Annotated in this window: 86 protein-coding genes and 11 pseudogenes (1 of these 97 running past the window's edge); 56 read left to right on the top strand and 41 right to left on the bottom strand. The window is 66.8% G+C overall.

Going from position 1 to position 115,343, the window contains the following annotated elements; translation table 11 throughout:
* The 3 genes from OG905_RS00465 to OG905_RS00460 form a co-directional block, all read right to left on the bottom strand.
* On the bottom strand, window positions 1-930 hold the 5' portion of the coding sequence (locus tag OG905_RS00465) for a hypothetical protein (protein ID WP_328665380.1). It extends 705 nt beyond the left edge of the window; 930 of the gene's 1,635 nt are visible here — the first part of the coding sequence; it begins with the start codon at window positions 928-930; the stop codon falls past the left edge of the window.
* Between the two features lie 133 nt (window positions 931-1,063).
* Entirely contained in the window at window positions 1,064-1,936 is an 873-nt protein-coding gene (locus OG905_RS38965) for a helix-turn-helix domain-containing protein (protein ID WP_443043871.1), read from the bottom strand.
* A 402-nt stretch (window positions 1,937-2,338) separates the two neighbouring features.
* Window positions 2,339-3,547 (bottom strand): restriction endonuclease, encoded by a 1,209-nt coding sequence (locus OG905_RS00460; RefSeq protein WP_328665379.1) that lies wholly within the window; start codon window positions 3,545-3,547, stop codon window positions 2,339-2,341.
* Between the two features lie 84 nt (window positions 3,548-3,631).
* Between OG905_RS00460 and OG905_RS00455 the strand changes: the two genes are divergently transcribed.
* The gene (locus OG905_RS00455; RefSeq protein ID WP_328665377.1) at window positions 3,632-4,891 is read left to right on the top strand and encodes a DNA cytosine methyltransferase; all 1,260 of its coding nucleotides are present in this window, start codon (window positions 3,632-3,634) and stop codon (window positions 4,889-4,891) included.
* 177 nt (window positions 4,892-5,068) lie between these two features.
* On the opposite strand, the gene OG905_RS00450 is transcribed toward OG905_RS00455, so the two are convergent.
* On the bottom strand, window positions 5,069-5,419 hold the full coding sequence (locus OG905_RS00450; RefSeq protein WP_328665376.1) for a hypothetical protein: 351 nt from the start codon (window positions 5,417-5,419) through the stop codon (window positions 5,069-5,071).
* A gap of 238 nt (window positions 5,420-5,657) precedes the next feature.
* On the opposite strand from OG905_RS00450, the gene OG905_RS00445 reads away from it, so the two are divergent.
* Complete coding sequence (locus tag OG905_RS00445; RefSeq protein ID WP_328665372.1) at window positions 5,658-6,425, top strand: hypothetical protein; 768 nt, start codon at window positions 5,658-5,660, stop codon at window positions 6,423-6,425.
* Window positions 6,426-6,750: 325 nt separating this feature from the next.
* Here the strand turns inward: OG905_RS00445 and OG905_RS00440 are convergent, their stop codons facing one another.
* Window positions 6,751-6,945 carry a hypothetical protein gene (locus OG905_RS00440; protein WP_328665370.1) on the bottom strand — a complete coding sequence of 65 codons (195 nt, stop codon included), beginning with the start codon at window positions 6,943-6,945 and terminating at the stop codon, window positions 6,751-6,753.
* Window positions 6,946-8,056: 1,111 nt separating this feature from the next.
* Between OG905_RS00440 and OG905_RS38960 the strand changes: the two genes are divergently transcribed.
* Together OG905_RS38960 and OG905_RS00430 are read left to right on the top strand one after the other, a co-directional pair.
* Complete coding sequence (locus OG905_RS38960) at window positions 8,057-8,167, top strand: DUF6233 domain-containing protein (RefSeq protein ID WP_443043870.1); 111 nt, start codon at window positions 8,057-8,059, stop codon at window positions 8,165-8,167.
* Between the two features lie 26 nt (window positions 8,168-8,193).
* The gene (locus tag OG905_RS00430; protein WP_328665367.1) at window positions 8,194-8,415 is read left to right on the top strand and encodes a hypothetical protein; all 222 of its coding nucleotides are present in this window, start codon (window positions 8,194-8,196) and stop codon (window positions 8,413-8,415) included.
* Between the two features lie 806 nt (window positions 8,416-9,221).
* Here OG905_RS00430 and OG905_RS00425 read toward each other — a convergent pair.
* Together OG905_RS00425 and OG905_RS00420 are read right to left on the bottom strand one after the other, a co-directional pair.
* Complete coding sequence (locus tag OG905_RS00425) at window positions 9,222-9,632, bottom strand: nucleotidyltransferase domain-containing protein (RefSeq protein WP_328665366.1); 411 nt, start codon at window positions 9,630-9,632, stop codon at window positions 9,222-9,224.
* 1,090 nt (window positions 9,633-10,722) lie between these two features.
* Window positions 10,723-12,600: a DNA/RNA helicase domain-containing protein gene (locus tag OG905_RS00420; RefSeq protein WP_328665364.1), complete on the bottom strand. Its 1,878-nt coding sequence runs from the start codon at window positions 12,598-12,600 to the stop codon at window positions 10,723-10,725.
* 94 nt (window positions 12,601-12,694) lie between these two features.
* On the opposite strand from OG905_RS00420, the gene OG905_RS00415 reads away from it, so the two are divergent.
* Entirely contained in the window at window positions 12,695-13,051 is a 357-nt protein-coding gene (locus OG905_RS00415) for a nucleotide pyrophosphohydrolase (RefSeq protein ID WP_328665362.1), read from the top strand.
* Window positions 13,052-13,056: 5 nt separating this feature from the next.
* Window positions 13,057-14,052 (top strand): hypothetical protein, encoded by a 996-nt coding sequence (locus OG905_RS00410; protein ID WP_328665359.1) that lies wholly within the window; start codon window positions 13,057-13,059, stop codon window positions 14,050-14,052.
* An 81-nt stretch (window positions 14,053-14,133) separates the two neighbouring features.
* Here the strand turns inward: OG905_RS00410 and OG905_RS00405 are convergent, their stop codons facing one another.
* From OG905_RS00405 to OG905_RS38950, 3 genes and pseudogenes are all read right to left on the bottom strand, one after another.
* On the bottom strand, window positions 14,134-14,262 hold the full coding sequence (locus tag OG905_RS00405) for a hypothetical protein (protein WP_328665358.1): 129 nt from the start codon (window positions 14,260-14,262) through the stop codon (window positions 14,134-14,136).
* A 59-nt stretch (window positions 14,263-14,321) separates the two neighbouring features.
* Window positions 14,322-14,447: pseudogene (locus OG905_RS38955) on the bottom strand (restriction endonuclease); the annotation flags it as partial.
* 296 nt (window positions 14,448-14,743) lie between these two features.
* Window positions 14,744-14,794, bottom strand: a pseudogene (locus OG905_RS38950) (hypothetical protein); the annotation flags it as partial.
* A 506-nt stretch (window positions 14,795-15,300) separates the two neighbouring features.
* Between OG905_RS38950 and OG905_RS00400 the strand changes: the two are divergent.
* From OG905_RS00400 to OG905_RS00390, 3 genes are all read left to right on the top strand, one after another.
* Window positions 15,301-15,813: a papain-like cysteine protease family protein gene (locus tag OG905_RS00400; protein ID WP_328665357.1), complete on the top strand. Its 513-nt coding sequence runs from the start codon at window positions 15,301-15,303 to the stop codon at window positions 15,811-15,813.
* A 3-nt stretch (window positions 15,814-15,816) separates the two neighbouring features.
* Entirely contained in the window at window positions 15,817-16,434 is a 618-nt protein-coding gene (locus OG905_RS00395; RefSeq protein ID WP_328665355.1) for a hypothetical protein, read from the top strand.
* A gap of 323 nt (window positions 16,435-16,757) precedes the next feature.
* Window positions 16,758-18,377, top strand: a complete 1,620-nt coding sequence (locus OG905_RS00390; RefSeq protein WP_328665353.1) for a hypothetical protein — start codon at window positions 16,758-16,760, stop codon at window positions 18,375-18,377.
* A 410-nt stretch (window positions 18,378-18,787) separates the two neighbouring features.
* Here the strand turns inward: OG905_RS00390 and OG905_RS00385 are convergent, their stop codons facing one another.
* From OG905_RS00385 to OG905_RS00335, 11 genes are all read right to left on the bottom strand, one after another.
* On the bottom strand, window positions 18,788-18,943 hold the full coding sequence (locus tag OG905_RS00385) for a hypothetical protein (RefSeq protein WP_328665351.1): 156 nt from the start codon (window positions 18,941-18,943) through the stop codon (window positions 18,788-18,790).
* Between the two features lies 1 nt (window position 18,944).
* Window positions 18,945-19,916, bottom strand: coding sequence for a Twin-arginine translocation pathway signal (locus OG905_RS00380; RefSeq protein WP_328665349.1), 972 nt, complete (start codon window positions 19,914-19,916; stop codon window positions 18,945-18,947).
* A 269-nt stretch (window positions 19,917-20,185) separates the two neighbouring features.
* A complete protein-coding gene (locus tag OG905_RS00375) occupies window positions 20,186-21,196 on the bottom strand; it encodes a thiopeptide-type bacteriocin biosynthesis protein (protein ID WP_328665348.1) in 1,011 nt (336 codons plus the stop codon).
* The gene (locus tag OG905_RS00370) at window positions 21,178-22,410 is read right to left on the bottom strand and encodes a lanthionine synthetase C family protein (protein WP_443043869.1); all 1,233 of its coding nucleotides are present in this window, start codon (window positions 22,408-22,410) and stop codon (window positions 21,178-21,180) included. The genes OG905_RS00375 and OG905_RS00370 overlap by 19 nt, the downstream gene beginning before the upstream one ends.
* Window positions 22,407-25,481: a lantibiotic dehydratase gene (locus OG905_RS00365; protein WP_328665344.1), complete on the bottom strand. Its 3,075-nt coding sequence runs from the start codon at window positions 25,479-25,481 to the stop codon at window positions 22,407-22,409. The genes OG905_RS00370 and OG905_RS00365 overlap by 4 nt, the downstream gene beginning before the upstream one ends.
* Before the next feature lie 89 nt (window positions 25,482-25,570).
* Entirely contained in the window at window positions 25,571-25,759 is a 189-nt protein-coding gene (locus tag OG905_RS00360; RefSeq protein WP_328665342.1) for an FxLD family lanthipeptide, read from the bottom strand.
* Window positions 25,760-25,813: 54 nt separating this feature from the next.
* The gene (gene fxlM, locus OG905_RS00355; protein ID WP_328665340.1) at window positions 25,814-27,037 is read right to left on the bottom strand and encodes a methyltransferase, FxLD system; all 1,224 of its coding nucleotides are present in this window, start codon (window positions 27,035-27,037) and stop codon (window positions 25,814-25,816) included.
* Window positions 27,038-27,411: 374 nt separating this feature from the next.
* Window positions 27,412-27,966: a hypothetical protein gene (locus OG905_RS00350; RefSeq protein ID WP_328665339.1), complete on the bottom strand. Its 555-nt coding sequence runs from the start codon at window positions 27,964-27,966 to the stop codon at window positions 27,412-27,414.
* A 424-nt stretch (window positions 27,967-28,390) separates the two neighbouring features.
* Window positions 28,391-28,666, bottom strand: coding sequence for a hypothetical protein (locus OG905_RS00345; protein WP_328665337.1), 276 nt, complete (start codon window positions 28,664-28,666; stop codon window positions 28,391-28,393).
* On the bottom strand, window positions 28,663-28,878 hold the full coding sequence (locus OG905_RS00340; RefSeq protein WP_328665334.1) for a hypothetical protein: 216 nt from the start codon (window positions 28,876-28,878) through the stop codon (window positions 28,663-28,665). The genes OG905_RS00345 and OG905_RS00340 overlap by 4 nt, the downstream gene beginning before the upstream one ends.
* Window positions 28,871-29,443: a hypothetical protein gene (locus OG905_RS00335; RefSeq protein ID WP_328665333.1), complete on the bottom strand. Its 573-nt coding sequence runs from the start codon at window positions 29,441-29,443 to the stop codon at window positions 28,871-28,873. Before OG905_RS00335 ends, OG905_RS00340 begins: the two co-directional genes overlap by 8 nt.
* A gap of 294 nt (window positions 29,444-29,737) precedes the next feature.
* Here OG905_RS00335 and OG905_RS00330 point away from each other — a divergent pair, with 294 nt between their 5' ends.
* From OG905_RS00330 to OG905_RS00300, 7 genes are all read left to right on the top strand, one after another.
* The gene (locus tag OG905_RS00330) at window positions 29,738-30,607 is read left to right on the top strand and encodes a helix-turn-helix domain-containing protein (protein WP_328665331.1); all 870 of its coding nucleotides are present in this window, start codon (window positions 29,738-29,740) and stop codon (window positions 30,605-30,607) included.
* A gap of 29 nt (window positions 30,608-30,636) precedes the next feature.
* A complete protein-coding gene (locus OG905_RS00325; protein WP_328665329.1) occupies window positions 30,637-30,846 on the top strand; it encodes a DUF397 domain-containing protein in 210 nt (69 codons plus the stop codon).
* Between the two features lie 344 nt (window positions 30,847-31,190).
* Window positions 31,191-31,445, top strand: a complete 255-nt coding sequence (locus OG905_RS00320) for a hypothetical protein (protein ID WP_328665326.1) — start codon at window positions 31,191-31,193, stop codon at window positions 31,443-31,445.
* 277 nt (window positions 31,446-31,722) lie between these two features.
* A complete protein-coding gene (locus tag OG905_RS00315; protein ID WP_328665323.1) occupies window positions 31,723-32,268 on the top strand; it encodes a hypothetical protein in 546 nt (181 codons plus the stop codon).
* Entirely contained in the window at window positions 32,262-33,110 is an 849-nt protein-coding gene (locus OG905_RS00310; RefSeq protein ID WP_328665321.1) for an ATP/GTP-binding protein, read from the top strand. Before OG905_RS00315 ends, OG905_RS00310 begins: the two co-directional genes overlap by 7 nt.
* Window positions 33,111-33,147: 37 nt before the next feature.
* Entirely contained in the window at window positions 33,148-33,837 is a 690-nt protein-coding gene (locus OG905_RS00305; protein ID WP_328665319.1) for an SAF domain-containing protein, read from the top strand.
* A gap of 390 nt (window positions 33,838-34,227) precedes the next feature.
* Entirely contained in the window at window positions 34,228-34,389 is a 162-nt protein-coding gene (locus OG905_RS00300; protein WP_328665317.1) for a hypothetical protein, read from the top strand.
* On the opposite strand, the pseudogene OG905_RS00295 reads toward OG905_RS00300, so the two are convergent.
* Window positions 34,390-34,992, bottom strand: a pseudogene (locus OG905_RS00295) (NAD(P)H-dependent glycerol-3-phosphate dehydrogenase); the annotation flags it as partial. It lies immediately after the preceding gene.
* 292 nt (window positions 34,993-35,284) lie between these two features.
* On the opposite strand from OG905_RS00295, the pseudogene OG905_RS00290 reads away from it, so the two are divergent.
* Window positions 35,285-36,139, top strand: a pseudogene (locus OG905_RS00290) (IS110 family transposase); the annotation flags it as partial.
* A 49-nt stretch (window positions 36,140-36,188) separates the two neighbouring features.
* Window positions 36,189-37,003, top strand: a pseudogene (locus OG905_RS00285) (IS5 family transposase).
* 695 nt (window positions 37,004-37,698) lie between these two features.
* Here the strand turns inward: OG905_RS00285 and OG905_RS00280 are convergent.
* From OG905_RS00280 to OG905_RS00270, 3 genes are read right to left on the bottom strand one after another with little or no spacing between them, the layout of a single operon-like run.
* On the bottom strand, window positions 37,699-41,193 hold the full coding sequence (locus OG905_RS00280; RefSeq protein ID WP_328665315.1) for a hypothetical protein: 3,495 nt from the start codon (window positions 41,191-41,193) through the stop codon (window positions 37,699-37,701).
* On the bottom strand, window positions 41,190-43,361 hold the full coding sequence (locus OG905_RS00275) for a WD40 repeat domain-containing protein (protein WP_328665313.1): 2,172 nt from the start codon (window positions 43,359-43,361) through the stop codon (window positions 41,190-41,192). The genes OG905_RS00280 and OG905_RS00275 overlap by 4 nt, the downstream gene beginning before the upstream one ends.
* A complete protein-coding gene (locus OG905_RS00270; RefSeq protein ID WP_328665310.1) occupies window positions 43,361-46,144 on the bottom strand; it encodes a hypothetical protein in 2,784 nt (927 codons plus the stop codon). The genes OG905_RS00275 and OG905_RS00270 overlap by 1 nt, the downstream gene beginning before the upstream one ends.
* A 249-nt stretch (window positions 46,145-46,393) precedes the next feature.
* Here OG905_RS00270 and OG905_RS00265 point away from each other — a divergent pair, with 249 nt between their 5' ends.
* From OG905_RS00265 to OG905_RS00250, 4 genes are all read left to right on the top strand, one after another.
* The gene (locus tag OG905_RS00265; RefSeq protein WP_328665309.1) at window positions 46,394-47,167 is read left to right on the top strand and encodes a Hint domain-containing protein; all 774 of its coding nucleotides are present in this window, start codon (window positions 46,394-46,396) and stop codon (window positions 47,165-47,167) included.
* A gap of 17 nt (window positions 47,168-47,184) precedes the next feature.
* Window positions 47,185-47,700, top strand: coding sequence for a hypothetical protein (locus tag OG905_RS00260; RefSeq protein ID WP_328665307.1), 516 nt, complete (start codon window positions 47,185-47,187; stop codon window positions 47,698-47,700).
* 529 nt (window positions 47,701-48,229) lie between these two features.
* Window positions 48,230-48,631, top strand: a complete 402-nt coding sequence (locus OG905_RS00255; RefSeq protein ID WP_328665306.1) for a hypothetical protein — start codon at window positions 48,230-48,232, stop codon at window positions 48,629-48,631.
* Window positions 48,632-48,831: 200 nt separating this feature from the next.
* Window positions 48,832-49,407 carry a hypothetical protein gene (locus OG905_RS00250; RefSeq protein WP_328665304.1) on the top strand — a complete coding sequence of 192 codons (576 nt, stop codon included), beginning with the start codon at window positions 48,832-48,834 and terminating at the stop codon, window positions 49,405-49,407.
* A gap of 14 nt (window positions 49,408-49,421) precedes the next feature.
* Here the strand turns inward: OG905_RS00250 and OG905_RS00245 are convergent.
* Together OG905_RS00245 and OG905_RS00240 are read right to left on the bottom strand one after the other, a co-directional pair.
* Window positions 49,422-49,819, bottom strand: a pseudogene (locus OG905_RS00245) (transposase).
* A gap of 83 nt (window positions 49,820-49,902) precedes the next feature.
* Complete coding sequence (locus OG905_RS00240) at window positions 49,903-50,319, bottom strand: SMI1/KNR4 family protein (RefSeq protein ID WP_328665300.1); 417 nt, start codon at window positions 50,317-50,319, stop codon at window positions 49,903-49,905.
* A gap of 397 nt (window positions 50,320-50,716) precedes the next feature.
* Here OG905_RS00240 and OG905_RS00235 point away from each other — a divergent pair, with 397 nt between their 5' ends.
* The 3 genes and pseudogenes from OG905_RS00235 (at window position 50,717) to OG905_RS00225 (ending at window position 53,269) form a co-directional block, all read left to right on the top strand.
* On the top strand, window positions 50,717-51,298 hold the full coding sequence (locus tag OG905_RS00235) for a hypothetical protein (RefSeq protein ID WP_328665298.1): 582 nt from the start codon (window positions 50,717-50,719) through the stop codon (window positions 51,296-51,298).
* A gap of 340 nt (window positions 51,299-51,638) precedes the next feature.
* A pseudogene (gene istA / locus OG905_RS00230) lies at window positions 51,639-52,884 on the top strand (IS21 family transposase).
* A gap of 136 nt (window positions 52,885-53,020) precedes the next feature.
* The gene (locus OG905_RS00225) at window positions 53,021-53,269 is read left to right on the top strand and encodes an ATP-binding protein (RefSeq protein ID WP_328665296.1); all 249 of its coding nucleotides are present in this window, start codon (window positions 53,021-53,023) and stop codon (window positions 53,267-53,269) included.
* Between the two features lie 49 nt (window positions 53,270-53,318).
* On the opposite strand, the gene OG905_RS00220 is transcribed toward OG905_RS00225, so the two are convergent.
* The 4 genes from OG905_RS00220 to OG905_RS00205 form a co-directional block, all read right to left on the bottom strand.
* Window positions 53,319-53,615: a hypothetical protein gene (locus tag OG905_RS00220; RefSeq protein ID WP_328665294.1), complete on the bottom strand. Its 297-nt coding sequence runs from the start codon at window positions 53,613-53,615 to the stop codon at window positions 53,319-53,321.
* A gap of 220 nt (window positions 53,616-53,835) precedes the next feature.
* Entirely contained in the window at window positions 53,836-54,270 is a 435-nt protein-coding gene (locus OG905_RS00215; RefSeq protein WP_328665292.1) for a DUF6262 family protein, read from the bottom strand.
* Window positions 54,267-54,944 (bottom strand): tyrosine-type recombinase/integrase, encoded by a 678-nt coding sequence (locus OG905_RS00210; protein ID WP_328665290.1) that lies wholly within the window; start codon window positions 54,942-54,944, stop codon window positions 54,267-54,269. The genes OG905_RS00215 and OG905_RS00210 overlap by 4 nt, the downstream gene beginning before the upstream one ends.
* On the bottom strand, window positions 54,917-55,396 hold the full coding sequence (locus OG905_RS00205; protein ID WP_328665288.1) for a tyrosine-type recombinase/integrase: 480 nt from the start codon (window positions 55,394-55,396) through the stop codon (window positions 54,917-54,919). The genes OG905_RS00210 and OG905_RS00205 overlap by 28 nt, the downstream gene beginning before the upstream one ends.
* Before the next feature lie 678 nt (window positions 55,397-56,074).
* Here OG905_RS00205 and OG905_RS00200 point away from each other — a divergent pair.
* The 6 genes from OG905_RS00200 (at window position 56,075) to OG905_RS00175 (ending at window position 63,363) form a co-directional block, all read left to right on the top strand.
* The gene (locus OG905_RS00200; RefSeq protein WP_328665286.1) at window positions 56,075-56,944 is read left to right on the top strand and encodes a nucleic acid/nucleotide deaminase domain-containing protein; all 870 of its coding nucleotides are present in this window, start codon (window positions 56,075-56,077) and stop codon (window positions 56,942-56,944) included.
* A gap of 47 nt (window positions 56,945-56,991) precedes the next feature.
* Window positions 56,992-58,578, top strand: a complete 1,587-nt coding sequence (locus OG905_RS00195) for a WD40 repeat domain-containing protein (RefSeq protein ID WP_328665284.1) — start codon at window positions 56,992-56,994, stop codon at window positions 58,576-58,578.
* 99 nt (window positions 58,579-58,677) lie between these two features.
* Entirely contained in the window at window positions 58,678-60,195 is a 1,518-nt protein-coding gene (locus OG905_RS00190; RefSeq protein ID WP_328665282.1) for a nucleic acid/nucleotide deaminase domain-containing protein, read from the top strand.
* Between the two features lie 42 nt (window positions 60,196-60,237).
* Complete coding sequence (locus OG905_RS00185; RefSeq protein WP_328665280.1) at window positions 60,238-60,792, top strand: SUKH-4 family immunity protein; 555 nt, start codon at window positions 60,238-60,240, stop codon at window positions 60,790-60,792.
* Window positions 60,793-61,961: 1,169 nt separating this feature from the next.
* The gene (locus OG905_RS00180) at window positions 61,962-62,189 is read left to right on the top strand and encodes a hypothetical protein (protein ID WP_328665278.1); all 228 of its coding nucleotides are present in this window, start codon (window positions 61,962-61,964) and stop codon (window positions 62,187-62,189) included.
* A 10-nt stretch (window positions 62,190-62,199) separates the two neighbouring features.
* The gene (locus OG905_RS00175; protein WP_328665276.1) at window positions 62,200-63,363 is read left to right on the top strand and encodes a helix-turn-helix domain-containing protein; all 1,164 of its coding nucleotides are present in this window, start codon (window positions 62,200-62,202) and stop codon (window positions 63,361-63,363) included.
* 722 nt (window positions 63,364-64,085) lie between these two features.
* On the opposite strand, the gene OG905_RS00170 is transcribed toward OG905_RS00175, so the two are convergent.
* Both OG905_RS00170 and OG905_RS00165 read right to left on the bottom strand, forming a co-directional pair.
* Window positions 64,086-64,220 (bottom strand): hypothetical protein, encoded by a 135-nt coding sequence (locus tag OG905_RS00170; RefSeq protein ID WP_328665274.1) that lies wholly within the window; start codon window positions 64,218-64,220, stop codon window positions 64,086-64,088.
* Window positions 64,217-64,525 carry a transposase gene (locus OG905_RS00165; RefSeq protein ID WP_443043868.1) on the bottom strand — a complete coding sequence of 103 codons (309 nt, stop codon included), beginning with the start codon at window positions 64,523-64,525 and terminating at the stop codon, window positions 64,217-64,219. Before OG905_RS00165 ends, OG905_RS00170 begins: the two co-directional genes overlap by 4 nt.
* A 37-nt stretch (window positions 64,526-64,562) precedes the next feature.
* On the opposite strand from OG905_RS00165, the gene OG905_RS00160 reads away from it, so the two are divergent.
* Both OG905_RS00160 and OG905_RS00155 read left to right on the top strand, forming a co-directional pair.
* A complete protein-coding gene (locus tag OG905_RS00160; protein WP_328665272.1) occupies window positions 64,563-64,784 on the top strand; it encodes a GNAT family N-acetyltransferase in 222 nt (73 codons plus the stop codon).
* 149 nt (window positions 64,785-64,933) lie between these two features.
* Complete coding sequence (locus OG905_RS00155; protein WP_328665270.1) at window positions 64,934-65,602, top strand: DUF6338 family protein; 669 nt, start codon at window positions 64,934-64,936, stop codon at window positions 65,600-65,602.
* 224 nt (window positions 65,603-65,826) lie between these two features.
* Here the strand turns inward: OG905_RS00155 and OG905_RS00150 are convergent, their stop codons facing one another.
* A complete protein-coding gene (locus tag OG905_RS00150) occupies window positions 65,827-69,582 on the bottom strand; it encodes a CHAT domain-containing tetratricopeptide repeat protein (protein ID WP_328665268.1) in 3,756 nt (1,251 codons plus the stop codon).
* A 1,174-nt stretch (window positions 69,583-70,756) separates the two neighbouring features.
* On the opposite strand from OG905_RS00150, the gene OG905_RS00145 reads away from it, so the two are divergent.
* The 11 genes and pseudogenes from OG905_RS00145 to OG905_RS00095 all read left to right on the top strand — a co-directional run.
* On the top strand, window positions 70,757-72,259 hold the full coding sequence (locus OG905_RS00145) for a DUF2397 family protein (RefSeq protein WP_328665267.1): 1,503 nt from the start codon (window positions 70,757-70,759) through the stop codon (window positions 72,257-72,259).
* Window positions 72,256-73,602: a DUF2398 family protein gene (locus tag OG905_RS00140; protein ID WP_328665265.1), complete on the top strand. Its 1,347-nt coding sequence runs from the start codon at window positions 72,256-72,258 to the stop codon at window positions 73,600-73,602. The genes OG905_RS00145 and OG905_RS00140 overlap by 4 nt, the downstream gene beginning before the upstream one ends.
* On the top strand, window positions 73,599-78,602 hold the full coding sequence (locus OG905_RS00135; protein WP_328665263.1) for an SbcC/MukB-like Walker B domain-containing protein: 5,004 nt from the start codon (window positions 73,599-73,601) through the stop codon (window positions 78,600-78,602). The genes OG905_RS00140 and OG905_RS00135 overlap by 4 nt, the downstream gene beginning before the upstream one ends.
* Complete coding sequence (locus tag OG905_RS00130; protein WP_328665261.1) at window positions 78,602-79,876, top strand: DUF2399 domain-containing protein; 1,275 nt, start codon at window positions 78,602-78,604, stop codon at window positions 79,874-79,876. The genes OG905_RS00135 and OG905_RS00130 overlap by 1 nt, the downstream gene beginning before the upstream one ends.
* A 63-nt stretch (window positions 79,877-79,939) precedes the next feature.
* Window positions 79,940-80,956 carry a hypothetical protein gene (locus tag OG905_RS00125; protein ID WP_328665259.1) on the top strand — a complete coding sequence of 339 codons (1,017 nt, stop codon included), beginning with the start codon at window positions 79,940-79,942 and terminating at the stop codon, window positions 80,954-80,956.
* Window positions 80,957-81,171: 215 nt separating this feature from the next.
* Complete coding sequence (locus tag OG905_RS00120; protein ID WP_328665257.1) at window positions 81,172-81,687, top strand: hypothetical protein; 516 nt, start codon at window positions 81,172-81,174, stop codon at window positions 81,685-81,687.
* A gap of 269 nt (window positions 81,688-81,956) precedes the next feature.
* Complete coding sequence (locus OG905_RS00115; RefSeq protein WP_328665255.1) at window positions 81,957-82,358, top strand: hypothetical protein; 402 nt, start codon at window positions 81,957-81,959, stop codon at window positions 82,356-82,358.
* A 40-nt stretch (window positions 82,359-82,398) separates the two neighbouring features.
* Window positions 82,399-83,940 (top strand): caspase family protein, encoded by a 1,542-nt coding sequence (locus OG905_RS00110; RefSeq protein ID WP_328665253.1) that lies wholly within the window; start codon window positions 82,399-82,401, stop codon window positions 83,938-83,940.
* A 583-nt stretch (window positions 83,941-84,523) separates the two neighbouring features.
* A complete protein-coding gene (locus tag OG905_RS00105; protein ID WP_328665252.1) occupies window positions 84,524-85,723 on the top strand; it encodes an exonuclease SbcCD subunit D in 1,200 nt (399 codons plus the stop codon).
* 1 nt (window position 85,724) lies between these two features.
* Window positions 85,725-88,736, top strand: coding sequence for an SMC family ATPase (locus OG905_RS00100; RefSeq protein ID WP_328665250.1), 3,012 nt, complete (start codon window positions 85,725-85,727; stop codon window positions 88,734-88,736).
* A gap of 226 nt (window positions 88,737-88,962) precedes the next feature.
* Window positions 88,963-89,346, top strand: a pseudogene (locus tag OG905_RS00095) (VWA domain-containing protein); the annotation flags it as partial.
* 33 nt (window positions 89,347-89,379) lie between these two features.
* Here the strand turns inward: OG905_RS00095 and OG905_RS00090 are convergent.
* Window positions 89,380-90,594, bottom strand: coding sequence for an RNA-guided endonuclease InsQ/TnpB family protein (locus OG905_RS00090; RefSeq protein WP_328665248.1), 1,215 nt, complete (start codon window positions 90,592-90,594; stop codon window positions 89,380-89,382).
* A 140-nt stretch (window positions 90,595-90,734) separates the two neighbouring features.
* On the opposite strand from OG905_RS00090, the pseudogene OG905_RS00085 reads away from it, so the two are divergent.
* From OG905_RS00085 to OG905_RS00060, 6 genes and pseudogenes are all read left to right on the top strand, one after another.
* Window positions 90,735-91,096, top strand: a pseudogene (locus OG905_RS00085) (VWA domain-containing protein); the annotation flags it as partial.
* Window positions 91,097-91,472: 376 nt separating this feature from the next.
* A complete protein-coding gene (locus OG905_RS00080) occupies window positions 91,473-91,862 on the top strand; it encodes a hypothetical protein (RefSeq protein ID WP_328665246.1) in 390 nt (129 codons plus the stop codon).
* A 17-nt stretch (window positions 91,863-91,879) separates the two neighbouring features.
* A complete protein-coding gene (gene tap, locus OG905_RS00075; RefSeq protein WP_328665243.1) occupies window positions 91,880-94,054 on the top strand; it encodes a telomere-associated protein Tap in 2,175 nt (724 codons plus the stop codon).
* 3 nt (window positions 94,055-94,057) lie between these two features.
* Window positions 94,058-94,648: a telomere-protecting terminal protein Tpg gene (gene tpg, locus OG905_RS00070; protein ID WP_328665241.1), complete on the top strand. Its 591-nt coding sequence runs from the start codon at window positions 94,058-94,060 to the stop codon at window positions 94,646-94,648.
* A gap of 782 nt (window positions 94,649-95,430) precedes the next feature.
* Complete coding sequence (locus tag OG905_RS00065; protein WP_328665239.1) at window positions 95,431-98,409, top strand: S1 family peptidase; 2,979 nt, start codon at window positions 95,431-95,433, stop codon at window positions 98,407-98,409.
* 43 nt (window positions 98,410-98,452) lie between these two features.
* Window positions 98,453-99,046, top strand: coding sequence for an NUDIX hydrolase (locus tag OG905_RS00060; protein ID WP_328665237.1), 594 nt, complete (start codon window positions 98,453-98,455; stop codon window positions 99,044-99,046).
* On the opposite strand, the gene OG905_RS00055 is transcribed toward OG905_RS00060, so the two are convergent.
* Entirely contained in the window at window positions 99,036-100,259 is a 1,224-nt protein-coding gene (locus OG905_RS00055; protein WP_328665236.1) for a hypothetical protein, read from the bottom strand. The two genes, OG905_RS00060 and OG905_RS00055, sit on opposite strands and share 11 nt — an antisense overlap.
* A gap of 60 nt (window positions 100,260-100,319) precedes the next feature.
* Between OG905_RS00055 and OG905_RS00050 the strand changes: the two genes are divergently transcribed.
* Both OG905_RS00050 and OG905_RS00045 read left to right on the top strand, forming a co-directional pair.
* The gene (locus tag OG905_RS00050; protein WP_328665234.1) at window positions 100,320-100,697 is read left to right on the top strand and encodes a CU044_2847 family protein; all 378 of its coding nucleotides are present in this window, start codon (window positions 100,320-100,322) and stop codon (window positions 100,695-100,697) included.
* A gap of 295 nt (window positions 100,698-100,992) precedes the next feature.
* The gene (locus OG905_RS00045) at window positions 100,993-101,202 is read left to right on the top strand and encodes a hypothetical protein (RefSeq protein ID WP_328665232.1); all 210 of its coding nucleotides are present in this window, start codon (window positions 100,993-100,995) and stop codon (window positions 101,200-101,202) included.
* Window positions 101,203-101,568: 366 nt separating this feature from the next.
* On the opposite strand, the gene OG905_RS00040 is transcribed toward OG905_RS00045, so the two are convergent.
* The 4 genes and pseudogenes from OG905_RS00040 to OG905_RS00025 all read right to left on the bottom strand — a co-directional run bounded on the left by OG905_RS00040 (window position 101,569) and on the right by OG905_RS00025 (window position 107,930).
* The gene (locus tag OG905_RS00040) at window positions 101,569-104,235 is read right to left on the bottom strand and encodes an IPT/TIG domain-containing protein (protein WP_328665231.1); all 2,667 of its coding nucleotides are present in this window, start codon (window positions 104,233-104,235) and stop codon (window positions 101,569-101,571) included.
* 163 nt (window positions 104,236-104,398) lie between these two features.
* A complete protein-coding gene (locus tag OG905_RS00035) occupies window positions 104,399-104,551 on the bottom strand; it encodes a helicase (RefSeq protein WP_328665230.1) in 153 nt (50 codons plus the stop codon).
* 53 nt (window positions 104,552-104,604) lie between these two features.
* A pseudogene (locus OG905_RS00030) lies at window positions 104,605-104,887 on the bottom strand (helicase); the annotation flags it as partial.
* Between the two features lie 88 nt (window positions 104,888-104,975).
* Window positions 104,976-107,930: an NACHT domain-containing protein gene (locus OG905_RS00025; protein WP_328665228.1), complete on the bottom strand. Its 2,955-nt coding sequence runs from the start codon at window positions 107,928-107,930 to the stop codon at window positions 104,976-104,978.
* An 87-nt stretch (window positions 107,931-108,017) separates the two neighbouring features.
* Here OG905_RS00025 and OG905_RS00020 point away from each other — a divergent pair, with 87 nt between their 5' ends.
* Both OG905_RS00020 and OG905_RS00015 read left to right on the top strand, forming a co-directional pair.
* Entirely contained in the window at window positions 108,018-108,227 is a 210-nt protein-coding gene (locus OG905_RS00020) for a hypothetical protein (protein WP_328665226.1), read from the top strand.
* A 378-nt stretch (window positions 108,228-108,605) separates the two neighbouring features.
* Window positions 108,606-109,706: a hypothetical protein gene (locus OG905_RS00015; protein ID WP_328665224.1), complete on the top strand. Its 1,101-nt coding sequence runs from the start codon at window positions 108,606-108,608 to the stop codon at window positions 109,704-109,706.
* Window positions 109,707-109,774: 68 nt separating this feature from the next.
* On the opposite strand, the gene OG905_RS00010 is transcribed toward OG905_RS00015, so the two are convergent.
* Window positions 109,775-112,162 carry a DEAD/DEAH box helicase gene (locus OG905_RS00010; RefSeq protein ID WP_328665221.1) on the bottom strand — a complete coding sequence of 796 codons (2,388 nt, stop codon included), beginning with the start codon at window positions 112,160-112,162 and terminating at the stop codon, window positions 109,775-109,777.
* A 1,020-nt stretch (window positions 112,163-113,182) separates the two neighbouring features.
* Here OG905_RS00010 and OG905_RS00005 point away from each other — a divergent pair.
* Window positions 113,183-113,569, top strand: coding sequence for a hypothetical protein (locus OG905_RS00005; protein ID WP_328665219.1), 387 nt, complete (start codon window positions 113,183-113,185; stop codon window positions 113,567-113,569).
* A gap of 47 nt (window positions 113,570-113,616) precedes the next feature.
* Window positions 113,617-114,264, top strand: a pseudogene (locus OG905_RS38945) (radical SAM protein); the annotation flags it as partial.
* Between the last annotated feature and the right edge of the window lie 1,079 nt (window positions 114,265-115,343).

Genomic DNA, 115,343 nt, shown 5'->3' with positions numbered 1-115,343 from the left:
CTCCGCGTCATCCGCAGGATCGATACCAGCAGAGGCTATCTCTTCGTGAGCTTCGGCGTTGGGCTGCAGGGTTGGATCCATCGCGAGCAGGCTTGCTGCCAGTGGCTCATCGCTCGCTAGGCTCTCCAATGCAGCGCCGGGGAGGAGGCCGTCACGCAATTGCGAGACGTTGCCAGCGGCGAAGGCATTCGCCACGTCTTCGCAAGGGTCTACACCGCGGGCGCCTCCCAATACCAGAGCTGCTGTGAGAGCCCACAGTTCACGTGGGGAGATGTTCCGCCCGCGTTCAAGTGCGGCGAGGGCGACTGCGCCGTCGAGAACGGTCCCGGTCTCCTCAGTGGACACTAGCTCCGCGTTGGTGCGAGGCCAGCACCACTCGCGCACGCGGCACGAGCCGCACCTTGTTGCGCCTGCCAGCACGCCGGAAGGGTCGTCCGGGTCCAAGGCTTTGAGCATGCCGAGGAAGAGCGCCTCGGGGCCGCCGACGGTGCGGCGCAAGTCGAGATTGAGCACGAGGACCGCCTCGTTGAGCCATCCCATTGCGACGGCATCAGGGGCGGCGCGGGGCACTCCCAGTCGGCTCAACAGGACGCTTTCCAACGCAGTCAGACTCGGCGCCTCTTCGGCCGCGCGGACCTTGTGGAAAAAACGCAGCGCCATTCCAGTATTTAGCGCGATCACGCGGGTGGGACCGGTGGCCGACGCGGCGCCGTCGGCGAAGGCGGAGAAGAAGGAGGCGAGACGGGATACTTGCTCTTCGCCAGGAGACTCGGTATGCGTTGCATCGGCGATGATTTCACCGAACAGCTCCGGGGCGGCCTGGCGCAGGCGAGCCATGAGCGCGGTCTTGCCCGTCCCCGCGCTGCCGCCGAAAACGATGAGGGCAGGCGCCTTGGTGCTTCGGAGCATCTCGAGCAGCTTCTGCTCCAAATCGTGGTCCGGTACATGACTGCGGAGCTGGACCCCGTCCATACCTTGGTCACGCACAACGCTGCCGGTGGAAGAGCGAAGCAGAGCTGCCACTGGAGCAAGTGGACTAGGAAAGCCAGGCTCCCAAGGCGGGTCAGTCAGAGCGCTCACAGTTCTCCTCAGCAATAGTTTCTAGGTAACCCTCTTCAGCGAGGCGGCGGACGGTAAGCCACCCTGGAGCGCCGAGTCGGCTTGCGACGGCCTCGGCGAGTGCTGGCGCCCCGCCGACGGACCACATGCCGTCCCCGGAGTACCGATTCCGGAGGTCCTCAGCAGCGCGGTTCAGTAGTTCAGAAGGCGCCAACAGGTAGCAGGCAGCTGCTGTGGCCGCGTCCTCGTCGGTGTTCGTCCGGGGGTAGGTGCATGAGCTGTGCCCGTACAGGGTGTGTGCAAGGGCGTGAGCGATGAGGAATCTCTCGAGTGGTAGTCGCTCGGGAGAAGCTGACTGGACCGGAATGGTGACCAGGGCCCGGCTTTTCGTGAGCTTGACGCCGAGACTCGGTCCGTCTGCCATATCCACCTGCAACCCGGCGGCCCGACAGAGCGGAGCCAACTGCACGCGGTGATACTGAGCTGAGCCGACCCGTTCCCATAGCTGCTCGCCAAGGGCCGAGTGGTGTACGGCGGCGACGGCGCGAACGGTCCGGTCGACTAGGCGCCGCCCGTTCAAGGCGCGGTGGAGCGGGCTCAGCAGTGCCGCAGCAGAAGGCGGGAGGATGCGTGCTGCAGCTAGGACCCGACCCTGCGCGCCAAGTTCCGTATCCAGTGCGATCAACACGTCGATAGATACCCCAGTGCGTCGCCCGAGCTCGAGCCGAGACAACTGGGAGGCACTGATGCCTGCAGCGGCTGCAAGATCCGCCTGCCGCTGCATCGCGTCACGGCGGAGCATCCGTATCAGCAATCCAAGTTCCTCGTCCGGCTGCGCCGACGATTTGCGGCGACGCCGACGTTGCTCTCTCGACATGCCGAACAACGTGCCACAGGCGCGCCGGTGAGTCGACGTCAGGAGTTGCCCTAAGGCGCAACTTGCCAATAAGGCAAGTTATCGAAGGGAGTTTTCCTGACATCGGCCGAGTCTGCCAGGAAAGGCGACTGGGAACCGCTGGGCGGTTGGCTGGGCAAAGATGATCACGAAGGTGGGGCCGGCGCCCAGTCTCGTTCGGTCCTGTTGGGCAGCACCAAGGTGGCAGTGTCCAGGCGAAGCACTCCCGCTGTTCCTTGCTCCGCCTGGTGCACTTAAGGTGGCTGTCTGTCGACACGGCCTTCGGAGGCCCTGCGTCCCCCACGTTCCAGCAGGCCAAGAACACGGTGGCACGCTTGGCTGGGGTCGCCAGTCCATAAAGAAGCCGCGCTTCGACTGCAGGAGCTACGCCCGCGGGAAGCTCTGCTCCAGCCATTGCCGGACGGCGTCGACGGTCGTGCGGCCGTTGTGTCGCAGGGCGTCGACGATGTCCCGGCCAGCAATGAGAGCGATCGGGTGGCCGTCCTCGTGGACCTCTTCCTGGACCTGCTTGTGGAAGTAGGACGTGGTCACCAGAACCCCGAAGTTCCGGTGCCTGATCCGGGAGATCAGTCGCGAGACCTCGCGCACACCTACCGAGTTGTCTGGGCCGTAGCACTTGGCTTCAAGGGCAAAGTCGATGGCGATGCGGCTGGATGCCGGTCCGAGCCCGTAGGTGCCGACGGCATCGCGCCCTCCGTCCCTGCTGGGGCGCGTGAGATCTACCGGTCCGGTGTTCCTGGCGATCAGTCGCCAGATGGCCACGGCACATGCTTCGAAGTCATGCTCCCGCCCGCGGAAGTACTCGCGGATCTCCTCCAGCATGCTCGTGCCGAAAGCGTCATCCGGCAGCTGCCCGGCCTTAGAGCGGATGACGGTCGTCACCGGAGCTAGCAGCGGCCGGTACACGCGCCCTTCGACCCAAGCCCGCCAGACCTCGGGACACTCAGCTCCAAGTGGGTCGCCGCCAGCTAGGAGGTGCTGAATCCAACTGCGCGGAACCCTGTTGTGGTCGAGAACGGTGAAGTGGGACCGGTAGTTCTGGAACCGGAGCCCTGCCGTCGCGCGCCAGATGGCAGCCAGTTCATCGTCTGACGTGAGGGTTGGACCACCCGGTGCCACGAGTCCACGGAAGCGCACGGCCCGTCCTGGGGAGCCAACCTTCTCGAACAGGAAGAACGGAGGAACCGTGGCCCGTTCACCTGCAGTCCCGTGAGATGCGGCGAAGACGTCCCGGAGCAGGACGTTGCCAGCTCGCGGGGTGGCGTGGAGGCCCTGGCCCGGCTTCTTGTTGTCGCCGTAGTACGTGAAGGTGCCCGTCTCGATGTCGAGGTGGTCGGGCCAGTCGATGTCGCTGCCGCTTGTGTAGAGCACGGCCAGTTTCACCGTTCCCTTGGCCGGTGAGCCGGAGTACCGGAAGCCGCCTTGGTTGCCTACCCCCTTTATGAGCTTCGAGATGGGGTCGTCGCTGGTGTTGCCGCTGGCGCCGCCGGCGTAGAGGGCATCGATGATGAGGTCGGCGGATTCCAGGTCGGCGAACGCGACGTGGGGCTCAAGGACAACAGGGAGGGCCATACGCACAAGATCTACCAGCAGGCACTGACATCCACGGGGTGATCCAGTTAGCCCTCGGCTCAGCGGACGTCCGGGTGAGTGTCAGTGGTCCTGCGTAAGATCCGCTTCACCGGCATGAGTGATCTTGGGGGAGTGCTGATGGAGCCGCTGCGCGTGATGGACCTCTTCGCTGGCTGCGGAGGCTTCGCCGAAGGCTTCCGCTCCTACGCTTACAACAGCACTGAGATCGAATCAGCGTTCGAAAGCGTCGCGGCGGTGGACATCGATGGCGCAGCGCTTGCCACGTTCGAGGCCAACCACCCGTCAGCCGACGCAATGTGCCTGGACATCGAGGACTTCGACCCAAGTCCCTTCGTTGATCGCGTTGACGTTATTACTGGCGGGCCGCCCTGCCAGGGGTTCTCAGGGTTGGGCAAGGGCTATTGGGATGACCCCCGCAACTCCCTCTGGCGGGAGTACATCCGCGTCGTCAGCACAATTCAGCCGAGATTCTTCGTTATGGAGAACGTTGACCGCTTCCAGAAGTCATTCGAGTACGAAGGATTGATGGAAGCGGTGCGGCCGGGCGGATGCCTGGCCGACTACACCCTTGTCGCGGGACTGCTCAACGCGGCCGACTACGGGGTAGCACAGGCGCGGAAGCGGGTGATCTTGATCGGCACACGCCGAGACCTCGGTGCCCCCGTGCTGCTACCCGTGCCAACGCACACACGGGACGTAAGCCGTACGTCTGACGGCTTGCTTCTGTTTGACCCGACTCCGCTCGTGCAGCCCTGGGTCTCCGTGGATGCGATCTTCGATCGATCTGCTCGGTTGCCGATTGAGGGGACCGAGCTCCCCAAGAGGCTCAGTGCCGCTGGAGTGCCCGGTCCGTTCCGCACGAGTGAACTGCACATCGGCCGGACGCCTACGGCGCTGTCGCTTGCGCGGTACCGGGCCATCCCGCCAGGAGGAAACCGAAGGCACCTGAGTGGGCAGTGGGCGCGGATCGACGGTCGTGAGTGCTATCTCAGCACCGAAAGTTGGGACAAGCACCACACTGGCTCGGCGGACGTCATGGGGCGCCTCTGGCTCGGTCGTCCCTCAGTGACCATCCGCACTGAGTTCTTCAAGCCGGAGAAGGGCCGCTATCTGCATCCCAAAGAGCATCGCCCGATCACTCACTACGAGGCCGCGCTCATCCAGGGCTTCCCGGAGGACTATCTGTGGCACGGTACGAAGATTGGGATCGCAAAGCAGATCGGAAATGCCGTCCCCGTCGGCCTGGCGCGGGCGATAGCCCGCGCCATCCACGAGAGACTTGAAATCGGGACGGGAGATCCCGGCTGTGTAGCAGCTCGTTAGGCGGCCGCTGCCTCGACCGGTGCCGTGCAGCATGAGCTTGGGAATCACGGATGATCTACTGGCGGTTGGTGTCCTGAGCAGCGGGTTCTCTGAACAGAGTGGGCCCCGTAGGCCGCCGACGTACCCGCTGTTGACCGAGGTTGACCGCGCCATCTGGCACGGATCTGGCACGGGACGTCACAGCTCTACGCGAGACTCGACGGCTTCGGCATCCTCCGCATCCCCGTGACGGAGAACGACGTGCGCCGGCCGGAACGGGAGTGCGCGCAGAGTCGCTTCCATGACCCTGAACAGGGCATCGGCATCCGATCCATACGCGTACAGCACGGCCTCGCCTCCACCGAACTCGTTGCCGTCCACCTCTCCTACACCCGCATCCCCAACGGCTGCCGTCATGGCACGTTCTGCATCAAAGATGAGGGCGCGCTGGTCAGGCTCGCCGAAGTCTTCGCCGCCGAGCTGGAAGTGAGCAATCACGGCCTGCTCTGGCGTACGCGGCTCAGGCAGATCAAAGAGTGTGTCCTCCATGCGGGACACGTTCTCACCAGGGTCTGACATCTGAGGCGCAGCGCGCAGGGTCCCGGCGCTGTGTGACACCCGCTTGAGGATTTCGATCAGCGGTCGACTCTGCCGTGGAGCCAAGTGGGTCAGCTGACCGGGTCCGCACCCCTCCCAGGGCGGCCAGCGCCAGCCCCGCCTCACCCGGTAAAGTGGCGACCTTCGGCCGGCGGAAGCCGTACGGAGTCCTCGAAGGCCGGGCAACATCATGCTTCTCGCCGACCGTCCCGCACGCCGCCGCCTCAGCGCCGCCCTGGACAACCTCGCCGTCACCTTCCGCGGCATGACCGCGCGTCCGGACGAACACAACTGCGAGTGTCACTGGGGCAGTCCAGAGGAGCTCTCCCTTCTGAAGACGGCAGACGTGGAGCTGGGGCCGGATCTCCTGCGCCGGACCTGGCAGGCCATCGACTGGACCGATCACGCGGCTGTGCTGCGCCGCGTCCTGCCGCAGTTTGCCGCGGTCCTGGTCGCCGGTCGCGCGGAACCCCTGTTCGGACTGGAAGAGGCCGGGTACTCCTTCGCCCGCGGCCGCTGGCAGCAGTGGCCTGAGGATCACGCCGGTCCGGTACGCGAGTTTCTGCATGCCTGGTGGGCTCACAGCCTCACTGAGCCGGATCCGGTCGTCCCGGCGCACCAGGTCTTCGTGATGTGTGCCGAGGCGTCCGGAACGGTCGGCCCCTGGCTCGCCGACTGGGAGAAGCAGACCGGGTACCTCAGCGACCGGCGTCTCGCCGAGGCGGCGGCGGAATGGGAGTACGAGCTCCTGGGAGACAGCCTGCCGTGGAGCATCGGCTGGTACGAGCACGACGAGGAAGAGATGCGCGCCGAACTGGTCGCCTGGCTCCTCGACCACGCTGCAGTGCGGCTCCGCGCGTCGGGCGAATCGGCGGATCTGCAGCACCGGATACGGCTGCTCGGACTCACCGGCGAGGACCGCTGGACGGATGCGCACTGGCCCGGCCACCGCTATTGACGAACAGCGGGCGCGACCTCGGTGCGGACCGGGTAACCAGCGGCGTGTGTCGATGCGCTACTGGGCTGCGAAGAGGCCGGGCGTAGGGACTCAATCGCGCCTTAGCTGTCGACGGTTGTCAGTGTTGGCCGTCGTTGAGCCCCCCGCACGGCCCAGAAACGGCCCGAGCGGGGGGTGTCGTGGTGTGCCCCTCGATGCGAACTATCGGCAGGGCGGTCGCTGAGGTCTGTTCGGCTGTTCGGGCGACTGCCGGCGGCCGACAGAAGCCGCCTGCGGTCGAGATGGTTGCTGTACTCCGCTGCTGCAGCCACGCAGACTCCGTGGCCTACTTCGACAGCTGAGCCGTCAGGTCCTTGACGAGACGCCAGTCGTCCCCGTCCCGCTCGAACACGAACCGGTAAGACCCGACGTAGGGCGTGGTCGGCTCTAGCCTTCGTCCGTACGTGTCGGAGGAGTACGGAATGGTGATCTCATTGACGTCCACAGTGAACTGGTCGCCCTTCCTCTTCACCTCGCTCACGTCGGCTCTGGCGTCGGCCTGGTTCCAGACCTTGCCCCCGCGGCGGGGGAAACTTCCGCCAGTGCGCCTCAGGCGCATCCGCGCGCCGCTGGACGACCTCCTCGGCGGCCTGCTCGAGAGACTTCCGTTCCGCCTCCCGCTCGGCAGCCGCGGCCTGGCTCTTCACCACCAGCCCGCCCGGCACCGCCACAAGCACCGCCGCAGCCGCGGCCAGCCCCACCTTGCGCTTCTTCTGCACCTTGCCCCCAACCCGAGACGCATCGACATATCGATGCATCGATGTGCCGGGAGAGTAACAACGATCAAGTCCCCTGCCCAGACAAATCCGCAGGCAGGGGGCTTGATCACGCAAGCGTGGCTATGTCTTCGTGCCCTGGTTCTTGCTACCGATCTTGGCGACCTGCGTTCTCGCTGGCCCGACTGTTGTGGGCTGCTGCTGACTGGTCGTCATTGGGCGGCGGTAGCCACTACCGAGCGGCCTTGAACGGCCCGGCGAAGGCCCAGCGTGACGGACTGCCGTCGTGACCACTGCCTTGTAAGCCTGGCACCGCTCTGGGCCGGGACTTTGCTGGTCAACCGTGGAGCACGGCGCTCGTCCTGCGCGCGGCTGCCCGGACCCTGACGCGCCTCGACTGACCGTGGTTGACCGCTCGATCTGGCACGAGCGCCGTCGCCGACACCTGCCTTGTAGGTTCGATCGGAGGAGCGTCCGACACTGGAAATACCGAACCTTCGGCGCGGGCTGTCCTCCGCTGACAGCCTCCGTGAACTGCTCACGGAGGTCAGCTACACGGCTCGTGGCCATCAGCCCTCAGACTCGAAGAATCCCGTGCAGCCTTCCTTGATCGCCGACGCCGATGCCAGCTGCGCGACAGCTCCCCAGTCGCGAGGGAGAGGCCAGCCATGACTGCGAAGGTGGGCCAACCCTCAGGTGTGGGCCAACCCTCAGGGTTCCCAATGACCTTCCCCAAGAGCCAGAAAGCGGCCGTTGTCAGTGCCCAGGCTGCGCCCAAGTCCCTGGCCCCTGGCCACCAGCGCTTCTCTGTCATGGTCCAAAGGTAGAGCCAGGGTCTGCGCTGGCTCACACGAGGTGCAGATCGGAGACTGCGGGATGGCCAAGCATCGCAAGGTGGTGAGCCAGGAGGATGCGCGGCGGGCGATCGGGGAGGGTGTCGAGGCGTGCCAGTTCTGCCGGCCGGATATTGCGCTGGGGCTGCTGTGACTGGCGATGTGACGCAGGCTGGAGGCATGGCCGGGCTGCCTGTGATCGTCTACCCGCCGTCGCCGACGGGCGGTCGGCGCGTGCGCGTGGATGGGGAGATCCTGGGGCTGGCGCACAGCCTGAGGGATGTGGCCGAGTTCCTGCGCAGGGCGGGGCTGGAAGGCCTGGACGCGGACGACGTGGCGCGGTCAGAGACCATCGAGTGGCGGGGCGGCGGCCCGCATGTGTGGGCCGAGTCGCCACCCTGACCTGACTGCTGTGGTGCGCGACGACGAGGGTCGTGTTCCACTGATGCTGGGTGCTCGGGTATGGCCAGGTCGGATGATCCAGACGCGCCCGGCAGGCTGCGTAGGATGCGGGGCTGGTGGGAGCAGCTCGGCGTGCTGAAGTGGGTCGCGGGTTTGGCGGTTCTCCTGCTGCTCCTCCTGGCCTCCACCACGTTCGCCGCCATCTTGACAGTTGTGGAAAGCCCTTCTGAGCCGACATCCACGCCGCCCCCGACGGCTACGGCATCCAGGCCGGTCCCGACGGCTACGGCATCCAGGCCGGTCCCGACGGCTACGGCATCCAGGCCGGTCCCGACGGCTACGGCATCCAGGCCGGTCCCGACGGCTACCGCAACACCCACACCGGTCCCGACGACGCCGACACCCACACCGGTCCCGACCGCTACGCCGACACCCACGCCTACGCCAACACCCACGCCGACGCCGACACCCACGCCCACACCCACGCCGGTCCCGACGGTGACGGTCGTGCCACCGGCGCCCACGGTTACGGTGACGGTGACCGAAACCGAGACGGAGGTTCCGCCTCCTCCGCCTCTTCCCGAACCTTAGTAGCGGGGCGGCGGCAGGCAGGTATGGGCCGAGTCGTCGCACTGGTGCGCGGCCGTTTACGGTGCCGGTGAAGGAGGCCTTCGTCGTAGCACGCGTCAACGCCCCCCGGTGTTGGCCTGCGCGTTCCGGGGAGACTTGCCCAGGTTCCCCGCTGTTCCGTCGCTCACTGCCTGATCGGGCACGCAGGGCGCACGTCTGGGCTTCTCGTGCCCTACTCAGCTTGGACGACAGGCAGCGATCAAAGTGGCCAGCATGCCTACGGGGTCGTGCAAAGAGCGTGCGCCATCAGTGACCACGCGGCGGGTGCCCGGGTCGATCGGGTCGGTGTCGGCCCAGGAAGGGGAGCCGATTCCGAATTCCACCTCCAGCCCGGAGGGGGTCGCGAAACGGCGCTCCAGGATCACGCCCCATCGCTGCGTCCTGATGGGCGTCGCCATGCCGAGATCTCGCGCCCAGTCCTCGCCGTCGTAGAGACCGGGCTCGGTGGTGAGCAGAGTCAGGTCGACGTCCGAGTCGGGTCGGGCAGCGCCACGGGCACAGGAGCCGACCAACAACAGGCCGGTGATGTCCTCGCGTGTGGCGGCCCAGCGAGTCACTCCCGCTACGATCTCGTTGATTTCGGCCACGCGGTCAGTGGAGAGAGTCGGTCCGGGGCGAGGGTTCGTCAACGAGTTCACGCCTCAACCCTATCCGGGGGCCTAGCAGCTGATGATCGTTTTCTTCCCCGGACAACACGCTGGTGCAGAGTCGGCGATGAGGTCGGTGGAGTCTTGATGGGCGAGTCAAGCTCGCCGCGATCTTGAAAACCGTCGTGGCAGCGATGTCACCGTGGGTTCAAATCCCACACCCACCGCAGGTGAACAGCCCCTGACCAGGTAAGACGGTCAGGGGCTGTGCCGCCTATGTGTGCCCGTAGGTGACCGTTTCTCCCCCTGGTTCCCCAGGCGAACGGGCACGGAGGGGGCACGGCTGCGGCTTCAGCCAGAACGATCAGCGGCTTCTCGGGCGGTCTGCCGCTTCTTACGGAGTCGAATGGACCTCCGCATGAAGCCCAGCGCATCAGCGGCCATGGCTAGCCCCACGACACTCGCGCACACGCGCACTGTGCCTTGGCCGTAGATCGCTTCACCGAGGCACCAGACGAACAGGACAGCCCGGCCCAGCGCTTTGAGAACCTTGAGTGTGCTCGGGTGCATTTGGTGATCGACTCCGATTCGGGGCCTCGTCGGACAGAGGACGGAGTGTACGCACGCGGTCGGTGTAGCGGCTTTGGGCTGGAGCTGCCATGGGGCGAGAGAGCATGGCCCCTTACGCTGGCCGCGAATCGGGCTGGCTCCTCGCCTGCCCGCAATTGCCCGATCGGGGCCATGATCTTCGAGGCTCGCCCCATGGTGGCTGCGTAAAGCACGACGCAGTCTGAGCCCGGCTGTCACACCCCGGCCGTTACGGGACAGCCCTTAGAGCTGCTTCAACCGTTCTGTGTGTCTTGTGCGCACAAGACACAACTGGCCGGCAGGCGACCAGGACGGCTGTTTGCTGCACGTATGTCCAACCTGCGCTTCGAACTCACGGTCACTGGGTCCAACGGACCGCCGTCGGTAGCAAGTCGAGTTCTGGCGTCGTCGGCCTCAGCGCTGCTGACGCAATACCGTCATGCGCCCCTCGGCTGATCTTTGGCCGTCGAGGCAAGGCGCTGGAGCACATGCTTCGCGTCCGTCAGGAGCGAGCCCCAGCAAGAAGCTGGTGTAGGCGCTGCTGGGTGGCACGGTCTTTGGAGTACAGGCGTGTGCCCCGTGTGCCTCGTGTGGCGAGGACGCGGTAGGTGTTCAGCGCGTAGGTCAGGTATCGCTGGGGTGAGAGGCCTTGGAGGGCGTGGTCGTGGCTTTTCTCCGGTCTGGCCTGCCAGCCGTTCGGGGTCCACGTGATGTCCTCGCCGAGGATGACGGCGTTGTAGTCGTATTCCATGCCCTGGGCGGTATAGACGCAGCCGACCTGTTGGTGGCCGCCGACGTCGGTGGCCCAGAACGCCCGCCCCGGTGTGTCGGGCCCGGCGAGTATGCCCTCGGCCCTGGAGTTCCAAGGCCGCTGCCACAGGTGTTCTCCGGTGTCGTCGGTCCAGGAGATGGATACCTCAGGCAGGAGGGGCGGGGCCGGGGGTGAGTCCCAGGGCCAGCAGAAGCCGGCGGTGATGCGGGCGCTGTGGCCCTGGCGGTGGTGCGCGGTGACCCAGGATTCGAGTTCGGCGGGGTTCTCGGCTAGGGCGAGGTCGTAGTCGCTGCCTTGCCAGACCGGCGCCATACCGCCCTTGGTGAGAAGCGCGTCGATCCAGTCGAGGTACGCCCTGGAGCCGCCGCACCGGAACTGGGTGGTCAGGTCGATGTGGGCGAAGGTGTAGTCGCGAGCGCGGGCCAGACGGCGCAGTTCGTCCAGGGTGGTGCCTTCACTGGGGCGGACGATCTGGCGTTCGTCAAGGAAGAGGACGAGCACGGCGCAGCCGCGGATGAGCCGGGTGAACAGGTTGGGGAATTCGCTGTGGCGGCGCAGCGGGTCGGTGCGGGCCCGGTGCGCTTCGTCCAGCAGGACGACGCTGGTGTCCTTGTCCAGGCTGCCGGGCAGCGTGGTGGTCAGGGTGCTGATGAGGCCTTTGGCGGAGTCCCCGACGGCGCGGGCGAGCTGCTGGGTGAGGGTTCCGGACGGGGACAGCAGCCGGGGGTTGGCCCTTTCCTTGAGGCAGAGGTCGCCCAGGACGCGGGCGGCGATGGCGGTCTTGCCCGTGCCCGGCCCGCCGGTGACCACGACTACGTGCCCGGGTTTTCCCTGCTCGATGGCGGCGATGGCGTGATGAATCGTCTGGCGGGCCTTGTCCTGCTCGCCGATGAGCCGGAAGCCGTCGTGGCCGCGGATGGTGTCGGCAACCCTGGCCAGCAGGCGGGCGGACGGACGGTGCTGCGCCGTCAGGAAGCCGCTGACCGCCTCCCTGCCAGCGGGCTCCAGATCTGTGCACTGCAGGCGTCCGGCCAGCACCGCGGTGTCGGCGTCTTCGGGAAGGTCGTCGGCTCCCAGGAGCGGATAGGTGGCGCTGGGGCCGTCGCCAGCGTAGGCGCGCAGAGGGCCGATCAGTGTGGCCGAGGCGTTGTGCAGGAATGCCAGGCCGCGCACCTCAAGCTCCAGGTCAGCTGGGACCCAGTCTCTGAGGTAGGTCACGTACCCACCGACCTGGCGGCCCGGGTGCAGAACCTCGCGGTCGCCCACCCTGAGCAATCCTGATCCCACGGGATGCGGAGCGGCAGAGGTCCACTGCTTGAGTTCGACGACCACGGCTACGAGTCGGCCCGCCCGCTGGCCCAGGAGGAGAGCGTCGATCCTATGGCTGGAGCCGGGCAGTTGGTACTCCAGCAGCAGGTACAGATCGTGCAGTCCTGCGGCCTCCAGCACGCGGAGCAGCACCGGCCAGCTCTCGGCCCAGCTCCTCAACTCCCCGTCTCCTGGCGGCTCGCCCAGCAGAGTGGCATAGCGCTTGGCGCACTTGGTGACGAAGCCCGGCTCGCCGAGCCGCAGCGAGGCTTCCCGCACGGTCCCCTCGAAGACATGCATGCATGATCTATAGCATCCGCAACTGACAGTGGCCGGTTCCGAGTTCGCGTATCGGTCGGCCTCGCTGTCGGAGCCAGCTGATAGGTATGGAGCCATGACGATTCGAGATCTGCAGCAGACCCTGGCGCAGTTCGCCCGCGAGCGCGACTGGGAGCAGTTTCACACGCCCAAGAACCTCGTCATGGCGCTCCTCGGCGAAGCCGGTGAACTGGCTGAGATCTTCCAGTGGCTCACTCCAGAGCAGTCGCGGGCCGTCATGGACGAGCCCGACCGGGCCCAGGCCGTGCGACAGGAGGTGGCCGACGTCATGGCCTACCTGCTGCGCCTGGCGGATGTGACCGGCGTGGACCTGGAACAGGCCCTGGCCGAGAAGATCGAGCTGAACCGGCAGCGCTACCCGGCCGCCCTCGCCTACGGACGCGCCGACAAGTACACGAAACTGGGGGCCTAACGAGCATGCGGATCCTTGCACAGCCGGCACGGCGGTCGGACAAGACCGTCGAAAGGCACTACCAGGACACCATCGCTAGCCCCGTCGCCTTTGATCAGCACGCCGACCTGCTGGACGCGGCCACCCTGGACGCCCTCAAGCGTCTCTTCCCCGACGGCACCGCCGCGATGTGGGGAGTCATGCCGGGCAAGAACGACGCGAACCTGCCCGAGATCCGGAAGATGGCACCAGGGGCGTGGGTCTTCTTCAGCGGTGACAAGCGTCTCTACCTCGGCGGCACCGTCGCCCTCACCTGGCGCAATAAGGAGCTCGCAGCCCGCCTGTGGGGCACTGATTCCGAAACCGGCGACACCTGGGAGTACATGTACGCGCTCTCCGGCACGCGCGGCTTCGACATCCCCATCGAGGAGCTCCGCAGCCTGCTCGACTGGAAGCCCACGCGCAACATCATGCGCTTCCAGGCATTCAAAGACTCCGAAGCCGACCTGCTCCAGAGCCTGCTGACCCTGGAACCAGCCCAAGCCGCCCCGCCAGCGAACGAAGAAGCCGCCACCCAGCAGGCCATCGCTGACTACACCGGCCCGCTGGAACGCAGTGCCGAACGCGCCTACCGCGGTGAACAGGCCCACCTCAAGCGCACCCTGCTGCCAGGCCCTACAGGAGAATGCGCCCTGTGCGGGCGCGTACTGCCGGCGGCCTTCCTCATCGCAGCCCACATCAAGAAACGCGCCGCGTGCACCGACGACGAAAAGCGTGACTTGCAGAATGTCGCGATGCTCGCCTGCCTGCTGGGCTGCGACGGCCTCTATGAACGCGGCTTCATCACTGTGGCAGATGGAGGCCAGCTCGCCGTCAGCCCGCTCGCCGCGTCCGCGCCAGCCGTAGCGCAGCACCTCACTGATCATCTTGCTGGCCGTGTGACGTCCTGGTGGACACCTGAGCGTGAGCCGTACTTCGCCTGGCACCGTGCACATACATTCCGGAGTGCTTTGACCGCCTGAGCTCACAGCCGCCATCTCGATCAGCGCCTGCCGTGCCGATTCAGATCGCATGCCTGCGCGAGGACCACAGCAACGGCAGTCTCACGGCTTGGGGAAACTCTGCTCCAGCCAGCGCTGTACGGCGCTGAGTGTGGTGTGGCCGTGTTGCCGGAGGACGTCCACGATGTGTTTGCCGCAGATGAGTGCGATGGGGTGGCCGTCTTCATGCATTCTTGCACCTCTTCCTGGACCTGCTTGTGGAAGTAGGAGGTGGTGACGAGCACGCCGAAGTTGCGGTGCCGTATGCGGGAGATGAGGCGGGAGACTTCGCGGACGCCGACTGAGTTGGCGGCTGCGTAGCACTTGGCTTCGAGCGCGAAGTCGATAGTGATGGTGTTCGCTGCTGGGCCAAGGATGTACTGGCCGACGGCGTCGCGTCCGCCGTCGCGGCTGGGGCGGTTATGTCGCAGGCTCCCGTCCGGGGTGCGATCAGGCGCCAGATGGCGACTGCGCAGCTTTCGAAGTCGCTTTCCCGGCCGCGGAAGTGCTCGCGGATGGTGTCCAGGATTGCTTGGCCTTCGCGGTCGTCAGGCAGCTGGTCGGCCTTGGGCCGGATGACGGTGGTTGCGGGCGCGAGCAGCGGCGTGTAGGCGCGGCCCTTGACCCAGCTGTTCCATGCCGGGGGACAGTCGCCTTCCAGGGGGTCGCCTCCGTCGAGGACGTGCTCAATCCAGGTGCGGCTGATGCGGGCATGGTCGAGCACAGTGAAGCGGGCGCGGTAGTTCTGGAAACGCCAGGCTCTATGAAACGGCGTCAACGGGAGTTCAGCGCGCCGGAGGCAGGCACAGGCCGTGCGCGGGTACCTCGGCCCAGTCGACCGTCCTGAAGACGAAGTCGCAGTTGCAGTTGCGTTTCCTGTCTTGGCCGAGGATCGTGGATTGTACGTAAGCGACAACGAGTTGACGCCCGTGCGAGGAATTGCCTCACCAGGCACGAAGATTCACTTCAAAGCGACCGCTAAGCGCGCCTGAAAGGATCGACGCAAACTCGCAAGTACGCGATGCCACTGGGAATCCGTCGGATAGGTCATCGGCGACCAGCTGGGGCAGTCTCGGCGATCACAAACAGATGCGCAAGACGGGGCGGAAGCCATGACGAATCCTTGAAACTTCCGCTGAGCACCTCGCTTCGAATTCGGTTTACACCCCTTTCTTGAAGCGTAGAGTCTTCCCCGCGCAAATAGCCTTCAGTAACAAGGAGATGGGTGGGATGTCGTCAGGCGGATTCCCGTTCGTGATGGAGCTTCAGCAAAAGCCCAACTGGTGCTGGGCGGCGACAGCGGTCAGTATCAAAAAATACTACGAGCCGAACTCCGGTTGGTTGCAGTGCTTGCTGGTAGACGATCAACTCCAAAGGGGTTGCTGCGAAAACCCGTCAGTATGTGACGAAGATGCGTTCCTGGGGACGGCTTTGGATGCAGTCGAGTGCTTGGAACGCATCGTGGACGCGCCTGTGGCTTTGCAGCCCACAGTGGCGACAGAGATCAACGCTCTCCGTCCAGTGGTTGCGGCTGTTATTTGGGAGGGTGGTGGAGGCCACGCCGTGGTCATCAGCGCATATACGGACGAAATCATCAGCGGGTTCCCCGGTATCGTCTTCCATGAACAGTGGGTCCAGGTTCAAGACTCGGAGTACGGTCCATCATTCATCGAATATGACACTCTCCGTACCTCGTACCACGGATCAGGAACCTGGGCGAGTACGTTCTTCACGAAGAGGTGACCTGTGGCTGTCGAATTCGCATCTCCGCCCGGCAACGCACACGAGATTGCGCTCACCGGATTTCAGAACCTTGCCCGATTCACTCAGCGCAGTCACCGTGAAGGTGAGTATGGCATGCAGGCCCTGCCTGAGACGGATGTAACGCTCTCAGCGCCCCGGCCGGTACACCATCTCGGACTCCTGCAGATCGTGGCGCACGAATCAATCAGGAACTCGGCAGCCACCGGCTGGCAGTACCTGGTCCTGACCGAGGACGGTGCCGTGGCGAGCAGCGAGTTGTCCATCGGCACCGACGAGCGGCCGCCCGTACTGGAGCAGGTAAACATGGGGCCGTTTGTGCAGTCGACGGCGTCGGCCCTGGAGGGGCTCGACGACATCCCGGATGTGCAGTCGGGCCGATACGAACTGCACACGCTCAAGATTCCAGCCCTAGGGGCCTTCCTGCTGTGGCTACGTCAGCTTGATGGAAATGCAGACCTCTTCATCGTACTCTCTCCCGCACCCAACTTCCTTCAAGCAGGGCGCATCTATCGCGAGGACGAGCTGCTGGATGCGCTGGAAGGCCCGGCAAGGAAGCGCCTGGAATTCGACGATTCACCACGCGGCAGAACAGAGAAATAGTCGCAACGTGAACGCGCCGGCCTGATACGAGGACTCGATCAGATCGGGGGTTGGCTAGCCGACCCCGGGAAAAAATCACCGATAGCGCCGCTGTCGCGAGTCCGCCTCAGCGGCAGCGGGACTTGGCTTCAGACGTCAATCTTCCCCATGTCGTCGGACTGCTATCTCAGCTTCGACAGGGAGTAGCGGGGACGAGTTCCCGGGATAATGAAGGGGTTTCGACAATGACTGAAACGGGCCGTTACCGACCGCTGAGCAGTACAAGTTTGCGCAGGGTATTCACTTCTCTCGGCCTGCCGCGAGAGCGCTTTGACCTCTCGGTCGTGGCCGATGATCCCCGCCCCTTTGGCGCCGTTTTGAATGCCGACGCGTCCCACCCCAACGGTCTGTGGCTCTTCAAAGGCTCGGAATACTATCTCTACGACTTGCTCGACGACGCGGTGGTCGAAGGGCCCATCCCGCTCACCCAACCATGGGGCGCCGGGGCGCTGCCGCAGCTTTTCCGCACCGGCATCCACTCGGCTGTGTGGAGTGGTCCAGCCTTCCCTAACCTGTGGACGTTCTTCAAGGACGAGATGTACTACTCGATGGATGCGGTGCGGGGATGGGCACAGGCCGAGGGACCGCGTGGCATCCTCGGCGCTTGGGCAACCGGGGTATGGGCAGCTCCTGACGGCACATGGCTGACGCCAGGCGTTCCGGTGGCACTGCACGGCATGGGGACCCGGTTCGACGGGATGATCCACTTCTTCAAGGACGGGAAATACGTGCGGCACAATCTGCGCACGGGTAGTCGGCCGGAAGCCGGGCCGATCCCGATCGGTGAGGAATGGGACCTGCCCGAGACGTTCCTCGACCGAATAGACTATGCCTTCTACGGTACCGGCGCCCACGAAGAGGACATCAACTTCATTTCCGGCGAGCACTACGTGCTCTATGATTTCCGACGGCGGCAGGTCATTGACCAAGGGCCGGTAGCAAAAAGGTTCCCGGTCTTCGCCCAATTCATCGACCGGCCACAACTGTTCCTTGCCGAGGACTACGACGTGGCAACGCTGGTGGGGCCGGTGAGCCTCGGCCGGCTCATCGACACACGGTCTATCGGCGCCGGATCCAAGATCCAGAAATTCCTTGTCACTGAGACCACTGACAGCAGTCTGCAGAATCTTAGGCAGAGCATGCTGGACAGCCAGGACACCCAGGTGACCGAGGACTTCTATGACAGGCTCGACACCAACCTGTCGTCTGACGACAGCAGCGACAGCTACCGTTACCAGCTCAATGCCCAATTCCATGGGGAAGCGGGTGCCACGAGCCTGTGGGGCGGCGAGGTAAACGCTGATCTGGATGTCCAGGGTCAGACCGAGACGGTGCGTTCCAGCCTTAGCCAGGCCGCCTTCAAGTCGATCGGATCGCAGCTCGAACAGACCCGGCGGGAAACCCACCAGAAGACATACGACTCGTTGGCGGAAATCAGCAGCACTGTCCACGTGCTGAAGAAGGAATTCTTCGAGGAGACCAACGCTAGTGACCGGGTGCGGGTGTACGAATTCTATGAGCAACTGCAGTCGTACATCACCTTGCTGGTGCTACGGGGTGTCGTCCTCGTGTACTCGGACGGCGTCACCCGCCCCAAGACAGCTCAACTGCCCGGCGCCCAGCGATTGCTGGAGGACGTGCTCGCCGACCCGCAAGAGGTAGCACGGGTGATCGATTACCTCCGGCAGGAGCTGAGCAATGTGACCGGGCACGACGGTCAGGTGCATTTGCTTCTCGAGAGCACTCCACCGGACGGGGGCTTGGCGCTGCGTAACAACATGACGTCCCGCTATACGGTGGTCCTGCCCGACGGGAGCCAACAGGACGTGTCGCAGGCTGGACTGATCAAGGCTGCTCACTCCTGGGTCGAGCCGACATTCACGATCACTCCGGTTCAAACGTGAACCGGTCCGCAACACCTGATCGGAAGGCGCATCCGGTTGTACTCCGGAGATTTTTTGACGACATGAAAGCCACGGATTTCAGGGTTTCTGTTGACTACCTCGAAGTCGATTCCAGGCGGCCAGTACCTCGATGGCCTCGCGTATGTCTGGTCAGGTGCCGCAGGGTGCGGCTGGACAGATCGATCGACCACGGGTAGACAAGCACGCGACGCTCTTGGCGAACGAGTGATCTTGGTCGAGAACCCGTCCACCAGGAGCTTCGTCGTTCCGTAGCCCGTCAGCACCCCGGTGCCGCAGTCAGGTTTTAACGGACTCACGCTCCAGGTCTGGTTGGCGAGGACGAACTTGATAGGCCCACCATGGCCGTTCGGCGCTCACCTCCAGTACGGCTTGGATCGGCGGACGGGCCGTCAAGTGGCGGGCACGGGCGGGCGGCCCCCGACCGCAGGCTGGGACGGGCACCGGACAAGCCCGCCGCGCTCGTCCCCGTCGCGCGTCCACTCCGGCAGCTTGGCCAGTCGCGCCTCGATCTCCCCATCGGTCAGCGGCTTCGGTACGCCTGCCACTTCATCCCCTCTCGGTCACCGGTGCCAGCACCTCGGCGAGGTCCCGGCCAACCGGGGCATCGTGCCATGGCCGCATAGCTTGCTCGAGGGTGGCCAACTCCCGCGCCATGCGCGCGGATCCCGTCTCCACCGCAATCTGTGCAGCGGTGCGTGCGATCTCCAGGGCGTGGTCTGGTTCGCGGGCAGCGGCTGCCGCGGTGGCATGACGGGCGAGGTACACCCCGCGGTCCCTGCGGGCCGTCTCCGGGACGGCCGTCAGCACTTGGGACCACAGCGAGTCTGCCTCGCGGCCGAGGCCGAGCCGTCCGTAGCAGGTGGCCCGCTGCACTTCGAGGTAACCGGGCGTCCTTCGGCAGGCGTTGCCCCATGGGAGGTCGTCGTCGACGCGGCCGAGGATCCGGTCCGCCTGGTCGACCAGGTGGTCCACGGCGGCGCGGTCCCCGGTGAGGCTGGCTCCGTGTGCCTGTTGCTGCATGGCCATGATGCGGACCTTCGGCAGGATCCGCGGGGCGTCGTCGAGGGCCGCCTCGCACAGGTCGATGACCGCGTGCCCGTCCCCCAAGTCGGTACGCACCTGCGCCTGATTGACCAGGCTGTACCCGATGAGATGCGGGTCCCGGGACCGCATCGCTATCTCCTGCGTCACCCCGCGCCAGAAGCTTGCCCCGTCCATGTCGCCCGCGTCCTGGTACAGCCAGCCCACCAGGGCGGCGTAGGCGGCACCGACCCGGAGCAGGCCGCGGCGGGTCTCGCCGCGCGCGGAACGGATCAGTTTGTCGATCAGCTGATACTGCGCGGACACCGTGCCGATCAGATCGTGCGGGCCAAGGAACATATCCGCCCGGTAGTGCCCTTCGAGCTGCTGCTGGAAGTAGTCGATCAGAGCGGGGTCGACATGCTGCGAGGCGACCGGCCCGGCGATCAGCGCGGCGGCGGTGACGGAGACAAACGATTCGTCGTGCGGTGATCGCACTTGTCGTCTCGCAGGCGCAGTCGGCGGAGGTCTTGCAGCGCGGGCACTGGGAAGGGGTACTGTACCCACTTCGCCCGGTAGCCGTCCTCACCATGCTGCCGCAGCACTGGACTGCGCGGCTCGGTGACGACGTGGCCAAGAGTGCTGCGGGGTTGCTTAGAGATCCAGGAGAGCGTTCTTCGTCGGGCCAATCGAAACTCGCGGACATGTCAGGGAACCGGTAGATCGCGATGTCACCGCGACACGCGTAAGCACATTGAACTTTTACGTCAACTCCACACGGGCGGATCGAGGATGGCGGTACGAGCCGCCCACGCCAGTGCGCTCTGTGCGCGCAGGGACAGTCCGAGGCGGTTCCAGTGGAAGATCACGTGAAGGGAGAGGATGCGGCGTAGCCCGCGGTCGAGTGACCCGAAGCGCACTCCTTCGCTGAGGGCGAGACCGGTGTAGCGGAAGGCGTCAGCCCATTCGGTGACTGGCTCTAGCGGGCCGCCGGAACTCAGGACGGGGCCGTCTGGATCGGTGTTGGCAACCAGCAGCGCACGTAGCTGCGTCGCCATCGTGTGGAGCCGCTCCTCGGGTATGTCGCCAAGTTTGGAGCGCTGCTCCTCGGCGATGACTCGCTGCCACACATCGCCCTGCTCGTACCACTCAAGGCCTGCGGCGCGCATCATGATCGTGCAGAGCAGGACGGACAGTTCACGGCGGCCGATGGCGAAGTCGTTGCGGCCGGACAGGCGGAGCACTTCGCGGCTGTCCGCGACGAACAGGTTGTGCGCGGCCGTCATGCTTGCGGGGCCGCCGAAGGCCGGGGTCTCCGGCTCGTAAATGCCTGGCCACCACCGTCGCAGATGGCCGTCTGCCACGAGGTGGTCGAGCGCGGCGCCGAGGCCGAGCTTGGCGCCGATCTCGGGGTTGACGCGAAGGCGTAGCCGCCAGCAGGGGTGTTTGCGAGTGAACCACCAGGCGGTGACGCTGCCGTTCTCCTCCGCGCTGCGCAGAAGTGGCGCAAGGTGCGTGACGGCGGTTTGCTCTGCGCTCGTCCAGTCGGTGAACTCGATGTAGACCTGCCACCAGTCGGTGCTGCCCGCCGGTTGGGCGAGGGCTTCGTGGCCGGCCTGCTGAAAGACGGCGACGGCGTCGGCCAGGTTCGCCGTTTCCATGCCAGCGCGGTCGGCGGCGTCGACGAGTGGCGCGCCGGCGAGGACGTCGAGTACGGCGCGGCCGGTGACGTCGGGCGCGTGAAGTCGGGTGGTCTGGATCAGTCGATCAGCAGACATGCGTCCCATCCGGTGGTCGGTGCCTGGTCGGTGGCGAGGGTGGTCAGGGAGAGTGCGCATCCGGCGTCGCCATCAATGAGCCCAGGGCCCTTGGGTGAGCCGGGCCGGGCGTGGGCGGATAGCGCGTCTCCCAGGGGCTGGAGCACATTGTGAAGGTGGGGGGTGAGGGCGTCGTGGGCGGACCGGTACGCGGTCTGGAAGATGCCCGCCCAGCCATGGCAGAGGCTGGTGTCGGTGACCTGGGCGAGCTGTATGGGGTCGGTCAGGCAGCGGTACAGGGCATCCTCGTAGGAGCGCTGAAGGGCTGAGTCATCCAGGGCGATACCTGCGAGTTGCCCGGCGCGGGCGATGCCGACCGTGCCGTAGCACCAGCTCGGTCGTCCCGGCCCGTGTGAGTGGGGGTGGCCGGTGTCGAGGTCCGCGACCGTCAGATGTTCAGGCCACCAAGGACCGGCGGCGCTGTCCTGTCGCCAGACGTCGAGATGCTCGCAGATGCTGCGGATGGCCTCGGGCTGTCCCTCCACGCTGATGCCGCGCCGCAGGGTCTGGGCAAGGAGCAGAAGGCACCCGGTGATGCCGTGCGCGGCCCCAATGTTGCCGTGCCCGCCGGGAAAATGAGCGGAGTGGCCTCGGCGTGGGTCATGGCCGACCCACCAGCCGGGAAGGCTGCGGCCATCGGTCTCCAGGGGGCGGGTCAGGGTGACCAGGTAGTTGAGGATCCGTTCGAGGGCGCTGCTGCTGGGGTCGCTCCGTAGTAGGTAGGCGCCGATCCCGGTGAGGCCGTAGAAGACGTCGTACTCCGCGAAGGTGGGCAGGTCGCCGCGGAACATGCGGGCAAGGGCGGTGTCGGTGCGGCGGTGGGCGAGCGCGGTGACGTGGGCGTGCAGGGTCGTCCACGCATCGCTGTAGCGGGCGTTAAAGGCGGTGGGGGTGGTGTTCAGGAGGAAGGCAATGGCGGGCGCACCGAGGAACAGGCCGGTCGTGTCGGCGGCGCTGACGTCACCGGAGGAAGCCTGGGTGATCCAGCGGTGGGCCACGCTCCATGGCCCCAGGCGTGCGTGGGCCCGTTCCACATGCAGCAGGGCGATGCCAGCTGCCCCCTGCGCAAGGGACTGCGCCATCCACGACTCATCAGGGGGAGGTTGAGTGGGTTGAGCCAGGTGCTCGGTGAACTGCCGCGTCAGGTGGGCCGCGTCAGCGGCCGGCGCAGTCACGTGCCCGCCTGGGCGGTGTGGCGCAGTGCCGCGGTGCGTGCGAGCCGCAGCGTGACGGCTTCGGCGACCGGGTCGACGCCGAGCGCTCGTATGTGGTGCTGGTGGAGCAACGACCGTACGACGGCCAGCGGGTCGCGCTGACGGGCCAGGTCCGCGCGGTAAAGGCGCACGGCGGCGACACGGGCCTTCCACGCGTCCACCACGTCAGCGCCACCAGGGAGCGCGGTGAAGAGCGGCGGCCCGCTGGGAGCAGCGAGCTCGAGGACCTGATCGCGCAGACCCCGATCCAGCCGCCCGTGTCCCTGGGGCACGTTCTGGATCAACCAGTCCATGCCCTGGTCGGCGGTGAGGGCGAGGTGGGTGGTGAGGTCGAGGATGCTCGCGGCCGCGAGGGCTTGCGGGGCGAAGTCGTCAGTGCGGGCGGTGAGGCGGATCTGGGCGAGAGCGGCGGCAGAGTCGGCGGCGAAGACACGGTGGGCGGCGTCCATCGCAGCCGCGTGCCCGTAGCGGCCTGTCTGTGGCTGGTAGCTGGCGAGCGTCAGGTGTGACGCCAGTCTGCTGCGACGCAGCCCTTCGGCCCAGGCGTGTACACGTTCGGCCGCGGCCCCGTACATCCTGGGTTCGAGGTGGAGGAAGAGCGCGATGTGCTGCCCGGCCTGGGGGCGGGCCATCTCGCGGTGTCGGGTGAACCACCACAGCGGCGGGTCGTCGAACGCGGCCAGGAGGCGGGGCAGATGACGGTCGAGGATCTCGCTGTATCGCTGAGGGTGGGCGTGCAGGTGTGCGCGCAGCACGGTCCCGGACCCGGGCAGGTGGACGTCGTCGGCGCCCACCGCGGTGAGCAGGCGCGGCGTGGGCAGCGTGCTGGTCTCCTCGGGTTGGGTGCGGACGAGGGGGAGCAGGATTTCGTGGGCGCGGCCGATCCAGCCGTGCTCGTCGGGATCGGGTGTTTCGCGTAGTTCGAGGCGGCGGGCGCCGTCGAGACGGGCGCGCAGCAGACGCCGGTGGACCGGGTGCGTCAGATCCAAGGGGAGACGCTGGTCGACATCCACCATGGCAATGCGTTCGGGGACACGCAGACGGGACCGCCACGCGGCGAACGCCTGCTCCCAGTCGGTTGTCGAAGCGGCACGGCCGGGAAGGTCCTCGGCCATCAGCAGCCAGCGGGCCGGGGTGAGGATGGTCTTGCGGTAGCGCACACGCGGCAGGTAGGGCAGGCGAGCTGCGGCGCCGAAGGCGAACGGCTTGTAGACGGCGCACCGGGCGGTGGCGATCTCTGCCAGGAACCGGGCCAGCGGCGGCGTTTGGACACCGGCTTCGAGTGCGTGCAGGACACGTACGTCGATGGGCCGCCCGATGGAGAGCTGCACGAGGTGGAAGCGGCGGGCGTCAGCAGTGACGGCGATGTCTGCGAGGGGGATCCCCCCCTCGTCAGCGGTGCGGTGCTCGGACAACGCGATGACGTGTGGGAGCAGTTGCCCGGTGCGGGCCACGTTCTCGTTGCGCCGGCGGCGCGGGAGAAATGAGAGCTGCGCGGTGATCGTGTCGGGTTCGGCCGTGCGGTAGGTGCGGGACAGTAACTCCTGCTGCTCGGGCGGCAGCAGGTGAGCGAACCGTCCGGCCATGCTGCTGCCGGGCCGGGGCAGACCGGTGAGGGCGAGACTGAAGGTGCCGCGAGCCAGCGCGTCGGACGAGGGTGCACGTATCTCGAAGGCGACCTCCGCCCGGGGGACGAACATGGGGTCCTCGCTGCCTGTGGCCTTGGCAAGGTCGGCGATCACTGCATCGGTCAGGACCAGTTCGTCGCGGCCCTCGATGAGGGCCTGCTGTAGCAGTTCGAGGACCGCATCGTCCCGGTCGGTCACAAGCTGCGGCGTCCGGCCCCGCTCCGATCCGACGTACTCGGCAGGCAGCCCCAGGCCGCTGTCGGCCACCAGGTCCAGCACCGGTACGGCGGCACCGACGCCGTACCGGGCGCGGAAACGACGGTGATAGTCGCGCCACTGCTGATAGCCGTAGGGCTGTGGCGTGACCCGGTACAGCGCAGTCACGGCGTTCTGTACTTCCTCGACGACCTGTTCGGGGATCTGTACGTCGCAGTCCAAGGCGGTGTCGATCAGCAGAGGGGCCGGTGCGATGGAGGAGAGCGCGAGCATGCGCGCGGTGACATCGCTCAGCGCGGACGTCGACAGCGTGGGTTCGTGCCCGGTGAGGTCACCGTGTATCGCGTAGAGGTCGCGCACCAGGTCGCCGATGTCCGACAAGGCGTGAGCGTCGGCCTTCTCCAGCTCGGCGCACACGTGTCCGAGGGCGTCCAGGGTGGTCATCGGCGCCCGCAAGCTGGTGATGAGCAGATTCTGCGCGATGAGGTCGCCCAGCAGCGCGTCGACCTTGCCGCCTGCAGCCGTCGGGAACAGGTCGTGGAGGTGGTCGCGCAGTTCGCTGTACCGGATGGGGCTTTCGGCCGCGCGCATTGCGGCGTTCACGGGCCGTGCGTGACGTACGGACACCTCGACCGGAGCCATGAGCAGGGCGTGGCCATCCGCGGGCGGGCCCGGCGCAACAAGCCGGTCACCGCGGACCTGAGCGGCGTCGTTGGCGACCACCGGCAGGCGCTCCAGCAGCGCAGGGCTGTGCTGCAGGCGCTGGACGATGTCGGTGATCCACTCGGCGTCGGCCCGCACCGCAACCCGGTGCTTGCTGTCCCACCTGATGCGCGGCACAGGCCCGACCGATACGGGAGCCGTGCCGGCGAAGAGGCCGAACGGGGTGGGGCGATGCTGCCAACGCAGCAGATAGGAAGCGACCGACAGCGCGGTCCGGCGAACCTGCCGCGGCTGCGATTGCGCACCGCATACAACATCGTCGATGGTCCGGCACAGAACCGGGCTGGCCGCGCGTAAAGCGTCGCGGGTCTCCTTGCGCTGCCACACCCTCGCCAGCCAACCCCGGGTGACGGCAGCGTCGTCGAGATCGAGGGTCCGAGGCAGATCAGCGGCGCCGGGGCTGGTGGTGGCGCGCAGCATCGCGGCACCCTGCGACTGGTAGCTGACGACTGCTCTGGAGGCCATGGACAGCTCTTCCTTTCGGTGCGGCGCGCGAAGGGTGTGGTGCTGGTGTGCCGGGCGCGGAACGCGCGGCACACCAGCGAGAGGCACGGTCAGGCAGGGTCCTCGATGAACGAGCTGCAGGCGGAGGCTCCGGTCGCGCACGTGGCGCCGCAGCCATCAGCTGTGCCGCACATGAGCTTCCCGTGGGGGTGTGCGGCGACGACGACCTTGATGTCGAGCGGGGCGAAGTCGTCCTCGTCGACCGCCGGCCGTTCGGCCAGCGCCAGGGCTTGTGTCATGTCGATCTCTCTCCTTGCTCGGTGGAGTGGTGCATGACGCCTGACTCCCAGCGGCTATGCCGGGGGCCAGGACAGCGAGATCCGGCTGTGGACCTTGTCGATGACCCGGTCTCCGGGGACCTGGTCGGTGGGGGCGCCAGCCGGATAGACCCGGATGACCGGGTGATGGCCGCCGCGCCGCTCGCGGGCCCAGTCGTGTACGTGCTCGGCGACCGTGTCGGCGAAGGCCTGAGCGTCCGGCCCCAGGGCGTGGACCGCGAACTCGACGTGCTTGCCGTCATCGGTGCGGCGGGTAGTGAGGTAGGCGAAGTTCGGGCCGTCGACTGCGGCGAGCGAGAAGCCCTTGATGGCGGGCGCGACGATGCCGCTGTCCAGGTCCGGGTCGACCGCCATGATGCAGAACCCAGGCAGCATGATCGCCAGGTGCATCTGGAGGGTGTCCAGGAGTTCGCTGACTCCGACCGTGACGCCGGTCCACACCTCGATCCGCGCAGTACGGACCGCGTTGTCCAGCAGGCTCGGATCAGCAGGTAGCCCGTCATCGAACCGGAGACCGATCTCCGGGGTGCCGGTGACGAGCAGCAGCTCCTCCTGGTGCGCGGCCGAACCTTGCATGGGCACGAAACCGCAGACCTTCGCGGACTCGCTCTCCAGGTGGTCCCCGACCCGGGTGAAGGCCACGGACCGGGTCAGGCCGCGCACCCTCAGCGGCACCACCAGTCGGCCACCGGGTGCGAGTTGCTCGATCCAGGCTGGCGGGATGTCCCATGCCCCGGCGGTGACCATGATGACGTCGACCTGGCCGAGGTAGGGAATGGGCTCGGCCGAGTCCGCGCACGCCACGCGGACATGCTGGTACCCGAGCTCGTCCAGCATGCGGCGGGCGCGGGCGGTGACCTCCGGGTCGATGTCGACGGTGGTGACCTCGCCCTCAGAACTCACCAGTTCAGCCAGGTACGAGGCGTTCAGGCCACCGGAGCCGATTTCCAGTACCCGCATCCCCGGGCGGAGCTTGGCCTGCTCCAGCATCATCGCCTGGATCTGCGGCGCGGACACCGAGCTCAGCTGCACCCCGTGCTTGTCCGTCTTCGTGATGACAGCCGCGTACGTGATGTACGCATCCTCCAGAGTCGCCTCCGGGGCGTACTGATGGCGCGGGACCTTGCGCATTACGGTTTCGATCTCGGGCGAGACGATAGTGGCGTCCGCGCGCAGCCCATCCACCATCTTGTCGCGCAGCTTGGTGGCGTGGTCGGGATCGAGGGTCACATCGGGCATTGGGGAGGTTCCTTTGTGTGGTGCTTGCTCTTGATGGGCCGGGCACTGGAACGGCGCTGAAACGGCTGGGCCGGGTTCGCGGGCATTTGCCGTGGGGAGGGGACCGGCCGCCGGGGGCGGCTAGGCGGACAGACCGCTGCCCGTGACCCATGGCTGCGACCAATGGCCTTATGTGTGTATCGCGTTGGTGCCGGGCGGCGGCGTCCACGTTCAGGAGGCTATTCACCGGGGTGCCCTTCGTGAGAGGTGCGCGCCGAGGGTGGCTGAGAGCTTGCCTTTTGTCTCCCGACGCGGGGGGCGTGCAGCTGCCACCCCGCGCCGGGCTTGCGCCGCCCGACGGTCCGGGCCGAAGCAGCCAAAGGGCGTGGCGGGGTCTAAGGGGCGGATATGAGGTCGTCCAGTTTGATGACCGTTACACCGTTGAGCGCCATGGCCGACTGAGCGCAGTGAAGCCACGGCAGTAGCGGATCATCGAACGCAAGCGTTTCGCGGTCTCGTACGAAGGCGGGAAAGGGGGAGCCCGGAGCCGAAAGGTCTCGCGTGTAGAGGGTGCCGTAATAGCCGTATTCCTCGGGATCGCTGACCCGAAGGGCGGTGAACCCCATCTTGTGCAGTTCGGGGCACTCCTCAACAGCCTTGCCCGCACATCCGAGACACACCGGTGGGTGAACGGAAACCTCACGTTCAGGCCACCCCGGCTCGCAGTTCGCCGCGACGTCGTCGAGCAGCCACAGCACCCCGAGCTCGTTGCGGTGCGCCGACTTCCCGCAGACGTGGCAGAGAAGCCGGCGCATCGCTCTCCGCTGCTTGGCGTAGTTCACCACGGCGTACAGCGGCTTTCCGCGGTTCCCCTTCGGAGCCGGCCGTCGGCCGCGGACAAGCAGCGCATCATGCCGACCGCGGTCTGCAGCGTGCTCATCGGTGTACATGAGCCCGGCCTGGGGTCGTGGCCGACAGATCAATTGCCCCTCGATTGGGGTCTCGCTGGTCCAGGCGGCCATCCACGGAGGAGCCGTCGGTTTTCTCAGCATTCGAGTCGCCGTGGTGCAGTTGGTGGAGGCATGCACGGAGGGGACCGACCTTTCATCGTGGAACGGGAGGCGATTGGGGGTTGGGCCGGCCACCACTCGCACCAGAAGTTAGGGCGGCCGGGGCGCCCGCTCCTCGCGCCGTCAGAAAGTCGGACGGCGTTGAACCGGAGGAGTGGGGCCGCTTCCTCCGCCGCGGGGTCATCCCGGGACCGGACCGCGCATGTGTCGGCGTGCACGGTGGTCTCGGCGGGATGCGGAGGAAGTCCAGCTGGATGGTCATCTCCACGCAACGAAGGGTCCAGCTGCGGGGAGATGACCGGTCTCACGGGTAGTGGGAGAGGTACTGCAAGGTGAGCCAGCCGAGGACGACAACGACGAAGGTCCCGATCCCGGCATACTGGCCGAGGCCGAATCCGGTGCGGTCAATCGCCTTGCCCTGGTTCCGGCGTAGCGTCCTGATCGGGTGCCGAAGGGCGAAACGGAACCGCGGAAGACGCTTCTTCTTCCGTACGGCGACCACGGGTGCCGCTTCCGCTTCGGACGGAAGTGCACGAGCGCGCCGATCGCGACGACGAGGGCCTAAGCCGATGGCGGTCACGTCTTGGGCTCCTCGCGGGTGAGCACGCGGTGCAGATGCCGCCACGTCTGGGGGGCTTCGGGGACCTGAAACAGGTCGGGCGGGCGTTGCTCCAATTCGTGCTTCGCATCCAGCTTCTTGGCCGCCTCCTGGGGCGTGCGCCGCGGGAGCTCCTCGCGTTCAGCGGGCGAATCGACAGACCGGATCCCGGTCAGGGGTTGCGCCTCAAACATCTCGGTCCTCCAGGCTGTGCAAGGTCGGGGAGACGGACGGTCTCCACTCGGGCGGCACGTGGGCAATGAAGGCCGGACGCGATTCGAGTCGGTTCAGTACTTCCTCGTACTCGCCGTTGTCGCTGCTGACGGCGGACTGGTCGAGCGTGAGGATCCCGTGCACGAAGCCGCCGGCCACCAGTCGCTCGGCCCGCTGCCACTCCGTACGTTCCAGCGGGTGGGTCATGCCGCAGCCGTCCCACAGAGACTCCGAATGGACACGCCAGCCCTTGTGGGCGGCGTAAGCCCGCACTCGCCCCAGGGTGTTCGTCGGCACGTGGTTGACGGTTGTCAGGGCGTAGGCGACGACCTTGAAGCCGTTCCCGGGTTCGCTGAGGGCTGCCAGGAGATCGCGCCGCCGCTCGCTCATGCGGGCTGCCTGGTTCCCCGGGATCCGGGGCGCCTCTTCCTGCGGCCACCAATCCGGGCAGAGGGGATACTCGCCCAGCGCATCAGCTATCCGGGCAGCCAGCTCCTCCGCCCAGTCGACGGCGAGGGCGTTCCCTCGGTAGTCAGGGAGAGGCATGGCCTAGTCCTCCGCAAGTCGGTGGTGGGGGGCGCGAGTGCAGCGCGCAAGGGCTCTGGAGAGGCCCAGGGTCTTGCAACGCTGTCGCTCTGGGTTCCTTCTCAACTACCGTGCTGCATGTGAGAGTTACTGTGCAAGCGCACTGGCGAACGTTAGAGAATTGGCAATTGCCCAATCACCAACAGGGTCTTGTTCAAGGGGGGTCAGGGGATGGCAAACTCAGGTACACGACCCACGCCGGGACCGGACAGAGTGCACGTCGGGCACCAACAGGGATGGGGAGAGGGCGGCAAGGTGGCAGCGAAGCGTGGAGCGACGTTCCGGCGCAGAGAGCTGGGTAAGGAGCTGCGGAAGCTCCGGGAGAAGAAGGGGCTGACGCTTCAGGAGGTCGCCAGGGAGCTGAAGTTCTCGCATACCAAGCTTGCGCGGGTGGAGATAGGCGAGAACGACCTGCCTCGGGTGGGTGATCTCGAAGCGCTCATCGACTTCCTGGACCCGGGCCTCCCCAAGGGGGATCTTGAGACTCTGCTCCAGCTTCACCGGGAGTCGCTGAGCAAGGAGCCGTGGACGCCCTACAAGGCGTTCATGCCGTCGAAGATGCCGACGTACCGGGGGCTGGAGCAGGACGCCACGGTGATGCGGGCCTTCCAGCCGAACTTCGTGTTCGGACTGTTCCAGACGGAGGCGTATGCGCGAGCCTTGTACCAGACGGCCAAGCCGGTGGAAGAGACGACGTCCGAGTACATCGACCAGAACGTTCGGCTCCGCCTGGAGCGGAAGGAGCTGATCACACGGTCGGATGATCCGCTGGAGCTGCGCGTCATCATGGACGAGACGGCGGTGAGGCGCATGGTGGGCGGCCCCGAGGTCATGCGCGAGCAGTACGACGAGATTGTGAAACTGGGCAGCTTGGACCATGTGACCATCCAGATCCTCCCGCACGATGTCGTGACCTACCGCTCGGAGAGCAACTTCATTCTGCTGGACTTCTCCGAAGCGCTTGATCCTGTCGTGCAGGTCGACATGCCGAGCACCATCAGCGTCACCGACGAGCGGCAAGAGGTGCAGAGAAATATCCGCCGCTTCGACGCCATGCGTGACAGCGCCCTGCCTCCGACTCGTACAGCCGGGTTTCTGCAACAACTAGCACGAGAGTGGAAGTAGCCATCAATACACACATCACGGCCCGTGACATGGCCGAAGAATCCGCTTGGTTCAAGTCCTCCTACAGCAACGACACAGGAGGCGCGTGCGTCGAGATCGCGAACCTGACCAGCCAGGTCGGCATCCGCGACTCCAAGAACAAGAAGGGCCCCGCCCTCGTCGTTCCGACTGGCGCCTGGTCGTCCTTTATCGGACTTGTCCGTGCTGGGGACGTCGATTTCGGCGTCGTCGAGCCGTAGGGGGCCCGCAACAACACCCCCCTCGCTTGATCGGCGGCTGACCTGGAATACATGATGCGGAGTGGTCCTCCCCGGGGGATTTGGGGGGAGCACTCCGCATCTTGGTTCACCCTGATGTATGGGTCCGACAGTCGTCAGGTTGTCTCGCGAGCGTACGCATGATCGGACCTGTTGTCGCTACTGCTCCGGCTGACCACGGACGGCATCCTGACTCCGACCGGCAGGACCGTCTGGGATGAGTCGGTCGTCCGTCGTGCGTACGCTGCAACGACGACAGGCCGGGGCTCTGTCACTCAAGGGAAATGCGGTTGCCGCGCGAGAGCCCTTAACCGTCTCATTTGGATATGACCGAAAACGAGTGGAATGCAGAACGGCGGCACCGCCTGGGCGCCTGGTGGAATCTTCTCGACGAGCCCACCAAGGAGCGCATGAAGAACCTCGGCGAATACGAGGCCCTTCCCGAGGATGTAGCGCCCGGTCTCCGGGCCGCACGGGTCACCTACGTGGAGGTGTGGCGGGGAGACCCCTCACAGAACGACATCGTGTACGTGCAGCCTTCGGAGCTCAGGGCGTTCCTGGCCGAAAAGCGTGCCGAGTAGCCCCGCCGTAACGGTCCGTTGTGGTGGTTCACGGCCCGAACGCCGGGCTCAACTGCCATAACGGGCTGTGTCGTTCGAGAATCCTTGCGTAACGTATGAGACCAGGCCAGACACCTGCGGCGGTTGAGGAGCAAGTCAGTCATCGCGATGTGGCGTCCACCGCAGGTCTACACGGGCTGACGCAAACACACGGGGAGGCACTGTGGCACCGCTGGCAGGACGAGACCGACGACTGCTTCGCGACCGGAATCGAGTGCGGTCGGCATCTCTGCTTTTCGTGGCCGTAGCGCTCGTGGCTGCTTCCGCGTGCAGTTCGGACGACGATGATTCAGCGGGCAAGGATCCAAAGGAATCTCCGTCGACCAGCGCACCATCGAACGAGCCGACGAAAACCGCGGACCCAACAGAGCGGGCAAAGGCCGACGTGATCAGCTTCTACAGCCAGTACTGGCAGCAGATGGAGCGCGCTTACGCCAAGGGCAGCGCGGACGGTACAGATCTCAAGAAGTACGCCGCAGGGCCGGCGCTCGTCGGGGCCAAACAGGAAATCAAGGGCATGTACCGGGCCGGCCAGATCGCCACGGGAAAGGTCACCCTGGGCAACCCGACCGTGACCAAGCTCGATCTCACCCGCAAGGTGCCGAACGCCACGCTTTCCACCTGCCTCGACATCTCGAAGTGGGATGTGGTCGACCGCAAGACCAAGAAGAAGGCCGCCCTGCCCAAGGACCGCCTCACCAAGTACGTCTCTGTCGCGACGGTCGAGCGCTGGCCGGACGGATGGAAGGTCATCAAGGACGAGCCGCAGGAGACAGCATGCTGACGGGCCGCCCGCTGCTCGTGGCATCCACCCTGGTCCTGACCACGCTCGCGCTGACTGGTACGGCCCACGCCGCGGATGACCCCGGCACGGGAGCGGACTTCTGCGGGGTGCACTTCTGTGTCGGCGCGGGAGTGGACGGAAAGCCCGAGGGCAGCAAGCCGGGCGGCGCCGATCAAGCCGGCAACGGCAGCAGCGGGGAGCAACCCGTCTGCCAGTACGAGAAGATGGACCCTCAGCCACCAGCGGACAGCGAACTCTGGCAAGGAAACGACCCATCCGGAGGGGGAGCGGTCTATGTCCGCTCCTGCGGTGGCCCGGACAGCCCCTCGACATTCGTATTCGCGGGTCCGGGTGCCCCACCCGCCGTCGACCCTGCTGTCCTTGCCCAGCAGGCCGTGGACCGCATGCTGCTGCGGGGCCCGGAGATCGGCATCACTCCCAAGCCCGGCGGGAAGGGCGTGGTGGGCATGCCGGTCTACATGTGGACCGCGAAGGGTGCGGAGACGTACGGCCCGAACACCGCATCGGCGTCGGTCGGCGGCGTGACAGTCTCTGCCACCGCGAGGGTCTCGAAAATCGTCTGGACGATGGGCGACGGGAAGACCGTTACCTGCACCACCGCCGGCACTCCCTACGAGGCGGAGTACGGCAAGAAGCCGTCCCCGGACTGCGGCCACCGCTACACCCAGCCGTCCTCCACCCAGGCACAGGGGAAGTGGCACGTCACAGCTACTTCGACCTGGACCGTCAACTGGCAAGGCGGCGGGCAGACCGGCCAGCTCAGCGAGACCCGCACCAGCGACGTGGATATCACCGTCGCCGAGGTCCAGGTCCTCAACTAGCGCACCCTGCACAAGAACTCGAGAGGCACATCACCGCATGGAATCCTCCGCCGCGCCGTCGGTTCCGCGCCCGGCCGCCCCGGCCCGCCCCGAGATCCCCATCACCACGACGGCACCGGTCAAGCGGGAACGCCGCTGGTCGGTGGTGGCGCTGTGCATCGTCCTCGCCGTGCTCGCCGGCCTCGGCGCGGCCGCAGCCGTCACTTCCGCCAGCGACCGCACCAAAGTCCTGGCCATCGCCCGCGACGTTCCGGCCGGCCAGGCGTTGACCGACGCCGACCTGACCGTGGCCGAGGTGAGCGCCGATGCCGCGCTCACCCCCGTACCCGCCTCGCAGAAGGCCTCCATGGTGGGCAAGCGGCCTGCCGTCGACCTGCGTAAGGGCGGACTGCTGACCACCTCCCAGCTCGCCGAGGGCACCGGCCTGGGCGACGACAAGCAGCAGGTCGGCGTCCAGGTCAAGCGCGGTCAGGCTCCGGCCGGCACGCTCGCCCCCGGCGACAAGGTCCTCGCCGTCACCACGCCCGCCCAGGGGGAGCAGCAGAGCGCCAAGGGGGCCGAGGCGCCGCCGTCGACCATCAACGCCGTGGTCGTCACCGTCTCCCGTCCGGACGCCTCCGGCAACGTCGTCGTCAACCTCGCCGTCGCCCGGACAGATGGCCCGCTGCTGGCCACCCGCGCCGCCCAGGGCCACATTGCGCTGGTCCGTGAACCGCGGAGCAGCTGACATGCCGGTTACCGCGCTCGTCTCCGCCAAATCCTGCGGCGTCACCACCGCTGCCCTTGCCCTCGCCCTCGCCTCGAAGCGCCCCTCACTGCTCGCTGAGTGCGACCCGGCCGGCGGCACCATCAGGGCCGGCGCGCCGCACCATCGACCGGGTCGCCGACAGCCCCGAAGAGCTCATCACCTGGGTCAACCGGATGGCCCGGCTGTCCGGACACGGCGAGCGCGCGCTGACCCAGGCGACCCCGATGGTCGGCTTCCGCATGCCCGACGGCTCGGGCGGGCGCCCCGCTCGGGCCGTGGACTGCGACCGTCGCGGACACCGGCGACGGGATACGGTTCGCGGGCACCGACATGGAAGTCCGCCGGGGCTGGGGGAGCCTGGGAGGGTACGTGGAGACGGCGGCAGGGTTCGTGCTGCTGAACCCCGCCCCGCACAGAATGGTGGTGCTCTACCTGCCGAAGCGGGCACTGTCCGCGCTCGGAATCGACCGGCTGCGGGAGATACTCGATCGGCGCCTTCACCGGTACGGCCGCAACGCGCCCCAGCACTGATCAGGGGCCGTAGCGTTCGGGTTTGGGGGACCGTGTCATCAGCAGGGTTGCCGCTTCGGTGACGGTGACGGTGCCGTTGATGACGGCGACGACGATGTCGGTGATGGGCACTTCCACCCGGTGCCTGCGGGCGAGGTTCAGGATCGAGGCGGCAGACTTGACGCCTTCGGCGGTCTGGCTGGTGGCGGCGGTTGCTTCGGCCACGGTCATGCCCTGGCCGAGGTGTTCGCCGAAGGTGCGGTTGCGGGACAGTGGCGAGTTGCAGGTAGCGATGAGGTCACCGACGCCGGCCAGTCCGGAGAAGGTGAGTGGATCGGCACCGAGAACTGCGCCCAGGCGGGCGGTCTCCGCCAGCCCGCGGGTGATCAGCAGGGCGCGGGCGTTGTCCCCCAGGCCCATTCCGGTGGCGAGTCCGACCGCGAGCGCGATGACGTTCTTGACCGCGCCGCCGAGTTCGCAGCCGACCACGTCGGTGTTGGTGTAGGGGCGGAAGTACGGGGTCAGGCACGCTGCTTGCAGCGTCTTTGAGGTGGTCTCGTCGTGGCAGGCGACTGATGCGGCGGGCTGGCGTTCGGCGATTTCCCGGGCGAGGTTCGGCCCGGAGGGTGGCACGGATAACCTGGAATCGAGGTGCATTCAGGAGCTCGTCATCGCACCATGCGACCCGCCGAGGGCCGACAGCGCCGCTGCCACGTCACCCTCGATGTTGACCTTCCATTGCATCGCTCCCGCACAACATGGGGAATTCGAAGGCGAGCCGACTCGTCGCATCCTCGTCGGACAGCCGGCGCACCGCTCGACACCACCGATCCTCGGCCGGGCTTGTTGCACGTAGAGCTTGACGCGCTGATAGTTGCCGGTGAACCCGTATTCCGCGGCCAGCCGCTCGTGGAGTATGCGCCGCGACTTGAACCCAGTGCGTCCCGGTGACGAGGCAACGGTGGAGCTGAAGCTGTTCACGGCCCGCCGCACTGATCTGGTGTGCGACCGCACCCGAGCCGTCAACCGGCTGCGCGGAGCGCTGACCGGAATCTTCCCTGCACTTGAGCGAGCCCTGGAACTGACCAACGCCGGTCCTTTGATGCTGCTGACCGGCTACCAGACCCCCGGCGCGATCCGCCGCATGGGTGCCGGCCGTCTGGAGACCTTGCTGCGCAACCGAAAGGTCCGCGGCGCCGCCACGCTGGCGCGGGCCGCCGTCGAGGCGGCCGAAAGGCAGCACACCGCAGTCGTCGGCGAGAAGGCCATTGCCCAGCTGGTGCAGACCATGGCGAGGGAGGTGATGTCCCTCAACGAGAAGATCGCCGAGGTCGACAAGCTCATCGAGAGCCGGTTTCGTCAGCACGAACTCGCGCCGGTGATCACCAGCCTGCCAGGGATCGGGCCCCTTCTCGGAGCTGAGTTTCTTGCAGCGACTCAAGGCGACCTGGCTTTCTTCGCCACGTCCGACCGCTTGGCAGGCTTCGCCGGCCTTGCTCCCGCGCCTCGGGATTCCGGACGCGTCAGCGGCAACCTCCAACGGCCGAAGCGATATCACCGCGGACTGCAACGGGTCTTCTACACATCTGCTCTCATCAGCATCCGCAGTTGCGCGGAGTCCCGCCGGTTCTACGACCGCAAGAGAGCGGAAGGAAAGCGGCACACCCAAGCCGTGCTGGCCCTCGCCCGCCGACGAGTCAACGTCTTGTGGGCGCTTCTGCGTGACAGGCGGTGCTACGAAGCCACACCACCCGTCACCACAGGGGCTTGACAACAACATTGGGAAGTGTCCTACATGGCGAGTTGGCAGTTTTCTGGGCATGGGGAGTGGGCGTTGGGGATGGATCGTTCCGGAGGGCCTGTGGGAGATCGTCAGGCCGCTGTTGCCACCGGCTCGCGTGCGGCCGCAAGGCGGTGGGGTGGCGAACATCGATGACGAGGCGGTCTTCGCCGCGATCATCTACGTACTGGTCAGCGGCTGTGCCTGGCGGGCCTTGCCTCCTTGCTTTGGAGCGTCGAAGTCGACCGTGCATCGTCGGTTTGCCATCTGGTCCCGCGCGGGGGTCTGGGGCCGGCTGCACCAGAAGGTTCTCCAACTCCTGGACGAACAGGACTTGATCGACCTCTCCCGCGCGGTCCTTGACTCGGCCCATGTCCGCGCTAAAAAGGGGGCGAACTTGCAGGTCCGAGCCCCGTGGACCGGGGCAAGCCGGGTTCCAGGATGCATGTCCTGTCCGACGCGGACGGACTGCCCTTACGCGTCGGACTCTCCGCGGCCAACACCCACGACAGCCAGGCACTGAAGCCGATGCTGTCCCACTTCCACATGGGACACGAATCCCACGCAGCCGATTCCAAGCCCCAACGCCTGCACGCCGACAAGGCGTACGACGTCCCTCACCTGTGAAAATGGCTCTGGGGTAAACACATCGGAGTCCGGATCGCCCGCAAGGGCATCGAGTCCAGTGAACGTCTCGGCCGCCGCAGGTGGGTCATCGAACGCACCATGTCCTGGCTGACCGGCTACCGCCGACTCAACCACCGCTACGAACGCCATCCACGGAACTACCTGGCCTTTCTCGGCCTGGCAGCCGCCCTCTGCTGCTACAAACGCTTCCGCAACCTCACCATGTAGGACACGGTCTAAGCGACAGGAATACCGAAAGGAGGCTGACGCGGTCATTCGTTCGACTGAGTCTGACTTCATCGACTTGACATCTCGGTGATGGAGTTGCGCCCTACCCTGCCTCTGCCACCTCCCTGATGGCGCCCTCGCCCGAGGTGTTCTCCCACCCGGGGCGCTGTGGCTCAGCGGGAGCAGATCAGGCTGACGAGGGTGGAGGAAGCGAAGCATGGCCCCTGGGAGAGCCCGCTGCATAGTGCGGCCGAGCCCCAGCACCTGATCGGCATCCTGGAAAAGGCGGAAGACCGGTGCCGTGGCACGCACCATCGTCGACGACGAAGCCTGCCCTTTCCGCGTAGAGGGCGAGGGCGCGGGCGACGGCGGCCTGACGGACCACTTCCGAGGTGGTGTAACGCGGGTTGGTCCAGCGCTGCGACTCGACGCTGCCCTGGCCGCCGCTGCGCGTCATCTCTGGGGGCCCCGCCGACTTCGACGAACTCCAGCGCACCATCACCCGGCTGGACCAGCAGAACATCGAGCTGGCTTGGATCCTGGGCGAACGGGAGCACGAGCTGAAGGCCGCCCGGGCTGCCAACCCAGAATCTGAGCCTTGTACCGGCGGTGCGTCGGCTGGCCCGGCGAAGATCACGCTGGTCTTTCCGTTACCCCGGGGGAAGCATGCCCGCTGGAACGGACCTCAGGAGGGGTCAGTTCGGCCGCCAGTCGGCGGGAAGGAGGGCGGCGTCGACGAACACCGTTCGGTCTCTCAGTTCGGCGGGTGACGCGGACGCGATGGGGGTGTCGAGCCGTTCGACTTCACGGACGCGGAGCCGGAGCGGGGCAGTGCCGGAGGGCATCCGCAGCGTGGACGGGATTTCCGGCTGATTGCTCGTCAGGGTGTGGGACGGCAGCGGACGCCAGGCGGGGACGTCGGCGGCAGGCGGAGTGGTGAGGTCGACCAGGTCGATCGCGCTGGGGAGGACTCCGGCGGGACCGTGTGCCTCTTCCAGGGTGGCTTCCAGGCGGTTGGGCGGGTTCGGGTTTGTTCCGAGCAGGGACAGGCGGAGGTCGGGGCCGGTCCGCTCGATGATCAGGCGGCGGTCGGGGAGGAGCCGTACGGGGTCGGTCACGACGACGGGGGAGAGGGCCAGCTTGGGCAGGCTGTTGGGTTGGAAGCGGGCGAGTGCGAGCCGGACGAACGGTGCGTAGGAGGGCGCTGTCGGGGGCGGGGTGATCTCGATGTCGGCGTACCAGCGGTCGCCTTCGCGGGTGACTGCGTAGGGAACGAGCCAGACCGAGGGGCCCATGTCCGGAGAGGTGGTCGGCGGCTCGCTGAATCCGGCGAACCAGCTCTTGGCGGCGAGTGGCGGGAGCGGCGCGGACGCGAAGACGGGGTCCCTGGCGAGCCGGGTCACCGGGACCGCGGGCGCGCCGGCTTCGTCGGCGACGAGGACGGCGAGGCGTTCCCCCTCGCCGGTCTCGTACCAGGGGCTCGCGAGTTCCACCCGCAGCCGGTGGGAAGAGCGCGAACGCTCGATCCGGGTGGCGGTCGCCTGGCTCTGCCAGCGGAAGGAAGGCGTTGTCGACAGCAGTGCGAGGCCCGGGGGGCGGGCGCTGGACGGGATGGTGACGGGTGCCTGGGTGCGGCTCAGCCGGAAGGCCTTGTCGGGGTCGGCGACGTCGAAGTACGCGCGGAAGCGGCTGATCGCGTTCAGCGTGTAGGTGACCTTGCGGTGTTTGCTGTCGCCGAACTCGTGGCGGACTGTCAGGGCGGGCGGGTCTCCCCGGGCGATGGTCTCCCCGTGCAGGTGGTCCACGCTCTGCTGGTGGTCGCCGTCGTTCGACCATTCGCGCCAGGACGCGGAGATCTCCAGCCGTCCGGTGCTGTCGGTGTTCAGCCCGGTGGGCGAGAAGACGGGCCGCAGAACGGCGTTGGTCGCGTGCTCGGCACGAGTCACCGCCCCGGGCGGAAGCTGCCAGACCGGCTCCGCCAGTGGACGTCTGACGGCATGGACCAGGTGAATCCTGCGGACCGGGGAGAGCAACGGGTGCCGCCCGTTTTGGACGGTGGCCTGCCACTGGTCGATCGGCGGGCGGGGGATCCCGGGTGAGTCGACCGGTTGGTCCAGCCAGGCCTTGACGGCGAAGTGGTCGAGGAAGCCGTCGCGGACGGTGGAGGACAGTTCGAGGACCGCTTCTTCGGCCTTGGCCAGCCGTATGTCCAGCCTGGCACCGTCCCAGTCGAGCCGGATGGGAGGGTTCGCGGTGAGCTGTTCGGAGAGTTCGACGCGTTTGGGGTCGGCCGAGGGCCAGGAGGGCCAGTCTGTCCGCTCGGTGATCGGGGCGGCGAGTCCGCCGGGGGCGGCGGGAATGTGGGCGCTGATGCCGCTGGTCGCCGGGTCGGGAAGCGCGCCGACCGGGTCGCCGGCGCCTTCGGCGCGCAGCGCGCGCAGGGCCCACTTCCAGGTGCGTTCCGTGAACTCAGGGCGGGAGTCTTCGGGGTCTTTCGGATCGAATACGCCGTGCTGCTCGGCAAGGGCGAAGCTGACGGTCGGCGGGTGGAGGGTGCGCCGTTCGACCGCGGGGTACTGGGGGTTGGCGGTGTGGAACTGGGCGGCGGTCAGGTCGAGGTCGCTGCGGATGACCATCTGGTCGATGGCCGCACCGGTGCTGAACGTGCCGTCGTGACTCAGCCGCGGCGGCTGGATGGGGTCGTTCCGGGTGTAGATGACCGTGTCGGTGGCGTCGGCGGTGCCCTGCGGGTCGTCCAGGCCCGGTCCCCCGCCGGTGAGGTCGGCGATCCGGGCCCGCATCTGGTAGCGGGTCGCGAACCGCAGCCGGGGCAGCCGACCGTCCGGCGAAGCGAAGGACCAGCGGAACTCGTACGGGGGTGCCTGCGCGGGGTTGGGTTCGGCCCCGGGGGTACCGCCGAGCAGGTTCACTAGCGGCACTGTCAGGCTCCACCCGTCCCAGCGAGCCACGACCTCGTCGGCGTGCAGGCGCCCGTCAGGGGTCTTCACCGCCGCGTACGGCTTGACGTGGCCTTCCTCGAGTCGGGTGCTGTCGCCCAGGGTGATGGTGCGCCCGTCAGGGGCCTTGACGGCGTAGGCGGCCTGGCGCTCGCACAGAGAACGCCAGTCGGGGTCGTCGCCGACACGGATGTCGACCCGGTAGCCGAGCACCAGGTCCTCGGCCGTGAACTCGGCGTTGCCCAGGGCCGCTCCGAGCCGGCCCGCGGCGATACCGGCCCGGGCGGTGAAGTCGGACTGGCGGTCGGGACGGATCAGCATGAGCCCGCCCGTCCGCAGGTCCGGCAGCGCGGGCCGGCGCTCGCCGCTGCCGTCCAGCGCCCTGGCCTCCGTGCGCAGGGCGCGTACGGCGCCGTCCACGTCGAGCGTGCTGAGCGCCCACCGCGGGGTTGTGGCGCCCGCCCAGTCGAGCAGGCCGACTCCCGTCAGATCCAGAACTCCCCTGTGGATGCCACTGGAGCCGTCGGCGGGGGCGGGCCAGAACGCGTCCTCGGCGAGGTCGTACTTGGTCCAGGGAGAGGTGACGTCCACCGGCAGGTCCGTGCCGCGGATGCGCAGGAACCGCGGGCCCGTTCCGACATCGAGGTCGTCGACCCCGGCGCTCAGCTCGAAGACCAGCCCGATGGCCTGCAACACCGTGGGGTGTTCGCGCAGCGTCGCGACGGCCCGGTGGAAGTCGATGGCCTGCGGGAGCGGCGGGAGCGGCTCCTCGACCTGGACGGACGGCGACAGCGGGGCCTTCCAGCGCTCGATCCGCTGCCGGACGGCGGCCGCCGCCTCGCCGTGGGGTGCGGGGACGCTCAGGATGCTGGTGCACTCCCGGTAGGACGTCACGACGGCCCGCGCGTCGGAATAGGTTGGGCGGACCTGGGGAGCGGCCTGTTGCTTCGGGGTCCACTCGTCGATCACCCCGGCGCCCCCGTCGAAGAACGCGTGCCAGGCGTCGCTGTCGGCGACCGGGTCGTACACCGGAGCGCGGTCGGCCTCACGGATGCCGTCGTCGAACTTGACCTGCAGTTCGAACGAGGCGTCGGCGAGAAGCGCGGGCCAGTCCTGCAGGCCGAGGTCGGCCAGGGAGCCCGCGCCCAGCCGGGGGACGACCATGACGCGGATCCGGGCGGTCGACGGCGAGGAAAGCCCGGCGGGCACCGCCACCCACACGAGTGTGCTCATGGCTGTCGGCTTCCCGGGTAGACACGGGCAATGGTGTCCTCGCAGGCGGTCGCCAGCAGTTTTCCGTCGGGGCTGTACGCCAGGTCGTTCACCGTGGCCGGATGGGCGAGCCGGCTAAGTTCGGTGCCCTCGACGGGATCGATGATCGTCAACGTGGGATTCGGTTCGTCGTTGACGAGCACCAATTGCGGCTCGGTCGGGTGGAAGGCGAGCCTGGTGATCGTCTGCGGGAAGGCCAGGCCCGAGGCCAGCTTCGGGGGGTCGGCCGTGACATCGAACAGATTGACGGCATGGTCCTTGCCGGCGGTCGCCAGCAGTTTTCCGTCGTGGCTGAACGCGGCCGCGGTCACCTCACGGGTGTGAACGGACCGCGCGAGCTCCCGCCCGGTCGCCGTGTCGATGATCAGCACTGCCCCGTCGTCGCCGCCGGTGGCCAGCATCGAGCCCTGCGGGCTGAAGGCGATCGCCCTGATCTTCCCGTCGTGGAGGAAGCGGAAGAGTTCCGCGCCGGTGGACGGGTTCAGGATTCTGGTCGAACGGTCCGCACAGGCCGTTGCGACGAACCGGCCGTCAGGGCTGGCGGACACCAGGGTCACCGCCTGCGGATGACTGAGCTTCCACCGTTCCTCGCCGGTGTCGCGCGCGAGGCGACGGGCGGTCTTGTCGACTGCGGCGGTCACCACGTCGTCGTCCCCGTCGGAGGGAAGGAACGCGAGCGCGTTCACCGGTGCGTTGTGTGGGACCAACCACTTTCTGTCCCCCGTGAGAGCGGAGAACAGTCGGACGCCGCCGTCGCTGCCGCCGGTGGCGAAGTGGCGTCCGTCCGGGCTGAATTCCAGGGAATTGATGACCCCCGGGTGGACCTTCTCGAGCACCTGCTCGCCGGTGTCGGCGTGGAACACCGACGCCTTCGCTTCGGGGTCATGGCTCACCGCGACGGCGAGCGGGCCGGGGGAGGAGGTGAGAGCGATGTGCTTCACCGGGCCGTCGAGTGTCTGATGGGAGACGCTCGTGGGGTTCATGTTGTGTATCTGGACGAATCCCGAGCTCTGGCGCGAGCCTCCGCAGACCGCGAGCCGGTGTCCGTCCGTGGAGAACGCGAGGTCGGTCAGGGGGTCTGTGGCTTGTTCCCACACCGTGGTGCCGAGCCTGGAGTTCACTACCCTCACTCCGTCGGCCGACGTGATGGCGATTTCCGGGAGAACGGGGTTGAACCGGACCTGGGGAGAGTTCCCCACCGGCGTCTCGAAACGTCGGCTGCCGTCGGCCACGTCCCACAGCGTCGCAGCCACCGGCCCGACCCTGACCAGTCGCCGACCGTCGGGACTCAACACGGTCGGGTGCGCACCGAGGAGCGGATCCTGGAGATCCACTGACGTCAGGACGTCACCGTTGTCGGTGCTGAGGGTGAACACCTGACGCTCCGTCGAGACGACCAGCGTGGTGTCGTCTTTGGAGAAGGTGAACTGCGTGACCGGTTCGGGGAGGGAAGTGACCCACCGCGTCGCGCCGGCCGTGAAGTCGGCGAGGGTCATGCGTGTGGAGTCGGCCGTCGCCAGCCGCTGGGAGTCCTGGCTGAAGGCGGTGGGGAGCAGGGGGGAGGAGAGGGAATCGAGCTCAAGCCGTGGCTGGCCGTTGGTGGCGTCGAGAAGGAGGATCCGCTGAGCCGAGGCCGCCAGCAGCTTGCCGTCGGGGCTGTAACCGACGTGTTGGATCTCTGCGGTTGGGTCGTCCTGCCCCCACAGCACGGTGCCGGATTCGACCACCACCACACTGAGTCGATCGCGAGGCGTTTTGTGACCGACGACCTGCAGGCCGGCATCTTCCCGGTTGAATCTTTCGCATTCCTTCCGCAACTTGGGCGGGACTTCGTTGCAGTCCACGAACTCCACGAACTCCGTGATCGTCTGCACGCCGCCCAGCCGGCCCGCGACGGCCACCGTCCGTCCGTCGGGGCTGACCGCGACGGACCTGGTGTCCAGGGTCTCCGTGGTCCAGCGCCTCTCGCCCGTCGCGGCGTTCAGAACCGCGAGCAACCGGGTTCGGAACGGATTGGACCCGGGTTGGAAGCCGATGGCGGCCACGCTCTGCCCGTTCCCGCTCCACACGACATGCGACGGCTTGAAGGAAAGGGTCGCCGTGGCCAGTACCTCACCGATCTTGCTCATTACCGGTCTCCTGTCGGAAGGGGGACGAACGCGGCCTGGTAGGCCCGCCATCGCTCCAGTCCCTCGTCGGCGTCGCGTGCGGCGAAGATGTCGTGGTCTCTGCGGCTCCCACCGCCGGCCAGCACCCAAGTGCCGCTGTCGAGTTCGACGCTGTCCGACCACAGGGTCAGGTCGATCTCGATGACGAGAGTCGCCCGGCCGACGAGGGCCTTGGTGGCGGACTGGTAAGCCAGCGAGATGCACAGCTCGACCGACACCGACACCAGTCCGAGGACCTCGACGCACCCGCCGATCCGCAGATAGCCGGTGAGCGTGACCGCGCTGCCTGCCAGCTCGAACCTAACCCCGCCGAAGGCGTGGACCTCACCACGGGCGACGATGAAGTCGACGGCGAGCATCGCACCGAACTCCAGCGCCGCCTCAAGCCGCCGCAGCCCGGTGTGGTCGATCTCCAGTTCCAGATACCCGCCGCCGCCGAACATCAGGACGGCCAGCCTGAACGGGTTCTCCCGACTCGCGAAGCCGAAGGACACCGACACCGGCCGTCCGTCGAACGGGATGGTGATCTCGGTGTTCACCGCGAGGTCGCGCATCACGAACGCGCCCGCGGTGACCGAGGGCAGCGGCAACGAGTAGTGCGCGACGAGGCCGGCCGGTGTCACATCGATGTACGGTTCGAGGTCGCCGAGGTCGACGGCGTCCCCCAATTGCTCGAGCAGTTGAAGTTCGCCGAGGAACTTCACCCCCACCCCGTCGACCTGAATCCTGGGTGGGCCTCCGCTGCGGTGGGTGAAGGTCAGCGACGCGAACTGGAGCTGCAGCAACGGCTTGGACGGGGACGGCAGCACCAGGGCGAAGTCACGTACTTTGCAAACGGTGTCGGCGCCGGCGGCCGATACCGTCACGGTCAGATCCAGGGTGCTCTGACCGGTCGGCTGGAAGGGACCGTTCCTCTTGAGCTTGACCCCCGTCCATGCCATCTTCGCCGCCGGCGGTTGGCCGTGCTGGAGCATAGACGTGATCGCCGGCGGTGCCTTGAGGTCGGTCACGAGATCCTTGAGGGCGAATCCCAGAAGGGTGGCGTCCGGGGGGAAGAGCTGGCCCGGATCGATGAGCCCCGTCCCCGGGGCTGGTAGTGCCCCCGTATCGATGGGGCCCAGCGTGCGGGAAATCGCGTCTGTTTCGAGGTGGGGCGCTACGAGGCCACCGGACCGGGCTGTCCGGCCGACGAAGCTGATGTCGAGAGCAGAGGCCATTTTCAGCAGCACGTCCTGGGTCGCGCCCTGGCTGAGGTATTCCGCCGTGAAGTGGACCTCTTTCGGGGAGTCGCTGCCCAGCAGGGTCCGCAGCGCGGGCAGCCGTACCTCCAGAGCCTTGAGCCGCGGACGGTACCCGGTGGAGTGCAGGCTGCCTTCGATGGTGATGCCGTGCACCTCGTGGACGTCGCCATCGCGACGTACGTTCGCCCGGACGAGGTCGATGGGAATTCCGGGCAGCTGGACGGAGCGCTGTTTGTAGACCTTCGCGAGTTCCTTCTCGAAGTCGGGATCGGTGAGAGAGGAGAAGCCGGGCCGTGCCACATCGGCGACGAACAACAACGGCAGGTCGAAGCGGACGTCGCGGAGGGGAGCCGCGCACCGGACGGGGAAGGCAACAGGCCCGTCATTCGCCGTGGTCGGCTGGAAGAAGACGTCGCTGTGAACTTGCCCTGTTGCCGGGTTCTTGAAGTCCTGCCAGTCCGCGCTCTTGAGGTTCGGATACGCGAGGGTGGTGATCTCGACATCCCCGAACGGGAAGGCACGGGCGGCGGCTCCTTCGGGGGGCGGGCGGCGCACCGGCTCGGTGACGGTGAGGACGAACTGGCTCCGGAGCACGGCGGCGTTTCCGGCCGTCTGGTCGAAGATCCGCTCGCTGAGCTCCACGTATTTGGCCCGGTGGCCCAGTGGATAGAGCACGCCGGAGGTCACCGTGCGGACCCGGACGTCCCGGCCGAGTACTGCCTCGTGCTCCCACTGGAAGTTCTCCCACAGGCCAGTGGCCGACAGCGTGCCGCCCAAGGCGCTCAATTCGAGCCTGGTGGCCCGTGCGGGACGCACACTGGCCTCGGCGGCAAGCCGTGTCCGCTCCGCCCTGCCCAGTGGGATGGGCCCGCCCAGCGGGTCGGAGAAGACGGGATCGGCCACCTTGGCGGTGTCCTCGTCGATGGCCCGCAGCGCGAGAGCGGCATCGCGGACAGGCGCTCCCGGCTCCGACCGGGTGGCGGCAAGACGGGCCCGCCACAGGCCGGAGACTCCCGCGAGCGTCACCGGAAGCACGGGATGGACGGACATCACGTCGTGATCGCCCAGGCGATCCTCGAACGAGAAGGTCATCCGCCAGGGCAGTTCGAGAGCTGTGTCCGTGGCCCGTGGAGGTGACGTGGGCGGGATCGGTCGGCCTCGGCTCAGCGCCTGGAGGACGCCGTCCACTGTCGGGACGAGCGTCGTGCCGCGCGGCAGATTGAACGCGATCCTGCTCGGTCCGGAGAGAGCGGCATGCCAGACGGGCACGGGGGCGCCGGAGCCCGAAGGCAGGATCTGGGGCGGCGCTTCGTCGCGCCGTGAGGTCTCCTCGGCCACATGCTGAGGCGGAAAGGTGAGCAGTATTAGCGCGTCGTCGGTGGCAGCCTTGAGCACGGGCATACCGTCAGGGCGCGTCTCGGTGAGTGTCAGACCGGACCAGCTCACGCCGAGCAGCAGGTGATCTGCGGATCTGATGAGCAGAAAGTTCGGCACAGCAACCACCAGCCACAAGGCCCTTATTCATCTTCGAATTCTTCCCGGTCGCCCAGAGGGAGGACTCACAGCAAATGCCGGGAGCAGGCGTGCCCTGGAATGGGCGACAGGAGGGAGCGGTAACGCGTCCACCTCGGTGAATCCAGGCGCGCTTCGGGTCGAACCGACGAGCGGCGTGTAGAGCAACGGACTCCACATTGTGCGTGTTGGAGACTGCGCCTTTCGCCCAGAAGTGCTCCCCCTTGTTTCAATAATGAAATGCTTTCGGGCCCGCCGTTGGCCGCTGGTCTCTCAGCGAACCAGCACGCAATTCTGCGTAGGGCCAAGGTCGTAGCCGTAGAGGTGAGGACTCCCTTCAACGGTATTGCGCACATCCGCAGTACGCCAGTTGACGCAGCCAGGACAGTGTGCAGTCGCAAGGTCGAGCGCCTGATCACCACGGAGCACGACAAAGACTTCGTCACCCTCAAGATCCGCAACGGCAAACAGACCGGCAGCATCAAGGCCACGGAGCTACACCCCTTCTGGGTCGCCTCCGAGAGGGCATGGATCGAGGCCGGTCACCTCAAGCCGAGCATGACGCTGAGGACGCCCGACGGCTCACTGGCGGTCATCGAGTCCGTTAGGGAGTGGCACAAGCAGCGCCTCACCCACGACCTCACGGTATCCGTCAACCACTCGTACTATGTACTGGCCGGGGCCACGCCGCTGCTGGTGCACAACTGCGGGCCGATGGACTTCAACTTCCGGCAGATCCAGGACCGGATCGCGGTCCACACTCTGCCGCTTCACGGCCACGGCACACCGTCGGTCGGTACGAAGTTCGCGGCTGATGTGGACGAGGACATTCTCTTCGCGAAGGTCCTCGAGGGAGTCAACGAGAAGACCAAGACGGGAAAACTCGATGAGACCGGCAACCACGAACACATCTTCCAGTGGGACGGTGCTGGTGCCAACGGTGAGAACTACGTGAGGGTATGGATGACACCCAACGGACAACTCGGCGGCATGTACCCCATCGCGTCACCGTGAGCACGAGCATGAGCGATATGAGAGAGACGATCGAACTCGATTTCGTGATCAAGGGATACCCGGGAACCGGGAGGAGGGTCGAGGCGGAGAGCGACCTCTCGCAGGTCTATCGCCCCGATCTTCTTCAGGGCGCCTTTATGGGTGATGCGGTCATGCTGTTCGGCAACACGGATCTGAGTCCGCGTTTCGGCTGGGTGACGCTGATCGACTGGTGTCTGCGGCTGTCCGGCGCGGTGGCCGAGCTGAAGGTGACGGATGAGAAGACCGTCCGATTCTCCGAATCGGACGACTTCATCTCCTTCAGGCGCAGCGAAGAAAAGCTGCACGTCTCCACCAGCTATGAGCCTGGCACCGTCACGGTTCCGTTCGACGCATTCGTCGATTCGGTGCGCGATTTCGTCGAAAGCCGACTTGATTGGATCGCAGCGAATTTCCCGGATGCTATGCGGAACCCAGCCATGCCGGATGTACTGAGCCGCATCGGCCAGGCCTTCCCTCCGCGTACTGATGATTCAGATGGGGGCCGCGCGTAGGGGCTGACTCCCGCCGATCCGAAAGGAGCGCCCGGTCCGGCGGAGATTGACGGCGGGCTGGTATTACCCGATCGGCCGTCAGCTGAGGCTGGCGGCCGATTCGCGTTCGCGGGGATGGTCCCGGGCGGGTCGTCGGAGACGTTCCGCCGCGCTTCTGCTCCCCGCGCCCGCGGGGATGGTCCCAACGGACCCGCGGGGGCGGCGGGGCACTCTCGGGCCATACCTTCCAGAAGAACTGACTTCCCAGGCCGCGGCTTTGGCTTCCCGGCGTGCTGATCGGCGAGGCGAGTGACGCTGTGTCGATGAATCGGCTATCGGCTCAGGCAGTTCGCGTCGTGTATACGGAACTGGGGGTAGGGTCCGGCAACGACCCAGCCTTCCAGCCACCCGGTAAGCCACTGAGCAATCGACAGCGTCGTATAGCTCATAACACGATCATGCTCCCCAGTCCCAGTAGTCGTGTCGTGGTGGAGCGTGGGAGCGTGGCCCTGGATCGTGGGCGGTGGCCTGTGTGGGGAAGCGGGGCTGGATGAACATGGTGTGGGCGGCGACGTCGCCGGAATCGGGACTGTTCCATCCGGTTGAGAGACGTTCCGAGGTGAAGGATCTGTCAGACCGCTTCAACGACCTGCGTTCCCGTGGTCAGGGGTACGTCGAGGTTCGGTCGCCGAACAGCAAGTTCCCGGTGCTGATCCTGGCCTTCCGAGATGATCACGCGGTCGTCCATCTGATGAGTGACACCGAGCGGATGTCTCTGCTCGTAGGAGACGGCACCGTACCCTCGGATGTCGAGGTCGAAGTCCCGATCATGGACGACCTCGCCGCGTTCACGGGCGACTTTGTCCTGCATATCGATCGGGCGTGGGGCCTGGTGCACGACTTCACCCAGATGCGGGCGGCCGGCCCTCGGGGTGAGTGGTGTGAGTTGTAGCTAAAGTGCGGGTGGGGTGAAGGCTGGAGTAAGACGCGTAGGCCACGTCGCACGCCTATGACCCAGCCCAAGGTTCAGCACCCGACCAAGTGCCCTTGGCTCGATGGACGGGTACGAGCCAGTGGGGCCGACGCGCACTGTCGTTCTCTGAAGAGCTTGCGCCTCGTGCCAAACAGACAGGCACAATGCGCGGAGTGGACATGGAAACGAAGGTGGCCTTAGCGGGCGTAGCCGGCTCGCTCCTAGGGGCAATGGCGGGGGCCCTCGGGGCCACGCGAGCTGCCTTGATCAGTAGCCGCGGACAGTCCTCCCTGGAGGCCAAGAAGTCCCTCAAGACTGCCGTAAATGCCTTTGCGACAGCTATGTTGCTTCAGCGCGACGCCGTCGATGAGATCATGGGCGACGTTCGGTGGCGCCGCTTGGAACCTGTAGCAGTGATGGGAAAAATCCAGGCTGCCCGCCAGTCGCAGGTTGACTTGAAGCGCACGGTTAGTGCCGTTGCAGTAGAGGCGCCGGAGTACCCCGCCGCCCTTGCCCAGTTTGCTGTTGTGCATCTCGACATATGGCTCGAACACCTGGCCGATTTCATTAGTGAAGGCATGCCCCCTGCCGAGAATCCTGATCAAGTCGACTTCTGGGAGCAACGTTGGGGGGACAAGCGCTTGATGGACGAAGTAGTCGATAGCTTCACTAGAGCCTGCCGTGCCGTCTTTAAGAGCGAGAGGCGCATGTTCCTTGTACGTTTGCTGCCTCCTGCCCGGCGTCGCCGTACGTAGAGCTCGTGACACGATCATGATCGGTGCCTCTTAAGCCGCCTCCAGCAGATGAGGCCGCAGGCCAATGAGACGAAGGCGTCGTGGAGTTCGGTTCGGCGTTCCCAGCGGACGGCGAGGCGCTTGAACTGGTGGAGCAGGGCGAAGGTCTGCTCCACGACGTAGCGGAGCTTGCCCAGGCCCTTGATGTTCGGGGCGCCTTTGCGGGAGATGACCGGCAGGATCCGGCGGCGTCGCAGCTCATGGCGCACGGCCTTCGAGTCGTAGGCCTTGTCGCCGAGGAGCGAGTCGGGGCGTCTGCGCGGGCGGCCGGGCGCAGACACAGCCGGTCCGCCATCGGCCGCGGCCCCGGCGACTTCTGCGGCCAGGGCGGCAACAACGGCTCGATCAGCGCCCACAAGTCGTCGTCCACGATCCACGGCCGAGTGCTCACAGCATCTCGAACGGCGGAATCGTCACATCGGTCACGCCCGACCAGGGCACTTCAACAAGATCGTGTTACGAGCTCGTAGGGACCAGAACGCAGCATTCGTTGGCATCCCAATCCCAGATACGTCCTTCAGGGGTGTCGAAATCGACCATGGTCCACATGGCGCAGCCACGGTCCATGAGCGGGACCACCCCTGGTGGCGCTGCTGGGAAGTCGGGATCGCTGGTGGAGGACGCGAAGAGGCGGTGAGCCTCGATGATGTCCTGTTCGTCGCTGTACCACCGGCCGGTGTCCGTCAGCGAGACACACTGCCATGGGCCGAAGCCACCATTGGCGACCTCTAGGTACAAGCGCCGCAACAACTGCGGCATCGGATAGCCGATAGCATCCTCGGCCCTGGCGGCATCTGGGGGGGAAGCGGGCGGAGGAAGGTCACGGTCAGTGACGGCGGCGCGGACCGCTTCGATGAGTTCGTCATCGGTCATGCCTTGCACCCTCCACTACGCCAGGTGGCGCGTCTCGCGCAGGGCCTCGCAGCACAGGGACGAGACTGGTCTCCTTGGTCGCCAGGCGAAGCCGAGCGGCCTGTGCTGGGCCAGCAGCGCTTTCCTGATCTCTTCGGGACCTGGGCCTGCCTTCTCGTACTGCCCGTTGGGCAAGGTTGGCACTGCCCTTCGACGCCCCTGCGCAGCTGTTCTCGGTCGATGAACTGACCGACGTCGCTGACCAGCACGCCACCTCCGGTCAAGAACGGCTGTTCCGAACCAGTTTCGCGCCTCCGAGTAACCCGTCGGCGGGCCGCCCGCCTTCCGTTGTCAGTGGGCGGCCTTAGCGTGTCTCCCAACGATCTCGGAGGGGAGTGACCATGGGTTCTCGGGGGAGTTGGTCTTCGGCCGCAGCGACCGTCCGCTGCTGAAGGCGCCGGCGTTCGATGGAGTCGGGCACGGCAGTCACAGTGTCCACGTCGATTGGCCCCGCGGGGGTAGCTGGCAGACGCTGCAGTTCGACGACGGCGTCATCGAGAAGCCGGACGCGACGCTGCAGGCGCTGGTGGTGTGGACGGGTGCTTCGGCATGCGTGGTTTCCGTCTACGACAGTGACGTTGCGGTGGTGAGTGGCCTGGAGCCAGGCGGGGAGCGCTGGGGGGCATGCTTGAACCTGGAGAAAGCAGCCGGACTGTGGGCGGAAGTTCCCGATGATGTCGACGACATGAGCGAGTGGATCAGCACGCCCGCGTTCGCCGGGGCCGTCGACCGTAAGCGCGCAGAGCTGGACGCCCAAGTTGCGGGCCATGCCCAGGGCGCATTGGATTGGGCCCGCTCCGCGGGCTTCGGGCACTCGGTCGTTGCGGCCTCGATCCAGACAGTCCTGCGCTCGCGGGAACTCTTCGTTGAGGAGCTGTTCGATGTGCTGCTCGATCGGCTTGGCTTCCCGGAGGCCGTTGCCCCTGAAGGCGAGCACTGATCTTCCCCCGAGTCAGCGCTTGTCGCTTCCCGGCGGTGGATGTGACGCAGCCTTCCGCTCACTCGGTCAGCTCGTGGCAGACCGGTGCGGCGCCCCCGTGTACTCACCGGCGTCTGAGTACGGGAGCGTCATGCGGGTTGCCGCTGTGTCAGCGAGATGATCGGCCAGCCGGGCAGTGATCAGGGACGCGTGCTCCCGCACCGGACCGTGGCCGATGGTGGTGGTCAGAGGACTGTCAGTGGCGCCGGTGTCGGCGACGGCTGAAAAGTGGACCAGTAGCGACGCTTGAAAGTTGACCCCCTCCAGGGGTCTGGCTCGTTGAGTCAGGTCGGGAGGAGTGGTGATCAGCGTGGAGGACTGGGCGGAGATCCGCCGGCTTCACCGGGCCGAGGAGATGCCGGTGAGAGCCATCGCGAGGAAGCTGGGGATCTCGAGGAACACCGTTCGCAGAGCGATCGCGGACGATGCTCCGCCGAAGTACCAGCGGGCCTCAAAGGGCTCGATCGTCGATGTCGTCGAGCCGCAGATCCGCGAACTGCTCGAGCAGTGGCCGGAGATGCCGGCAACGGTGATCGCGGAGCGGATCGGCTGGGACCGGGGCCTGACTGTGCTCAAGGACCGGGTCCGTGCACTGCGTCTGGCCTATCGGCCCGTCGATCCGGCGTCGCGGACGGTCTATGAACCCGGCGAGCTGGCGCAGTGCGATCTGTGGTTTCCGCCGGCCGAGATCCCGCTGGGCTTCGGGCAAGTGGGGCATCCGCCGGTGCTGGTGATGGTGGCTGGCTATTCGCGGTGGATCACCGCCCTGATGCTGCCGTCACGGTCTGCGGCGGACCTGATTGCCGGGCACTGGCGGCTGCTGACCGACCTCGGTGCCGTTCCGAGGGTTCTGGTCTGGGACAACGAAGGGGCCGTCGGCTCCTGGCGGTCCGGAGGGCCACGGCTGACCGATGAGTTCGCGGCGTTCGCCGGGTTGCTGGGCGTGAAGTTCGTGCCCTGCAAGCCGCGGGATCCGGAGGCGAAGGGCTTGGTCGAGCGGGCGAACGGCTATCTGGAGACGTCGTTCTTGCCGGGTCGGGTGTTCACCTCGGCGGCGGACTTCAACGTCCAGCTGGCCGACTGGCTCACCAAGGCCAACCGGCGCGTTCATCGCACTTTGCAGGCCCGGCCGTCCGACCGGCTTGAGGCCGACCGGTCGCGGATGCTGTCGCTGCCGCCCATCGCCCCGCCGGGCTGGTGGAAGGCATCGCTCAGGTTGCCGCGGGACCACTATGTCCGCCTGGAAACCTGTGATTACTCCGTCCACCCGTTGGCCATTGGCCGTCGTGTCGAGGTGGCCGCGGACCTGGAACAGGTCCTGGTGACCTGCGACGGAGTCGAGGTCGCCCGCCATGCCCGCAGCTGGGCCAGGCACCAGACGATCACCGATCCCGACCATGCTGCTGCCGCGGCCGGCCGCAAGGACTGCCGCGATGAAGCAGGCCCCCGCGGACCTCACCGAGGTCGAAGAGCGGTCGCTGGACTCCTATGACCGCATCTTCGGCGTCATCGACGGCGGACTGACCACCGGTGAAGGGGCAGCGTGATGAGCTCGAACAACACGAAGCGGCCGGGCAACAGTCGCGATGTCACCTCCGAACTCGTCTATCTCACCAAGGCGTTGAAGGCTCCGGCTCTTCGCGATGCGGCCGCCCGGCTCGCTGATCGGGCCCGTTCGGAAGAGTGGAGCCACGAGGAGTATCTGGCCGCCTGCCTGCAGCGGGAGGTCGCCGCCCGCGACCCCACGGCGCTGAAGGCCGCATCCGCGCGGCTCGTTTCCCATCCCGCAAGTCGCTCGAGGACTTCGACTTCGACCACCAGCGGTCGGTCAAGCGCGAGGTCATCTCTCACCTCGGGACGCTCGATTTCGTCGTGGGGAAGGAGAACGTGATCTTCCTGGTGCCCTCGGTTATCAATGGTTTCCGCTTCTAATGTGGCGTTCTTGCACGTCAGAACGTTGATGAGATTGATGCCAGGTGGGTCAGCGTAGGCTGGCAAGTTCGTTGACGTGGCGGGTGGGAGTGCCAAGGAAGAGATCGGGCTGTGCCGGACCGTGGACGATGTTGAGCGTGTCGAGACGGTAGGTCCATTCGCCACCGCATGAACCGGTGAAGCGGTAGTTGATCTGCCAGCGGAGCCACTCTCCGCGGGCGAGGCGAACGGCAGGGGGACGCCGCCATCTGCGCGGCATGCCGGATGGCGTCGCGACCAGCTGAACCCGCAGCAGTCCGTCGACTTCCCGCAGGAGCGCTCCGGCGTCCGTGCTGGAGTCGGGCATGCTGTCGTGCATCACAGACCGGGGTTGGAAGTCTTCGGCTTCGTGCATCCGGACCTCGTGCATGAAGGGTGGTGAGCCGAGCGGCAGCGGAAAGGCCGTCGGGGTCGCGTTCCGACGTGCGGCTTCGAGCCCGCCGCGGGATTGTTTGGTCCAGGATGTGCGGACCCACTGCGCCACTGTCTCCACGAGGCTGATCCTGCGGCATGGCGTTGGCCGGCCGCTACTCCGTTTCGGCGAGGGCCGCTCGCGGCAGGCCACGCCGGGCGAGTTCGCGGCGGAGGTTGAGATTCTCGCCATGGGCCTGCTCCAGCGCGTTCTGCAGGGCCTGTACTTCTTCTCGGTGCTGCTTCTTCAGGCGTGTGATCCGGTTGGTCAGTGTGAGGACGAGGGTGCTTTCGGCGTCAGCGGGGGCAGCTGGTGCGGGAAAGGGACGGGCTTGGGACCGTAGGCGTTCAATGCGTCCGCTCAGGTCGGGGTGGTTATAGAGGAAGGCATGCGAGACGCCTGCCTCGCGCTGGACGGCCTGGAAGGTGATCGTCTCGCCGCGCTTGATGAGGGTGCGGAGGGCTTGCTCGGCGGCCTTGGTCTTGGCCTGCGACTTCGCCTTGGCTGCGGCGTTCAGGGTCTGGGCGCGCTTGGTGCGGGCGTCGGTCATGGCTGGGTCCTTCGGTGGCGGTCGAGGTCGAGAGCGAGTGGGACGGGGCCTGCCGGTGTGGTGCCGCAGCCAGCGCCCTGGACGGCGCAATTGGGTTTGTCACCGATGGCTTCCAGGAGCCGGGTCAGGGCCGCGTGCTCGGCCCGCCGCTGCAGGAGCCAGACGTTGTCCTCGGGCATGGGGCGGCCGTGACGCTCCTGGAAGGCGGTGGTGGAGCGGTCGATCAGAGCCTTGGTCTCGGCCAACTGTCGTTCAAGGGCTGGTTGGTGGGAGGCGTCGGTGACGAAGACCGAGCAGGTCAGGCAGGCGTTTCCCTTGTCGCAGGTCTGCAGCGGAGGCAGCATGCACCAACCATGGGGCAGGAACCGCTCGGCCCGGTTGAACAGGTGGAGACTGTCGTGGTCGTCGCGGGAGAAGGTGACGTGGGTGCCGTCCGCCCGCAGCTTGGCGGTGGCGAGGAATGCCTGCTCGGCGTGTTCCTGGCGGGCGGCGACGTAGTGCATCGACATTGACGGGGTGGCATGCCCGGCATAGCGCATCAACACATGGACGGGCAGGCCGAGTTCGGCAAGCCTGGTCAGCTTGGTGTGACGGAATCGGTGGGTGTGACTCAGGCCGACTGCCTGGCCTTTGCTGTCGGTGATGTTCACGATCTTGCTGAACTCGCGGAGCATCCAGTTGTAAGTGCCGGACGGATAGGGCTTGTCGCCCTGGCGGTTGCCGGTCCGCTCACCTGCCAGGAAGAGATGTACGACCTCCAGTTCGCCGCGGCCCGCAGGGCTTCGTCCTCCCGGACCCAGCCGTAGAGGTCGAGCGTCGTCTGGACGTGTGCGTGTCCGAGCCGGCGCGAGACCACCCACTCCGGAGTCCCTGCCAGCAGCAGCGCGGTCGCGTGGCTGTGCCTGAACCAGTGCGGTGTCCACGATGACGGGCCGATGCGCTTCTTGCGCAGGGCGGCCGTCTTGTCCCGCACCGTTCCCTCCCGCAGGGCGGCCAGCAGCGGAGGCCGGGTCAGGTTCACCAGCAGCGGCGAGTGCGTACCAATCTCCATGCCCAACGCGGCGGCCTGGCAGGCCAGATGCGTCAGATAGTCGGCGAAAAAATCGCTCCAGGTCCGTGCCGACATAGACTTTTCTCGGGCGCATCATCTTCACCCTGGCCCCGTTCGGATTGTCCTCGCGCGGGACGATCTCGATATAAGGGGTGCCGCCGCGGCCCATGACGAAGTCGCCGATCCGCAGGCCAAGAGCCTCACCCAGCCGCATCCCGGTCTCCGCGAGCAGGGCGAACAGCAGCCGGTCGCGCAGGTTCCCCGCCCACTCACCCACCGAGGCGTCCGGCCTCGCGCAGCCATCCAGGATCGCCTGAATCTCGGTCGGCAGCAGCAGAGGCGGCCGTCCGTGAAGCCGATGCCTGCGGACCCGGACCAGCGAGACGGACCCGGCGCGGTGCGGGCGTCCAAGTGCGCGAGCAGGCCGCGGGCCGGGGCCCGTCGCGGTGCCCCACGTTCAGCCGTGCCTTCACGCCCGCCTGGCCCCGCGCTCGGTGCTCATCGGGCGGCGCCAGGAAGTCGAAGAGCTGCTTTGCAGCTGTTTGGATCTGGTCGTCTGGATATTCCTCGGCCATCCGCATCAGGAGGCGGGGCGGCGGTGTCGGCGGTCGCGCAGACCCCGAGCGCGGTCTCCCGGTGCGGGCTGGGGGCGTGGGCTTGGCCGAGTGTTGGCGTGGCGCGGCCTGCCGAAGTCCACGATGCGCGGATGGATAGGCTCGTCGAGATCCATCGATTACGGGGAGGTGTTCGTCCATGCCAGATCAGACTCCGCATTCGGCCGTCGGCCACTTCGGGCGAGACGGGATGCGGCGGCTGTCTCTGTCGAGTCTTGGTGCCGCCGTGCAGGAGGGTGTGCGTGAAGTTCTGGAGCAGGTTGGCGTGCCCGTTGGCGTGGCTCCGTACTTCGCGGCCGCAGGCGAGACGGACGGCTTGACGCTGGGCCTGTACGCCGGGCATCACGGGCTGCGCTGCGATGAGGCGCAGGCTCATTGGGTGCGCGTGGGTACCGATGGGCTGGCTCACGTGGCTGTAGACGCGGGCGGTGTCGTGCACGCGGTCTTCGTGGACCGCGGGGAGCCGAGCATGCTCGTGAACACGGATGTGTCCGCGTTCGTTCAGTGTCTCGCGGCCCTGGACCGGCGCTTGGGCGTCATCGCTGCCTCGAGGGATCTTGCCGGTGGGGCGGCCGCGTTCCGGGAGCTCAACGCAGAGCTGCGCCTCATTGACCCTGACGCGTTCGAAGGGCGCGAGGACTGGTGGCCGCGGGTGTTGGACGATGTGCGGCACGCGCTCAACATCGGCTTCTCGGCGGCGATCGAGTACGTCGACACGGACGGGCAGAAGCACATCGTCACGGACGCCACCGGTCCTGGAAAGCTGCACCCGGAGGAGCTGATCTGGCAGCAGCTCCAGGACGCCGGCGTCGACGGACGCCAGGTCAAGCGCGTGTACTGCGAGCTGGAGGCGTGCATGATGCCGGGCCACTACTGCGCGGCGTGGATGGCGGGGGAGTTCCCCAATGCGCAGTTCACGCACAGCTTCGACTACGGGGATACGGCTGAGTCGCGGGAAGAAGGGCTCAAAGAGTTGATCCGGTATACGGCGGAGCGGGCGCGCCGGTGAGCCCGCAGGCGTGGTCTCCGCCTCCGGCGGGGCGCGAGCCTGCCGGTGTGGCGATCCTGGAGTGGCTGCGTGACCCACATGCCCCGCGCGTCTGCGTGGTCAGTGGTGATGAGCGTTGCGGTAAGTCACTGTTTTTGGCATGGCTCGCTGAGCAGGCGACGCGGCCGGATGTCGTGATGGAGCGCCGCGTCCACGGACTCGTTCCCCTGGCCGGGCATTCGGCGTTGACGGCCTCGTGGCTGCTGGCTGAGCAGTTGGGCTCGGCCGCGCGCACGCCGGGCGACTTGGTCGCTGCGGTGGCTGCTGACCGACGTCGGACCGTGATCATCTTGCCCGACCTGCATCACGCGGCTGCGCCCGAGACGGTCGAGGAACTGATCTGTGCGCTGGCCCGGTTCGAGCATGTTCGCCTGATCGTCGAGACGCGCGAAGTTCCTGCGGGGCTGTCGGCCCTGGCTCCGGCCGTCATGGATCTGCGGGCGGCTCAGTGGCGGGACGAGGAGCGCTACGCGGTGTGGGCGGCGTCCGCACAGTCGTCGGAGCCGGCGCCGCCTGGCAGCCAACAATCTGCTCCCGATCTTGATGATTCCCGCTCTGTGTGTGGCGTTGATCCTGTGCAGGTCACGGCCTTGTACGAGCTTTCCGCGGACCCGCATGGAGGGTTGCGTGCCGCGTGGCTGCGTGCCGGTGGCGCGTTGACGCGTCCGTGCTCGCCGGCTGAGAGGGCTTTGGTGTTGTGGGCGGCTCTTGGAGACGACGCTGATCCAAGGTTGGTGAACGAGCTGCAGACGCTGGCCTGCGGTGCAGGCTGGACTGTGTGCTGGAAGAGGGTCCGCGGCGATATCAGTCCGCCGTGGCCCGGGCCTGCTTTGGCGCTGGGTGTGGGCGCTGGCGAGACAGCGGGCAGTGTTGCGGTAGTTGATCATCAGGGCATCGTCCGCCTGGTCGAGGCAGAGGACGGGCAGGCGCAGGGGCGTCTGCCGCAGGCGGTCCCAGGAGCCACGGCGGTGGCCTTCGGGAGAGATGGCGGACTGGCGGTCCTGGACGGCTTCGGGCGTCTGTCGCTCCAGGAGAGTCGCACGGTGCCGCGCTCCACGGGGATCGCCAGCTTGCTGGAGACCGAGGCGAAGCCCTTGGAACGGCTTGTGGCCGGCGTCGAAGATTCCGCTACGGCCCTCGCCTGTGCCGGTGACGCCGTGGCGTATGGGAACGGCGCCGGCACGGTGCAGGTGGTGATGCTGGACGGCGAGACGATCGCTGTTGCCCACCAGGCGCTGCATGAGGGTGCGGTAACGGGCCTGGCCGGGCTTGAGTTGGCCGAAGGGAGCACGCTCATCTACAGCGGGGGCCAGGACGGTCGGGTGCGCATGTGGGCGCCGGGCCGGGCTCCGCTGGCTACTGCGCTGCGCGAGCGGAACTGCGCTGTGACAGCTCTGTCCGCTGCTGCGACACCCGATGGGCCCGTGCTGGTGATCGGCTGGCAGGACGGTCTGGTGGAGTACTCGGCGGTGGAGACCCAGGCCGCCGGGCGGTTCTTCCGGCCCGGGGCGCCCGTGCGGTCAGTGGCGGCGTTGGAGAACGGCAACATCATGGTCGGAACCGACGAGATGTTGGTCTGCCTCACGCCGTCCTGAGGCGGGTGGGGTTGGCCTGATGTGGTGCCAACTGCGTTGACGTCTCGTCACGTCATGGCTTAAGCAGGGAAAACTGTTGTTTCACGGGGGAGATGAAACGTGGGCAAGACGCTGCCCGATGATCTCGTTGAAGTCCTTGACCTTGTCGGCGTCAACTGGCCGAACATCGACGAGGACGAGGTCCGGAGCACGGCCAAGGACTACCGACACCTTGCCGAAGGCATCAACGATGCGATCACACAGGGGAATCGGGCCTGCTCTTACATCGTCGGCGGCAAGAGCAAGGGCAAGACGGTCCACGCCATCGACCGGCGCTGGGGCAAGCTGAGCACCAGAGATCTTGCGACGTTCTCCAGAGCCCTGGACGATCTGGCGGAGGCCCTCGATGACTGTGCAGGCTTCATTGAGGGCTGCAAGATCGTCTGCATCACCGAGCTCGGCGCGACAGCTGCGGCCGCCACAGCCGGCGTCATCGGCATGTTCTTCACCGCGGGACTCAGCGGACTGTTGAGCGCGGCCGCGATCGCTGCATGCCGGATTGCCCTGCACGAAGCGATCGACTACGCGGTCGGCCAGATCACCCAGGTCGTGACCGACAAGATCGAGGCAAAGATCCTCGGCAAGATCGAAGACCTGTTTACCGACGCGCTTGACGCCCACGACGACGGCAAAGCCGGTGGCTACGTGTCCGGATCGGCGGACATGGCAACAGACTTGGCGATCGAGTTCGACGACTTCGAGAAGGCGTCCGGCGGCTACGACGAGACGAAGCGGGACTTCGACAAGAAAAAGACGCTGCACAAGACCGGTGGCGGCAAGCGGCGCAGTTCGGTGAAGAAGGACAGCCGCTTCCACAAGCTCGCCACCGTCATGGACAAGGCCGAGGACGCCGTCGACAAGAAGGCCGACGAGACCGTGCACGTGCTGGAGAAGCACGGTGCCGACATCGACAAGGCCAAGAAGGAACACAAGAAGAGCGACAAAAAGACCAAGGAAGACATCGACGGCTGCAAGGACGTGCGCACATACCTCCTGGACGCGGACGGAACGGTGCGCCGGCTTGAGGCCGACGGCGACCTGAAGGCTCTGGACAGTACGGACAAGCAGCGCCTGGACGGCATCCTCGACGACGGCAAGGCCTACCGACCCTCTACCCGGGGGGATCGCGAAGAGTTCAGTGTTGCGGACACGTACAAGCAGAAGGTGACGTCGACCAAGGTCGACCCGTACACCGATGAGCTCGGTCAGGCCACGCAGTTGGCCCGGTACGCCCGCAACGACTACAGCGGGAACAACTATGCCGCCGGGCGCTACGTCGACCCCGACGGGCGCGGAGAGAGCGTTCTCGTCGGCTACTCCGAGAAGAGCCTGCACTCAGAGCGGTCGATCGGCTACCCCCTCCTGCATAACGGCAAGCAAGACGGGTTGAAGGAAGTGTTCACGGAGCGGGAGCCGTGCCAGAAACGGCCTCGTTGCGACGCGTGGTTGGACAAATACTTCAAAAACGCCGATACCGTCCATCATACCAACACATATGATCAAGACGTCAGTAGGCACAAACGTGATATCGAGCATCAAAAGTATATGGAGGAGCTGAAGGCTCACCATGGTCGCTAGCATTGATCGCCAGTTGCCCACCCAGAATGCAAAGGTCTCAGCATGAACTTCGTCGTGTCCCCGGACGAGGTACGCACCGCCTTCGGGCTGACGGGTGTCGTCTACTTCCCCCGGTACAGCGCCACGCACAACCAGCTGAACTACCGCACCGCGCTCTTGCTGAGCAGCGTTGGCCTTCCGGACACCGAGTGGTTCATGTCCAAGGCCAGCCTCCGCGCCGACGACTCCATCAACCTCAGCGAGTGGTACGCGGACAAGGGGACGGTCCCCAAGGAATGCCGTGACTGGCTCGTGCTCGGCATGTTCGCCGACACCACCCTCGCGCTCGCCCCGGACACAGGTACGGTCTACGCCCTCGGCGACGGTGAGACGCAGCTCATCTACACGGCAATCCACCGCGACGCCGAATCGCTCGTCTACGCCCTGACCAAGTTCCAGATCCTTCAGCAGGAACTGGAAGACGGCGACGACGAAGACACGGAAGGACGCGTCGACGCACTCCGCGCCGAGATCACCGAGTTCGACCCTCTGCCCTTCGAGGATGAGGACTCGCAGTGGCACCTGACCTTCGAAGAAGTCATCGACGGCATCTGGTAACTGACTGCCGAGGGGAGACGAGTGGAGCTCAGCGCCCCGTACGCGTCCGCGATGCCCTACCGCAGGCCGGACCGGAGCCATTGTCAGGTAGCGGCGGGCCAGGGTGCCCAGGACATCCCCCAGGTGCATCGCCTCAGCGTGCGGCGCAGCTTCAACCGGCGGCGCCTCAGGGCTGAGGAACAGTAGCGCGGCACCCCCGTCCGGATGGCGGTAGCCGTGGCCACCTTGCCGCGCGGCCGCGCCTCGCTCCCGTGTTGATGGCGAAACCACGAACGCCGGGCGAAGCCGCGTATCTGGTGGGGCAGTGGATCCGGGTCTTTCCCGGGCGGCCATGCTTGTGCGGGTGGGTTGAGCTGATCGGCGCTCGACGCCAGTCGGGGAGCCGTTCGCCCTGGCGCTTGGTGAACAGGTGGGCGAAGGATCGGCCGTGCTGGGTGAGAGCGTTCAGTTCGGGGCATTGAGCCAGGACGGTCTTGAGGCAGAGGTGTTCGATCTCGGTGAGGGTCTCGGGGCGGCTGAGGATCCACCGGGCTGCGGCGCCAGTATGTGACGGTCCTTCATGCCGTTCAGGGCGGACTCATCTGCCAGACCCTGTCCCTCACGCTGGTCATGGCAGTCCTCGGGAACCGTGGCTGCCCCGGCCCGGGGCGCACGCCACTTTGGGTGCCGGTGTCTCGAGGACGTGGTCGTGGGGTAGGGCGGAGGGTGGTCGCATCCAGTGGGGATGCGCCACCCTCGAGGGCGCCGCGCTGGAACGCGGTGGTGCCCGGTCCCTGTTTCATGGTGCAGCCACGACGCCAGGGGAGTTCCCGGTGCGTCCGGGAATCAGCGTTACTAGGAGAGTGTCACTGCCGACGCTTGCTCGGCAACGGTCCCATGGACGGAATTGAATCAACGGGCGGGTTTAGTTCTGCTGACCTGCACCCTCGCTGTGCGGACGCTGATGCTCGCCCACCCGTTCGCCTTGACCACGGCACGGCCGCTCGGACGTGTGCGTATCAACTGCCGTGCCTTCAGGGGCGATTCGTTGTGATGGTCGCATTACCGGTGAGAGGATCTCCTCGGTCGGCGGTCAGGTCTGGAAGCCTCCGCCGGCTTCAACTGTGCAGCCACACCATCGTGCCCCGCAATGGGGCGCTGATATGCCAACTTCAGGGAGTAGAACCATCATGCGTTTCAAGATCATGCCGCCGCGTGGCGGGGATCGGTCCAACGGTGCTCTGACCGCTGGTGAAGTCATCGTCGTCCTCGTCGTCGTACTGGTGGCCGCAAGCCTCGCCCTCCTCGGCATGCCGATCTTCGGCGTCGGAGAGTTCATCGCGGGCGTACTCGTCGTCGCCGTCCGCGCGGTGAAGGGCATGCGGGTCGGGCAGCCGACGCCCGCCGAAGGCATCTGACCCCTTCCCCATGGGACGGCGCGAGCACGCCGTCGCCGCTGGAACACGCCAGTTAGAGGCGCTGGCGCTGTGGCTCCGGGCACAGCGCCAGCGCAAGGGCATCAGCTACGCGACGATGGCGAAGACGATCAACTACCGATTCACCGCCTCGGTGCTCTCACGCGCCGCCAACGGACACACCGTCCCCTCCTGGCGCCTCGTCGAGGCATACACGAGCGCATGCGACGCCGAAGCCGGCACCACCGAGGCACTGCGCCTGTGGAAGGCCGCCCGCTGGGCCGAGGAAAACCGCCGCCGCCGCGGAGGAACTCCGCAGGACTTCCAGGACCTGGCCGCCACCGTCGACTCCGCCCTCACCCACCCACAACTCATCGAAACCTTCGGCCAGTTACGGCACGCAATGATCCAGCTGCGCGCCAAAGAGGGACAGCCATCCCTCAGCGCCCTGCAGCACAAGGCGGGCAGGACTCCGAACGGCCGACATCACCGCCTGCCCAAGAGCAGCCTGAGCGCCATCCTGCGAGGCGAAGCCATCCCCTCACGGGAACACGTCACCGCCTTCATGGAAACCATGGGCCAGTCCCGGCGCAAGGTGCAGCGCTGGGAAACAGCCTGGGACCGCATCGCCGACAAGGACACGGCCCCACCATCAACCCGCATCTCCCGCAGGCACCTCATGCCGGAGGAGACGACACCCCCAGCGCACACGGCCCGAACACCCGCAGCCGTCGTCATCCGCATCCAGGAAGCTCCCACCACCGCACACAGCACGCAGGACACACCAGCCGCGGACAACCCGCCATTGAAGCACGCCGTGGCCCCCGGGGACTTCGACTACCTGCGTATCCACGGGCCCCAGACCCGCAAACGCGCCCGACTCACACGCACCTGGCTCCGCCCACAGCCGCCTCTCCCGCCGGCGGGATACACACGCGCCGGACTACCGATCCGCAATCCCCGGCGCTACGGACCCCCGTTCACCGACAGCACGCAGCCGCTGGGCCCGACCCCCGCCACACCCCATGGACCGGGCGTCCCCGTCCCCACGTGGGTCAAGCCCCCCACGGTGGAGACCATCCTGGTCAAGCGAGTCCGGCAACCCCGCCCTACGCCTGCGACCGAAACAACCCTGCAGCTCCGCCTACCTCAGAAGCCATCCGCTTTCCGAACGTGATCGTTTGATTCGGGCTGCGTGGGCAACCATCAGGAACCGGTGCGAGCCTGTTGTGATGTGAAGAGAGCCGCCTTGGCTGTCGATCAGCCACACGTCCAGCGGGCCAGCCGGCGCCTCGCCGTGCCGGTGCCAGGACGCGAAGAACTCCTCCAACCGACGCCCGACTAGAGCCTCAGGACGTACGCGGGACCCGTGCAACAGACCCTCGTTCAGCTTCTCGGACTCCACCGGGCGACCGGTATCGTCAGCCAACGTGCCAGCAGCCCTTTAGAGGACAAGCTTGGGCGACCATGCTCCACCGTCGAGTACGCATCCGATGCTCCAGATCAGTCTGGCTCTGGCGGGATTTCCCGATTTCGCTAACCGCAGTCCCTCCTCCATGAGGTTCACTGTCTCTGCTCCGATCGGCGGGATGTGCGCCGTTTCGGTTGCGGACGACAGGGGCGTACTCCGCAGTGGTGTTTCCAGGGAGGAGAACTCCGTATTCGTCCCGGGGCAGGTATTGCAAGGCTGATTGGGCATCAGCGTGACCGGCTTCGAGGGCCTGCATAAAGCACAGTTCGGCCCGGTGGTGGTATCCCTGATGGGCGTATGAGCTGCCGACCTTCATGAGGAGATCGGGAGACTCTCGGGAGTCTCGGACCCACTTCTCGAAAGAGTGCTCGGGAAGGGGCTCGGCCTTCGGCTCCTTCTTCTTCAGTCTCCGCATGATCTCTGAGACGTCACGCTCGGTCGTCCGCCTGCCTGCCAGTGCGACGGGCATAGAAGGCGGTTCGGGAGACCTGCAGCAGTTCACATGCGCGCTTGACGTTGTGACCGTCTCGCTTCTCCGCCTCGATGAACGGGTGCACCGTCACCGGGTCTCCTTCGCGAAGAAAGCCGTGGCCCGCTTGAGGATCTCGACGTCTTCGCGCAACCGGCGGTTCTCCCGCCGCAGCGAGGCCAACTCCTCGCGCTCGCTGCTGGTCAGACCGTCACGCTCGCCCGCATCAACCTCGGCCTGGCTGACCCACAGCCGCACCGCGGTCTCGGTCAGATCGAAGTCCTTGGCCACCTGGCCGACCGAACGGTCACCGCGCCGGCACAGCTCGACGATCTCGGCCTTGAACTCCGGCGTGAACGAACGGCGAGGCCGAGGCTTCTTCTTCCCCATGCTCTCCATGATGGACATCCTTCCGGGGCAGAACCCCTGATCTCAGATGTCCGTCAAAGCGAATCAAGCCCAGTACGGGCGCGAGAGCGCCAGGCGCCGTGGTGTGGCACGGGCGTTCACGGCCGCGCTGAAGGAGGCTGCTGTTGCCGCTGGCTGCTCCCGCATCGAGTGGACCGCAGACACGGACAACCCGCCGGCGCTCGCTCTGTACGAGGCGCTGGGTGTCGAGCATCACAAGGGCAAGGTGTTCTACCGCGTGCAGGTCTGAGGCCGGGAGCGCTTGACGTGAGAAGCGCACTGGGCGGTGTCGACGTTTCCCTGCGAGAAACCGCAAGATGGGTGGTCCGGCTGGCACTGCTTGGCTGTCAGGCGGGGGTGTCAGCAGTAGGGGTCGTGCCGGAGGCGGGGAGGCGGGGAATGGTACCGAGCACCGTCCAGCAACTGGCGGTTCTGTTGGTGATGGTTCTTCCAGGTGGGGTTTACCAGGCGGTTCGCGAGCGGTTGCGCGGGCCTCGCCCTTCAGAGGTGCAGGTGGAAAGTCGCGTGCTGCGCGCGGTGGCGGCCAGCGTCGTCCTCGACTCCTTGTACGCTGTAGTAGCTGGGCCTTGGCTGGTTTCACTCACCGGCGGCCAAGGTTTCGCTGGCGTCGCCGCGAGATCCCGCCAGGCCGGGATCGCAGCCCTCGTCCTAGTGGTCGCGGTTCCTGCCGCTGCTGCATGGGCGGAGGCCCGATGGCGGGCGCGCCGGAAACCCAGCCGCAGACGGAAGGCGCCCACCGCTTGGGATCACCTCTTCAGTAAGCGGTCTTCCTGTTTCGTCAGGATCCGGCTCAAGGACGGGAGCTGGGTGGCCGGTTGGTATGGATCGTCATCGTGTGCCGCCGCGTTTCCGCACGATCGCGATATATTTTTGCAAGCTCAGTATGCTGTTCTTGCCGACGGGAGGATCGGCCCACGGCTTGATGGTACGGGGGGCATCTATATCCCGAAAGACAGCATTGATCTGCTGGGGCTGCTCGAACCCCCGTGCGGCGCTGGCACGTCCGGGGTTAGTGCAGTAACCGTATCCGGAAACGGCGGCGACTGAGGAGGACTGATCAGAATTGGCGGAGCCAGAAGAGCCGGTAATCTCCGAGGAGTTGGATCGCCTATTTGAGGCTGGCGAACGCGAAGATGTGTTCCAGCCTCAGGACGACACTCCTGAGCCTGACACGGTGCCGACAGCTGGCACCGGTGTCGCGGCGCCGGTGGCTGAGCAGCCGGCAGAGGCTCAGGAGGGTTGAGCCACCGTCTCGCCGTCCTGTGGCTGGGTCAGGCTCCCGAATGAATATAGGAAGCCCATAGCGACGGTCGGGAAGCGTGTTTGTCGCGTACGGCCAGAACGGCGTCGTGGAGGTGCAACGCCACATCGTGGTCAGCGTGGTCCGCGGCGAAGGCACCGGAGTCCGTCGTGGCCCGCGCGTAGAAAGAAGTGGCGACGTCCACGCTAATCAAGTCGTTGATAGTCCACAGCGTGCCGACTACATGACGGAAGCCGGCGAGCTGGAAGGCACTCGTGAGGTGAATGCTTTCGTCGATGAGTTCGTCGGCGACCACGGCTGCTGTGCGGCATGCGGAGAGATATGCCAGGCGTGCACTCTCCAGCCTGACGGAAGCCAGGCTCGAGACGGTGAGCGGGTCTTCAGGGTCGTGTAGCAGCAGCTTGCTCAGTGATGGATCGCTTGGATGAACGGAGCCGTGGCACGCGAAGTGAGCGATCGCGCAGCGGGACAGCGCAGCGCGCACGTTGACGGTCGTGGGCGTCGTCTCAGACGGCGTGGTTGAGGGGTCCTCCATCAGCAGGACATGGTTGGACAGTCGCTGCTGAAGCATCCTGGCCTCGGCACGTACGTTGGGCAGTGGAGGTGCTTGAGGGGTGGTGGGCATCGCCACGATCAGTGCTTCCGTTTGCTCGGTTGAGGCAGCCGGGCGACGGGCGTAGCGTAGTGCTCGCACGGTGGGAGTGTAAGAGGAGATCACGCGATCCATGACGGACATCCGGCCGCGGTCAGTGTCTCCTTTGGGAGCCTCCCGGTGCAGGCCAGCGGCGTGCAGAGGCAGGAGGCTCAAAAGGCCCCCGGTGGCCCACCAGATCCGATCTCCCCTATGTGGCTTGGACCCGTCCATACCGAGAGCTGTCAGGACCGGCTCGGCTGCTACCTCCCAGAGCCATTCCAGCACCTCGCTCAACGTGTTCTGGGCCGTTTCCCATTCCTTGAGCCACTCCTTCAGTTGCGGTTTGTCGTTGTCCGACGGCTTCTTGCGGCCGATGGTCTGCAGACCCGCGTGGAAGACGTTGACCATGTCGATCAGTGTGGTGCGTGCGAGCCGGTCAAGAGGCAGGTATTCGATGCAGGAAGGAGTGATCAGCAGCGCACCGCACCCGTACCGGCTCACGTTGTACACAACCACGGGACCATGTGCGGCCTCGGTGAGGAACTCTTGTGCCGGAGGCGGGAGGTGGAATGTTTCGAACCCATTGATTTCGCGGATGCGGGCCACGACGGAGGCAAACTTCTCATTGAGGAGGTGCCGGTCGGCGATCGCATTGTCTTGCAGGCGGGATTCCGAGGCAGCACCGGTGAGTCGAGTCGCGAGGCTGTCAGAAGTCTGCACGTCGTCGAGTGCGTCGCGCAGCAGCGTGTATTCCCCTGCCAGGGCACGGTGGTCCGGATCTTCGCTCTCTTCCAGGGCGGACAGTTCGTTGCGAGTGTCGAGTGCCTGGCTGAGCAGGACTCCGCGTCCCTGCTCCAAGAGCGCCAGGGCCCGGGCAGCGTCATCCGGGCTGGAATGAGATGGGGCTGTGAGGATGAGGGCGGCGGCATCGTTGGCCAGTTCGGCGAAGTCCTTCAGGGCGTACTGTTGATCGCGCCGGTGCAGTTGGCGAGGCACGGTCTCCGGGAGCAGCGACACCGCGAGGGCGAGCAGGTCTGCGGCCCTGCCGGGTGCAGAGTCCGCAAGCAGCCCTGCGGCCGCGCGGGCGGCGCGGATGCGTAACGACGGGGGCGCTGTGACGACATCGGTGGCAGAGATGTAGTCGTCGACTGCGGCGGCTGTCCGTCCAGGGGCGGCAGCGAACAAGTCCGCCCGGTTGATCAGCATGCTGGCCCGCTCCGGATGGTCCACGGGGATGACGGCGAGCGCCTCTTGAAAAGCGTTCTCGGCTGCCCTCAGATCCTCGATGGCATGTCGCAGCCGGTAGCGGGTCAGGCGCGCGACCGCGTGCGTGTTCAGGCAGCCGGGCCGGTCGGGGCGACCCGGCGGTATGGCATCTACCGCCAGCTTCGCGTTCTCGACTGCACAGTCCACGTCCTGTGGCGTCCCCACTAAGTTGAACCGCTCCAAATGCATCGCTGCCAGGTTCGACAGCCAGCGCGCCCGCTCGGGGTCGCTTGTAGAGGTGATCGTGGCGGCCTCCTGCGCGCGGTCGATGGCAAGCGTCAAGTCGTCGGTTGTGCCCTCGCGGAGGAAACGGGTGTAGTGCGCGCGGGAGGATGTGCTGACTGCGCGCGCCCGGGACCAGTCACCGGCGTCGACAGCGGTGACAAGGTCCTGGGCCACCTCAACGGCTCGCTCCAAGTCCTCACGGCTGCACACCCGTTGATAGCGCTCTTGGAGAGCAGCGGCCAGGTTGTAGAGCCGAGTGCCCCTTTCCGGATGCTCCGGTGGCGTGTCGGCCACAGACTGCTCGCTTAGCTGGACGGCACGATTGAGGAACTTCAGATTCCCCGTTACCTGGAACTTCGCCGTGTAACTTGTGCCTAGATCACTCACGAGCCCGGCTCTGGCTGCATGGTCTTCTGGAGTCAGGGCCAACGCCCTTTTCTGGAACTCGATCGCCTGGTCAAGGTCGCTGATCTGACCGTGCCCATCGCCGTTCTCGCGCTTCCACTCATGCCTGACGCGAAGCGCCATCCCGAGGGAACCGAGAGCCGCCGCACGACCCGGGTGTCCGTCAATGGTGTAGGAAACAGCTTCCCGCATCAGTGTGACGGCCCGATCGATGTCCTTGGGATCGTTCCTGTCAGCGAACCGGTCCCGCAGCTCCTCGCCCAGAAGGAGCAGGACTCGCCACCGCTCCGGGTGGCCCTGAGGGACAGCGGCGAGGGCACGATCATGGATGGTGATCGCATCGTCGAGGTGACTTTGCATCCTCGTTTGTTTGAAGCGGTTCAGAAGCACCGTGCCCAAATCTATTTCACTCACGGTTCTGTAAGGGCTGGCGAGCGGCGCGGTGCCCAAGAGTTGCCGATAGATGCTCTCCGCGAGATCGAGATCTTCCGCGGAACCAGTCCAGTGGAAACGGGTGAGTCGTATGAAAGCCCGGACGTACAGGCAGTGAAAATGCTGAGGACTGCCTCGCCCGGCAGCCTGCGCTGCCTGCTCACTCAGTTTGACAGCCCGATGCACGTCGGACAGTGACCCGGTCATTGTGGCGCGCGCCGACAGATCCGTACTCAGATCCGCCAGGACCACGACCAGTTCCGGAAACGGTGTCGGCGTGGCAGCGATGGCCTTCTCGCAGGCAGTGATCGCCTGATCCAGGTCCGCTGGCTCCCCGGTTCGGTGAAAGACCATTCGCAGCGAGACCGCGAGGCTGTAGAGGTACTTTGCCCGGCCCGTCGCGTCAGCCATTGCCGCTGCCTCCTGGTAAGCGTGTACGGCAGCGCCCTTGTCGCTCGCGGAACCGGTCAGCAAGGCACGCTTGATGAGGGTGGAGCCGAGATTGGACAACTGAAGAGCCCGCGGCTGGTAGTCGGAGGGCAGTGCGGAGGTGATGTCCTGCAGTAGTGACACAGCTTGGTCAATCGAACGGCGGTCGGCAGCTGACCTTGCGAAGTCAACGGCGAGCTGTGCCGATTCCTCCGCGAGGAAGGGCAGGAGCGTGGCTGGCAGCGGTGTGAACCCGGCCAGAAAACACGGTGTGAGTGCGCGGACCGCAGCCTTGAGAGCCCCTGCCTGCGCATGGGAGGGCAGGGCCTCGTAAGCCGCGACGTGCAAGCGACCGAGCGCATGGTATGCGTCCAACTCGCGAAGGATGGACCCTTCGGCTCCGCGTGACTCAAGCCAGCTACGCGGTTCCCGCGCATGCTGCATCAGGAATCCTTCTAGCCGTTGCGCGTCGGCCAGTGCAACTGGATCCAGGGCGTGAGAGCGGCTCCCTGAAACTGCGATCCGAGTCAGGTGCCTGCTAACCGCCTTTACTAGGTCCTCGCGCACAGTTCCCCCTCAACGCGCTGACAGTCGCTAGCCGTGCCGCCACAGCAGGCGGCAATCTTAGTTGGCTCGCAGCCGCTTCTCCCGGGCGTGCGGAGGTGAACAGGGGGAGCCAGCAGAGCACTTGCGTCCAGTCGGCGGTCTTCCACCCGGCCCTGGGGCCAAATCCCGTTGCGGCAAGCAAGCCCGAGGGCGGGGAAGTTGCTGCTCGCTGCTCGCATATGCCAAGGCGGCCCACGACCTCCAAGTCGCCTTCACCGACATCGACTACTGAACGCTCGTCGGCAGGGCATGCGTCAACAGACCAGATCCAGGACAAGACCCGAACTGCTCAGCACCGACGCGACCTCAGTTGGGCGCCGGAGCGCCACTGCTTGTCGGACCACCGGGTGGCGCTTGTCAGGACCGTGATCGACTTTTTTGACCGGCGCATGGTCTGACGCTGAATCACGCCATTTTTCCGGCACATGGGCGGACCGCAGTCAGCGAATTAGAACTAGGGTTCCCATTCTTGCGGTGCTTGAACTATTGGCTTGTTTAGACACTCTTTCCTGGCCTAGGAATCCGCGCCTGGCGGGCCGGGTTCTTCCCAAGATCAGAGATCCTGTTACGTGTTTCGGCCCGGCCGAGCAGTGCAACTCCCCAGGTCACTGCAGTTGTGCAGCAGTGTGTGATGAGCCATCAGCATGCCCCGTGCACTCCGAGGACTCCTATCGGCCCCGAAAGCGAGAACGCATTGCATTGAGACAGGTGACGGGGTCTCAACAGCCTCTGCGCGCACCAGGATTCGGTGTCGTTGTCAGTGGTGATGGATAGCTTCAAATGCGTTGCAATCTAGAGCTCTCGTCCACGGATACATGCCGGGAGGTCGCAGTTGGGGGAGGTCTCGCCAACAGGCGGGCGAATGCCAGTGAGGGGGATATGTATGTCGAGGCCGCGGATGTGGTGGCAAGAGGTCGTACCGGGGGACTGGTACGTGTTCGGGATGCCCGAGGACCTGGTGCGCGAACGGTACCTGGCGCTGCTGGCCGCCCTGGAGGAGCTGTCCACCCGCGGGCCGATGTCGACGCTCTCCGACATTGCCGCGCAGGTGAAGACCGTCGGCTACCACGACCCGCTGCCTGAACCCGAGTTGCGTAACTCGCTGGACCAGCTGGCCAAGTGGGGCTTTGCCGAGCCGTTTCGCGACTACGCGGCGCCGGTGCGCAGCTTCCAGGGCTTGGTAGTGCGGCAGGAAGCGTGGGCGCTGACTCGCCGGGGGCGGGGGGTCGTTGCTGCGGTTCGCGCAGCAGTCGTGGATGTGGTGCGCGCCCTGCAGCTGCCCAGCCGTCTGCTGGACGGCGTGGGGCGCACGCTGCGTGACATCCTCGAGCACCTGGACGGTGACCATGGTCTGCTGCCGGGTGATCTCGAGGATGTCCGCACCCGCATCGATGAACTGCAGCGGGTCACCGCCGACTTCTATGCGGCGCTGGCGAGGATGGTGCAGTCCGACGTTACCGATAACGAGGTGTTCGGCGAGAACCGGGACCGGGTTGTCGAGGCGTTGCGTCAGTTTCCCCGCGAATACGGGCGGGGCCTGCCGCGGGTGGAGACAGCGCTGGCCGAGCTGCGTGAGGCCGGCTTCTCCCGTGCGGTTGAGGCGGCGTCCGAGCATGCCGGGCTGGTGGATGCCGCCGATCAGCAGCACTGGATCGACGAGCGGGTCCGCCGCCTGGCCGATCTGGAGGCCTGGTTCAAGCCGGACGGCACCGTGCACCGGCTGATCAGCTCGGCCAGCGGCGCGGTCCACACGCTGCTGGTCGCCATCGACCGCCGCTACATGGCCCGCCGGCGCGGCAGTGACCTGGGCGTCGATTTCAGGGCTCTGGCCTACAGCCTGCACCGTCAGCCGGACGACACCGATGCGCGCCGGGTGTACGCGGCGGCGTTCGGGGACTGGCCTGCCTGGCACGCCGTCATCCGCACTGGTGAGGAGGACGTCGCCCACGGCACGGCGGCCCAGGCGGGCACCAGTCGCCATCATGTCGAGGTGACCTTGCGGGAACACGAACGGCACGGTCCTTCCACCGGCCGGCCCCGCAAGGTGCCCGACACCACCGCCAGCCGGGCCTCCGCCCAGGCCGAAGCGCAGGCCGCCGCGAGACGCCGCCGCCACATGACCGGGCTGCTGGCCACCGACGGCGAGGTAGGTCTCGAACACTTCGCCGGGCTTCCGTCGGACGCGGCCATCGTCCTGCTCAATGCCGTCGAGGTCGCACTGAGCCAGTACGACCCCAAGAGCGGCCGCGGTCGGGCCGAGGTCGACGACGCAGGCCTGCAGGTGACAGTGCGGCCCGAGCGACCGCAGACGACCGTCACGGTCGCTCTCGCCGAAGGCCGCTTGTCCGGACCCGGCCTGAGGATTTCCGTCACCCCGCTGGGCCAGAGCACCGGCGTGCACGGCCCGCCCGCGGCACGGGGCGAGCGGACCTGGAGCGTGGCATGAACGAGACCCTCCTGCTCGCCGCCGACCTGCGCGAGAGCGCTCGCCGGCTCATCGCAACCGGCCGCCTGAGGGCGGAGAGCGATCCCGAGGAATACCGCACGGCCGTCAAAGACCACCAGGCACTGGCTGAGTTCTTCCGTACTGAACTGAACTGGACCCTGGAAGTCCACGAGGTCGCAGGCCTTATCCGCCTCCACAAGCGCCGCAGCGACGTCCCCGCCGACCGCGGCCCGCTGCTGTCACGCGAGCGGCGTCCGCTGGCGTCCGCCACCGTGATGATCCTGGTCTGCCTGGCGTGCGAGCAGCTCTGGCGCCGCCCGCGCATGAGCCTGCGGGAACTCCTGCAAGCGATCGCCCAGGTCTGCGCCGCCGAGGCCCCCGAGCGACGGCTGCCCCGCTTTCCCGTCGTGGCCTCAAAGGAGGTGAGCAAGAAGGAGGCCCGCGAGCACAGGCAGAGCCTGGCCGATGCCCTCAAACTCCTCGTCGCCGAAGGCACCGTCACCGTCGACGCCGACCTGGACCGCGCCTTGGCCGACGACGACGGCGATCTCGTCGTCACTGCCTCCCGCGACCGCCTCGCCGCCAAGTTCTCCTCTCTGTCACCCACCCTGCTGGAACTGAACGACCTGCCGCCCGAACAGCACGCCGCAGCGCTGTCGGCCGAATCCCTCATGGACCACACCCTCGAAGGAGCGGATGCACCACCCACGCTGGAAGCGCGGCGCCTGAAGGTCATCCGCCGTCTGGTCGACGACCCGGCCACCGACCCGCTGGACGACGACACCGACACCACTGCTTACCTGCACACCCTGACCGGACGCGAACGCGCCCTCAACGTCACCGCTGCCCTGGGCCTTGCCGCCACCGTGCGCCGCGACTGGTGGCAGACCACCGATCCCACCGGCCAGGCCAGCGGCATCGACTTCCCCAACGGCCGCCGCATGGAACGCCAGGCAGCACTTGCTTTGCTGGCCACCCTCCCCGGCCGCGACGATCCCACCGCGGCGCTGACGCTCACCGAAGTCACCGACCTGTTCACCTGTGTGCGGGACAACCAGCCCCGCTGGGCCGCCTCCTACGACCGCATATCGGCACTGGCCCGCGCCGCGGCCGCTGAACTGGTCACCGTCGGACTGCTCACCCCCGACCCCGAGATGCCCGACCAGTGGCAGCCCACCCCCGGCGTGCATCTGTGGCGCGTCCGCGTCCACCAGAGCCTCCCGGCCGCGACCCGACCCGACGCATCGACTGCTGCCCCGCCCCGGTTCGAGCAGCAGGCCCTGGCCGAACCCATAGCAGGAGCAGGCGGTGCGCCCGCTGACCGTCAAGGAGACGAAGGATGAGCATCACTGAGCACCCCGCCCAGCATCTGGGCCCGGCCGCCGCCGGCGAACTGGCGCTGGGCGTGCCCGGCGCGGACGGCCGCTGGCAGCCCACCCGCGCCGGAATCGTCAACTCGTGGGCCTGGGCCGACGAACAACTCTGGTTCTCCGACGGCTGGCTCGCCCTGGTCGGCCCCAACGGATCCGGCAAGTCCCTCACCGCCTCCATGCTGATCACTGTCCTGCTGGACGCCGACACCTCCCAGACCGCCCTGTCGGTGTCCGGGAAGGCCGCAGGAACCCTCACCAGCCGGCACACCGACTGGAACGACCGGGAAGACCGCACCGGCATCTGGTGGCTCGAGTACGGGCTGCGCGATGCAGTAAGCGGCCACACCGCATTCCTGACCACCGGACTGTGGCTGAGGGCCACCGGAGGACACCTGCACCGGGCGTTCTTCATCGCACCCGGACAGGTGGGAAGCGAGCTCACCTTAGAAAAGGACCGCGAACCCGTACGCCTGGAGGCTCTTGCCGGGCAGCTCGCCGACTGCCACGGCGATCTGTTCGCCGATTCCAAGGCCCTGCGCGGCTTGCCCACCCAGCTCACCCTCCAGGACGAGCGCTCCTACCGGCAGGCCATCCGCACCCGCCTGTTCGCCCCGCTCAACGAAGTCCAGTTCGAAGCACTGCTCGCCGTCCTGCGCAGCCTGCGGAGTCTGCGCACTGCCGAAGCCATTTCCCCCACGCGCATGCGCCAGGTCCTCACCGACGCCCTGCCCGCTCTCGACACCGAGAACCTCACCCTGATCGCCGAGGCGATGGAGCGCATCGCCGAACTCGAAAGCAAACTGCAGCGCACCCGCCAGGAAGCCAAACTGCTGGAGAGCACCGACCGCAACTACCACCGCTACCTGCACACCGTCGCCCAGGTCGAAGCCGCAGCCCTGACCGCAGCCAACACCGACTTCGACAACCAGGCCCGCCGCACCAAGAAAGCCACCGACGAACTCGACGCCGCCGAGAAGGCCTACGAGGACGCCGGACAGCAGCAGGCGCACACCCAGACCGAGATCTCCGAACTCAAGGGCCGCCTGGCCGCAGACGAGCTGCTGCTGCGCGACCATGCCGGAGCTGAATTGCCCCACAAGGAGGAACGCGCCCGCGACCTTGCCGCCGGAGCCGAAGCCGCCGCCGGCCGGGCCCAGGTGGCCGATGCCGACGCAGACGAAGCCGTCCAGAAGGCGGAGCACAGTTCCAGCGCCGCCCGGGCCGCGCAGCAGCACCTCACAGGGCTGGCGGATGACCTGCGCGCCAGCGTCACCGACCTGGGAGCCGAAGCCGCCTTCGAGCACCTTCTCGCCGCGTCCGCAGCCCTGACTGCGGCCCGCTCCGGCGCCGATACAGCCCTCGACACCCAATGGCTGTGCAGCCACCCCCTGTCCTGGACAGAAGACCGCATCCGCCAAATCCAGGCTGTCGACCGCGCCCTGGGCAAGCACCAGCACACCCAGGGCACGGAGAGCGATGCGGCAGCCGAGCGGCGCAGCGCCGAAAACCAGGAAGACACCCGCCGCGACGCGGCCCGCGAGGCCACCGCCCGCCGTCGGCAGGCCGAAGAAGAACTGGCCGTCCACCTTGAGGCCTGGCAGGAAGACGCGCCCCAGCTCGGCCCCGTGGCGGCCGAGTTGATCGGCCTCGGCGAAGACACCGCAGACCGCATGGACACCGGAAGGCTGACCGCCTGGCTGGCCTCCGCAGCTGCCGCGGCCCGGTCCCGGATCGACCTGCCTGGCTGCCAGCTGACCGCAGCCACCGATGCCGCACTTGCCCAAGCCGCAGCCCGCCGGGCAGATGAGGCCTACGCGGAGCACACCGCCGCACAGGACGCCACGGCCGAGGCCGCCGCCGCGCATGAAACCGCTCAGCAGCAGTCGGACGACGAGAGCGAGGCAGACGAACGACGGCGCACGGACGCCCACCAGTCTCACCATCAGGCCCAGAGCAATGCTCAGGCCGAGCTCGACGTGGCCCACCGTGCCCTCAGCGATGCCGAATCCGCAGCCGTCCGGGAGGACACTGAATGGGTCAGTGAGGTCCACTCCTGGCGCAGCCGGCTGGTGCACTTGGCCGCCACCGACATGCCATTGCCCGACTCATCATCGCCGGCGGCTCAGCTCGATGCCCTGCAGCCCGCCGACCTCGAACTCACCGTTGCCCGCGCGCATGCCCAGGCCACCGTGCGGCTGCAACGCCGGGCGGATGCCGCCGGCCAGCAGGTGGAAGCAGCGGCCGAGCAAGTGGCTGCCGTCGAGAGTGAACTGGAAGAAAGCCGTCAGGCCGCTCCGATGCCTCCGGCACCCGCCTGGCGCACACGCAGCCCCGAGGACGGCGTCCCCCTGTGGGCTCTGGTCGACTTCGCCCCCGGCCTGCCGGCCCTTGAAGCGGACCGTCTCGAGGGCGCCCTCCTCGTGGCCGGTCTCCTCGACGCCCTGGTCACCTCCGACGGCCGCCTCGTCAGTGGGGACCTCACCTTTACCCCCGCTGCGCCGGCGCCGGGGCGCACGCTGGCCGATGTGTTGGTCGTCGAAGCAGATCCCGCCCTCGGCGTCGACCGGGTGCGCGACGTCCTCGCTGCCATCGCCGTAGACACCCCGGGCAGTGACGTGGCCGCGGGACAGCTGGCCCACGGGGTCCTCACCGCCAGCACCCCTGACGGCTACCAAGCGGCCTTCATCGGCCACACCACCCGGGAGAGGGCCCGCCAACAACGCGTGGCCCGCCTCGAACAAGACCTGACAGCGGCCCGCGGCCTCCAGAGCGACGCGCAGGACGAACTGATCCGCCGCCGCCAGGACATCGCAGACGCGGACGCCGAGCGCGACAGCTTTCCGCCGGCCACCCGACTCCTGAACGCCCGCGAGAACGTCGCTCGCCAGCGCCAGGCCGCCGACGACGCCGGGCGCCGCACCGCACAACTCCTGGCCGACGCCCGCCTCACCCTTCAGAGCACCCTGGCCGCCTTGGACGCCGCCGTGGCCGCGCGCACCACTCGTGTGGCGACCGCCGCACGCGAACACCAGCACGCCCAGGAGACCGACAACCAGGCCGCCGCCGCAGCTGAGGCTGCGCAGGCCCTCTGCACGCAGCAGACCGCCACAGCCCGGGAGAGCGAGCAGGCACGGGCGCAGGCCGCCGCCGCCCAAAAGGCCGCCGACGCCGAACAAGCAGCCTTCCCCCGCCAGACAATCGACGCGGTCAAGACTGCCCAGCAGGACGAGGACAGCGCCGAACGGGAACTGACCCAGGCCCGCTCGGACGTCCTCAAAGCCACCCACCGTCACCAGGAGGCCAGCAAAGCCGTCGGTGACGCACTGCGCGCCCTCAACCGGGCAGCAGCTTTGCCCGACGGCAGCCTTCTGCCCACCGAGCCGCACCGTCTGGAGATCCACCAGGCAGCCGTCAACCAGCTGACCGGGCACATCCAGGCATGGGACAACGCGGCGCGCCGGGTCACCGACCTCTTCAAGCGGGCCGACGACGACAGGCAGCAGGCCGACACCCTCCGACAGCGCCGCACCCTGGCCCGGCAGGAGGCCGACAAAGCATTGCGGTCCGCGCAGGAGGAAGCCGCCTCCGTCGCCGAGATGCGTGCCCTGTACGGAGCCGAGTACGAAGAGCTCCTCGCACACCGGGACACCACCGCCGAGGCGCTCCGGCGGGCCGAAGAACACGCCGAGGCCCTGCACAGCCAGCAGCAGACCGCCGGCCAGGCAGCCAGCGCCGCCCGCGCCACCCTGGAGACCATCACCCCGCTGCGCCAGGCCGCCGAGAACACGCGCGATGCACACGTGCGTCAGCTCAGCCGGCTGGTCGACGAACACCTGGCCACCGTCCCCGACGGTGTGCCCACCGACCCTGCCGGCCGTCCCGCCCATCTCACCGCCGGACTCACCTGGGCCAGGCGTCTGCTCGCCGATGCCGCAGGCGGCACCGACCGCCTCACCATCCTGACCCGGCTGCGCGACCGCCACCTGACCGCACTGGAAACCAGCGCCCGCAGCGCCAGCACCGCCCTGGCCCGCTTCGACCGGCAGGTCACCCTCGTCAGCATTGAAGACACCCCCTGGCGGCGCGCAGTCGTCGCCGACCCCGCCGCCGTACGCGGCGAAGACGTCCACACCACCGTCCAAGCCCTCAACGCCACCGCCGCTCAGCTCGAGGACGACCTGCGCGCCGACGTCAAACAGACCCTCAAAACAAGCCTGTTCACCCGCCTGCAGCGCGACATCCAACTGCGCCGGGAAGCAGCCTGGGAACTCGTCGGCAAGATCCACACCACCCTCAAAGGCGTCCGCACCGGCGTCGCCGACGTCGGCGTCCAGGTCGAATGGGGCGTCCGCGACGACCCCGACGCCCAGCGCATGGTGCACCTCATCGAGCAGCCGCCGTCCGACGACACCTTCGAGCAGATGTATGACGTGCTGCGCCAGCGCATGAACGAAAAGGCCGGCGAACCATGGCCCGACCGCGTCGCCCACACCTTCGACTACCGCGCCTGGCACGACTGGAAGATCTCCGTCACCCACGCCTCCTTCGAAGCCGCAGGCAAGGAGAAATTCCGCGAAGTCACCGCCCGCTCCAACCCGCTGGAAGCCCTCTCTACCGGCGAACGGCGCCTGGCCACCATGCTCCCGCTGCTCGCCGCCGCCTGGTCGATGTACTCGGCCGACGGCTACCAAGGCCCCCGTCTGCTGTCCATCGACGAGATCGACGCAGCCTTCGACGACCCCAACCTGCGCCAGATCCTCGCCCTGCTGCGCTCCTGGAACTTCGACGTCCTGGCCACCGCACCCTTCATGACCCCCCTGATCAAGAAGGAGACCCGGCGCGCCATGATCCACCAGGTCGTCACCACCGGACGCCACCGCGTCACCGTGCCGTGGCTGTGGCAGGGCCACGGCGAACCCCAGCCACTCAGCCTCGCCCTGACCACCCCCCAGCCGCGGGACACACTCTGATGGCCGATCTGGACCTCATCGCCGCCGACCCCGACCTCGCTCCGCTGTGGCAGGCCGTCCACGACCGCCTCAGCGCCGGCAAGGCCCCGTCCGACGTCGCCACCATCACCGTGCCCGCCCTCTCCCCAAGCGCAGTGGCCGCCCTGCGATCCTGGCTCGACACCCCCGCCCAGCGCCGCCGCGGCCGCACCTCGGTCCCGCACACCCCCCACGGCCTCAAGGTGCCGCTACGCCCCCTCCTCGATGCCCTTGACCTGCCGGTGGAACAACTGCAGCCCTTCGTCGAACGCGCGATCGGCAGCAAGGTCGTCAACCGTAAGAGCGGCCGGCTCGAATCCGCTCTGCTGCGCCAGGAACTGTGGGACTACGCCGCAGCCCGGCTTCCGCACCTGCCTCTGCTGCTGGCCCGCCTCAAGGCCACCGGATTCGAGAACGACGCCGCCCCGGAGATACGCCGACTTGTCGACGCCCTGTGCGCCCTGACCCGCGAACTGCCCCATCAACGCCCCCGCACCCTGGCCAAACTCGCCCACGACCACGCGGGCGACCCGCACTACTTCGACCTCGCCACCCTGCCGGGACAACGCCTGGTCTCCGCGGTGGCCGAACTCGCCGGACGACCCGAACCCGCCCGCCCCGACCGTATCCGCGCCCTGCTCGCCGAATTCGGCATCATCGCCGACCGGCTCTCCGCCACCGTTCTGCTCCACCAGGTCCGCCCCACCGGCGACGGCCCCATCGACCGGCGCCTTCGCGAAGCGACCGCCCCCGTGGCACTGACCCTCCTCGATCTGACCCTCTCGCCACCGCGCCTGGCACCCACACCCCTCACGGTGGTGGAGAATCCCTCGATCCTGGAAGAAGCCCTCGCCCGCGCAAGCACCCTGCCCCTGGCCTGCACCAGCGGCCAGTTGCGCGCCGTCGACCACGCCCTCTTCCAACTCGCCGTGGACCAAGGGGTCCCACTGCGCTACGCCGGCGACCTCGACACCGCAGGCCTCCAGATCGCCGCCACAGTGCACCAGCTCTACGGCGCCGAACTCGTGGCTATGGACGCCGCCATCGTCCGCGCAACGGGAAGCACACCCTCAGCCGTCCCCATCGGTGCACTGCCGCCCGCCCACAGCAGCACAGAGTTGGGCCGAGCCCTGCACGCAGGTGGCCGCATCGTCTACCAGGAACACGACGCAGTCCTCGACCGCCTCCTCGCCACGGAGGAAGCGAGAGTCCCGGACTCGAAGGCACATGCTCCGGCGCACGACGCCGACCGCTAATCGGGGGGCGAGGACGGCACACCTTGCCCCGGCGAACCGATCTCCCCGCGAAAGGACCCACGGTTGACCCTCATCTACGCTTTCCGTGACGAAAAGGGCTCCTGGCACGGCGACCCGGACGCCGTCGTCCTCGAGCCCGTACCCGGTACAGGCACCCTGACCATCCCACTGGGGCCACAGGGACAGACCTGCCTGTTCGCCGGCCAGAGGCTCCACGTCCTCTACGCAGTCTGCGACGTGGAGGCCAGCCAGACCTCCTACCGACTCGACGACGGTCAGAGCGTGCTGGCGTCCTGGCGCGTACACGAGCTGCTGGCCCCCGCATACCGGCTTCCCCCTGCCACTGCCCCGACCAGCCTCCCGGCCCAGCCGCACCCCCGTCCCGCGGCGCCCGGCGTGAAGCTGGAATTCGGCGACCCGCACCGCCGCTACTGCCTGACCGCCGAACCGGCACAAGAAGGCAGGATGGAACTGACCGTCCTCGTCTGCTCATCCGGCGGCATCATCCACGGCGAGCTCACCGGCGAACTGGACCCCCGCGACCTCAGCGACATCGGCCGCCTCATCACCGCCGCAGCAAGTGCCTGCCCCACACCCGAACCGCTTGGCCCCCAGCCCCCGGCCACCACTACGGCCAGCGTGAAAAGAAAAGCCGCCCACCCGGGGGCCACGTGGACGACCGAGGCCGAGCAGCATCTGCGGGACGCCCACCGCGCAGGCACCAGCCTCCAACAATTGGCCTCTGACCTCGGACGAAGCGAGAACTCCATCCGCTGGAAGCTCCACGGACTCAAACTCGCCCCCTACCCTGCCGACCTCGTGCCCACCCAGCCCACCGAGACAGCACCCAAGCAGCCCAAGGCCTACACGGTGGAGGAGAAACGAAAGGCCCATCCCAACGCGTACATGCCCTGGACCGACCAGGACGAAAAGGACCTTGCCGCCAGCTGCGCCCAGGGAGTGCTACTCGCGCAACTGGCACAGGAGTTCGGCCGAAACGAAGGGGCCATCGCCAGCCGCCTCATGAAGATCGGTGCCGTGGGACCGGCTGCCGATGAGGCACGAGAGTTCGGCGGCTGACTCAGCGCGGTACGCGACGACTTGGCGTCCGTGGGAGTGACCCCGGACCCCGGTGCGGAACGGTCGCGGACCAGCACACCGCTCAGGTGACCTGGGGCAGCGGCCGGCTGTCCCTCGCCGAGGTCTTCATCCGCGCAACCGGCAGATGCTTGTCCGCCCGCTGGAGGCACAGACTCCAGCTCTGCTTCATCGATGCGATGAGAGGGGATTGGTACGTGAAGCACGTTGCCAAGGAACACCAGTTGGCGCAGCTCTGCCTTCAGGCAGCGGTGGCTCAGGCCGCGCTGGGAGAGTTCGACGAAGCCGGACATCGTCTGGGCATGATCCTGGCACTACCGCTCGAGGACGTGCTGGCCATGGCTCATACGGTCGCTGCCTACGTGGACTCGGTGACCATGGTCACCGGCAGCGAGTTCGCCACCGGAAAGCCTGCGAAGAGCGGCGAGACGGAAAGCCTGGACGAAAGGGTGCCGCCCGATCGCGCCCTCACCCTGCGCCTGATGTCGGCCTGGTCGTCCAACGACACAACGTCGTTCGACGCACTGTTCACCGCCGCAGCGGGCGACAGTGTCGGGGTCCTGCACCTGCGGGACTTGTTCGTCTTCGCGTTGGAGGTGACCGAGTACAGAGCCGCCGCTGCAGCGAACCCGCAGGCGATGGTCAAAGCTCTCTGCAAGGCTATGACGAAGCACGGTCCATCCCACTTCTCATGGAATGATCCGCAAGGCTGACACGAAAGACCGTCCTGCGCACCCGGCCGAGCTGCAGGGGCAGAGCCTGCAGCAGCCGAGGCGTGGATCGTTGGATGATGCCGAGCGGCACTGACGGGAGCAACCGGTCCGTCATCGGATCGGGGTGTTCGTTTCGCTGGAGACCGGCATCGCAGGAACGCCAGTGGGGCGTCGTGCGGGCAGCGCAACTCCGCCTATTTGTTACGAGGTTGACGATACGCTGGGCCTGTTCAGGTTTTGATGGGGGTGTTGTGGCTAACGCAGGATTGATGACTGTCACGCTCGAAGGGGCACCTGACAGTGACACGGTGGAACTCGACGAACTCACTGCCCAATTGCGAGGCCGGCTGCTCGAACTTGACGTTGACCGTGTGGAGTCGGTGCGCATCGATGAGGCTCCTGCGGGTTCCAAGCCCGGCGACGCGGTCACCCTTGGGGTACTTGGCGTAACGTTGTCGCCCATCGTCTTGCGGGAAGTGTTCCGGTTGCTGGAGACGTGGATGACCCACCGTCCCATTCGTAAAGTGCGGGTTGTTTTCGGCGACGACAGCATCGAACTGGAACAGGCGACGACGGAAGACCAACGGCGGCTTGTGGAGGCATTCATCGTGACTCACGGGCCTGTCTCGCGCGCGGAGCCAGAGGGCGAAGCAGATGCCTCCAGTGCTTGACGTGGTCGGCTCCGCCGGGAAAGCCCCGTGGTGAGCGACTTTGTCTGGTAGTCGCAGCGCATTACTCATCGCCACAGGTGAACACGATGATCCTGCGCTGAGACAGCTTCGTTCACCCGCTCGGGACGCTGCCGGGCTCGCGGAAGTGCTCCACGACCCCTACATCGGGGCGTATGACGTCACCCAGGTGATCGATCGACCCCAGCATGAAGTCAACCGAGTCCTGGAGTCCTTCTTCCTGGACCGAAGCCGCGACGACTTGCTTCTGCTTCACTTTTCGTGCCACGGCATCAAGGATGATAACGGGCATCTCTACTTTGCCGCCAAAGACACCGACCACCGGCTCCTCGCCTCCACCGCTGTATCCGCGGCATTCGTGCATGACCAGATGCGCAACTGCCGGGCCAGGTCGATTGTCGTGCTTCTCGACTGCTGTTATAGCGGCGCCTTTCTGCCGGGTACCAAGGGCGACACAGCCGTGCATGTGAGGGAAGAGCTGGCAGGCCATGGCCGGGCCATCTTGACAGCGACGAACCGCACTGAGTACGCATGGGAGGGCGATCACCTCACGGCGTTGGCACCCGAACCTTCGCGGTTCACCGGCGCCATCATCAACGGCCTTCAAACCGGTGAGGCGGACCGTGACCAGGACGGAATCGTCAGCGTCAATGACCTTTACGAGTACGTCTATGAACGAGTCCTTGCGGCCGGCGTGAGCCAGAGACCACAGTTGTGGACCGAGACCGAGTACCGAGTGGCCATCGCCCACATCACCAACGGCAGGTCCAAGCAGAGCGCCCGACTCGCGATGCCTACCGAGGAGATCGTCCCTGAGCCCCTTGCTGAGCATCACGGCAACGCGGCTCGGGAGACGAGGACCGTCCAGCCAGCGGGTCGTGATGAGCGACCACTCCAAGCCCCACCGCTCCTGCGCGTACAACAAGCCGTCGCCGGGAGGGAATTCCATGAAGCAGGCATGGCCGCAGTCGCCAATACGACGGATGGAACCGTGCTCCGCGGCCCGTCCGCCTCGCCGACCGTTACCCACCCTGCCGAGGCTCCGTCCGGCGAGCTCCAAGACCTGTCGCCACACACCGAGCAGGGCCGTCTCACTGGTGCCGTCACGTATGCCTTACCTACCCTGGACCTCCTCGCACGCGGAGACCCCGTTCCAGCATGCAGAGCGGACAACAATGCACCGCCAAGTGCGCCTGCGCAGCAGCCTGAGCCACTCGTGTTCAGGGGATACACCGCGACCGTCACGCTCTGCGCAGATCGGGCCGAGATCAGGCGTAAGTTTGTGGGGAAGGTGGGCGGCGCCAAGGACTGTGTGATCCCCATTGCCGAAGTCGCTGAAGTTCAGTCCAAGGAACCCACTCGCCTAGTAAACGGATACGTACACCTTGTCACCGCTCAGGACCGGCGACAGTTTCGGATCGCTGACGGTGCTGCGCAGACACGACTGATGGCAGGTAACTCTCACACTGTTCTCTTTTCGTGGAACCAACGGGAGACGTACGCCGCTTACCTGGCGGTGGTCACCGCCAGGGTTCACGGACAGGCGGGCAATCACGTCGGGTGAGAAATACAGAGCGATCTCCTGTTTGGCCTTCCCTGTGGGACAGGACGGGGGAGGGCGCTGTTGCGCCATTGTGCAGTCCATAGACGGAGCGCCCCCAGCCCGACCGCACAGTGTTGACGGACTCAGACTCTGGTGATCACGGCGCTAGCGGGTTGGCTACCGGACTCGGACGATTACCGCCGATGGCACGCCGCCTCCTGCGGCTACGCCTGCCGATTCACCCTAGATGCGTCCTGTCCCCGTCTTCGTTGCAAGCAAGGTAAGGGGACAAGCGCGCTCCGCACAGCGCGTGTTGGAGCGAAGGGGGCGCACTCGCGCAGGCGCGCCGGGAATTCACTGCACTTCATTTACTCGTGCAGCAGAGGCCAACAAAGGCTCCAGCTGGCCTGCTACCGGCAGAGGCTCCTCGTCCACACCGGTAGGAGAGCCAGCCCGTCGTGCCTCATCGATACTGCTACCACTGCGCCGCACCTTCCTGCCATCCGACGCCATGGAGTGCGCACGCATCGAGCCTTCCGTCGATGATCGCGTTTATCAGGAAAACCGCCCGCAGCTACCGTCACTGTGGTTACGGTCTGTGGTCATGCGGTTTCTGCACACTTCGGACTGGCACCTGGGCCGCCGGTTCCACACAGAAGATCTGATCCCCGCCCAGCATGCCTTCCTCGACCATCTGGTCGACACCGCCCGAACCGAGGACGTCGACGCGGTCCTTGTCGCAGGAGATATCTACGACCGGGCGATTCCCAGCCTGGACGCCGTGCGCCTGTTCAACCGCGCTCTGCATCAACTTGCCGATCTCGACGTGCCGATCATCATGATCAGCGGAAACCACGACTCCGCGCACCGCCTCGGCGTCGGATCCGGTCTTCTCGCCCGTGCCGGCATCCACGTGAGGACCGACCCCGGCACCTGCGACATTCCGGTCCGCCTCGAAGACGCCGACGGCCCTGTGGCCGTGTACGGCATCCCCTACCTCGAGCCGTCGATGGTCCGCGACCGCCTGGAAGCCGAAGCCGTCTCCCACCGCGCCGTGCTGACCGCAGCCCTGGACCGCATCCACGCCGACCTCACCAACAACCAGCCGGCCGGCACCCGGTCCGTGGTCCTCGCGCACGCCTTCGTCACCTCCGGCACCGGGCAGCCCGAGGAACGCAAGGAGAGCGAGGAGGCTGAGAGCGAACGTGAGATCGCTGTGGGCGGGGTCGCCCACGTGGGCGCCGACGTCTTCGAGGGGATTGACTACGTGGCCCTGGGCCACCTCCACGGCCCCCAGCCCGTCACCGACCGCATCCACTACAGCGGCTCCCCGCTGGCCTACTCCTTCTCCGAAGCCCGCCACACCAAGTCGATCACCCTGGTCGACCTCGCCGCCGATGCCGTTCCCGCCCTCACCCACCTGCTCTGCCCCGTGCCGCTGCGCCTGGAGTGCGTGACCGGCTTCATCGAAGACCTCCTGGCCAACCCCGCCCACGAGCCGCTGGAGGATGCCTGGCTCGAGGTCACCCTCACCGACACTGCTCTGCCCTTCGAGGCCATGGCCCGCCTGCGCCGCCGCTTCCCCCACACCGCCAGCCTCAAGCACCGGCCCGCCCTCATCCCCGCCCAGGCCACGAACACTCCGACCTACAGCGAACGCATCCGAGGCCGCGGTGACCTCGACATTGCCAGCGACTTCATCAGCAGCATGCGCGGCACCGACCCCACCCCGGATGAGCACCACCTGCTCCAGCAGGCCGTCGAAGCATCCCGCCTGAACGAGCAGCAGAAGGAAACCGTCTGACATGCGCCTGCACAACCTGACCCTGCAGGCGTTCGGACCCTTCGCCGGCACCCACACCATCGACTTCAACTCCCTGTCCGCCGACGGCCTGTTCCTCCTGCACGGCGACACCGGAGCCGGCAAGAGCACCGTCTTCGCGGCCATCTGCTTCGCCCTCTACGGCAAGCCACCGGGCGACCGCGACCTGCTGCTGCTGCGCAGCCACCATGCTCCCGCCGCCCTCCTGACCGAAGTCACCCTCGAGGTCACCCTCGCAGGCCGCCGCCTGCGCATCCACCGGATCCCCGCCCAGATGCGGCCCAAGCGATCCGGTGAAGGCGAGACCTCCCAGAAGGCAGAAACCCGCCTGAGCGAATGGGCCGTCGACGCCGACGGCCAAGGCCACTGGGAGCCTTCCAGCAAGTCCCACCAAGAGGCTGCCCTCGAGGTCACCGACCTGCTGGGCATGAGCCGGGACCAGTTCTGCCAGGTCGTCCTGCTGCCGCAGAACGACTTCACCACGTTCCTCCACGCCGACGCCCACGGCCGGCGAGAACTCCTCGGCAAACTCTTCCGCACCGGCCGCTTCACCTTCATCGAGCGCTGGCTCAACGACCACAGCCGCACCACCGAGAAGAACCGTGACGCCGCCCGCGCCGACGTGCTGCGCCTGGCCGAACGCATCCACCAGGCCGCCGGAGGCGACCTGACAACCCAGTGCACGGCACCCACCCCCGACGACCCGCACACCCTCACCGAGCCCGCCCGCGCCTGGGCCCAGGATCTCCTCCAAGCCGGCCACACCGACCACGCCAGGACACTCCAGGCAGCCACAACGGCCAAGGAGAACCTGGCCGGACAGCAGCGGCTCGAAGCAGCGGCCCGCGAACTCCACCAGCAGCAGGCCACCTACACCAGCGCCCGGCAGCAGCTCGACCTGCTCCAGGAACAGACACCGCACCAGGACGCACTGGTCCAGCACCGCGACCAGGCCCGCCGCGCCCAGCAGGCAGCCCCGCTGCTGCACGCTGCGGACACCGCCGCAGACGACCACACCCGCGCCCAGACTGCCGAACGCACCGCCCGCGAGCACCTGCTGCCCGAACACAAGGACGGGGACGCCGGCCGGCTGGAAACCGCCGAGCAGTCTCTTCGCGCCGAAGCTGCCGTCCTGACCACCCTCGTCCCCGAAGAAGACACCGTCCGCCGGCTGACCACCGAGCTGGAGCGCACCGACACCGAACGGCAGGACTTCGCCTCCCGGCAACGCACCGCCCAGGACTGGCTCGAAGCAGAACCCACCCGGCGCCGCAACCTCGAAGCCCAGCGGGAGGCCGCCCGCCAGGCCGAAGAAGAAAGCCGCCGCCACCAGAGCGCCCTGGACAGCCTCAAGACTCGCCTCGAAGCCGCCGGCCGCCGCGACACCCACCTTGCCAAGATCGCCAAGGCGGAGCAGCAACTGGCCGATGCACAAACCGTCGTCGGCCAGACCGGCCAGGCCTACCTCACCGTCCGCCGTCGGCGCACCGACGGCATGGCCGCCGAACTCGCCGCCACCCTCACCGACAACACCCCCTGCCCGGTCTGCGGATCCTGCACCCACCCGGCGCCCGCCGCTCCCCAGGACGGGCAGCCCACACGCCAGGACGAACAGGACGCGGAAGCCCTCCACGAGCAGGCCAAGGCCACACAGGAAGCCGCCGCAGCCGTGCTGCACGGGCTCCGCGAACAGGCTGCCACCGCCACCGGCGAAGCCGGCGACACCCCCCTGACCGACCTCCAGACCCAGCACACCACGCTCACCGCCGAGCTGACCGAGGCCCTGAACCGCGCTGGCGACCAGGGCACCGTCCAAGAAGAACTCCTCACCCTCGACAGCGAGCACACCGCCCAGACCCAGCAGCACAGCACCGCCACGGCCGGCTTGTCCGCCCGCAACGCCCACTACGACACCCTCACCCAGCAGCTCACCGAGCTGACGGCCAAACTCACCGCAGCCCGTGGTACCCATCCCACCGTCGCCGCCCACGCCGGCGAACTCACCCGAACCGCCGACCGCCTCAAGGAAACAGCCGAGGCCTCTCGCAGCCTCGCGGCCACTGTCCAGACCCTCACGCACCGCACCGAACAGGCCGCCCTCGCCGCCAAGGACCAGGGCTTCGACACCCTGGCACTCGCCCAACAGGCCCTGCTCGGCGACGATGACCTGCGCGCCATCGAAGAAGAGATCACCCAGTGGCGCGAGGCCTGCGCCGCGCACACCGCAGTCCTCGACAATCCGGAACTGCAGCAAGCCGCCGCCCAGCCCGCCGCCGACCCCGCCGCAGCCACGGCTGCAAGAGCGGCCGCGGACGACCAGCACGCCGAAGCGGCCGCCGCCGCCAGCGCCGCCCACACCTGTAGCCAGGCCCTCACCGCCCTCGCCACCGACCTCGATGCCGCCGTCCAACGCCTGGAACCACTCGAGCAGGCCCACCTCACCGCCCGCCACCTGGCCGAACTCATCACCGGCAACTCACCCAGCGCCCGGGTACGCATGCAGCTGGAGGCCTACGTCCTGGCCGCCCGCCTGGAAGAAGTCGTCACCGCCGCCAACACCCGCCTGCACCTCATGTCCGAAGGCCGCTACACCCTCTCCCACTCCGACCACCAAGCGGCCCGCGGCGCCCGCTCCGGCCTGGGGCTCGAGATCACCGACTCCTGGACCGGCCGCCCCCGCAAGACCGACACGCTCTCCGGCGGCGAATCCTTCTTCGCCTCCCTGTCCCTGGCTCTCGGACTGGCCGATGTCGTCACCCACGAAGCCGGCGGCAACCCCCTGGACACGCTCTTCATCGACGAAGGCTTCGGCACCCTCGACGAGGACACCCTCCACAAGGTCCTCGACGTCCTGGACTCCCTGCGCGCCCACGACCGCACCGTCGGAGTCATCAGCCACGTCCCCGAACTGCGCCGCCGCATCACCCAACGCCTCCACGTCCGCAAAGACCCCGCCGGATCGACCTTCGCCCACCTGACCGCAGCAGCCGAATGACCGCGGAATAGGCCGGACTGGCAGCGAGAGCACCTGCGAGCGGGCGCCGGGGTACCGGACCGGCAGGAAGGCGACGTGGACGTCCGCCACCGCCGACTGCCACGCCGTCTGGGGGGCGGGCCGTTACCCCGGGGCGCACTGATCAGGGGGTCCGTTGGAGAACTTTCCTTGTGGTACCGCCTCGACCGAGAGGATGAGGGTTTTGCGCGATACAGGAGTGGTGACCATGGGCAGGGTTCAGAACGAGGCCCCGGCAATCAGCCTGTCCAAGATGCAGGCGCAGGCCCCGGATCTGGTGAGCCTCTACAAGACGGCCGGATCCAGTGTGCGCGCGCACGGTCTCGAGGGGGTGCGTGCTGCTGTGTATCTCGTGCTGGACCGCTCCGGTTCGATGCGGCCCTACTACAAGGACGGCACCATGCAGCATCTCGGTGAGCAGGTCCTCTCCTTGTCCGCGCACCTCGATGACGACGGCACGGTGCCGGTGGTGTTCTTCTCCACCGATGTCGACGGATCCACCGATCTCAGGCTCGGAGGTCATCGTGGCCGGATCAACAAGCTGCACGAGAACCTCGGCCACATGGGGCGGACGAACTACCACTGGGCCGTGACTCCTCCCCTCCATGAATGAGGGGGCTTTTCGCTATGCCGGTTGGGCGTGGCGACGGGCCAGCCCGGCCCGTAGAACGTTCAGGGCGCCTACCGTGTCCGCGTGCGCGTGGTGGCCGCACGAGAGGCAGTGGAACTTCTCCTGGGTGGGCCGGTTCTCCACTGCGACGTGCCCGCATGCGGGGCAGGTCCGGGAGGTGTTGCGGGGGTCCACGGCGATCACTTCCCGTCCGGCGCTTTCAGCCTTGGCGTGCAGGATCGTCAGGAACACCCCCCATCCGGCGTCTTGGATCGAGTGGTTGAGTCCGGCCTTCGCTGCGGCTCCGTTGGGCAGGAAGCCGCCCGGCCGGTCGGGGTCGGGTTTCGGGGCGGGGGCCTTGACCATGTTGCGGATCTTGAGGTCTTCGTGCGCGATGACGTCGTGCGCACGGACCAGGCCGAGGGCGGTTTTGTGTGCGTGGTCGAGCCGCTGACGGCGGACTTTGCGGTGCAGGTCGGCGACCTTCTCGACGGCACGGCGGTGGTGGGCGGTGCGCTGGTCGCGGCGCACCCGCGGGAACCGGGCGAGGGCTTGCTGTGCGGCTTCGAGCTTGGCGGCGGCCTTCCGCCCGTGGCGCGGGTTGGGTACGAACGCGCCGTGTGAGTCGGCGAGGAAGTTGGCGATGCCCAGGTCGATGCCGACTACCCTGCCGGTCGCGGGCAGGGGTTCGGGCTGCGGCTGCTCGGCGGTGAGGATGACGTACCAGCGCTTGCCCTCGCGCTTGACGGACACGGTCTTGACCCTGCCGACCACCGGCCGGTGCTGGTTGACCTTGACGTGCCCGACGCCCTGGAAACGGACACGGGCGACCCGATCGTGCGGGGCGGAGTCCCAGCGACAGCCGTCGCCGTCCTTGGGAAAGTCCACCGTGTCGAACCAGTTGATGCCCCGCAAACGGGGGTAGCCCGGCGTCTCGCCGGACTTGACCCGACGGAAGAACGCGGCGAACGCCTTGTCCAGACGGCGCAGCGTGGCCTGCTGCGAGCTGAAGGACCAGCGGCCCTGCCGCTCGGGATCGACGCCGCGGATGTCCTTGAGCTGCGCGGACTGCTGCCCGTACGTGACGCTCGTCCTTGAGGCATGCCGGTAGGCGTCGCGGCGTTCCTGCAAGGCCCCGTTGTAGAGCGAGCAGTGATCGGCCAGCATCGCGGCGAGGGCCTGCACCTGGCGGACGGTGGGGCGCAGGAGGAACTTGTACGCACGGATCATCCGGCCCACCCCCCTTCGTTCCCGGTGTGATCAACTTAGCGGAGGCCACTGACAACGCAGTGAACTCCGGCGCTTCGCGCCTCCGGGCCGTGGATGCGTTTCCCTCCCCGGCTGAAGCCGGGGATACCCACGCGAGATCAGGGATGGACGAGGTCATCGACCACTACCTGGCTCCGGCAGTGACGCCCCAGCCCTGGTGATCTTCTAGACCGACGGAGGGCCCACCAGCAAGTCCGCCGCCGAGCGCTACCTATGCAAAGCCGCCCGCCTGCCGCTGTTTTGGCAGTTCATCGGCTTCGGCGACCCCGACGACAACGAGTTCGCCTTTCTCCGCCGTCTCGACAACCTGGCCGCACCCAGACACCGCATCGTCGACAACGCAGGCTTCTTCCACGCGGGCCGCGATCTGCGCACCGTACGCGACGATCTCCTCTACGACCGGCTCCTGCAGGAGTTCCCCAGCTGGCTCTCGTCGGCTCGGACCGCTCAGGTCCTGCAGTGAGCGCTTGAACCGAAGGGAGAACCGATCTCGCCGTACGCGGCGCGAGCGGTGGGTGTCCTCCCGCTCCACTCCGCGCGCGCAGCTCGGATCGCACCGCGCGGCCGCCGTGTTCCGTGGCATGTTCTGCGCTCCGTGCGTCGGGAGCCTTGGTGCGAACGCCACCGACTGAGGCTCCTCGGATTACTGGCCGACCTGGCGCGCGGCTTCGGCGTCGACATCAGCGGCTGACCTCTCACCCATGCTCTGAGGTCGAACAGTTCTGCGCTCGTGACGCCGACTCGGATCAGCGTGTACGGACCGGCGCGGCGGCTTCCTCCGTGACAGCAATGAAACAACGAATCGTTGTTTCATTGCCTGCGTGCGGTACGGTGACGGTATGCCACGTGATTCCCGTCAGCAGGCCCGTGACCGGCTGTCTGCACTGGCCCCCGCTTCCGGGGGCAGGCAGGATGCGACGGCTGCGCGTCGTATCGAGCAGGATGCATCGCTCGTGGGGCGGCTGCTGGCGGCCGCCGACGAGCAGAACGACCACGGGCGGGAGCCGGGCGTGATCCCGGACGACGTAGGCGCCGCACTAGGCCTGTTCGAGGACATGCGCGAGCAGTTGGACCGGCTGGAGACCCAGGTGGTCATCGAGGCCCGGCGCCGGGGCATGGACTGGCGGCAGATCGCCGCCCATCAGGGCCTGAACTCCTCCCAAGCCGCCTCGCAGCGCTATCAGCGGCTGATGACGCGGCTCGAAGAGATCCGCCAGGGCGTCCGGTGAGCGAGGAAGAACCGCAGATGACAAACCAGCCACCGCAGTTGTTCACCGCGATCGACTCGCTCCTCGCCGCCGTCGACGACGGCACCGTGCTGCCCACCCCGGCCGAGCGGGTACGGCTGCGCGAGGCAGCCGGCCTCACCCAGGCTGCCGTCGCCCAGGCACTGGGCGTACGGGTACCGAGCATCACCGCCTGGGAAGCCGGCCGCGCCGAACCCCGAGGCGAGCGCCTGGAGGCCTACCGCCGCCTCCTCGAGGGCCTCGCCCACCGCTACCCCGCCCCCGCAACACCCCCCGGCGGCGAAGACGTTGCCCGGCAACCGGCACCCCGATCCCCGGCATCGCAGGGAGCGACTTCAGCCCCCACACCGTCCCCGGCCCCGGAGCCCTCCTCCGGCCCACCCGCCGTGCCCGGAGCACCGACGACGCCCGCAACCCAGAGCGCACCCGAACCGGAGCGCCCCGCTACCCGGCCCGCCACGTCGGCGCACCGTCCGGTGAAGAAGCGGGCCGCCCCGCCCCTCGACACCGACCCGTCCTTCCCGCACGGCCCGCTCACCGTCCTGGACGGCGACGGCTGCGCATACGGCATCGACGGCATCGTGCTGGACTGCCCGGCCACCACGGTCCCGGAACTGGTGGAGTGGACCCTCGCCGAGTCCGGACTCGGTGCGGCGAAACTGCACCGCAACGGCAAGGACGCCGACCCTCTGGTCGTGCTCACTGCGGCGGCCGCAGTGAAACTCGGACTGCCCGAGCGCCTGGAGGGCCATGAGCAACGCCGCTCGCTGCGCCTGCCCGCCGATCATCCGGTGGTCAAGCAGGTGGCGAAGGCGAAGTGGAAGCTCACTCAGCGCGGGTTCGGCCCATGGGCGCGCATCTACCGTCCCGCGCAGTCGGGTCAGCGCAGGTGCGTACAGCTTGCCGTCCTGTCGTGGGACGCCCTCGATGAGCGTTCCTGGCCGGGCGTTGCGCAGATGAAGCCGGCCGACATCGCCCGCGTCCTGGGCATCTACGCGATGCGGGTCATCACCCCGCGTGGCAGCACGGCCGTCTCCGGGCTGGAGCTGATGACCGCGCTGCGCCCGCCCACCCGAGCCGTCCAGGACAAGGAGACCGGGAACTGGGTGTCCGGCTACAACCCGGGTTCGCTGGGCACCGAGCCGATGGATCCGGCGCCGCCGGAGGCCACTGCCGAGCATCCCGTGGTCGTGAACTCCGGCTGGACGGGCGGCTTCCTGGACGAGGAGGCGTACCAGTGGGTCCGTGACGTGGATCTGCTCACGGGGGAGGAAGCATCCCTGCCGTGGGCGGTGGGCCTGGATCTGAACACCGCGTTCCTCGCAGCCGCGGCCCGGCTCACCGTGGGCCTGTCTGCCCCGGACCACTTCCACGCACCCACGTTCAACGCGAAGATCCCCGGCTCCTGGCTGGTCGACCTCTCCCGCATCGAGATGGACCCGCGCCTGCCCTCGCCGTTCACCCCGTCCGGGATCCGCCCCCAGGGCCCGGCCTGGTACCAGACGCACACCGTCGCCTACGCCCAGGAACTCGGCTACAACGTCCAGCCGCTCGAGGCCTACCTGCGCCGTGAGACGGGCGCCTACCTGGACCCGTGGCACGACCGGCTCAAGACCGCCTACGTTGACACCCTCGCCGACCTCGGCGTCTCCAAGGATCTGACGGACCAGGAGTTCCTCGCGGCGATGGAACGGCACAAGGACGCCGACCCGGCCCTGGCCGCGGTCCTCGCCGCGATCAAAGCAACCGTCAAGGGCGGCGTCGGCAAACTCCGCGAGCGCCCTCAGGGCCGCCACTACAAGCAGGGCGAACGATGGCCAGCCCTGGAACGGCCGACCTGGCGCCCCGACATCCGCGCCGCAGTCATCTCCAAGGCACGGGTCAACATGCACCGCAAGCTGAACAACATGGCAAAGATGACGGGCCTGTACCCGCTGGCCGTGCTGTCCGACTGCGTCGTCTACCCCTCACCCGGCCGCAGCCCGCTGGACTTCCTGCCCTACAACGCCTCCGGCAAGCCCCAATTTGGCGGCTTCCGCCTCGGCCCCACCCCCGGCCTGGCCAAACTCGAAGGCGTCCAGGAGATGGCCTGGGCGGTCGACCTGATGGAGCAGGGCTACAACCCCGCCCGCCACATCAAGGGCGGCGACGCCGTTCTGGACGAAGGGGAATAGGCCATGGTGCGACGGATCCGCCCGGGCAACGCGGACGCCGACGACGCCCTCGTCCTCGACGCCATCGAGCGTGCCGGGCAGGATGCTTTCACCCGCGAGCCCCCCAAGACTCTCAAGGGCCGCATCAACTTCCTGCTCAAGCAGTTGAAGACGACCAGGGCCGTTGCCCAGACACTCGGCATCACCCAGCGCTCGGTGGAGCGCTACCGCACCGGCGAGCGGAAGCACCCGCCCAAGGCGATCGCCGACCGGATCGACGCCGCGGTGCGCGCCCGCTGGCAACCGAAGGTCCGTGACCGTCGCCGGAAGCAGGCCGCCACCTCGACCGGGATCACCGTGGAAGCCCGCGCCCGCTTCGGCTACACCGCACCCATCGGTACGACCGACGACGGCCGCATGCGGCGCATCACCGTCCACCTGCCCGCCGACTACGCCCGGCGTCTCTTCGACGCCCAGCAAGGCATCGGTGCCCTGAGCCCCAACGAGGTCATCGCCGAAGGAATCCAGGAGGGGTACTTCAAGGACAACGGCCGCCGCGCCGACCAGCTTGAGGTCGAATTCACCGACATCGACTACATCGATGTCTCCTTCTGACTGAGCCCGCGTCGGCCCGGTGCTCCTCCACATCCGCTGCACGGCGCTGGGCCCGCGCCAACGACCCCGACTTCCCGTTCCTCAGCGGCAAGCGCGGCGCCGAACTCCTCTACTGCGTCGGGGACCTCACCGGGCACGCAACCGGCCCCGTGCCGCCGTCGGCACCACCCACTTGTCGTGACCAGGTCCGGATACGCGACGGGCCCCGGTGGAGCAGATGCATCCTCCGAGGCAACGTGGCCTGTCCGGCGCCCTGACGAGGTCGGGCTTTTGATCAGCTGCTGACGATGTCGAGCAGATCCTGGAAGCGGCGGTTCACGTGTATACGGACTGAGATGTCCCCGCCGCGCCTGTGTTTCCCAACGCTGCCGGCAAGCGCAGGGCCGAACTCCTCTACCGCGTCGGCGACCTCAAGCGCTGGGCAAGCAACCGCCCCCGTGCTGGGGCTGGTGGGGAATCCGCTTGATCCTGTGACAGATGTGGGTGGCTGGGGCAGTGTCGGGCGTCATGGTTGCTCTTCGTTCCCGCCGTCTGGAAGGGCTCTTCGGGGCCCGGCTGGACGCGGTCTCGCACGCCCAGGTTGTCGCCCTGAAGACGAATGCGGTCTCCGAGTCGTACGACCTGGAGTTCAAGGGGGAGCTCTACGGGGGCAACGACAAGGCGAAGCGGGATTGTGGTCCTCGTCGCTCTGAGTCGTGTTTGAAGGCGGACACCGGGGGTGGCTACTGGATTCCGGTGGCAGCGCACGGAAGGCTGGCTGCCCGACCCCAGAGGAGTAGGGCATGGTCGCTGACGACGAGGCGTGGGAGAGACTGGACGCATTGAACCGGCTGGCCGTCGATCAGGTGGTCGGCGTAGGGACCGCGGACGACCCCTATGGCTCCGGATTCTTGGTCTCCGAAGACACCGTCCTGACCTGCGCCCATGTTGTACAGAACTGCGAGGCGGTTTCGGTTTCTGTGCGGGGGCGCACGATGGATGCCGAAGTGGTCCGCATGGTTCCAGAGTACGGAGGTGAAAGGGACATCTATGAGTTCCCGGACCTCGCGGAGCTCCGTCTTTGTCAGCCTCTGGAGGGCGGCATCGGCGTGTGGCTCGGAGAGCAGGGACCGTCGCAGGGCGGAGAGGTGGCTGTCCACGGATTCAGCGAGGACACCCTGGAAGCTGGCGTGCAGCGGGACACTTTGCGCCTCGTCGTGGCTGGGCCGGCCGGGCAGTTAGTGCGGCTCCAAGGGGATCAGGTTGTGCAGGGATTCAGTGGCGGCCCGGTGCTTGACCTCCGTACCGGGCGGGTGTGCGGCGTGCTCAAGGCGTCGCGCGACGACCAGGACTCCCTTGGCGGCTGGTTCATCCCCGTCGATGCCGTACGACACCATTTCCCTGAGCTGGCGGAGCGCAACTACCGGGCTCACCAGCCCGGCACCGAGTGGTGCAACTGGGCGCTGGACCGCAAGCGCCGGCAGACCGCGCTCTTTGGCCACTTCGGGAGCGGCGCTCCGCGGCGCGCCGTATCCCGTGTGACCCCAGCACAGCTGCTTGCCCAAGGCACGATGCCTTTCCAGGATCGCCCGGAGCTAGCGGATCTGCGGGCATGGTGCGACGACGACCCGGACTACTTGCTGCGGCTGCTGCACGCGTCGGGGGGCTCTGGCAAAACCAGGCTCGCCGGTGAACTGTGCCGCGAGATGCACAAGCACGGTTGGATCGCCGGGTTTGTAGACAAAAGGGCGCTGGGCAGGCCGGAGTGGTTGGTCGAACTCATCGATGCCCTCTCGGCGGGCATTCCGGTACTGGTCGTCTTCGACTACGCCCAGGCTCGGCTGGATGACATCTGTGCGCAGCTGGAGCACGTGTACCAGTACGGCCCCGAGGGGATGCGGCTGCGGTTGCTGCTCCTCGCCCGCTCGGACGAACCGCTGTGGCAGGCGCTGAAGCGCCGTGTTGATGACTGGGCGCTGGCCGGTGCGAGCGTCGTACAGCTTCCCAGGACCATCGCGAATTCATCCTTGGCCTCCAGGGCTTTCAAGGTGTTCGCCGACCGCCTCGGCTGCGGGTGGCTCGCCGCGCCGGGATCGCTGGACGCACGCGCTGAAGAGCAGGATTCGCTGCTGGGCGTGCTCGCACTCGCGCTGGACGCGGTCCTCGCTTTAGAGCAGGGCGGTACCTGGGCTGAAGCCGGCGATCCGCTGGAGCGGATCTGCGACCATGAGATCCGGGGCTGGCACGCTCTGCTCGCGGCACGCCTGCCCGGGGAGACGGCGCTGTCCGGCGAGAGCGGTGAGCGCGTGTCGGAAGGACTGTTACTCGTTCCTACCTTGGTCCCCGGACTGCCCCGAACCGACCTCACCGACGTGTTGAACCGGGTCTATTCGGCGGCCTTTCCCGGGCGACAGGCGCTCAACACGTTCGGCGTCCAGACCTCTCTGCAGATGCTCTATCCCGCCGGAGGTGATCAAGTGGCCCCGCTGGAGCCGGACCGGATCGGCGAGATTCTGGTCCGCCGGGTCCTCAGCACGCCGGAGAGCTCAGGGCACACCAACGCCTATCTTGCCGCGCTGCTGCAGACACGCCATCACGCCTCGGAGGCCCGGATCGCGGCGGCCGCGGAGACGGTCGAAGTGCTCGCCCGGGCCCGCGGCTGCACGGGCGTGGGCCGGGTCGAGGTCCACCCCGCGCACCAGGCCTTGGACGCGGCCCTGGGCCAGGCCGTCGCCGAGCACCCAGAAGTGCTGTTGCTCGCGCTTGTCATCACCGGCGGTGTGCTGCCCCACGCCGAGCCGCTGGCCGACCTCATGCTGCCAGTGCTCGAGGTATGCGAGCCGCCACTGCTCGCCTCAGTCGAAAACAGGTTGCCCAACTACCCTTCGAGTCTGTCCCCGGTCGCAGTGGTGGTCCTCGGCCGGTTGCTGGACCTGCCGAGTGCGCAATTCACCGAGGAAGACCAACTCCTCAGGCTGCGCCGCCTTTCCCGCTACAGCCTCCGACTCGACGACACGGGGCGGAACCACATGGCGCTGGAAGCGGCCCGCCAGGCCGTCACACTGAGCCGCGACCTGGTGCGCCAGTCCGGACGGCACATGGCCGAGTACGCAGCGGCGCTCAATAACCTGAGCCTGCTGCTGCACCGCGCCGGTGAGACGGGGCCCGCGCTGGACCAGAGCAGGCTGGCGGTTGACCTCTACGAGCAGTTGTTGGCACAAGCCGAGAGGGAAAGCCTGCCGCGGCAGAGGCGCCTCTTGGACGCCGCGGCGGCCCTGAGTACTCTCGCGCTGCTGCGCCTGAAGGACGGCCAGGTGCACGCGGCTGCCCGCGAGGCCGCCCGAGGTGTTCTGTTGTGCGAACAAGCGAGTCCAGGTGCCCGACAGGACGACACGATGCTGGATTGCCTCGAAGTACTTGCCGAGTGCAGGCAGCGGACCGGCCTGATCAAGGCTGCCGTCGTCTCCGGAGAAGAGTCCTTAGCGCTGCTTCGCGAATTGGCCGAGCGACAGCCAGGGCGGTACTTTGCGAGGCTTCCCGAGACGCTGCACCGCCACGCGAGGGGCCTCATCAGGGCAGGCCAGTACCGGCAGGCATATCTCGCGTTGAGGGAGGCCGCGAACCTGCGTAAAGGGCTTCCTGGCCGGGACCCCGCACGGCTTGCAGCGCAGCGGCAATCATTGCGTGCGCTGGCTGAACTGTGCTGCGACCTCAGTGAGTTCTCTCATGAGCGTGCGTCCTGGCTGGAGCAGCTGGAGTCCCTGGACGATCATGGCGGATGAGGACCGTCGCACGGTAGTCCATGACATTCCAGGCAGGAGCGATATGCCGACCGACCACGAGAATTCCGGCTCTCCCGCGCCGATCCGGCGCCATCGGGCCGTCGAGGTCTTCAGCAACCGCTTCGGGCGGCTGTACAACGACGACGTTGTCTCACCGGGCGGGCTGCCAGGTAACTACCTGCGGTGGCAGTGGGCGCAGACGGGGGTGGTGGTGGTACCGGTGGGTCCGGACGGCATGGCCTTGGTGCCTACATATCGCTATCCGGTGGGCGCTGTCTCCCTGGAGTTCCCGCGCGGCGGTTGCGAGCCTGGTGAGCACCCCGAGAAAGCCGCTGTGCGCGAACTGCGGGAGGAGGCCGGACTCGAGGCCTCCTCTGTGCGCGACCTCGGATTGATCCACGCGGATACCGGCCTGATCGAGACCGGCATCCACGTCTGCTGGGCCACCGTGCTTTCCGCGGAGCGCAAGGCCGCCCGGCCGGAAGCAATGGAGTCGGTGGCCGAACCGGTGTGGGTCTCGCAAGATGAGATGCTGGACTGGTTGCGGCAAGGACGGATCACTTGTGGTGTCACGATCGCCGCCTACGCCCTGGTGATGGCTGAGCGGAATACGCTGCCGCTGGTGGCTAGAGGGTGACCACCCGGTCGAATTGATCGAGGTCCTTCAATGATCGCCGGGGAGCCTGGATCCAGTCGCCCTCCGCTGCCTCGGTCGGACGGTTCACCACGTGGAATGACAGGTTCTGGGCGGTGCTTGCAGCCGCCGTCTGGATCTCCAGCCCCGCCCCCAGGCGACCGGTCGCCGGGTCCTCATCCAAGCCGAAGCGCATCAGACGTGCCTCACCCCGCAGGTGGTCCCATGCCCGGCCGCCACTGGCACGGAACGTGCGGTCGAACGCCTCCATCATCCACGAACTGAACTCTTTGACAGCGGCCCGTAGGACCGAGACGTCCGGCTGCAGGCCACGCCGGAGCCGTGCCAACTCCCGCACCAGCGCGTTGCGTGAGGGCTGCGCCGTCGCCTCGAACAAGACCTCCACAGGGAGCTGCGACAGCAGGAAATTGTCGAGCACTGCTGCGGGCAGCTCTGCCTGTTCCAGAATCCGGCGGCTTCGCGAAGCCGGGATCGTATCCGGTACATCGCGCGGGCTGGCCATACCGACGTCCAACGCACTCGGGAGAGCCTGCCGGTAGGACTCACCGGCCCAGTCGTCCACCGACTGCAGTGCCAGTACTACTTCCGCGCTCGCCCTTGGGGATGTCTTCCGGTAGCAGTCCAGCCAGTCACGGAGCGACTTGTAGTACAGCACCTCTTGGTCGCTGGACCACATCAGAGCGGCGTCCAAGACTGCCCGCGTATCGCCTTGAGCCTGCTGGAGCCCCAGCTCCAGTCGGTGCAGCACACCGGATTTGAAGGCAGCCTCCACCACTTTTCCCTCGTAAGGCACGAAGTGGGCGGCTGCCATCGCGTCCAGCTGGTCCACATAGGCGGAGCAGGGAACGTTGTCAACGTTCTTCGCCTCATGCTCGTCTCTGATCCTGTGGAGCGTGTACCCCGCCCGGCGAGCCACACGGATCCGGCCCTCCTCCAGCAGCGGGGCGAGATCCGGGAGCACAGTTCTTGCTGCGGCGTTCTCGACTTCTTGAGCTTCCTGCGGCGAGACGAGCGCGCGGAAGTCTCGTTTGTTGAGGCTCTGGGAGTCCCCGATCAGTAGAGTGTCCGCGAAGAGTACGTGCAGTAGCACACGCGACCGTAGGTCTGGGGCTCCGTCAATCGGTGCCTTCGCATGCGGCTCGACGTCAGAAAGGTAAATCCTTTCCGCGCTCGTCGCCAGAGAATCGTTGTCCACCGGCCGTCACCTCTCTAGTCGCGATGCAGTTCCTGAGCATTACATCAGCAAGGAGGAGAATTGTCAGAGATTGTCCAGGTGGAGACGCACGAGGGAACTCTCTGGGTGCGCATCGAGGATCGTGGCGGGCCCAGGGATACGGCGTTCGGTGGCAGATACCAGTTGGATGATCTTCCCCGCACACTGGAGACCGTCGTCGGCAGCGTGCGCTCGGGGCTGCGGAACGTTGCCCCGGACGAAGTTACGCTCGAATTCGGAATCGAACTAGCCATCAAGGCCGGACTCTTGGTGAGCGCAGTGGCGAGCGCGGGCGGGAAGACCACCCTCAAAGTATCGGCAACCTGGAGGAAGGACGGGGAACCTGCCCTCTCAGTGACAGCGCCTGACCAGCCCGAAGAACCTGAGGAAGTTAACGAACCTGATTCCCCTGCCATTTAGAATGGACTCCCGTCTGGGAAGCAGGTGTCCTCCTCTCCCAGATTTGCGCGCATCACATCCGTTTCAGAGGATGAGGACCTGGTTCTCGACATCTGGTCCGGCCTGCGGCTCCTGGCCCGACACGCGCGGGACCGGGCCGCCGCTGGCGGTCCCGCCACCGTCCGCGCGACCATCTGGCCCGTCACTCCGGACCTTCCGGCCGAACTGCGCAACCCCCGAAGCCACTTCGTAGTAGGCGGCACGCTCGGCAGCCACCTGTTGACAGCTCTGCAGGTGACGTCTGTCTTCGACGTCGATGACCTACCGAAGACGGGCCAGCTCTGATCGCGGCAACCTCCGTCCTTGCCGCGGCCTGATCCAGCACTTCGGCTACCCGGAGACGCTCCAGATGACCACGGACGGCGTCATCCGCAGCAAGTACTGGGATACACGCCGGTACGGCCCCCGCGTACAGGAGTGGGCGACCCAGGCCCAGGTCGACACGACGCAGGACACCGTCGGCTGAACTCACGGGGCCCCGGGGTATTTGCCATGACATCTCGGGACCCCGACGGGCGGGGGAGGCCGTGCTGAACGACCCGATGCGCCGCCAGGGCGGCAAATCGGGCACCCGTTATGACAGCACGTCATGGTCACCAAAATCCGCCGCCGTTCGCGGTACACGACCTGGCGGACCGCGCACTGCACTACCGCGCCGTACCCGACGCTTTCCCGCAGCACCATCCGGCAGCTCGGGCCGTCGCACGTCTGCCACGCCAGCAGCCCGGCCCTGCCGACTGGTGCTGGTACGCAAGTGCTGCGTCAGCGGAGGGCTGCTTCTGCGTCGTCCTTCCCAACCGCGGGCGTGCTGCCCAGCCAATCTGACATGAGTTCAGCGGCCCACGGAAAGGACGATGTTGGAGTCGGCCGGTGCTATGTGCTCAGCGTTGAGAATGTGTGCCTGGAACGCGTACACGCCCGGTACGGAATCCCTGCTGAAGCGGGCGAAGAAATTTCCGTCCGCATTGGTCCACGCATCGGCCACGACGAGCTCGTCGTCCGGACACCTCATATCCACGCGCACCTTCTCGTCTGCGTAGGGCGGGAATATCTCGCCGCCGACGTAGACATACTGCCCGGCGGTATCAAATTCCTTGTGCAGGCGGACGATGCCCCGTTCCTGGGGTTTGACGTAGGTGAGTGTGCCGCCGATTGGCGCCAGCCACGTGGCCGGGTGACCAGTGATGTCGAGCCGATCCTCGTAGGCTCTCGGCACCCAGCCGGACACAGACACCGGAGCCGGCTCGTAGGTGTGCTTCCACATCTCCTCGCGGGGGACAACCAGCAGGTCGAGTATGCGCTCGCCCTCCCCCTCGAGGTAGAGCCAGCGGTGAGGCAGGTACACCTGGTAGCCGGGCGGCACACCCTCGACAGAGAGCAGGATGACCGATGCATGCGGCAGGGGATTGCGCACCGCGATCGTCTGCAGGACCGGTTCGGGCAGTCCGGGTCTTTCCTGTTCGCCCGGTGAGGACTTGGGGGCGGGCATGAAGGTGAAGACATTCTCCTGAGCGCTGTTGTTGCCCGTAGTGACCTCGCCGGGCTGCTTGGATATCTCTACCTTCAGGCACGTGTGCTCTCCCACCGTGGGGACCCACGGGGCCGTACTGATTTCGGTTCCGTTGGCGGGAATGCTGGAGACAGTGTTAGTCCTGATCGGCGACCAGTTGCCGTTGTCACCTACTCCGGGAGGAGTGACCACGTAGTGGGTGACGCGGACATTGTCGGCGGGTGCCTTTCCGTCGTTGTGGACGCGGGCTTGGAAGCGGTTGACTTCCATCACCCTCGGCACATCGCCGTTGCCCATCGGGTTGCCGCTGGCGTCGACCGAGTCGAACGTGCCGTAAGGCATCCGGTCCACCCAGATGTCGCGCGTCTCCCACGTGCTGGTGTTCCAGGGATCGATGCGCAGATCGAAGTCACCGCCTGGTGTGTCGGGAACGGTTTGCGCCCACTCCACGCGCACCTTGCACACCCGCGGCCTCTCCTGCACCGCTCCGTTGACGACAGTCACCTTGAAGGTACGAAGCGGGTCGATAGCGTCTTCGCCGGTTGTCAGAATGCGGCTCTGCTGCTGCAGGAGTGTGATGAGACGCGTCTGATGGTTGTTGTTGAGCGTCCCAGTGATGGCTCTGCTGATGACCACGCCGCCGTCTGGGCCGCCGCCTGCCGGAAGCGGGATGTTGGTGTCGAAGATCTGCGCAGCTGGATTTGCCGGATCGGGACGCTGCCGTACCTCGACGAAGTAGTACAGGCCGCCGCTGACCCGGATGCGGAGCAGATGGCAGCGGGCGGGATCGGCATCCTGCGTGGGGCCGTGGGCAATGAGGTCGAACTCCTGAGAGAACGGAGTCCGGCTCCACGACAGGTCCTTGATGTTCTCCGGGGCGTACCAGCCGAGTTGGTGCATGAAGAAGCCGCTGAACAACGGGTGGGAGTCGTGGTTTCCCATCATCTCGAAGTCCTGGACGGTAGCTTCGCTGGGGTCAACGAGATCGCTGCTGTAGACATCCTCGCCCAGCACCATCCCAGGATCGACGAGAACGTGCCCGAACTCGTGGGCAGTGCGCCCCCAGTCCGCGTCGTGACGCTGAGCGATTACGCTGAGCGGTTTACTCGGCGTGATGTTGATAGCGGTGCCGGCGCCGTCGTTGTAGGCGAAGTTGCTGCGTGTTGCACCGCCCCAGGCACGCACCTCACGATTAGGCATGAAGACCGAGCTGACGAGCACGTTGTAGTCGTTGAGATTTAGCCCCTGGTCCACCGCCCCCTGTGCGCACTCGGCCCAAAGCTGGTCCAGCCGTGTCTCGTCAATGTTCGGGTATCCTGGGGCGCCATTGGCACGGTGGTAGTAATCCGTACCCTTCAGCAACGTGACGAAGTTGGTGACGTCAACGCGGACGTTGAGTTTGTTGTAGCTGGCCTGGGCATAGAAGGTGGTCATCTGCGCGAAGGTGTCAACGATCTGCTGCCGCGTCGTGGTGAGGTTCGGCGGCACCTGGTCAGTCGGGTAGCAAGCCACGACGAGCACGCGAGCGGTGCCGGTGGGCGGGATGTCTCCGGCTTCCGCGCCAGCCCCGACGTAGGAAAACGGCGGTCCGTCCGCCCCTGCCTCCTCAGGCCAGGGCAGGAGCTCGAATTCCGTCGGTGCGGTGGCTGTGTTGCCAGCCACGGTGACCGTCACCAGACCGCCACGGGTCTCTGGTGCGGTGATGACGACAAGCCGACGTGGCTCGGCTGCGACGACATGAGCCGGTACGTCGCCGACCGTTACCTCGTTGTCCAGTCGCTCTCCTGCGAAGCCACGCCCCACGAGGACCATCAGCGTGCCCGCCTGCCCGCGTCGTGGGCCGAAGTCCGCGATTTCGGGCACCGCTGCCTTCGGCGCAGCCTCGAACGGGTAAGCCTGAAGGAAATCATCCAGGCGGGAAGGGTCGAGCAGATGCTCCCTCAAGGGGAGGGACGGGTGACGCAGATCAAATGCGAGTGGTGCGGCCACGACTGGCTGCTCCTTGGTCTCCCCGAGTCGGAATTGGTTTGTCCCCTCACCCAGCGTTCACCCATGTGGAGTACCGGGCAACTCGGGCCGGATACGCAATTTGAACTATGAACAGGCGGCGCCGCGTGCTGCCCAGACTGATCCTCAGCGGCCATATGAACCCCTAGGCTGCCCAGTGGAGTCCGAGTTCGGCCAGCTGCTGGAGCTTGTCTTCGGTGAGCTTTGCGTGTCTGGTCTTGGTGTTCGACAGGAACACCCGCAGCTTCACGTCGGTCCCGTCGGGGAGTGTCTTGACGTGGGCTCTGGAGACCGTCACAGAGCCCGTACGCGCCTTTGTACTGCCGGCAGGGGCATTATTAACGCCCTGTTCGAAGGCTCCAGAACCGCCCTTGCGGGTCTTCGCCGGAGTCTCTTCCCCTCTTCATCGTGAGCCCGAAGGCCCTCCAAAACCTTGATGAGAGGGCGATACGACGAAGAAGTGAACATGTCCTCGGGCTGCTCGCCCGGCTCCAGGAATACGGGCACGATCAAGGAAGACAGCTTGCCCTCTCCCGGCTTCTGACGGAGCGCCCGGCCGGGGATCCTGGGCGATGTCGTGCGGGGCGCCCTTGGGGTCCAGCAGGGCCACTGAGTCCACCGCCCGGATGTCGATTATCTAGAGGTGGGGGAGTGCGAGGGACGTTTGTTCTGTCGGCGGCATGCAGGGAGCAACTGTGCGGGGACCTGGTCTGAGGGGCAGCTCAGGTGCTTACTGTTCGGGGTCGTGGGTACAGCCCGACTGCGTCCGGGGCGAACCGCTCGAGGCCGACAACGTTGCTCGCGTAGCTGATGGAGATCTTGATTCCTTCGATCTTGCTCAGGGGGGTGATGTCGATGGTGTCGGATTGTGTCTGACGGCAGCTAATGAAGAACCGCTCGAGGTTGGGGAAGAGATCCGGAACCAGATTCAGTTGTGTATCTGAGTCCGGCAGAAGCCGGAGGTAGGTAACACTGCGCATGGGGACGGCCTGGTTGAGGTCGTAATCGGATATGCAGAGTTCTGTCATATGGGGGAGAGCGGCAATTTCTTGCCATTCTCCCTTGTCAGGGGCAGTGTTGATTACCAGGTCTTGCAGTTGCTGCCACTTAGAGACGCCGGCTAGACGTGTGCCGATCCAACCACCCAAGGCAAGTGAGGTGAGGCCTCCCGGTGCTGGCAGGTCCGCCAGACTCGCCCAGGGCAGTGGCGTGTAGAGGGAAAGGGCGGTGAGCCCGGGCAGGGAATCTAGTGCGTCGAAGGAGAATTCGTCCGGCAAGAGAAGAAGGCGCAAGCTGGGAAGCAGGAGTCCCGCAAGGTCTTCAATGTGCGCGAGTTGGGTGCACTCGGAGAGGGCGAGTTCTTTTAAAGCAGGGAATCTGCGGACGAACTTCAAGTCTGTGAGCAGTTGGCCGGAGTATATCTCCAGCGTATGGGTGTGTTCGGATGAGAGGTGTTCGGTGATCTCGTCTTCGGTGAATGTCTGCCGAAAGGCGATGTCGGTGATGGGTTTCAGGAGACGCAGGGCCTTTCGCTGATCATGGGTGTGTACGTCTATTTTCTCAGGCAGGCGATCCCGGAAGGGAAGGATTATGTCCCGGGCGTATTGGTCAGCCTCGAAGTGCTTCCAGCCGTTGAGTAGCGTATGTGGTGCTGAGCCAGGAGGCAGGGACTGTATGAAGCGGCGGAGGAAGGCGTAGGCATGGTCACCGCCGATTGCGGCGGCAGTTTCGACGACGGAACCCACCTCATCGCCCTCCAGGCCTTGGGGCCCAGGCAGCAGGTCCAGGATCCCCGGCCCGAGCGCGGCAAGCTCGTTCGCCTCCTCCTGGGAGCGGGGCGGCATCAGGACGCGTGCACGCTGTTCGATCAGCCTGCGAGCGTCGGGCGCGATCTCGGTGGCGTACTGCAGGCTGGCGGCCGCCAAGAGATGGACTCTGTTCCTGTGTTCGCCCTCGGCATCGCCGCGTTCGACGAGGCGGCGGAGGAGGTCAGCGCTCTCGGCTGGGCGGGCGTGGGCGACGGCCATGCGTACGACGTCCTCCCACTGGTCGTCGTGGGCATTGTTGACCAGCAGCGGAAAGTCGTGGGCTTCGATGGCGGCTTTGGCCCCGAGGTAGTCCTGGAAAGTGCGGTGCACGAAGTCGATGGTGTCCACGGTGGGCTGGCGCAGGAGCCCGCTGCGGCCGACCAGGTGCGTCAGAACCTGGTCGGCTGTGCCCTGTTCGGCCACGGCTGGCATGGCCGGCAGCGCATCGCCGACCAGGGCCAGCGCGGTGGTCCGGTCCATCTCGGCCTGACGGTTGCGGATGAGCCAGTAGGCCAGACGCTGCAGTAGCTGGACGCTCTGGTGCTCGGTGAGCTGAATGCCTTCAGGGACGTCGATGCTGCGCTCGAGGTCACGGCGCACGAGCAGCATCGACAGCGCTGCCTCGTAGAGCTCCATACGGCTGTGAGGCAGATGCCCGCGGCGGTCCCGGTGCAGCGCGCAGATGAGCGCACACATCAGGGGAGTGCTGGACAACTGCGTCAGGTCACGCTGAGCACGTACCGTCACCTGGAGGGCTGCTTCGAGATCATGTAACTGTGAGCGTTCGGCATCGGTCGCCGCACTATGCCGGGCAGCGGTATGCCACCTGCCAACGAACACTCCGGTGTCGGTGGCGCTCATGGGCCGCACCGTCAGTTCGGTGAACCGGGATGACGCCAGCCAGCCTTCGGGAACAGCTGACGGCCGCGTGGTGACCACGAAATACGCGTCCTTGTACGCCGCCAAGAGCCGCTCGAGCCAGTCCCGCGTGGCACCCCGATGCTCTTGAGGAACCTCGTCGATGCCGTCGACCAGGACGAGTGCCTCGCCCCTGGTGAGTGCGTCATCGGCCCAGCCCTCAGGTTGCGAGGCGGCCAGGGGCGTTCCGACCGCAGAGAGGAAATCATGTGGCTCCGGAAGGGGCCCACGCCTCACCAGCGTCCGCAGCGGCAGGACGAACGGTATCTGCCCCCGCCAGTCCGCCAGTTCCTCCGGCAGCTGATTGCGCGCCGTGGCGACAGCCAGCCACTGCAACAGCGTTGTCTTTCCGCTGCCGGCGAGCCCTCGCAGAAGTACCCGTCGGCAGTCGGCCAACGCGTTCTCTGCACGCTTCACCACGACGGATGGCCGGTCACCCGCTTCCTCGCTGCCTGCAGGCCAGCCTTCCGGCCGCTTCGCCAGTTCCAGGCTCAGGTACGCCGCGTCCAGTGGCCAGTGCGCGCGTTCCGGTCGACTCAAATCGAGTCCTACGACAGTCAGTTGAGAATGCCGTTCCGCCACGTAGCTGAGGTACCGCTCCTCGAACGAAGGCTGCACCGTCGGCCGCACTGACCGAAGAACAAGCCTCCTCGGAGAGTCCTCTTGTACCTGCGGTATGCGCGCAGCGGCCTGGTGTAAGGCCAGCAACGGCTCCACATCCGCACCCAGAGCCATCGCCAGGGCCACCAGCGTGGCCTCGGAGGGCACCTTATGGCCGTTCAGTGCCTGGCTGACCGTTGTCCGCCCCAGCCCTGTCCGCTGCTGCAACCCGCCCATCTGCAGACCCCGCTGCGTCCTGAGGGTGCGCAGCCGCAGCGCGAGTTCCGCCAACGGATCCTCGTGCACCTCCTCCATGTCCTGCTTCTCCGTCTCTTGGGCGACCGTCTTCATTCATCTTTGTTCGGCCTGAACCCCGGTGAACACCAAAACCGCGAAATTCCCCGGAGTCACCGTCGTCGATCGTCCTGGGAAGAAGACATGAACACCTCACCCACCCACCTGATGCTCCTGGCCCTGCTTCTGGCGGTCGTCGCGCTCTTCTGCACGCTCGTAGGAGCAGCGGCCGGTCTGCTTGCTCGCATCGACGGAGCCACCTACGCCACCGCCCTGCTGCGCGGCGCCCTGGCCTTCGCGGGCAGTGCCACCCTCTCCCTGGCGCTGCTGACCTTCGTCCTCACGGCGCTGTGAACCGACGGGTGCTTTCTCCCACCCGCAGGCGAAGGCGTGGCGCCCGCCATGGCGGACGCCGTTGATCGTGGGCGCCGGGGAAGCCCGGCCAGGACCGTGACGTCTATCGCAGGTGTCCGTTTGTCTGGGGCTGTGTGGGTCTGGGGCACGTAGAGTACGCGGCCTGGCCGGGGTGGAGGGGTGTTCCGGGAAGCCGGCACCGGTGCTCTGGGCGGGAGTTACGTTCGGCACGTGTCCCGTTCCTTCCTCGCCTTCTGGTCCGTATTTGCTGGTGGTGGGGTGCTGGGTGGTCGTCGTTGGGTGCCACCCACCGCGGCCATCTGGTAGCCATGGCCAGTCACCTGGCAAGTCAGCCCCTGCCACGCACTGGGCCCTCCAGTGGCAGTGCTCCTCACTACGCTTCGAGGAGACGTCACGAAGGGGGACGAGGTGGCCAACAAAGACATAGACCATCGGGCGATCGAACGGCATGTCAAGGAGATCAACAAGGCTTACGAGCGCGCCGCCCGGAAGTACCCGATCACCGTGCCGGTCCAGGGCAAGGGATTCACCGTCTCCTCCGGGATTGTGGGGGCGGGGATCGAGCAGGACCCCGATCTGGTCCGGCTCCTGATCTGGTTGGGCGAGCAGGCCCCTGGGAGCGGGCACTTCGCGAGTCAGGCCGACTTCGCTGAGCAGACAGGAATGCCGCCGGAGGACGTCCAGGTTCTGGCTCATGCGCTTGAGCGGGACGGCCTGGTCGACTCAATGGGCCCGTTCAGCGACGCCAAGGCCTACAGGGTGTCCGCGGACGGGCGAGTAGAGCTGCGACGGCTCACCCAACTGCGTAACGATCCAGCCGGCCGGCACCGCTATGCCACGGATGCCTTCCTGCGCTGGCTCTACACCACCGCCCACGACCAGCGCCCCATCGACCCGACGGGCTTCCTCACCACCGCCGAATCCCACTTCGCCGGAGGCGAACTGTCAGGCACAGAGTTGCATTACGCCCTGGCGCGCCTGACCCACTCCGGGCTTGTCGAAGAAGCCCCCACCGAGCCCATGGCCATCGCCATCACCATCGACGGCATCGACTGCGTACTGTCTGGAGCAACCGTGAGCGATTACCTGAACCGGACACGCCCCGGGGACTACTACAGCATTAGCGGCAACACAAATGTCGTTGCTGGATCCCAGGGCAGCGTGGTGCAGAACAACCACAACAACGCCTTCGACCCGAGCGCGCTGCGAGAGTTCGCTGCGACGGTCCAGCAGTTCGCCCCGACACTCGGCATGGCGCCTGAACAGCAGGCCGAACTCATCGAGGATGCTGAGATCCTCAGCGAAGAAACCAGCAGCGAGACCGCAGAGCCCGGACGTGTCCGTTCCACCTACGAACGAATCCAGCGTCGGCTCGGAGAATTCACCACGGCATCAGCAGGCCTCGGGGCCCTGATCCAGCAAGGTCAACAGGCATACAGCACGGTCTTCGGGGGCTAAAACCGCAGACTGAGACAGCACTTTGGGGCGGTCACCCCAAAACTTTGGCGACCGCCCCACAGCGCTGTCTATGCCGCCCACTCCAGCCCGAGTTCGGCCAGCTGCTGGAGCTTGTCGGCGGTGAGCTTCGCGCGTCTGGTTTTGGTGTTGGAGAGGAACACCCCGAGCTTGACCTCGGTCCCGTCCTCCAGCGTTTCTACGTGGGCCCTGGGGACGGTCACTGAGCCCGTACGCGCCTTGTACTGCCGCAGGGCCTCAACGCCTCGTTCGAAGGCTGCAGAGCCGCCCTTGCGGGCCTTCGCCGGAGCCTCTTCCGGTGCGGGGTGGGACTGGATGCCGAGTTGTTCCAGGAGTTCGCGCTGCTTGGGCATCAGGCTGTGCCACGCGGCGTGTTCGCGTTGCCGTTCCAGCCATTTGCCGACGTCCGTGCCGTGGACGGTGACTCCGGGCAGCAGTTCGGTCAGTGTGGCTTCGTCGGCCAGGAGTTCGCGTACGGCGGCGTAGCGCCGCTGCCATTCGACCGGCCAGTGCGGGTTCCAGTGCTCATCGATCGCCGCCAGTGCCTCGGCCCGTTCCGGGTGGCCGGCGAGCGCGCCCGGCCGCCGCAGGTTGGACAGCCACTGCCCGACCGGCCTGTCCAGTGCCGTCGCGGCCCTTGGGGCGCACAGCGTCCAGCGCTGCTCGTAGTAGACCCGCGCGGCCGCGAGGTTCTCCCCGAACGCGGCGTCGGCGGCGTCCCATGCCATGCCGAGCTGCTCCAGCCGTTCCGCACGCTTGCCGGTCATCTGCCCGGCTCCGTACGCGCGGCGCTGCTCCGCGATCCACTGCCCCAGCGGGTATGCGCCTTCCTTGTGGTCGTACGGCACCCGCAAGTGCGCCTGGCGCTCGTGGAACCGGCGCGCGGCGGCCCATCCACGCCCCCAGTCCTGCCGCTCGGTGTCGATCACGTTGAAGGACACCCAGTCCGCGACCATCACCGGATCACGCGGAGCTGCGAAACGCAGCAGCAGCCGGGATTCCTCTTCGCCTTCCTCCGGCTCCGAACCGATATTCCACGACGGGTCCACGACACTCGTCTGCGGTTCCTGTGGAATCGCGAGCAGTTCCACGGCCTCTTCATCGTGAGCCCGAAGACCCTCCAAAACCTTGATGAGAGGGCGATACGACGAAGAAGTGAACATGTCCTCGGGCTGCTCGCCCGGCTCCAGGAACACGGGCACGATCAAAGAAGCCAGCTTGCCCTCTCCCGGCTTCTGACGCAGCGCCCGGCCGATGGCCTGGACGATGTCGTGCGGGGCGCCCTTGGGGTCCAGCAGGGCCACCGAGTCCACCGCCCGGATGTCGACGCCCTCGCCCAGGACGCGGCAGTTGGAGAGCACCGCACGCCGCGCCGTGGTCCCGAAACCGCCCAGCACCTCCCGCCGGCGCTCGGCCACGTGCTCGCCACACAGCCAGTTGGCCCAGATCGCTTTCGGGTACTTCTCCGGCTGGTCCGCGTGCAGCTTCGCCGCCACCCGCCCCAGGCCCTCCGCGTACGCCTGCGCCTCTATCGTCCGGTGGTGGAAGGTGATGGTCGTCTGCAGCTGATGGTCTGCCATGGTGCGCAGTAGTGCCGCCTGGAGGGCACCGAGCCGCTGCCCGCGCACCACTTCCTCCCGCTTCTCCGGGCCGCGCAGCCGCTCCGGGGTGACGACCGGGTCCTGGAGCTCCACAACGATGATCTGGTAGCGCGCAAGCAAGCCGCGGGCCACCGCCGACGCCAATGTCAGCCGGTACAGGACGGGCCCGAAGATGGCTTCGTCGTCCATGGACGCGGCCATCTCCTCCGGCAGCGCATCCCGCACCCCCTCGGCCACCTCCCAGGACGGAGGGCGCTCCTGCCAGATCCGCGGCGTCGCCGTCAGGTACAGCCGACGCGCTGCCGGAATCACCATCTGGTCGTGGATCTCCGCCCACGCCTTCCCCAGCGATCCGCTGGTTCGGTGCGCTTCATCGACCACCGCCAGGTCCACCGACTGAAGTTGCTGCCCGTAGACACCCTCGAACGCCTCCGCCAGGACCCCAAGGCTCGCGTACGTGGCGTAGATGGTCACCGGGCCCGTGCCGTGCCACAGCGCCAGCTGCGGCGCGCTCGTGGTGCACCGCACCCTCAACGACCACAGCTCCGGGTCCTCCTGGAGCGAGCACACCGCAACCGCCGGCCCCGTATGCCCGACCGCCCGCCACGCCTTCACCGTCTGCGTCAGAAGGTCCAGCGTCGGCACCAGCACGAGGACCCGCCCGTTCGGCACGATCCTCCGCGCGGCAGAGGCAGCAATCATGGTCTTCCCGGTCCCGCACGCGGCAACGACCTGCCCGCGCAGGCCATGTGCGGGGATCCCGCCGGGAGGGATGTCGAGACCGCGCACAATGGCGTCAACGGCCTCCACCTGGTGGTCTCGCAGCCGGATCCCCATCAGGACTCGTTCCCCCTCACCGCTGAGCAGCAAAGTGATTGTGAGTAGTCGCCGTCTGGTCCCGTCGTCAGCCCACAGCCAGTCGGCCAGGTGCCAGCTGCCTGGCGCTGCTGTGCGGCGCAGCGTCAGCGAGCACCTCCAGACCGAACGTCCTCAACCGGATTGGCTCCACCTGATCGTGTCCTTCCAAGCCGTCCACGCATTCACCGTCAAACGGCTTCCGCATCGTCTCCTCCACGACCGATACCGGCCCACACGCGGGGGAGGTCAGGCTGGCTTGCCCAACACTCCAGATCGCAGTGATCTTTGGGCAGTGGCCGAGTGCTGGAGCAGCCTGTTTAGGGCTGCGGAGGCCCCGGTGGACACGCACCTTCCAAAGCAAGCGTCGCCGGGGCCACCCGCATGGGCTCTAGTTGCCTGTCCGTCTTCACCAAACAAGTCAAGAGTGCCCTCCGGCAGGGTACAGCCTTCACCCCCTTCGACAGCGCTTACGTACGTGATCAACGTTGGCTCCACTTGGCGTGCCCATGCCAATTACTGGGAGTGGAGCCGCCGCGAAGCCTCTGACGGAGGAGTCATCCGACCGGCTTGCCACGCATGGTGAGGATTCTTGGCTTCTCAAACTTCCTGGCGGGCGAATCACGAATGCCCACGCGCTTTATGCATGGAAAGCTCCAACTGCGAGATGGGCCAGTAATCAACCCTCTATCTCGCGGCACGTTAGTTCACCCATCCCTCTCATTTGGTGATCTCACAGTTGCGCTTAAGTGGACACCTCTTCCCTCCCATCGCTGACCAGTCGTCCGCAAGAGAGCGGGCACCGGCGGGAGCAACTCCCGAGCCTCGATGGCGTTTTCAGCGTTGAGTGCCCGTGGGACACGTACTGCCGCACCGAAGCGGATACAGTCTGGGGAGCCGCGCATCGTGTCTCCTCGGGCACCTTCCAAGAGTCAGCACCGAGACCTGCGACGCGCGTTCAAAACCCTGTCCGTCTTCACGAATGAGAAGAGGTACTACCTCGTGTCCGTCACGTCCGCTCAAGCCTTCGACCCTGGCGAAGACCCGGTTCTGCTCCAGCAGATTCGCGAGATTCTGTCCGACGACCGCCGCAGTGACCTGGAGCGATTCATCCGAACAGTGCCTCTCGCAGGCGCGAGGTGCGCTGCTGTGGAGCCCCAGGCGGTGTGCCCTCACTGCACCAAGCGCAATGAGAACCTGGTCCGCAACAAACGCCGACTGATCACCACCGCGCAGTCGACCCTCGGGCTCTGCGCGACGGGGCTGGGCACGACCGGAGTCGTCCTCTTCGTCGACGGCGCTCCGCTGGAAGCGAGCGCTGCCGGCGTCCTTGCTGGCCTGTTCGTCACCGGGGTCAGGGCACTCCAGAAGCTCAAGCCCGGTCGCTGACCGAAGCCTCACAGCCGTCACTACGCCGGTCTCGCACGCTGGGGCATCTGGGGCGGGCACCGCCCCAGAACTCCCATCTCCCGTTCCGCGAGATCGTTTTGAAGGTCCATAGCAGATGTGATCTTGCGTGTGACCACTGCTATATGTATGAACACGCTGATCAGAGCTGGCGTACCCGCCCAAAAGTAGTCTCTGACGAAGCGATTTCCTGGACAGCTCTGCGACTGGCCGAGCATGCCAAGAGCCATGCCCTGCCCTCCGTGTCAGTGCTCCTGCACGGAGGGGAGCCACTTCTGGCGGGGCCTCAGCGACTGCGCCGTATCTGCGAGGAGCTCACAGCGGCCCTCCACGGCGTCGCGGATCTCGATCTGCAGATCCACACCAACGGCATACAGCTCAGCCCCTGGCTATCTCGACCCCTTGAACGAGTACGACATCCGGGCCGGGATCAGCCTCGACGGCGACAGACACGCGAACGACCGCCACCGCCGGTTCGCCGACGGCCGCACCAAGCCATCGCCTGGTCCCGAGAGCCGTCGATCTGCTGCACCAGGAGCGCTACGCCACCTTTACCTCGGTCTGCTGTGCACGATCGACGTGGCGAACGATCCGGTCGCGGTGTACGACGCCCTCGCCGAGCTAGAGCCGCCGCGATCGACTTCCCGCTGCCGCACGACGCTGCGCCGGTCCAGCCCTTCGCCATGCGATCCCCACGGCACGGCTACCAGTTCGTGGCCGCGCGCCCGCGTGGCTGCGGAGCTGGAGGACGAGGGTGATCAGTACCCATGCGCCGAGGGTGCCGGTGATCGCGACGGGGGGTGTCCCGGGCCGGCGGAGAGCGGGACGGGGTGCGCTGCGAGTCCCTCCGCGAGGGCGAGCGCGCTGTCCGCCGATAGGTCGACCCCGCTCCTCGGCGTTCAGCTCCTTCAGCTCGTCGTCCGACTTGAAGCTGCCGTCGCTTATCGACGAGGAGGCGTACTCGGTCCATGAGCCGTCGTAGTTCTTTACGTGCTCGACCCTGCGAGTGCAGGGGAGCCGTACGACAGCTGGCTGGTGATCTTCGACAACGAGGCAGACCCGAACTCCACAAGGAGCCCCCGGCCCGCGCCTTCGTGTCGAGCAAGCTTGTCGTCGTGCCTGGGGATGCATCATGCCAAGAGCCATGCGCTGCTCTCTGCTCAGTGCGGCCCGCGACGGCATGAAGCCACGTCAACGAGATGGGGCTGCTGCTCGACTGCGGCTTCATCAAGTGCACCCGCGTCGTCGGCAATGCCATGGCCAAGGGCTACAGGGGCGGCAACACGCTGGCGCGCCGGAGCACTCGACGGCGTCGCGGACCTCGGTCTGAGCATTCATACGCGCCCGCTGGTTCGCCCAGTGGTCGAGTCCTGCGGCGGCGGTCTCTACGCCCACCGGTACAGCGGGCGCGGCTTCGCCAACCCTCCGTCTACTGCGCGGACCTGGCCGTTCTGGTCGAGGGCATTGCCGAGCGGATCACCGAGCGCGTGCTCGTACCGATGGTTACCGGCGCTTGGCCCAGCTGGGCTCCGTCTGTACGTTGCGGGCCTCGGGGTGGCCGACCTCGCGGACGGCGGGATCATGTTGGTCGGGGCTCGGCAGCGAGCTGCTGCCGGGGGCTCGACCAGATGCACCGTCATACGACGAGCATGCCGGTGCACGTCGCTGAACCCCGACGTGGCCCTGGGCTCTAGAACAACTCTTGAGCGGGGAAGCCGTCCCGGGCAGACTTGCCCGGACATCTTCGAGCTGAGCA

It is taken from the genome of Streptomyces sp. NBC_00322 (genome assembly GCF_036147535.1).
In the GTDB taxonomy this organism is placed as follows: domain Bacteria; phylum Actinomycetota; class Actinomycetes; order Streptomycetales; family Streptomycetaceae; genus Streptomyces.
The sequence above is the reverse complement of the archived record's forward strand: the minus strand, read 5'-3'. Positions and strand labels throughout refer to the sequence as shown.

What these genes read in the sequence shown, in the direction of transcription:
- tap (WP_328665243.1), top strand. Translation starts at nt 91,880, where the DNA reads ATGACAAACCAGCCACCGCAGTTGTTCACCGCGATCGACTCGCTCCTC.
- OG905_RS00340 (WP_328665334.1), bottom strand. Translation starts at nt 28,878, where the DNA reads ATGTTTGAGGCGCAACCCCTGACCGGGATCCGGTCTGTCGATTCGCCC.
- OG905_RS00250 (WP_328665304.1), top strand. Translation starts at nt 48,832, where the DNA reads ATGGAAACGAAGGTGGCCTTAGCGGGCGTAGCCGGCTCGCTCCTAGGG.
- OG905_RS00160 (WP_328665272.1), top strand. Translation starts at nt 64,563, where the DNA reads ATGTCCGTCAAAGCGAATCAAGCCCAGTACGGGCGCGAGAGCGCCAGG.
- OG905_RS00210 (WP_328665290.1), bottom strand. Translation starts at nt 54,944, where the DNA reads ATGCTCCGCGAGTTCAGCAAGATCGTGAACATCACCGACAGCAAAGGC.
- OG905_RS00310 (WP_328665321.1), top strand. Translation starts at nt 32,262, where the DNA reads ATGCTGACGGGCCGCCCGCTGCTCGTGGCATCCACCCTGGTCCTGACC.
- OG905_RS00105 (WP_328665252.1), top strand. Translation starts at nt 84,524, where the DNA reads ATGCGGTTTCTGCACACTTCGGACTGGCACCTGGGCCGCCGGTTCCAC.
- OG905_RS00320 (WP_328665326.1), top strand. Translation starts at nt 31,191, where the DNA reads ATGACCGAAAACGAGTGGAATGCAGAACGGCGGCACCGCCTGGGCGCC.
- OG905_RS00065 (WP_328665239.1), top strand. Translation starts at nt 95,431, where the DNA reads ATGGTCGCTGACGACGAGGCGTGGGAGAGACTGGACGCATTGAACCGG.
- OG905_RS00135 (WP_328665263.1), top strand. Translation starts at nt 73,599, where the DNA reads ATGAGCATCACTGAGCACCCCGCCCAGCATCTGGGCCCGGCCGCCGCC.
- fxlM (WP_328665340.1), bottom strand. Translation starts at nt 27,037, where the DNA reads ATGCCCGATGTGACCCTCGATCCCGACCACGCCACCAAGCTGCGCGAC.
- OG905_RS00010 (WP_328665221.1), bottom strand. Translation starts at nt 112,162, where the DNA reads ATGGGGATCCGGCTGCGAGACCACCAGGTGGAGGCCGTTGACGCCATT.
- OG905_RS00460 (WP_328665379.1), bottom strand. Translation starts at nt 3,547, where the DNA reads ATGGCCCTCCCTGTTGTCCTTGAGCCCCACGTCGCGTTCGCCGACCTG.
- OG905_RS00350 (WP_328665339.1), bottom strand. Translation starts at nt 27,966, where the DNA reads ATGTACACCGATGAGCACGCTGCAGACCGCGGTCGGCATGATGCGCTG.
- OG905_RS38960 (WP_443043870.1), top strand. Translation starts at nt 8,057, where the DNA reads ATGGCCAAGCATCGCAAGGTGGTGAGCCAGGAGGATGCGCGGCGGGCG.
- OG905_RS00365 (WP_328665344.1), bottom strand. Translation starts at nt 25,481, where the DNA reads ATGGCCTCCAGAGCAGTCGTCAGCTACCAGTCGCAGGGTGCCGCGATG.
- OG905_RS00165 (WP_443043868.1), bottom strand. Translation starts at nt 64,525, where the DNA reads ATGGAGAGCATGGGGAAGAAGAAGCCTCGGCCTCGCCGTTCGTTCACG.
- OG905_RS00400 (WP_328665357.1), top strand. Translation starts at nt 15,301, where the DNA reads ATGTCGTCAGGCGGATTCCCGTTCGTGATGGAGCTTCAGCAAAAGCCC.
- OG905_RS00025 (WP_328665228.1), bottom strand. Translation starts at nt 107,930, where the DNA reads ATGAAGACGGTCGCCCAAGAGACGGAGAAGCAGGACATGGAGGAGGTG.
- OG905_RS00140 (WP_328665265.1), top strand. Translation starts at nt 72,256, where the DNA reads ATGAACGAGACCCTCCTGCTCGCCGCCGACCTGCGCGAGAGCGCTCGC.
- OG905_RS00090 (WP_328665248.1), bottom strand. Translation starts at nt 90,594, where the DNA reads ATGATCCGTGCGTACAAGTTCCTCCTGCGCCCCACCGTCCGCCAGGTG.
- OG905_RS00060 (WP_328665237.1), top strand. Translation starts at nt 98,453, where the DNA reads ATGCCGACCGACCACGAGAATTCCGGCTCTCCCGCGCCGATCCGGCGC.
- OG905_RS00415 (WP_328665362.1), top strand. Translation starts at nt 12,695, where the DNA reads ATGACGATTCGAGATCTGCAGCAGACCCTGGCGCAGTTCGCCCGCGAG.
- OG905_RS00420 (WP_328665364.1), bottom strand. Translation starts at nt 12,600, where the DNA reads ATGCATGTCTTCGAGGGGACCGTGCGGGAAGCCTCGCTGCGGCTCGGC.
- OG905_RS00335 (WP_328665333.1), bottom strand. Translation starts at nt 29,443, where the DNA reads ATGCCTCTCCCTGACTACCGAGGGAACGCCCTCGCCGTCGACTGGGCG.
- OG905_RS00130 (WP_328665261.1), top strand. Translation starts at nt 78,602, where the DNA reads ATGGCCGATCTGGACCTCATCGCCGCCGACCCCGACCTCGCTCCGCTG.
- OG905_RS00445 (WP_328665372.1), top strand. Translation starts at nt 5,658, where the DNA reads ATGCTTCTCGCCGACCGTCCCGCACGCCGCCGCCTCAGCGCCGCCCTG.
- OG905_RS00260 (WP_328665307.1), top strand. Translation starts at nt 47,185, where the DNA reads ATGAGAGAGACGATCGAACTCGATTTCGTGATCAAGGGATACCCGGGA.
- OG905_RS00145 (WP_328665267.1), top strand. Translation starts at nt 70,757, where the DNA reads ATGCCCGAGGACCTGGTGCGCGAACGGTACCTGGCGCTGCTGGCCGCC.
- OG905_RS00405 (WP_328665358.1), bottom strand. Translation starts at nt 14,262, where the DNA reads ATGCATGAAGACGGCCACCCCATCGCACTCATCTGCGGCAAACACATC.
- OG905_RS00450 (WP_328665376.1), bottom strand. Translation starts at nt 5,419, where the DNA reads ATGGAGGACACACTCTTTGATCTGCCTGAGCCGCGTACGCCAGAGCAG.
- OG905_RS38965 (WP_443043871.1), bottom strand. Translation starts at nt 1,936, where the DNA reads ATGTCGAGAGAGCAACGTCGGCGTCGCCGCAAATCGTCGGCGCAGCCG.
- OG905_RS00280 (WP_328665315.1), bottom strand. Translation starts at nt 41,193, where the DNA reads ATGAGCACACTCGTGTGGGTGGCGGTGCCCGCCGGGCTTTCCTCGCCG.
- OG905_RS00045 (WP_328665232.1), top strand. Translation starts at nt 100,993, where the DNA reads ATGACCTACCGAAGACGGGCCAGCTCTGATCGCGGCAACCTCCGTCCT.
- OG905_RS00115 (WP_328665255.1), top strand. Translation starts at nt 81,957, where the DNA reads ATGACTGTCACGCTCGAAGGGGCACCTGACAGTGACACGGTGGAACTC.
- OG905_RS00155 (WP_328665270.1), top strand. Translation starts at nt 64,934, where the DNA reads ATGGTACCGAGCACCGTCCAGCAACTGGCGGTTCTGTTGGTGATGGTT.
- OG905_RS00240 (WP_328665300.1), bottom strand. Translation starts at nt 50,319, where the DNA reads ATGACCGATGACGAACTCATCGAAGCGGTCCGCGCCGCCGTCACTGAC.
- OG905_RS00205 (WP_328665288.1), bottom strand. Translation starts at nt 55,396, where the DNA reads ATGTCGGCACGGACCTGGAGCGATTTTTTCGCCGACTATCTGACGCAT.
- OG905_RS00185 (WP_328665280.1), top strand. Translation starts at nt 60,238, where the DNA reads ATGAACTTCGTCGTGTCCCCGGACGAGGTACGCACCGCCTTCGGGCTG.
- OG905_RS00410 (WP_328665359.1), top strand. Translation starts at nt 13,057, where the DNA reads ATGCGGATCCTTGCACAGCCGGCACGGCGGTCGGACAAGACCGTCGAA.
- OG905_RS00375 (WP_328665348.1), bottom strand. Translation starts at nt 21,196, where the DNA reads ATGTCTGCTGATCGACTGATCCAGACCACCCGACTTCACGCGCCCGAC.
- OG905_RS00255 (WP_328665306.1), top strand. Translation starts at nt 48,230, where the DNA reads ATGAACATGGTGTGGGCGGCGACGTCGCCGGAATCGGGACTGTTCCAT.
- OG905_RS00215 (WP_328665292.1), bottom strand. Translation starts at nt 54,270, where the DNA reads ATGACCGACGCCCGCACCAAGCGCGCCCAGACCCTGAACGCCGCAGCC.
- OG905_RS00080 (WP_328665246.1), top strand. Translation starts at nt 91,473, where the DNA reads ATGCCACGTGATTCCCGTCAGCAGGCCCGTGACCGGCTGTCTGCACTG.
- OG905_RS00200 (WP_328665286.1), top strand. Translation starts at nt 56,075, where the DNA reads ATGCCAGATCAGACTCCGCATTCGGCCGTCGGCCACTTCGGGCGAGAC.
- OG905_RS00175 (WP_328665276.1), top strand. Translation starts at nt 62,200, where the DNA reads ATGGGACGGCGCGAGCACGCCGTCGCCGCTGGAACACGCCAGTTAGAG.
- OG905_RS00305 (WP_328665319.1), top strand. Translation starts at nt 33,148, where the DNA reads ATGGAATCCTCCGCCGCGCCGTCGGTTCCGCGCCCGGCCGCCCCGGCC.
- OG905_RS00430 (WP_328665367.1), top strand. Translation starts at nt 8,194, where the DNA reads ATGGCCGGGCTGCCTGTGATCGTCTACCCGCCGTCGCCGACGGGCGGT.
- OG905_RS00325 (WP_328665329.1), top strand. Translation starts at nt 30,637, where the DNA reads ATGGCCGAAGAATCCGCTTGGTTCAAGTCCTCCTACAGCAACGACACA.
- OG905_RS00180 (WP_328665278.1), top strand. Translation starts at nt 61,962, where the DNA reads ATGCGTTTCAAGATCATGCCGCCGCGTGGCGGGGATCGGTCCAACGGT.
- OG905_RS00020 (WP_328665226.1), top strand. Translation starts at nt 108,018, where the DNA reads ATGAACACCTCACCCACCCACCTGATGCTCCTGGCCCTGCTTCTGGCG.
- tpg (WP_328665241.1), top strand. Translation starts at nt 94,058, where the DNA reads ATGGTGCGACGGATCCGCCCGGGCAACGCGGACGCCGACGACGCCCTC.
- OG905_RS00100 (WP_328665250.1), top strand. Translation starts at nt 85,725, where the DNA reads ATGCGCCTGCACAACCTGACCCTGCAGGCGTTCGGACCCTTCGCCGGC.
- OG905_RS00265 (WP_328665309.1), top strand. Translation starts at nt 46,394, where the DNA reads ATGCTTTCGGGCCCGCCGTTGGCCGCTGGTCTCTCAGCGAACCAGCAC.
- OG905_RS00360 (WP_328665342.1), bottom strand. Translation starts at nt 25,759, where the DNA reads ATGACACAAGCCCTGGCGCTGGCCGAACGGCCGGCGGTCGACGAGGAC.
- OG905_RS00275 (WP_328665313.1), bottom strand. Translation starts at nt 43,361, where the DNA reads ATGAGCAAGATCGGTGAGGTACTGGCCACGGCGACCCTTTCCTTCAAG.
- OG905_RS00220 (WP_328665294.1), bottom strand. Translation starts at nt 53,615, where the DNA reads ATGCCCGACTCCAGCACGGACGCCGGAGCGCTCCTGCGGGAAGTCGAC.